Source organism: Ekhidna sp. (assembly GCF_040223195.1).
GTDB lineage: Bacteria > Bacteroidota > Bacteroidia > Cytophagales > Cyclobacteriaceae > Ekhidna.
The window spans coordinates 1-115,343 of sequence record NZ_JAVKDX010000012.1; the positions used below are offsets into that span (position 1 = coordinate 1).

The 115,343-nt window shown below is 45.1% G+C and carries 92 protein-coding genes (1 of these 92 running past the window's edge); 41 read left to right on the forward strand and 51 right to left on the reverse strand.

Going from position 1 to position 115,343, the window contains the following annotated elements; genetic code table 11:
• From RLN88_RS04895 to RLN88_RS04905, 3 genes are all read left to right on the forward strand, one after another.
• Nucleotides 1-689: C1q-like domain-containing protein (locus tag RLN88_RS04895; RefSeq protein ID WP_350220256.1), on the forward strand; the 689-nt coding region annotated here is incomplete at its 5' end.
• Nucleotides 690-1,907: a T9SS type B sorting domain-containing protein gene (locus tag RLN88_RS04900; RefSeq protein WP_350220257.1), complete on the forward strand. Its 1,218-nt coding sequence runs from the start codon at nucleotides 690-692 to the stop codon at nucleotides 1,905-1,907.
• Nucleotides 1,904-2,938 carry a PorP/SprF family type IX secretion system membrane protein gene (locus RLN88_RS04905; RefSeq protein WP_350220258.1) on the forward strand — a complete coding sequence of 345 codons (1,035 nt, stop codon included), beginning with the start codon at nucleotides 1,904-1,906 and terminating at the stop codon, nucleotides 2,936-2,938. Before RLN88_RS04900 ends, RLN88_RS04905 begins: the two co-directional genes overlap by 4 nt.
• On the opposite strand, the gene RLN88_RS04910 is transcribed toward RLN88_RS04905, so the two are convergent.
• Nucleotides 2,935-7,005, reverse strand: coding sequence for an OmpA family protein (locus tag RLN88_RS04910; RefSeq protein WP_350220259.1), 4,071 nt, complete (start codon nucleotides 7,003-7,005; stop codon nucleotides 2,935-2,937). The two genes, RLN88_RS04905 and RLN88_RS04910, sit on opposite strands and share 4 nt — an antisense overlap.
• A gap of 19 nt (nucleotides 7,006-7,024) precedes the next feature.
• Nucleotides 7,025-9,997, reverse strand: coding sequence for a CHAT domain-containing protein (locus tag RLN88_RS04915; RefSeq protein WP_350220260.1), 2,973 nt, complete (start codon nucleotides 9,995-9,997; stop codon nucleotides 7,025-7,027).
• A gap of 158 nt (nucleotides 9,998-10,155) precedes the next feature.
• On the opposite strand from RLN88_RS04915, the gene cysS reads away from it, so the two are divergent.
• The gene (cysS, locus tag RLN88_RS04920; protein WP_350220261.1) at nucleotides 10,156-11,640 is read left to right on the forward strand and encodes a cysteine--tRNA ligase; all 1,485 of its coding nucleotides are present in this window, start codon (nucleotides 10,156-10,158) and stop codon (nucleotides 11,638-11,640) included.
• Between the two features lies 1 nt (nucleotide 11,641).
• Here cysS and RLN88_RS04925 read toward each other — a convergent pair whose 3' ends face one another.
• The 3 genes from RLN88_RS04925 to mazG form a co-directional block, all read right to left on the reverse strand.
• Nucleotides 11,642-12,157 carry a tetratricopeptide repeat protein gene (locus RLN88_RS04925; protein WP_350220262.1) on the reverse strand — a complete coding sequence of 172 codons (516 nt, stop codon included), beginning with the start codon at nucleotides 12,155-12,157 and terminating at the stop codon, nucleotides 11,642-11,644.
• Complete coding sequence (locus RLN88_RS04930) at nucleotides 12,158-12,442, reverse strand: hypothetical protein (protein ID WP_350220263.1); 285 nt, start codon at nucleotides 12,440-12,442, stop codon at nucleotides 12,158-12,160.
• A gap of 161 nt (nucleotides 12,443-12,603) precedes the next feature.
• Nucleotides 12,604-13,398 carry a nucleoside triphosphate pyrophosphohydrolase gene (mazG, locus tag RLN88_RS04935; RefSeq protein ID WP_350220264.1) on the reverse strand — a complete coding sequence of 265 codons (795 nt, stop codon included), beginning with the start codon at nucleotides 13,396-13,398 and terminating at the stop codon, nucleotides 12,604-12,606.
• Nucleotides 13,399-13,592: 194 nt separating this feature from the next.
• On the opposite strand from mazG, the gene RLN88_RS04940 reads away from it, so the two are divergent.
• From RLN88_RS04940 to RLN88_RS04955, 4 genes are all read left to right on the forward strand, one after another.
• On the forward strand, nucleotides 13,593-13,820 hold the full coding sequence (locus tag RLN88_RS04940; protein WP_350220265.1) for a hypothetical protein: 228 nt from the start codon (nucleotides 13,593-13,595) through the stop codon (nucleotides 13,818-13,820).
• A 62-nt stretch (nucleotides 13,821-13,882) separates the two neighbouring features.
• The gene (gene glmM, locus RLN88_RS04945; protein ID WP_350220266.1) at nucleotides 13,883-15,265 is read left to right on the forward strand and encodes a phosphoglucosamine mutase; all 1,383 of its coding nucleotides are present in this window, start codon (nucleotides 13,883-13,885) and stop codon (nucleotides 15,263-15,265) included.
• Between the two features lie 13 nt (nucleotides 15,266-15,278).
• Nucleotides 15,279-16,424, forward strand: coding sequence for a cysteine desulfurase family protein (locus RLN88_RS04950; RefSeq protein ID WP_350220267.1), 1,146 nt, complete (start codon nucleotides 15,279-15,281; stop codon nucleotides 16,422-16,424).
• The gene (locus RLN88_RS04955) at nucleotides 16,421-16,876 is read left to right on the forward strand and encodes a DoxX family protein (RefSeq protein WP_350220268.1); all 456 of its coding nucleotides are present in this window, start codon (nucleotides 16,421-16,423) and stop codon (nucleotides 16,874-16,876) included. Before RLN88_RS04950 ends, RLN88_RS04955 begins: the two co-directional genes overlap by 4 nt.
• A gap of 12 nt (nucleotides 16,877-16,888) precedes the next feature.
• Here the strand turns inward: RLN88_RS04955 and hemH are convergent, their stop codons facing one another.
• Genes hemH through RLN88_RS04970 form a run of 3 tightly spaced genes read right to left on the reverse strand, consistent with a single transcriptional unit; the run spans nucleotide 16,889 to nucleotide 19,160 of the window.
• On the reverse strand, nucleotides 16,889-17,905 hold the full coding sequence (gene hemH, locus RLN88_RS04960; RefSeq protein WP_350220269.1) for a ferrochelatase: 1,017 nt from the start codon (nucleotides 17,903-17,905) through the stop codon (nucleotides 16,889-16,891).
• A gap of 4 nt (nucleotides 17,906-17,909) precedes the next feature.
• Nucleotides 17,910-18,500 (reverse strand): VTT domain-containing protein, encoded by a 591-nt coding sequence (locus RLN88_RS04965; RefSeq protein ID WP_350220270.1) that lies wholly within the window; start codon nucleotides 18,498-18,500, stop codon nucleotides 17,910-17,912.
• A 27-nt stretch (nucleotides 18,501-18,527) separates the two neighbouring features.
• Entirely contained in the window at nucleotides 18,528-19,160 is a 633-nt protein-coding gene (locus RLN88_RS04970; RefSeq protein WP_350220271.1) for a hypothetical protein, read from the reverse strand.
• A 90-nt stretch (nucleotides 19,161-19,250) separates the two neighbouring features.
• On the opposite strand from RLN88_RS04970, the gene recJ reads away from it, so the two are divergent.
• From recJ to RLN88_RS04995, 5 genes are all read left to right on the forward strand, one after another.
• Nucleotides 19,251-20,948, forward strand: a complete 1,698-nt coding sequence (recJ, locus tag RLN88_RS04975) for a single-stranded-DNA-specific exonuclease RecJ (protein WP_350220272.1) — start codon at nucleotides 19,251-19,253, stop codon at nucleotides 20,946-20,948.
• Nucleotides 20,949-20,962: 14 nt separating this feature from the next.
• Complete coding sequence (lptB, locus tag RLN88_RS04980) at nucleotides 20,963-21,694, forward strand: LPS export ABC transporter ATP-binding protein (protein WP_350220273.1); 732 nt, start codon at nucleotides 20,963-20,965, stop codon at nucleotides 21,692-21,694.
• A gap of 9 nt (nucleotides 21,695-21,703) precedes the next feature.
• The gene (locus tag RLN88_RS04985) at nucleotides 21,704-23,230 is read left to right on the forward strand and encodes a GH3 auxin-responsive promoter family protein (protein WP_502880099.1); all 1,527 of its coding nucleotides are present in this window, start codon (nucleotides 21,704-21,706) and stop codon (nucleotides 23,228-23,230) included.
• A 109-nt stretch (nucleotides 23,231-23,339) separates the two neighbouring features.
• The gene (locus RLN88_RS04990; RefSeq protein ID WP_350220275.1) at nucleotides 23,340-23,630 is read left to right on the forward strand and encodes a hypothetical protein; all 291 of its coding nucleotides are present in this window, start codon (nucleotides 23,340-23,342) and stop codon (nucleotides 23,628-23,630) included.
• 50 nt (nucleotides 23,631-23,680) lie between these two features.
• Nucleotides 23,681-25,261 carry a SulP family inorganic anion transporter gene (locus tag RLN88_RS04995; protein WP_350220276.1) on the forward strand — a complete coding sequence of 527 codons (1,581 nt, stop codon included), beginning with the start codon at nucleotides 23,681-23,683 and terminating at the stop codon, nucleotides 25,259-25,261.
• Between the two features lie 45 nt (nucleotides 25,262-25,306).
• Here the strand turns inward: RLN88_RS04995 and RLN88_RS05000 are convergent, their stop codons facing one another.
• Nucleotides 25,307-26,332 (reverse strand): RluA family pseudouridine synthase, encoded by a 1,026-nt coding sequence (locus RLN88_RS05000; RefSeq protein WP_350220277.1) that lies wholly within the window; start codon nucleotides 26,330-26,332, stop codon nucleotides 25,307-25,309.
• A gap of 17 nt (nucleotides 26,333-26,349) precedes the next feature.
• Between RLN88_RS05000 and RLN88_RS05005 the strand changes: the two genes are divergently transcribed.
• Genes RLN88_RS05005 through RLN88_RS05015 form a run of 3 tightly spaced genes read left to right on the forward strand, consistent with a single transcriptional unit; the run spans nucleotide 26,350 to nucleotide 30,448 of the window.
• Nucleotides 26,350-27,252: a 1-aminocyclopropane-1-carboxylate deaminase/D-cysteine desulfhydrase gene (locus RLN88_RS05005; RefSeq protein ID WP_350220278.1), complete on the forward strand. Its 903-nt coding sequence runs from the start codon at nucleotides 26,350-26,352 to the stop codon at nucleotides 27,250-27,252.
• Nucleotides 27,253-27,280: 28 nt separating this feature from the next.
• Nucleotides 27,281-28,903, forward strand: coding sequence for a hypothetical protein (locus RLN88_RS05010; RefSeq protein ID WP_350220279.1), 1,623 nt, complete (start codon nucleotides 27,281-27,283; stop codon nucleotides 28,901-28,903).
• The gene (locus RLN88_RS05015; RefSeq protein WP_350220280.1) at nucleotides 28,904-30,448 is read left to right on the forward strand and encodes a DUF5723 family protein; all 1,545 of its coding nucleotides are present in this window, start codon (nucleotides 28,904-28,906) and stop codon (nucleotides 30,446-30,448) included.
• Here the strand turns inward: RLN88_RS05015 and RLN88_RS05020 are convergent, their stop codons facing one another.
• Genes RLN88_RS05020 through radA form a run of 3 tightly spaced genes read right to left on the reverse strand, consistent with a single transcriptional unit; the run spans nucleotide 30,449 to nucleotide 33,164 of the window.
• Nucleotides 30,449-31,210, reverse strand: a complete 762-nt coding sequence (locus RLN88_RS05020; RefSeq protein ID WP_350220281.1) for a class I SAM-dependent methyltransferase — start codon at nucleotides 31,208-31,210, stop codon at nucleotides 30,449-30,451. It lies immediately after the preceding gene.
• Nucleotides 31,155-31,808, reverse strand: a complete 654-nt coding sequence (locus RLN88_RS05025; protein ID WP_350220282.1) for a 7-cyano-7-deazaguanine synthase — start codon at nucleotides 31,806-31,808, stop codon at nucleotides 31,155-31,157. The genes RLN88_RS05020 and RLN88_RS05025 overlap by 56 nt, the downstream gene beginning before the upstream one ends.
• Nucleotides 31,809-33,164 (reverse strand): DNA repair protein RadA, encoded by a 1,356-nt coding sequence (radA, locus tag RLN88_RS05030; RefSeq protein ID WP_350220283.1) that lies wholly within the window; start codon nucleotides 33,162-33,164, stop codon nucleotides 31,809-31,811.
• Nucleotides 33,165-33,215: 51 nt separating this feature from the next.
• Between radA and glyA the strand changes: the two genes are divergently transcribed.
• From glyA to rpiB, 3 genes are read left to right on the forward strand one after another with little or no spacing between them, the layout of a single operon-like run.
• On the forward strand, nucleotides 33,216-34,490 hold the full coding sequence (gene glyA, locus RLN88_RS05035) for a serine hydroxymethyltransferase (RefSeq protein WP_350220284.1): 1,275 nt from the start codon (nucleotides 33,216-33,218) through the stop codon (nucleotides 34,488-34,490).
• Nucleotides 34,491-34,496: 6 nt separating this feature from the next.
• The gene (gene tatC, locus RLN88_RS05040; RefSeq protein WP_350220285.1) at nucleotides 34,497-35,327 is read left to right on the forward strand and encodes a twin-arginine translocase subunit TatC; all 831 of its coding nucleotides are present in this window, start codon (nucleotides 34,497-34,499) and stop codon (nucleotides 35,325-35,327) included.
• Nucleotides 35,324-35,752: a ribose 5-phosphate isomerase B gene (gene rpiB / locus RLN88_RS05045; RefSeq protein WP_350220286.1), complete on the forward strand. Its 429-nt coding sequence runs from the start codon at nucleotides 35,324-35,326 to the stop codon at nucleotides 35,750-35,752. The genes tatC and rpiB overlap by 4 nt, the downstream gene beginning before the upstream one ends.
• Here the strand turns inward: rpiB and RLN88_RS05050 are convergent.
• A complete protein-coding gene (locus RLN88_RS05050; RefSeq protein WP_350220287.1) occupies nucleotides 35,742-37,115 on the reverse strand; it encodes a hypothetical protein in 1,374 nt (457 codons plus the stop codon). The two genes, rpiB and RLN88_RS05050, sit on opposite strands and share 11 nt — an antisense overlap.
• A gap of 313 nt (nucleotides 37,116-37,428) precedes the next feature.
• Here RLN88_RS05050 and rbfA point away from each other — a divergent pair, with 313 nt between their 5' ends.
• From rbfA to RLN88_RS05070, 4 genes are all read left to right on the forward strand, one after another.
• Nucleotides 37,429-37,791, forward strand: a complete 363-nt coding sequence (gene rbfA / locus RLN88_RS05055; RefSeq protein WP_350220288.1) for a 30S ribosome-binding factor RbfA — start codon at nucleotides 37,429-37,431, stop codon at nucleotides 37,789-37,791.
• Complete coding sequence (locus tag RLN88_RS05060; protein ID WP_350220289.1) at nucleotides 37,788-39,014, forward strand: ABC transporter permease; 1,227 nt, start codon at nucleotides 37,788-37,790, stop codon at nucleotides 39,012-39,014. The genes rbfA and RLN88_RS05060 overlap by 4 nt, the downstream gene beginning before the upstream one ends.
• Before the next feature lie 81 nt (nucleotides 39,015-39,095).
• Nucleotides 39,096-42,008, forward strand: a complete 2,913-nt coding sequence (locus RLN88_RS05065) for a DEAD/DEAH box helicase (protein ID WP_350220290.1) — start codon at nucleotides 39,096-39,098, stop codon at nucleotides 42,006-42,008.
• Nucleotides 42,009-42,052: 44 nt separating this feature from the next.
• Nucleotides 42,053-43,330 (forward strand): PDZ domain-containing protein, encoded by a 1,278-nt coding sequence (locus RLN88_RS05070; protein ID WP_350220291.1) that lies wholly within the window; start codon nucleotides 42,053-42,055, stop codon nucleotides 43,328-43,330.
• Nucleotides 43,331-43,368: 38 nt separating this feature from the next.
• Here RLN88_RS05070 and RLN88_RS05075 read toward each other — a convergent pair whose 3' ends face one another.
• The 4 genes from RLN88_RS05075 to RLN88_RS05090 all read right to left on the reverse strand — a co-directional run bounded on the left by RLN88_RS05075 (nucleotide 43,369) and on the right by RLN88_RS05090 (nucleotide 63,886).
• Nucleotides 43,369-47,904: a Ser-Thr-rich GPI-anchored membrane family protein gene (locus RLN88_RS05075; protein ID WP_350220292.1), complete on the reverse strand. Its 4,536-nt coding sequence runs from the start codon at nucleotides 47,902-47,904 to the stop codon at nucleotides 43,369-43,371.
• Nucleotides 47,905-47,911: 7 nt separating this feature from the next.
• Nucleotides 47,912-48,835, reverse strand: a complete 924-nt coding sequence (locus RLN88_RS05080; RefSeq protein ID WP_350220293.1) for a hypothetical protein — start codon at nucleotides 48,833-48,835, stop codon at nucleotides 47,912-47,914.
• Between the two features lie 7 nt (nucleotides 48,836-48,842).
• Nucleotides 48,843-49,895, reverse strand: coding sequence for a right-handed parallel beta-helix repeat-containing protein (locus tag RLN88_RS05085; RefSeq protein ID WP_350220294.1), 1,053 nt, complete (start codon nucleotides 49,893-49,895; stop codon nucleotides 48,843-48,845).
• A gap of 161 nt (nucleotides 49,896-50,056) precedes the next feature.
• Nucleotides 50,057-63,886, reverse strand: coding sequence for a LamG-like jellyroll fold domain-containing protein (locus tag RLN88_RS05090; RefSeq protein ID WP_350220295.1), 13,830 nt, complete (start codon nucleotides 63,884-63,886; stop codon nucleotides 50,057-50,059).
• Nucleotides 63,887-64,167: 281 nt separating this feature from the next.
• Between RLN88_RS05090 and RLN88_RS05095 the strand changes: the two genes are divergently transcribed.
• A complete protein-coding gene (locus RLN88_RS05095) occupies nucleotides 64,168-67,260 on the forward strand; it encodes a CHAT domain-containing protein (protein ID WP_350220296.1) in 3,093 nt (1,030 codons plus the stop codon).
• A gap of 52 nt (nucleotides 67,261-67,312) precedes the next feature.
• On the opposite strand, the gene RLN88_RS05100 is transcribed toward RLN88_RS05095, so the two are convergent.
• Together RLN88_RS05100 and RLN88_RS05105 are read right to left on the reverse strand one after the other, a co-directional pair.
• Nucleotides 67,313-68,101 (reverse strand): DUF6503 family protein, encoded by a 789-nt coding sequence (locus RLN88_RS05100; RefSeq protein WP_350220297.1) that lies wholly within the window; start codon nucleotides 68,099-68,101, stop codon nucleotides 67,313-67,315.
• A 117-nt stretch (nucleotides 68,102-68,218) separates the two neighbouring features.
• Nucleotides 68,219-68,383, reverse strand: coding sequence for a Lacal_2735 family protein (locus RLN88_RS05105; protein WP_350220298.1), 165 nt, complete (start codon nucleotides 68,381-68,383; stop codon nucleotides 68,219-68,221).
• Between the two features lie 174 nt (nucleotides 68,384-68,557).
• Here RLN88_RS05105 and RLN88_RS05110 point away from each other — a divergent pair, with 174 nt between their 5' ends.
• Nucleotides 68,558-69,055: an arsinothricin resistance N-acetyltransferase ArsN1 family B gene (locus RLN88_RS05110; protein ID WP_350220299.1), complete on the forward strand. Its 498-nt coding sequence runs from the start codon at nucleotides 68,558-68,560 to the stop codon at nucleotides 69,053-69,055.
• Here RLN88_RS05110 and RLN88_RS05115 read toward each other — a convergent pair.
• Both RLN88_RS05115 and RLN88_RS05120 read right to left on the reverse strand, forming a co-directional pair.
• Complete coding sequence (locus tag RLN88_RS05115) at nucleotides 69,042-69,650, reverse strand: response regulator transcription factor (protein ID WP_350220300.1); 609 nt, start codon at nucleotides 69,648-69,650, stop codon at nucleotides 69,042-69,044. The two genes, RLN88_RS05110 and RLN88_RS05115, sit on opposite strands and share 14 nt — an antisense overlap.
• Nucleotides 69,647-71,467, reverse strand: coding sequence for a sensor histidine kinase (locus tag RLN88_RS05120; protein ID WP_350220301.1), 1,821 nt, complete (start codon nucleotides 71,465-71,467; stop codon nucleotides 69,647-69,649). The genes RLN88_RS05115 and RLN88_RS05120 overlap by 4 nt, the downstream gene beginning before the upstream one ends.
• Nucleotides 71,468-71,667: 200 nt before the next feature.
• On the opposite strand from RLN88_RS05120, the gene RLN88_RS05125 reads away from it, so the two are divergent.
• Nucleotides 71,668-73,329: a glutamine--tRNA ligase/YqeY domain fusion protein gene (locus RLN88_RS05125; RefSeq protein ID WP_350220302.1), complete on the forward strand. Its 1,662-nt coding sequence runs from the start codon at nucleotides 71,668-71,670 to the stop codon at nucleotides 73,327-73,329.
• Nucleotides 73,330-73,419: 90 nt separating this feature from the next.
• On the forward strand, nucleotides 73,420-74,088 hold the full coding sequence (locus tag RLN88_RS05130; protein ID WP_350220303.1) for a hypothetical protein: 669 nt from the start codon (nucleotides 73,420-73,422) through the stop codon (nucleotides 74,086-74,088).
• 41 nt (nucleotides 74,089-74,129) lie between these two features.
• Here RLN88_RS05130 and RLN88_RS05135 read toward each other — a convergent pair whose 3' ends face one another.
• The gene (locus RLN88_RS05135; RefSeq protein ID WP_350220304.1) at nucleotides 74,130-76,316 is read right to left on the reverse strand and encodes an acylase; all 2,187 of its coding nucleotides are present in this window, start codon (nucleotides 76,314-76,316) and stop codon (nucleotides 74,130-74,132) included.
• 99 nt (nucleotides 76,317-76,415) lie between these two features.
• Between RLN88_RS05135 and RLN88_RS05140 the strand changes: the two genes are divergently transcribed.
• The 4 genes from RLN88_RS05140 to RLN88_RS05155 all read left to right on the forward strand — a co-directional run bounded on the left by RLN88_RS05140 (nucleotide 76,416) and on the right by RLN88_RS05155 (nucleotide 84,012).
• Complete coding sequence (locus tag RLN88_RS05140) at nucleotides 76,416-76,769, forward strand: DoxX family protein (RefSeq protein WP_350220305.1); 354 nt, start codon at nucleotides 76,416-76,418, stop codon at nucleotides 76,767-76,769.
• 180 nt (nucleotides 76,770-76,949) lie between these two features.
• On the forward strand, nucleotides 76,950-79,328 hold the full coding sequence (locus tag RLN88_RS05145) for an ABC transporter permease (RefSeq protein WP_350220306.1): 2,379 nt from the start codon (nucleotides 76,950-76,952) through the stop codon (nucleotides 79,326-79,328).
• Nucleotides 79,329-79,441: 113 nt separating this feature from the next.
• On the forward strand, nucleotides 79,442-82,498 hold the full coding sequence (locus tag RLN88_RS05150) for a SusC/RagA family TonB-linked outer membrane protein (protein WP_350220307.1): 3,057 nt from the start codon (nucleotides 79,442-79,444) through the stop codon (nucleotides 82,496-82,498).
• A gap of 11 nt (nucleotides 82,499-82,509) precedes the next feature.
• The gene (locus tag RLN88_RS05155; protein ID WP_350220308.1) at nucleotides 82,510-84,012 is read left to right on the forward strand and encodes a RagB/SusD family nutrient uptake outer membrane protein; all 1,503 of its coding nucleotides are present in this window, start codon (nucleotides 82,510-82,512) and stop codon (nucleotides 84,010-84,012) included.
• 46 nt (nucleotides 84,013-84,058) lie between these two features.
• On the opposite strand, the gene RLN88_RS05160 is transcribed toward RLN88_RS05155, so the two are convergent.
• From RLN88_RS05160 to RLN88_RS05170, 3 genes are read right to left on the reverse strand one after another with little or no spacing between them, the layout of a single operon-like run.
• A complete protein-coding gene (locus RLN88_RS05160) occupies nucleotides 84,059-84,943 on the reverse strand; it encodes an MBL fold metallo-hydrolase (protein WP_350220309.1) in 885 nt (294 codons plus the stop codon).
• Nucleotides 84,944-84,947: 4 nt separating this feature from the next.
• The gene (locus tag RLN88_RS05165; protein WP_350220310.1) at nucleotides 84,948-85,298 is read right to left on the reverse strand and encodes a helix-turn-helix domain-containing protein; all 351 of its coding nucleotides are present in this window, start codon (nucleotides 85,296-85,298) and stop codon (nucleotides 84,948-84,950) included.
• A 2-nt stretch (nucleotides 85,299-85,300) separates the two neighbouring features.
• Nucleotides 85,301-85,594, reverse strand: a complete 294-nt coding sequence (locus tag RLN88_RS05170; protein ID WP_350220311.1) for a type II toxin-antitoxin system HigB family toxin — start codon at nucleotides 85,592-85,594, stop codon at nucleotides 85,301-85,303.
• Between the two features lie 75 nt (nucleotides 85,595-85,669).
• Between RLN88_RS05170 and RLN88_RS05175 the strand changes: the two genes are divergently transcribed.
• The gene (locus RLN88_RS05175; protein WP_350220312.1) at nucleotides 85,670-86,152 is read left to right on the forward strand and encodes a PaaI family thioesterase; all 483 of its coding nucleotides are present in this window, start codon (nucleotides 85,670-85,672) and stop codon (nucleotides 86,150-86,152) included.
• 9 nt (nucleotides 86,153-86,161) lie between these two features.
• Nucleotides 86,162-86,941, forward strand: a complete 780-nt coding sequence (gene lgt, locus RLN88_RS05180) for a prolipoprotein diacylglyceryl transferase (RefSeq protein ID WP_350220313.1) — start codon at nucleotides 86,162-86,164, stop codon at nucleotides 86,939-86,941.
• On the opposite strand, the gene RLN88_RS05185 is transcribed toward lgt, so the two are convergent.
• From RLN88_RS05185 to RLN88_RS05265, 17 genes are all read right to left on the reverse strand, one after another.
• On the reverse strand, nucleotides 86,931-87,809 hold the full coding sequence (locus RLN88_RS05185; RefSeq protein ID WP_350220314.1) for a diacylglycerol/lipid kinase family protein: 879 nt from the start codon (nucleotides 87,807-87,809) through the stop codon (nucleotides 86,931-86,933). The genes lgt and RLN88_RS05185 overlap by 11 nt on opposite strands.
• A complete protein-coding gene (locus tag RLN88_RS05190) occupies nucleotides 87,809-88,759 on the reverse strand; it encodes a threonine ammonia-lyase (RefSeq protein ID WP_350220315.1) in 951 nt (316 codons plus the stop codon). Before RLN88_RS05190 ends, RLN88_RS05185 begins: the two co-directional genes overlap by 1 nt.
• 9 nt (nucleotides 88,760-88,768) lie before the next feature.
• Nucleotides 88,769-91,531 (reverse strand): DNA polymerase I, encoded by a 2,763-nt coding sequence (gene polA, locus RLN88_RS05195; protein ID WP_350220316.1) that lies wholly within the window; start codon nucleotides 91,529-91,531, stop codon nucleotides 88,769-88,771.
• A 175-nt stretch (nucleotides 91,532-91,706) separates the two neighbouring features.
• Nucleotides 91,707-91,904 carry a cold-shock protein gene (locus RLN88_RS05200; protein WP_350220317.1) on the reverse strand — a complete coding sequence of 66 codons (198 nt, stop codon included), beginning with the start codon at nucleotides 91,902-91,904 and terminating at the stop codon, nucleotides 91,707-91,709.
• 277 nt (nucleotides 91,905-92,181) lie between these two features.
• Nucleotides 92,182-92,847, reverse strand: a complete 666-nt coding sequence (mnmC2, locus tag RLN88_RS05205; RefSeq protein WP_350220318.1) for a tRNA (5-methylaminomethyl-2-thiouridine)(34)-methyltransferase MnmC2 — start codon at nucleotides 92,845-92,847, stop codon at nucleotides 92,182-92,184.
• 82 nt (nucleotides 92,848-92,929) lie between these two features.
• On the reverse strand, nucleotides 92,930-93,418 hold the full coding sequence (ispF, locus tag RLN88_RS05210) for a 2-C-methyl-D-erythritol 2,4-cyclodiphosphate synthase (RefSeq protein WP_350220319.1): 489 nt from the start codon (nucleotides 93,416-93,418) through the stop codon (nucleotides 92,930-92,932).
• A 79-nt stretch (nucleotides 93,419-93,497) separates the two neighbouring features.
• Complete coding sequence (locus RLN88_RS05215) at nucleotides 93,498-94,334, reverse strand: DUF4349 domain-containing protein (RefSeq protein WP_350220320.1); 837 nt, start codon at nucleotides 94,332-94,334, stop codon at nucleotides 93,498-93,500.
• A gap of 34 nt (nucleotides 94,335-94,368) precedes the next feature.
• Nucleotides 94,369-95,154, reverse strand: coding sequence for an inositol monophosphatase family protein (locus RLN88_RS05220; RefSeq protein ID WP_350220321.1), 786 nt, complete (start codon nucleotides 95,152-95,154; stop codon nucleotides 94,369-94,371).
• Nucleotides 95,151-95,831: a 16S rRNA (cytidine(1402)-2'-O)-methyltransferase gene (gene rsmI, locus RLN88_RS05225; protein ID WP_350220322.1), complete on the reverse strand. Its 681-nt coding sequence runs from the start codon at nucleotides 95,829-95,831 to the stop codon at nucleotides 95,151-95,153. The genes RLN88_RS05220 and rsmI overlap by 4 nt, the downstream gene beginning before the upstream one ends.
• A gap of 96 nt (nucleotides 95,832-95,927) precedes the next feature.
• Nucleotides 95,928-96,179 (reverse strand): 4a-hydroxytetrahydrobiopterin dehydratase, encoded by a 252-nt coding sequence (locus tag RLN88_RS05230; RefSeq protein WP_350220323.1) that lies wholly within the window; start codon nucleotides 96,177-96,179, stop codon nucleotides 95,928-95,930.
• Nucleotides 96,180-96,189: 10 nt separating this feature from the next.
• Nucleotides 96,190-96,450 carry a DUF493 family protein gene (locus tag RLN88_RS05235; protein WP_350220324.1) on the reverse strand — a complete coding sequence of 87 codons (261 nt, stop codon included), beginning with the start codon at nucleotides 96,448-96,450 and terminating at the stop codon, nucleotides 96,190-96,192.
• Between the two features lie 84 nt (nucleotides 96,451-96,534).
• Nucleotides 96,535-98,367, reverse strand: coding sequence for a SurA N-terminal domain-containing protein (locus tag RLN88_RS05240; protein WP_350220325.1), 1,833 nt, complete (start codon nucleotides 98,365-98,367; stop codon nucleotides 96,535-96,537).
• A 156-nt stretch (nucleotides 98,368-98,523) separates the two neighbouring features.
• On the reverse strand, nucleotides 98,524-99,462 hold the full coding sequence (locus tag RLN88_RS05245) for a bile acid:sodium symporter family protein (protein ID WP_350220522.1): 939 nt from the start codon (nucleotides 99,460-99,462) through the stop codon (nucleotides 98,524-98,526).
• 83 nt (nucleotides 99,463-99,545) lie between these two features.
• Nucleotides 99,546-100,376: a DUF4097 family beta strand repeat-containing protein gene (locus RLN88_RS05250; RefSeq protein WP_350220326.1), complete on the reverse strand. Its 831-nt coding sequence runs from the start codon at nucleotides 100,374-100,376 to the stop codon at nucleotides 99,546-99,548.
• A 30-nt stretch (nucleotides 100,377-100,406) separates the two neighbouring features.
• A complete protein-coding gene (locus RLN88_RS05255) occupies nucleotides 100,407-101,234 on the reverse strand; it encodes a DUF4097 family beta strand repeat-containing protein (RefSeq protein ID WP_350220327.1) in 828 nt (275 codons plus the stop codon).
• Nucleotides 101,235-101,252: 18 nt separating this feature from the next.
• Entirely contained in the window at nucleotides 101,253-102,047 is a 795-nt protein-coding gene (locus RLN88_RS05260; RefSeq protein WP_350220328.1) for a HEAT repeat domain-containing protein, read from the reverse strand.
• 2 nt (nucleotides 102,048-102,049) lie between these two features.
• Nucleotides 102,050-102,601 carry an RNA polymerase sigma factor gene (locus tag RLN88_RS05265; RefSeq protein ID WP_350220329.1) on the reverse strand — a complete coding sequence of 184 codons (552 nt, stop codon included), beginning with the start codon at nucleotides 102,599-102,601 and terminating at the stop codon, nucleotides 102,050-102,052.
• Nucleotides 102,602-102,713: 112 nt separating this feature from the next.
• Here RLN88_RS05265 and RLN88_RS05270 point away from each other — a divergent pair, with 112 nt between their 5' ends.
• Both RLN88_RS05270 and RLN88_RS05275 read left to right on the forward strand, forming a co-directional pair.
• Nucleotides 102,714-102,935 carry a ribbon-helix-helix protein, CopG family gene (locus tag RLN88_RS05270; protein ID WP_350220330.1) on the forward strand — a complete coding sequence of 74 codons (222 nt, stop codon included), beginning with the start codon at nucleotides 102,714-102,716 and terminating at the stop codon, nucleotides 102,933-102,935.
• On the forward strand, nucleotides 102,932-103,333 hold the full coding sequence (locus RLN88_RS05275; RefSeq protein ID WP_350220331.1) for a putative toxin-antitoxin system toxin component, PIN family: 402 nt from the start codon (nucleotides 102,932-102,934) through the stop codon (nucleotides 103,331-103,333). The genes RLN88_RS05270 and RLN88_RS05275 overlap by 4 nt, the downstream gene beginning before the upstream one ends.
• Before the next feature lie 264 nt (nucleotides 103,334-103,597).
• On the opposite strand, the gene RLN88_RS05280 is transcribed toward RLN88_RS05275, so the two are convergent.
• Nucleotides 103,598-104,215, reverse strand: coding sequence for a hypothetical protein (locus RLN88_RS05280; protein ID WP_350220332.1), 618 nt, complete (start codon nucleotides 104,213-104,215; stop codon nucleotides 103,598-103,600).
• Nucleotides 104,216-104,277: 62 nt separating this feature from the next.
• Between RLN88_RS05280 and RLN88_RS05285 the strand changes: the two genes are divergently transcribed.
• Nucleotides 104,278-107,160: an FAD-binding and (Fe-S)-binding domain-containing protein gene (locus RLN88_RS05285; protein WP_350220333.1), complete on the forward strand. Its 2,883-nt coding sequence runs from the start codon at nucleotides 104,278-104,280 to the stop codon at nucleotides 107,158-107,160.
• 115 nt (nucleotides 107,161-107,275) lie between these two features.
• On the opposite strand, the gene RLN88_RS05290 is transcribed toward RLN88_RS05285, so the two are convergent.
• A complete protein-coding gene (locus RLN88_RS05290) occupies nucleotides 107,276-108,064 on the reverse strand; it encodes a PhzF family phenazine biosynthesis protein (protein ID WP_350220334.1) in 789 nt (262 codons plus the stop codon).
• Between the two features lie 20 nt (nucleotides 108,065-108,084).
• Nucleotides 108,085-108,510: a BLUF domain-containing protein gene (locus tag RLN88_RS05295; RefSeq protein WP_350220335.1), complete on the reverse strand. Its 426-nt coding sequence runs from the start codon at nucleotides 108,508-108,510 to the stop codon at nucleotides 108,085-108,087.
• 146 nt (nucleotides 108,511-108,656) lie between these two features.
• On the opposite strand from RLN88_RS05295, the gene RLN88_RS05300 reads away from it, so the two are divergent.
• On the forward strand, nucleotides 108,657-108,842 hold the full coding sequence (locus tag RLN88_RS05300; protein ID WP_350220336.1) for a hypothetical protein: 186 nt from the start codon (nucleotides 108,657-108,659) through the stop codon (nucleotides 108,840-108,842).
• A gap of 10 nt (nucleotides 108,843-108,852) precedes the next feature.
• Here RLN88_RS05300 and RLN88_RS05305 read toward each other — a convergent pair whose 3' ends face one another.
• Nucleotides 108,853-109,293: a hypothetical protein gene (locus RLN88_RS05305; protein WP_350220337.1), complete on the reverse strand. Its 441-nt coding sequence runs from the start codon at nucleotides 109,291-109,293 to the stop codon at nucleotides 108,853-108,855.
• A gap of 395 nt (nucleotides 109,294-109,688) precedes the next feature.
• Here RLN88_RS05305 and RLN88_RS05310 point away from each other — a divergent pair, with 395 nt between their 5' ends.
• A complete protein-coding gene (locus RLN88_RS05310) occupies nucleotides 109,689-110,195 on the forward strand; it encodes a YHS domain-containing (seleno)protein (protein WP_350220338.1) in 507 nt (168 codons plus the stop codon).
• Between the two features lie 222 nt (nucleotides 110,196-110,417).
• On the opposite strand, the gene RLN88_RS05315 is transcribed toward RLN88_RS05310, so the two are convergent.
• Together RLN88_RS05315 and RLN88_RS05320 are read right to left on the reverse strand one after the other, a co-directional pair.
• On the reverse strand, nucleotides 110,418-110,720 hold the full coding sequence (locus tag RLN88_RS05315) for a GIY-YIG nuclease family protein (RefSeq protein ID WP_350220339.1): 303 nt from the start codon (nucleotides 110,718-110,720) through the stop codon (nucleotides 110,418-110,420).
• A 123-nt stretch (nucleotides 110,721-110,843) separates the two neighbouring features.
• On the reverse strand, nucleotides 110,844-111,833 hold the full coding sequence (locus tag RLN88_RS05320) for a hypothetical protein (protein ID WP_350220340.1): 990 nt from the start codon (nucleotides 111,831-111,833) through the stop codon (nucleotides 110,844-110,846).
• A gap of 192 nt (nucleotides 111,834-112,025) precedes the next feature.
• Between RLN88_RS05320 and RLN88_RS05325 the strand changes: the two genes are divergently transcribed.
• Nucleotides 112,026-112,583: an RNA polymerase sigma factor gene (locus tag RLN88_RS05325; protein ID WP_350220341.1), complete on the forward strand. Its 558-nt coding sequence runs from the start codon at nucleotides 112,026-112,028 to the stop codon at nucleotides 112,581-112,583.
• A complete protein-coding gene (locus RLN88_RS05330; protein WP_350220342.1) occupies nucleotides 112,580-112,969 on the forward strand; it encodes a DUF6768 family protein in 390 nt (129 codons plus the stop codon). The genes RLN88_RS05325 and RLN88_RS05330 overlap by 4 nt, the downstream gene beginning before the upstream one ends.
• Here the strand turns inward: RLN88_RS05330 and RLN88_RS05335 are convergent.
• Nucleotides 112,966-113,478, reverse strand: coding sequence for a DUF350 domain-containing protein (locus RLN88_RS05335; RefSeq protein ID WP_350220343.1), 513 nt, complete (start codon nucleotides 113,476-113,478; stop codon nucleotides 112,966-112,968). The genes RLN88_RS05330 and RLN88_RS05335 overlap by 4 nt on opposite strands.
• 12 nt (nucleotides 113,479-113,490) lie before the next feature.
• The gene (locus RLN88_RS05340) at nucleotides 113,491-114,264 is read right to left on the reverse strand and encodes a hypothetical protein (RefSeq protein ID WP_350220344.1); all 774 of its coding nucleotides are present in this window, start codon (nucleotides 114,262-114,264) and stop codon (nucleotides 113,491-113,493) included.
• 109 nt (nucleotides 114,265-114,373) lie between these two features.
• On the opposite strand from RLN88_RS05340, the gene RLN88_RS05345 reads away from it, so the two are divergent.
• Nucleotides 114,374-114,820: a DUF6265 family protein gene (locus RLN88_RS05345; protein ID WP_350220345.1), complete on the forward strand. Its 447-nt coding sequence runs from the start codon at nucleotides 114,374-114,376 to the stop codon at nucleotides 114,818-114,820.
• Here the strand turns inward: RLN88_RS05345 and RLN88_RS05350 are convergent, their stop codons facing one another.
• On the reverse strand, nucleotides 114,821-115,343 hold the 3' portion of the coding sequence (locus tag RLN88_RS05350; RefSeq protein WP_350220346.1) for a glycosyltransferase family 2 protein. Its footprint extends 488 nt past the window's final position; 523 of the gene's 1,011 nt are visible here — the last part of the coding sequence; its start codon lies beyond the right edge, outside the window; the stop codon is at nucleotides 114,821-114,823.

The window sequence follows — 115,343 nt, forward strand, 5'->3', positions numbered from 1 at the left end:
CATTGCGAACCGATATCGATCAAAATACCTTCGACATTGCTACACTCGATGCGGAAGTGGATGCCGATTCCATCGCACTCTATAACAAGCTACTCAACGACTCAACCGACATCTGGAATAAGGTCTATGCAGATTCTACCTACCTCGACGATCGCATCCAGACCAACATCGATGACATTGCGGCGCTGGGAACCATATCATCACAGGATGCAACCATCACAACTCCCGCCGAGGGGGATGTTTTAGTGTACGACGCATCAGGCACTCAATTTATTAACGAAAGTGCCATAGGGTTTGAAGCTTATGACAATGTGGGAGGGCTGATTAATGTAGGAACAAAAATCAACTATAACACAGAAGTATTCGATGATGGTTCTGGCTTCAGTCCAGCTAGCAATGATTTCACCGCACCTCGCGATGGCCTGTATCATTTTGAGGCTCAAATAGAAATCGAGTACACAGGAACTCAATCCAATTACATATCAATATTTGTGAATTCAACTGAGGTGGCCAGGTTTACTCAGGCTGGATCTGCAACTGATGTAATAACCTTACAGGTTTCCAAAACATTGAAGCTCAGTCAAAGTGATGTCGTATCCGTTCAGTACGGAGGAAATAGCATCATAACAGGAAATGGAATTTCTGCCGGTAGAATATTCTCTTACTTCTCAGGACACTTGGTTAGATAAATGAAGAAGCTGATCTACATATTCTGTTTTCTACCGTTTGCACTGAGTGCTCAGTTGTACATCCCTGCAAATGCAATTGTGCATATTTCGGAGGACGCCAACCTGGAAGTGGGTGGTGACCTTCAAAACTATGGGGTAATCCAGAATACCGGAACATTATCACTCTATGGAGACTGGATCATAAACAACAACTTCAATGGACTAACTGGTCGGCTTCAATTCATCGGGGATGAAGACCAGATGATCAGCCCACCTCAACTCACCGTTGGGGAATTAATCATCAACCAGGGTGGCCAGGTAAATTTTACCGGAGGGGAGTATACAGTGATTAATCGCCTGGATTTTCAATTTGGAGTGATCAAACCCGGAGAAAATACCCGGTTTATTATGGGTCCTGATGCCAAAGTTATGGGCGGCTCCAATTTGTCCTATTTTGATGGAAGCATTATTGCCAGAGGTGGGGGAACTAAAACATTCCCGGTTGGCTCTGATGGCTTGTACTCCCCCATCACCCTGCTAGACGTAGATGGGGCTAACACCGAAATTGCAGCTAGATTTTATAGGGGAAATGATGTGGATCCCATCCCGGGGGACAGCCTGCTTGGAGTTTCTCACAGAAGCTTGTGGGAAGTGGAGCTGATCAGCGGAACTACAGGTGAGACCCAAGTGGAAGTAGAGTTCAGTGAAGAGGACCTCAGTGATTTCCGGGTGAGAAACAACATCCGGTATCGAGTGAGTGTACCGGTCATTGCGTATGCAAATAATCCGGCAGGTGAATTCATGGGGCTTGGAGCGGGGACTATTACCAATTCTGACTCGCTGACGTATGGAACCCTGACAAGCAAGTTTGGATTTCAGCCGACATTGGGACTAAAGGCCTATTTCTCCTTGGCAAGGGCTCCACAAATTCCAAATCAAGGACTGTATTTTATTCCTGAAGCATTTTCGCCGCAAGCCCGTGATTCTAGAAATCAGACGTTCAGGATATTCGGAGAAAACATCTCCAGCGAGGATTTTGACTTGCAGATATACAACCGATACGGTAGCGTGGTTTACTCTACCAATTCGTTTGAAGAAGCGAACAAAACCGGATGGAATGGAGAAAACCAGCGAACAGGTGCGGAAGAACCTGCTGGCGTTTATTACTACACCATTCGATTCCGGTTTGATTCAGGACTTCCGATCGAGAAAAAAGGGGCATTCTATCTGGTAAAATGAAAAAAATCATCACCATATTGCTCCTCATCATTTTTGCAAAAGCTACTGCACAGGACGCCCAGTTTTCGCAATACTATGCCGCATCCCTTTATCTCAATCCGGCATTCAATGGAATTTATGGTGATCCGTCCATCCACATGAATCATAAGAGACAGATGCAAAGTGTGGATGTGATCAACGAGCTGACTCAAGTCTCACTAATATTCCCATTGAAGCAGGGGCCTATTGGCCCTCCTATTGGTGGAATTGGTATTATGGCCTTCAACGAAAAAAGTGGTTATAGAGGAGTTTATGATCGAAATTCGATATTTCTGAACTACGCCCAGAATTTGAAATTTGGTGTGTTGGATTCTTACCTTATCTCCGTAGGGATTCAGGCCGGCTATGAAATGCGAAAGCTGAATTTCAGTAAGCTGACCTGGGGGTCTCAGTACAATTCCTTCTATGGGTTTGACAGTACGCTTCCCATCCCTGTGACTGAGTTTGATGAACAGCAACAAAATATGGTGATTAATGCGGGTGTCATGTATTTCTACAATCCTGAGAGGAACTACCTGAAACACCAGTATAGTGCGTTCTTTGGCATTGCGGCCACCAACCTAAATCGTCCTAACACTTCATTTACGATCAGCACCAAAAGCCGCGCACCCATGCTATTTAAATATCATGGAGGCATTGAGTTTAAGTTTGACAAACTATTTTTTACCCCCAGCCTGCTCTATCTATATATCCAACAAAACCAGCAATTCAATGCAGGGCTAAACCTGGCTTACGTGCCGAACGCAGACAGATATCGGGCCAAGGGAACGCAACTCCTATGCGGTGCATGGTACAGGCTTAGGGATTCATTTATCTTCATGGGTGGGATCAAGCACAATGCGCTTACTGTCAGGGTCAGCTATGACATGAACAGCAACTTATTTGTTCCTGAAAAGGGAGTAGACCTAGCTCAGAATTCCATGGAAATCTCCATCCAGTACTCCCTTTCCAAGAACCTTTCCTCAAAGAAAGTTACCAATCCGCTATTCTAATTCTTCGGGTAGATGATCAGTCGTGTGCCTGGTTCCAGGTCTGTGGAAGTCAGTCCATTTTGCTCCATGATCAGCTCCTCCGGTACGTTAAATTTCTTCGACACTATCTGGAGATTATCCCCCGGTTTCACCGTATATATGAAATCGCTTCCACTTTTGATATCTGCAGGAACCACCAGGTTATAATCCGGCTCTATCTCTTCATCTTTCTTCAAACGAATCGGTTGATATACCGAAAGATCGCTGCTGCCTAGCCCGTTCAGGTTTCTGATCTCCTCTGCAGAAACGCCCATGCTGCCGGAAAGCTTATCGACGGTAGCTCCAGGTCTGATCAGGTAGAAATTGCCAAAGGACACCTTACGCTTACCAATCATCCTCACATCAATACGCCTATTCAACTGACGGCCATATGGGTTACTATTATCAGCAATCGGCTTTTCAGACCCGTGCCAGATGACTGAAATTTTGGATTGATCTATTCCTTTAGAAATTAGGTAATCCCGTGCGGAATAGCCCCTGTCCTTACTTAGCACAAGGTTGTATTCAGCAGCACCTGTGTCATCCGTATGCGATTCGATCTCGATTTTGTCCCCGCTTCTTCTAAAGGCCGCTATGACTTCATCTAGCAGAATGGTCACTTCCGGACGAAGCTGAGACGAGTTCACGTCGAAGAATGCCCGTGTAGCGTTTGTGAAAATACCTGCTTCTTTTTCTCTTCTTCCTTCCACGTTGAAGTCCTCCAAAACGACAGATTCAGCATCGTTGGCTTTCTTGAAAGTCAAATCATACTTAGTTGGCGAAACCTTGAACTCAAACTGACCATTGATATTAGTGTACCCTTCGATCACTGTCTTGGTATTGTCAAATTCAATAAGTGTGATGGCATAGGAAGATAGTGGCCTTCCTGAGTTGGCCCCCACCAGTTTTCCAGATATTGTGATCTCATCATACCCTTCGATTTTATCAATTGGCAGGGTGATTTTGATCTCATCCAGCTCCTCTGATGCCAGGATGTCTTCTGCACCAATTAGCTTTTTGCTCCCCTGATCATCAACACCGACATTGGCCACCAATGCCATCAAATCAACAGGAGCCTCATCTACATCCTTGGCGTCCATCGCCAGGTTTTCCGTAAGGATACGATCATTGTTGAATCTGAACTTTTTGATTTTCTCCAGCAAACTCTGCTCACTAGCCGTGAGCGTATTTCTGTTTCTGGCATCACTTTCCGGCAACACATATTTGGAATTTCTTTTCGGAAGGCCTTTGTCCAAAACTGCTCGGTTGATAAATGCCTTTCGATCCTGAGCAAGGTTATTGTAGAATGTAAAGGCGTCTTTTATATACGATTGCTCATTTGGCTTTATCTCCTGTCCGGAAACTTTCTTGGCCAGTGCGGCGATATAAAGTTTTTCCCGATTACTCACCTCTGTGAGCTTCTGCTCGTCACTTAGCCTCACCAGCCTATCTGTATATTCGGTGGTGATATAATCCAATGCGATTACATTATCAATCACACGCTTTTTCGCATCACTCAGCGATTCGTACTGATTTACATCACTTGCCGATAGGCGGGCCGAAGGATCTGCTCCATCTACAGACTGACCGGATACAGATGCGACTGTCGGGGTTGTATCAAAGAAAACTGGCTTGACTTCTGTGAGGTATGAATCATAGGCCGTCCGCACAAATCTTTCAACTGCACTTTTCTGAAGGTCGGTGAGTTCCGGACGTAGCTTCAGAAGCTTGTCCACCGTCTCTTCGGATGTGCCACTGATTGCAGATTGAAGCTCATCCTGAGAGAAGGTAGTCTCGGTGAGATAAATGCTCGAATTTGCCAGGTTGGAAATCTGCTTCAAGAGAAGTTTGTCCAATCTGCTTTGCTCCTGCGCGTTTTTATTGTTGAATACGCTGAGGTCGTCGTTGCTCACATTCTGGTCAAATGTGGTCAAATCGGAAACCATAAATGTGGTTGCAATAGACTTCAAACGATCCTTATCTTCCTGATCGAGGCTTTCATAAAAGTCCCGGTCTTCTTTCAATAGTCGGTATTTCTCTTCATTGCTCAGACCAATGAGCCGCTCCCTAATCGCCGCATTTACATCTTCGGTATTTTCTTTGTTGTTATTAAGGAAGGCTTTTTCATTTACATCCAGCGCCATCCCCTGAAGGTTTCTTTTTTGCTTCAGATACTTGATTGCAATCCCATCCAGTTTCTTCTGCTCATCTGGCTTAAAGGAGTTGTAGGTGGGTGTAGCCGGCTTGAAATTCTGTGCATTTTTCAAACGATCGGAAATCAAAACATCAATCTTCTCCCTTTCATCTGAGCTAACACCGCTATAAAAACTGAACACTTCGTTGGTCAGGTTTACACTGTTCCCCATACCCTGCTGCTCCAGATAGGTAGACACGATATTGTCCACTTTCTGTCGTTTGTCGCTACTGAGCTGCTGATAATAATAATCATCCTCCGTTCTGATAGACCGGATCATGTTACTTGTCATTTTTCTTACCCTGGCATTCACGATCTTTTCGATCCGCTCCTTGTCATCGGCACTTAGCGAATTATACACCGCAAGCTGTCTTTCGGTCAGAATCAAATCGACCTCTGACACGGAAGAGGAGAGCATGCGGGAAATAATCTGATTGATAATTTCTGTTTCGTTACTGTCAAAGTTGTAGTCATCAGTAAAAAGGGAGTTTCTACCAGCTATAGTTTCTTCTGATGATACTTCAGAAATGATGCTTCGTTTGGACTGAACATTGAATCCATAAATATCAAATTTGCCAACTCCGCCTTCCTCGCGGTTTGAGGACAGGAAGCCCCTGTTTTTTCCCATAAAGAAGAAAATATCATCGCGGTAAGAGTTGAAAGGAATGCCGGCATTGTAGATTTCGGCACTTTCAAATTTTGCTCCTCTGGCAATATAGATATCAAAACCTCCAAAGCCTCTGTGACCATTCGAAGCGAAAAATAGCACTCGTTCGCTCTGATCATAAAAAGGAGAAACTTCATTGAATGGGGTGTTTATCTGATCACCAAGATGGATAGGCGGTCCCCAGTTTTCATCCCCAGCGCTGATGCTCATATAGATATCAAGCTGTCCCAGCCCACCTTCCCGATCAGAAACGTAGAAAAGGGTGTCACCGCCCGGAGTAAGGTTTGGGTGCTTGGAGCTAAATCCAAACTCATTGATATTGGTATTCAAAGCGCGGGGTTCGCTCCATCTTCCCCCCTCTAAGCTGGATACATAGATGTGACAAAATGCTCCAATATCCTCATCACAGTTTGTGTAGTAAAACTTGGTTCTCTCCCGATTGAAAGATCCTGATCCATCACCGTATTTGGTGTTGATCATCTTTTCGAAGCGATCGCTCTGATCTACTTCTTTCCACTCACCACCTACCCGGGTAAATCTAAAAAGGTCGGCGAATGCTTCGCCGAACTGTGTGTCGTATTCGTCGTTCTTCCCGTTTCCCCTGGCGGAAGTGAGGCAAACAATATCATCTGTGCCTACACTAAAGGCTGCATAATCGTTGTACTCTGAGTTGAGCGGTCGCTCCAGTGCAGAAAACTGGTGATCCGGGTGTACCAGAGTGATCTGATTGAGCGCAAGGGCACATCCATCAATTTCAATTTTCGCCTGCTTGTAGTAGTAGCGATAGTCGTCCGTCTCGTGGAGTTCATTTTCTGACAGATAATTTCGGAATTCCTTGAAATTCTGAAGGGCCTGATCGTAGCGTCCTTTCAGCTTTTGCATCATGGCGTGGTAGTATCCTGCCAAAGGGAACCTGATATCCGGCTCAGCAGAGATGGTCTCATAGTGGTACTCTGCACTCTCATAGTCCCTGATCAGACGGTAGCACTCCGCCAGCTGGTATTGTGCCTTTAAGTTGGAAGGGCTCTCGGCCAATGCTTCCTTGTAGTACCTGATTGCTTCTATGTACTGATCATTTTTGAAATAGTCATCCCCAAGCCGAATAATTCGAGAGACCATGGTGCTATTCTCTTGCGCTATGGCAAGTGATGTCATTAGAATGGTAAAAAGAAAGATTGCTTTCCTCATCGTTTTTAATTTTTGGATTTTATCCTTTTCCGGTTAAAATAAAAGCTCCCCATACTTTAGGATCATTATATTTTTCGCGCAGTTTTAGTTGCGCATATTTTAGCGACTCCTTCACTTTATTAGTTTCATTAAACTTTTTGTAAAACGTCCCCATTAGTTCTTTTATCGCCTCATCTTCAATTTTTGTTAAGCTTGTGATGATATTTCTCGCACCTGCCACGGTAAGTGCCCTGTGCAATCCATATACCCCAGCGCCATTTTCTGAATCTTCCCAACCCAGCTCGCACGCCGAAAGCACAACCAGCTGAGTGCGGTGAAGGTTTAGGTTCATGGCTTCATACGTAGTTAAAATTCCGTCATTTTCTGGAATAGTTTGTATCCCTTTTTCAAATCGTGTGATCGTTTCAGAAGCTCCGGTTAAAAATATACCTGAACTAAAAAATTCACTATGAATAGGACTGTGGGATGAGATGAATTTATAGATGTCATTGAAAAAGCCATGCGCTGCAATATGAAGCACTGTGGGGTTGAAAGCTGATCGAACCCTTAATTCATTGGCGTCATTGCCCAGGTATGTCTTCACATCCCAGCCCTCACTCAGTGCTCCCTGAATTTCATTTATCTCATCTGCAGAGGCCGCCAGTGCGCTTAGCTCTAACGTGTGTCCCTGGCCGCCTGAGTAACTTGGATTACCTACCAAATAGGACTTCTTATTAAATATCTGAGCCTCCTCTACAAATAAATCCCGGGCACTCGTCAGGTAGCTCACATAATATTTGTCAATGACATACTTTCCATCCGGCATTTTCAGTGCGTTGGGATTCACTTCATTGTAAATGCCATCTGGAATAATTTTTACGGATGTCACTTTGCCCACTACCTTGTCTATTGGCTCCCACAGCTTACTAAACGCATTGCCATCGCCCTGAAGAAGGGAAGCCTTGTAAATGTTAAAATGCTGGTCATCGGTCATAAAATTATTGCTGAGGTTCACATGCCTGGGCATGTCACTATCATGGGTAAAGACCACCGCCAGATATTGTGTTTGCCCGGTGAACCCAAAAAGTGTCCCTTCAGATCCCGTAAGGGCGGCTAATTGCGGAACCCGAATGATCTCGACAATGGCTTCACCGGGGGCCACAAAATCATGAATGGATTTCCAGCTGCCTTCTACCCTTTGGAGCGCCCCCGCAAAATCCTCCATCATGGCCACAATCTCGGACTCCAGGCGTTCCAGCTTAGACTCCTCATAGGACAAATTGATATTAAGTTGATCCAGCTCAGCCACACCCATTTGATGGTAGCTGGCTATCAGCCTTTTGTCTGACTGCCACTTCTGATATTTCTGCTTGAGCTCAAAATCTTCACTCTCAGCCACTTCTTCATGTACTTTATAGGAAGTATTAAAAAGTACCGATTTTGTATGAAGTTGGAAGTCAAAAATCGTTTTGATCAACTCTGGGTTTTGATCCAGCAGGCCTATGGCGATGTAATTGTACCGATCAATATTTGACCGGATGTTTTCATGGAAAATCTGACGTTCATGATCGGTCATGATTGGGAATAGTAGCTCAATTTGATCTACCTGAATTTGGATAGATTTTCGAAAACACTGCTCTGCTTCCACCCGCTTGCCCATCATTAGGCTGTGCATTCCCATATACTCCAGTGCATTTCCATACGCCGGGTGATTTACGCCAAGCACTTCTTCCCTGATATCAACAGCCTCTCTGTAATATTTCTCAGCCTCAACTTCCTTACCTATTGAGCTATAAAGCACTCCTACGTTGATCAATGTGGTGGCATAGTCGGGGTGGCGCTTGCCGTAGACCTTCTCATCGATTTGAAGCACTTCCATATAGTACTTCTCTGCCATTTCATTGTTCCCCAGCTTTCGCTCTACCCTTGCCAGGTTGTTGAGGGTGTTGGCATAGTAAGGGTGCATCGTCCCAAAGTTCACCTTATAGTTTGCCAAAGCATCAGTAAACATATCTAGCGCTTCGGATACATTGCCTGAGGCAAGGGCCAGTGTGCCCAGGTTATTTTTTGCGGTAGCATAATAAGGATGATCCGTACCAACATTTGCTTCGCATTCCTTCACCACTTCGGTAAACATTTCGCCCGCCTTGTCAAATTGACCCATATCATGGTACATGATGCCGAGATCATTCAGCGTTTCGATGATCAGAATTTTAGCTTCATCAGGAATGGAACGTTTAATTTTCAAAGCCGTCAGAAGTGTTTTTTCTGCATCTGCGAAGCGTCCCATTTTTTCATAAAAGACGGCCAGCTTTTCCAACGACTCTGCCCTGCGTACGTCATAGTCCTTCCCAAGTGATTCATATATAGTGGTGCTCAGGTTGATGAATTCCTCCCCCTCTCTGGAATTTCCCGTAAGAATCAGGATTCTTCCCTTGTGGCTACATATCTCCGCAAAATCAGGTGACAAGTCATTGCCACTGGCCACCAATTGATCATAAGATTCGTCATAAATGCTCAACGCCAGGGTAATAGAGCCTGCCTGTTCATACAGATACGCCAACTTAGACCGGGCAATCCAGTAATCTGCATCACTATTTGGGAGCTCCTCCAATATTTCCAATGACTTTTGGATGTACCGTCGGGACAAGTCAAATTCCACCTGCTCCAGGTACAAAATCCCCATGTTCAAAAGTGCATCTGCATAGTCCTTTTGATTGGGAATGCCTGCCTCCTCATGATATAGGAGCGCAAGGTTTAGCTTTCGTTCAGCCTCAATCGGATCTAGCAATTGAAGGCTCAAAAAACCAAGATGATTATAAATATTGGCCCGTTGCAGGTAAGTGAGATCGTCTACATATTTATCCAGAATGGATTGGAACTTCTCCTCAGCCTGAAGCCAGTGATTTTTTACCAGACTTTCTTCGGCCTGGGCAATCAGGCTATTGATGTTTTGCGCGGGACAAACATGAATAACCATTGAAAAAATGATACAGGCGAGTACGTTTTTCATGGTGGATATGAAATTCTCCACTAAGCTATGGATTTAATTAGCAAATGATAAATCACGGATTGAATGAAAGGAGGAATTTTTTGCAGTTAAAAAGGATTGAACAACCTAGATGTTAATTTTTCGGTAAATGCCTTTCTTTGCCAGTCTAAATCAGGATCATGATCGGGAAGCTTAAAGTTTTTAATTCACTCACCAGACAAAAAGAAGAATTCGAACCCTTGCACGCGCCGCACGTCGGGATGTATGTGTGTGGCCCTACGGTTTACAGCAATGTACACCTGGGAAATGTGCGGACTTTTCTGAGCTTCGATGTGGTTTATCGCTACCTGAAATTTATCGGATATAAAGTGCGCTATGTGCGCAACATCACGGATGTGGGCCATCTCTCTGATACTGGTGAAGATAAGATCTCCAAGAAGGCAAAACTCGATCAGCTGGAGCCGATGGAAATTGTGCAGATGTATGCCAATGACTTCCACGATGTGATGCTAAGATTCAATACGATCCCTCCAGATATTGAGCCCTCCGCCATTGGTCACCTGATGGAGCAGGTGGAGATGACTAAAAAGCTGATTGAAAACGGGTATGCTTATGAGTCCAATGGTTCAGTATATTTCGATGTGGAGAAGTATCATAAAGAAAATGATAACTCGTATGGTATTTTGAGTGGACGGAAGATCGAAGACCTTCTAAGTGAAACCCGTGATCTGGATGGGGGTGGAGATAAAAGAAGTCCGTTGGATTTTGCATTGTGGAAAAAGGCTTCTCCTGAGCACATTATGCGATGGAAAACGGAGTGGAGCGATGGATTCCCGGGCTGGCATCTGGAGTGCTCTGTGATGAGTACGAAATACCTGGGTGAAGAATTTGACATTCATGGCGGTGGGATGGACCTGAAGTTTCCGCACCACGAATGCGAGATCGCACAAAATGCCGGATCGCATGGAAAAGGTGGTGCCAAGTACTGGCTGCATACCAACATGCTGACTGTGAACGGACAGAAAATGAGTAAGTCGCTAGGCAACTCGTTCCTTCCTCGTGAACTGATGACAGGAGATCATGAGCTACTGGATCGCGGCTATAGCCCGATGACGATTCGCTTCTTCATGATGCAATCGCACTATGCGAGCACGCTCGATTTCTCCAATGAAGCACTGGAAGCCGCCAGAAAGGGATATGTGCGCCTTGCCAATGGCATGCGACTGATGCAGGAGATGGAGTGGACCAAGGATGATGGTGAGCTAAATGATGCACAGGTGGAGCAGATCTCCAAGATGTGTGACAACTGCTACTATGCGATGAACGATGACTTCAATACTGCACTCACGATCGGGCATTTGTTTAACCTCGTAAAGAAGATCAACTCGCTACATACCGGGCAGTTGAAGTTTGGTGAGATTGGTGAGGAGACCTTCAAGCGAATGAAGGAGACGTTTCTTGGCTTTGCTGAAGATGTGCTTGGGCTGAAAGTAGAAGCAGATGTGAACTACAAAGCGCTGATCGATACCATTCTGGGGGAGTACAAAGATGCCAAGTTTAACCGTGACTTTGAGCGGGTGGATAAGCTACGTGCCGAGCTAAAAGCAGAGGGTATTGTGGTGAAGGACATGAAAGAGAAGATCGAGTGGGCCTTTGAGGAGTAGTTCAATGGCACAACTGCGACTCGCAATGTAATTCAATTCTTTCCTGGCTTTTTTTCAACATTGAATTTTGACTTACAGCAATTTTAATTTCGTACAGCGCTGAATCACATTCATTTAAGCTTACGTGTGCAAAAGCTTTCCATTCCCTCGCTTTAGGACTATGCCCTTTCGATAAAGAGAGTGCCGACCTGAACGAGATGATTGATTCCTCAACTTGATCAAGTTCAAATTGAATCTGTCCTTTTCTGACCAGATAACCAGATGTAAAATCATTTTTCCCCGGAGCGGTTACACTATCAATCAACCTGATTGCTTGAACCGCCAAACCCTTTGACACTAAAGAGTCAATACGATCAGAAATGAGGTGGTGATTAGCTAGTTCGCTCAAGTGCTTGCTATCTGAATTTCGCATCTGATTTAAATCACCAACAATATCCGGTTCTTTTCTTCTATCGTTCAGAACGAAAATTACAAGTGATAATATCACAACTAAAAATATTGCAATCGATTTCCTCATTTAACTAAGAATTAAATAGATCATCAGACTAAATACACCTATTATGATGGTCAATAACATCGCCAGCCTCCTTTGAATCCTTTTTTGCCTGGCATGGAATTTTTCTAAGAAAATCCTTCTCTTCTCAGGATCGTACTCTCTGGTCTTTTCTTCAACCCTTTTCTTGAGGTAATGCAAATTGTTGTCTTCATAAATCTTTTTTAAAGACTTCTTACCTCCCTTCAGGAGTCCTCTATTATTCCTGTAGGACTTAACCATAAAGTCCATTACACCAAATCCACCCATGATATAAAAGTTACTTAATCAACATCAAATCAATTTAGCTTTCTGCTAATATGCACCCATCTCCTCCAGCGTCATCACATATCATTGCCGGATTTATTCCGGCATCTTCCATTCAGAACTCAGATATGAAGATCCCGCAACAAGTGCGGGATAGTTCTCAACTAAACCTCCTTCGCTCGCTCCCAATACGCATCCATCTCCTCAAGTGTCATCTCACCAAAGCTCTTTCCATCCTTTTTAGATTCAGATTCCAGATACTGAAAGCGTTTGATAAATTTCTTGTTGGTGCGCTCCAGCGCTTCTTCCGGATTGATGTCCACAAAGCGGGCATAATTGATCAGTGAGAATAAGAGATCACCAAACTCTCCGGCCTGCTTTTCCTTGTCCGTTTCCTGCTGAAATTCTCCCATTTCCTCCTGCACTTTTTCCCACACCTGATCCTGATTGTCCCAGTCAAATCCCACCCCTCTTGCTTTCTCCTGGATACGCATCGCTTTCACCAAAGCCGGCAATGATTTCGGCACACCTCCAAGCACCGACTGATTGCCTTTCTCCTTCAGTTTGATCTTTTCCCAGTTGGCTTTTACGGTTTCCTCATCTTCCGCATTCACATCTCCATAAATGTGCGGGTGGCGGTGCACCAGCTTATCACAGACCTGATTCAGCACATCCGCCACATCAAATGCTTTTTTCTCACTCCCAATCCGGGCATAAAACACCAGGTGCAGCATCAGGTCGCCCAGCTCCTTTTTCACCTCCTCCAGGTCATTTTCAATGATCGCATCGGAGAGCTCATAGGTCTCTTCTATGGTGAGATGACGCAGCGTTTCCAGCGTTTGTTTTTTGTCCCATGGGCAGTTTTCCCTCAGCTCATCCATGATGGTGAGCAGCCGATCAAATGCTTCGAGCTTGGCTTTTCGGTTTGGGTCTGGAGTGGAAAGTGGTTTGTTGGTCATTATTTAAAATCAGTCTTTAACATCCCCCTGCCATTACATTTCCCTCCGCACCCTCGAAACGTCGAACCGCCTTCAAAAGGGAATAATGTCCCCTTGAGGGGACCATAGGGGTGTCTTTTGGAATTATTACAAAGATGAGCTTGTTCATCAACTACAGCCGCAAATTGGCTAATTTTGAACCAAAATCTGAACGAATGCAGGTAGTATTATTAGGAATCGGAGTTTTCGCGTTGTTTTTTGTGGGTCTTTCTATCCGCATTTTGCTGAAAAAAGACGGAGAATTTAAGGGGACATGCGCTTCTCAGAACCCTTACCTCAATAAAGAAGGTGCTTCGTGTGGATTTTGTGGTAAAACAGTAAAGCCCGGTCAGGATTGTGCCAACCCTGATTCGGAAGTGAACAAGGTGCTGGCCAAGTTCTGAAAAGAAGGCTTTTTACTTCTGACTACATTTCTATCTTTGCGCACCGCTAAAAAGTAATCGCTTTGACCTTAATCAAATCAATATCCGGCCTGCGTGGAACGATAGGTGGAAAAGCCGGAGAAAATTTATCACCTCTGGATGTTGTCAAGTTTGCCGCTGGCTATGGAGCCTGGCTAAAAGAGACGACCAAAAAACCAAAAGTCATTGTTGGACGAGATGCCCGACCCTCGGGTGCATCCTTCACTCAGCTTGTTGCCAATACGCTCATCAATCAGGGCATTGATGTGGTGGATCTCGGCCTTAGCACGACCCCAACGGTGGAAATGGCCGTGATAGCAGAAAAAGCACACGGAGGGATCATCCTTACCGCAAGCCACAATCCTGCAGGATGGAATGCACTGAAACTTCTGAATGATCGGGGGGAATTTATCTCTGCCGAAGAGGGACAAAAAGTGCTGGAGTATTCCGAATCCAAAGACATTGAGTTTGTCCAGTCAGGCAAGTTTGGCAAACTGACTACCAACGATTTTTATATCGATTACCACATCGAGCAAATCCTGAAGCATCCACTGGTTGATGTGGAAGCGATCAAAGCTGCCGGATTCAAGGTGGTAGTAGATGCTGTGAATAGCACCGGAGGCGTTTCCATTGTCCCATTGCTTAGGCAAATGGGTGTGGATGTGAAAGAGCTTTTCTGTGAGCCTACCGGTAACTTCCCTCACAACCCAGAGCCACTTCCTGAAAACCTTCAGCAAATCAGCAGTGAGCTGGAAAATGGCAATTATGATCTAGGAGTCGTAGTAGATCCAGACGTAGATCGACTGGCGCTGATGTGCGAAAACGGTGAACCTTTCGGAGAAGAATATACGCTGGTTGCGGTAGCTGATTACGTGCTTTCGCAGAAAAAAGGAAATACGGTTTCTAATCTTTCGTCAACCAGAGCGCTAAGAGACATCACGGAAAAGCATGGCTGTGAATACAATGCTTCAGCAGTGGGCGAGGTGCATGTAGTAGCCAAAATGAAGGAAACCAACGCAGTGATTGGTGGTGAAGGAAACGGCGGTGTGATCGTTCCTGACCTGCACTACGGACGGGATGCGCTTGCAGGTGTTGCCTTGTTTTTGACTCACCTTGCCAAGTTTGGAAAGAGTGCTTCTATGCTAAGGGCAAGCTATCCTAACTATCACATCTCCAAGAACAAAATCGAGCTTACACCGGACATCAATGTGGACGGAGTGCTCAATGCCATCAAAGAGAAATACAAAGGTCAGCCCATCAATACCGTGGATGGGGTAAAGATCGAATTTGATAAAGAGTGGGTGCAATTACGAAAGTCGAATACTGAGTCGATTATTCGTATTTTTGCAGAGTCCGAAAGTCAGAATACAGCTGAGCATTTGGCCAAAAAACTGATCATGGACATCAAGGAAGTGATTTCCGGATAAAACCTACTGGCATATGAAAGTATACTTTGATAATGCTGCCACTACAGCAATCGATCCCGATGTATTTGAGGCCATGAAGCCTTACATGCTGGAGCATTTTGGCAATCCATCTTCCATTCATTCGCACGGAAGACAGGTTCGTACCGGCATTGAGCGCTCTCGAAAAATGGTAGCAGACTTGCTGAATGCTGCTCCCGCAGAAATTTTCTTTACATCCGGAGGAACTGAGGCGGATAATACGGCCATTCGCTGCACGGTAAGTGACAAAGGAATCAAACATGTGATCTCAAGCAAGATTGAGCATCATGCGGTTTTGCATACGGTAGAATCCCTGGTAAAAAAAGGTGTTAAAGTAAGTTATGTAGAGCTGGATGATAAAGGGTTGGTGAATTACGACCACCTGGAAAGCCTGCTAAAAAATAATCCAAACTCGCTCGTCACACTCATGCATGCCAACAACGAAATTGGCAACTTGCTGGACATTGAGCGAGTGGGTGAAATGTGCGATGAATATAATGCCATCTTCCATTCGGATACGGTGCAAAGCATGGCTCATTATGTCCATGATACACGAAAATTGAATCTGGATTTTGCCGTTGGTTCAGCACACAAGTTTCATGGTCCTAAAGGAGTCGGCTTTCTCTACATCAACCATGAAAACAAAATTCATCCGTTCATCCACGGTGGTGCGCAGGAGCGCAACATGCGCGGGGGTACGGAGAATGTCTATGGAATCGTGGGTCTGGCTAAAGCCATGGAGATCGCCTATTCTTACATGGATAGCCACCGCAAACACATCGAAGGACTGAAGACCCATATGATTGAAAAGCTTAAGGCGTCTATTGATGGTGTAGCTTTCAACGGAGTGTCCAACGAGCTAGACAAGAGCTTATATACAGTGCTAAACGTTTGCCTCCCTCCAAATGATGATAATGACATGCTGCTGTTCAACCTCGACATTGAAGGGGTATCTGTTTCAGGTGGAAGTGCGTGCAGCAGTGGCTCAAGTATTGGGTCACATGTCTTGGCGGAGCTAAATAGGGATCAAAATAGAGGAGCCATTCGATTTTCTTTCAGCAAATACAATACATTAGAGGAAGTGGATTATGCGGTTGAAAAGCTGGCACAGCTGTATCAGCCCGAGACTACCTCTGCATGAAGCTAAAGCCTATATTTCATTCGTTCCAGACCGGTGATTTGGTGCATATCATCCCCCGGCTGATCGTATCCATCATTTTTCTGCAAACACTTCCATTCAAGTTTAGCGGAGCGCCAGAGAGTGTCTGGATTTTCCAGCAGATTGGCTGGGAGGCTTGGGGGAGATATTTGATTGCCTGCATAGAAACCACCTCTACCTTTTTTCTGCTGACCAACTATTACATCATCGGGGCGATCATCTCGCTCAGCATTATCAGCGCAGCAAACTTTCTTCACTTCACAAAGCTAGGATTCATCGTGAATGACGATGGAGGCGCACTGTTTATCATGAGCATCATTGTGATTTTCTGCTCACTCTGGATCATTCTTTACTGGAACATGCAGCGCGTGGAAAGCAAGACTTCAAACTTCAATTTTAATTGGGAGGATGAGGAGTTGATTGAGGATTACTGACAATTTTAATTGCTAATTGCTAATTGCTAATTGCTTCAAACACTCCACCCACTTATCTTCAGCATTGAGGCTTGGAACTAAATCCCACTTTTCTCCTCCGGCATGGATGAAATCTTCCTGATAGGTTTCTCCCACTTCGATGGTGGTTTCTAGGCAGTCGGAAACAAATGCAGGAGAGAAAGCAAGTACTTTTTTGATGCCTCTTTCAGCCAATTCTTTCAAGACCTCCTCGGTATATGGTTTCACCCACGGATCCTTACCCAAGCGGGATTGGAAGCACACCGTGTAGTTTTCTTCTTTTATTCCGAGCTTTTTAGTCACCAACCGGGTAGTCTCAAAGCATTGTGCCCGGTAGCAATACCGGTTGTGTTCGTTCAGGGTATCGCAGCAGCTTCCCAGTTTGCAATAATCACCATATGAGGCTTTGCGAATCTGTCTTTCAGGAAGTCCATGATAGCTGAATACAAAGTGATCATAAGACTCCTTGTCCATCAGCTTTTTCCCCTGATCCACTATCGTCTCGATGAATAATTCTTCCTCCAAAAACTGAGAGGTGAATTTGATGTCAGGGATAACCTGCCAATTCTTTGTAATCTCCATCACCTTGTCAATGACCGAACCGGTAGTAGCTGATGCATATTGCGGGAAAAGCGGAATCACATGCAGGGTCGCCACCTCCTCTTTTTGAAACTCCTTAAGCGCAGATTCCAGCGATGGGTTCTGGTATCGCATGGCGAATTTCACTGAGTATTCATCCGACAGTTTTTTGCTCAGAAGCTCAGTAATATCTTCCGTATAATACTTCAGTGGGGAGCCACGCTCGTCCCACAGTTTTCTGTACTCCGCAGCAGATTTTGGTGACCGAAACGGTGCAATGATGCCATTGACCAATAGAAATCTAGGAAAGGTCGGAATGTCAATCACCCGCTTGTCCATCAAAAACTCACGGAGATATTTCCTCACATCAGAAACCTTTGTTGAATCCGGGGTGCCCAGATTGACGAGTAAAACTCCCTTCTTTTTTGTCATCTAGCTAGAATATGTTGGCCTCCCAAATGATGATTCCATAGGCTAGAAAGCGCAGGAAGCGGAATAGGGAAAACCACAAATATTTTTTAAACGAGTAGTGAACCGACCCTACCAGCATGGCAATGCCGGAGAAAGGTAATGGCGTTAGAGCGGCCACCACCACAAGGAAACCACCGTAGTTGTTCAAATGTTTTTCAAACTTCCCAAAGACCCGAACCTTCATGATCCGATAGAAGCGGGTGTTTTTCAAATAAGCACCTATTCCAAAACCAATGATCCCGGCTGCATAGGAAATGGCTGATAGCGCAATGATGTTATAGATGTAATTGGAAAGTATCTCACTCCTGAGTGACCAGATCATGAAAAATTCCGGAGGAATGATTCCGAAAATCACCTCTGAAGCCAGAAAGATGAGATAGACTACTGTGGGCTGGTCATAGACTGGGCCCAATACGGTTTCCAGAGTGAAGTCGTAATTTTTTCTGGCATAGATAAATGCCGCCACAATAACCGCCAGCCACAAAAAACCCCTTAGCAGATTTCTTAGCAAAAACCTTCTTCGATCAGGTAACTCTCTTTCGGATTTTCTGGACATGTCTGATGCTAAACTTCAAATGCTAAGTTATTGTTCCTCAGGCTCAGGTTTTGGGGTCTTCTTGGCTTTTGTTTTGGAAAAGGACACCTTCCAATACGGATCTTCCAGTTCGGTGTATCGACCATAAAACTGAGTCAGCATAATCTTGACCGCATAGTTGAGGCGATTCTGAGCATCCTGAAAATAGTCATTCCTGTTTTTGGGATGGTAAATGAAAAATTTGATGATCGGAAACACGCATGTTCGAAAATCACCAAGCACTTTTTTCACGTCGGCCTTTTCTTTCTCCAAAGCCTTCATCGCTTTGCCACTACAGCTGCCAACTCCTCTTATCAGCGGGATGTAAATGCCATTGACGTTTCCACCCTTCTCCTCAAGCTCCGCACAAGCCTCATCACAAAAAGCCTGTAAAATTCTAAGTGATGGAATGCTCATGCTTGCCTCAGTAAATACATCAGGTTGCCAGAGTATTTCCCTGAAAGTAAATATCGAGGGCAGCAATTCCGTATCGTAGGATTCATCTTCCCTGAGTGCCAGCATGGTTTCCGTGGTGATAGCCTCTACTTTCACCTCCCCCGCACACAACGAATAAGACCAACCCTCCTCTTTGGTATTGACCATCTTGAGAAAATTCCATATTTCGTTTAATGCTATTTTCATCCCATTGGCTTAGCGATCACAAAATAAACATTCTACGATCATATACGACAATCCCGAACATTTTGCCTGCCATTTTTATATCTTCATCCCGTGGAAAAAAGATGGGTATACAAAGACGAACCGGATCGGGAATTGGTAAAGAAGCTCAGCCGGGAGATCAATATCAGCGAGTACTTGTCCAGGATACTGGTTCAGCGGGGGATCGAAACATTTGATCAGGCCAAGGCATTTTTCCGCCCATCACTTTCCCGGCTTCACGATCCCTTCCTGATGCTAAACATGGATAAAGCCGTGAACCGACTGACCGATGCGGTTTTCAATCGGGAAAAAATCCTCATCTACGGTGATTACGATGTGGATGGCACCACTTCGGTTAGTTTGATGTACCTCTTTCTGAAACAGTTTACCGATCAGCTGGAGTTTTATATACCGGATCGTTATTCAGAAGGATATGGAATTTCAGAAAAAGGAATCAACTATGCCATCGAAGAAAAATTCACCCTCATCATTGCGCTGGATTGCGGAGTAAGAGCAATCGATCGTGCCAGACAAGCGAAGGAAGCAGGCATAGATTTGATCATTTGTGATCACCACCTTCCCGGAAAGGATCTTCCAGATGCCTATGCCCTTCTCGACCCAAAACAAAATGATTGTAACTATCCTTTCAAAGAGCTCTCAGGGTGTGGGGTGGGATTCAAGCTTTTGGAGGGGTTCTGTCAGCAAAACACCATCGAAAAGGAGAAGCTGTTTGAGTTTCTGGATTTGGTAGCGGTGAGCATCGCAAGTGATATTGTTCCAATTGTGGGAGAAAACAGGATACTTGCATTTTACGGATTGAAAAAATTGAATCAGGCACCATCAGCCGGGCTCAAATCTCTGATTGAAATCAGTGGTAAAAAGGAGGCTTTCAATATTTCGGATGTGGTTTTTTCCATCGGCCCCAGGATCAATGCGGCTGGCAGGTTGACCCACGCACGGGAGTCCGTCCATTTGCTGATAGGCGACAGCCACGAGACGGAAGCCTTCGCAGATAATCTGAATGACAGAAACAAAGAGCGGCGAGAGTTTGACCAGACGATCACGGCAGAAGCGCTGGAAATGATCGGCGAGCTGGAGGAAGACAAAAAATCAACCGTATTATTCAAAAAAGACTGGCACAAAGGAGTAATCGGAATTGTAGCTTCACGATGCATCGAGTACTATCACCGTCCTACCATTATCCTCACCGAGTCCAAAGGGAAAGCCACCGGATCTGCCCGTTCTGTTGATGGATTTGATGTGCATGAAGCCATATCCGAATGCGCTGATTTACTGGAGCAGTTTGGCGGGCATACCCATGCTGCAGGGCTCACCCTTTCTATCGATAACATTGAGAAGTTCATTCATCGATTCGAGCAGGTGGTGAGTGAGCGCATCTTGCCAGAGCAGCTGATCCCAAAAGTGGAGATTGATGTGGAGATTCCGCTCTCGGCCATCTCCTTCAAAACCTATAATATCATGAACCAGATGGGGCCCTTCGGACCGCAAAACATGGCACCAGTCTTTGGCACAAAAAATGTAATCGTGGACTCCATGCCAAAGCTCCTTAAGGATAAACATATCAAAGGATTTTTGCATGCAGAAAACAGCACCAAACTTTTCGAGTTTATTGGTTTTGGGCTGGCAGATAAATTGGAACAAATAGAGGTAGGTAAGCCTTTTCACATTGCTTATCATTTGGAGGAAAATAATTACCTCGGCAACAAGTCGCTCATCCTCAATCTAAAGGATGTAAGATTTGATGCATAAATTGCAGCTCTCTTATGGAATTACGCGCGGAACATCTGATAAAAAAATATAAAAAGCGAAAGGTCGTCAATGACATTTCGGTGAAAGTGGAGACAGGGGAAATTGTGGGACTGCTCGGTCCCAATGGTGCAGGAAAAACAACCTCCTTCTACATGATCGTTGGGTTGATCAAACCCAATGAGGGTCACATTTTTCTGGACAAAGAAGACATCACCGACCTGCCCATGTACCAGCGCGCCAAGCGAGGTATCGGCTATCTCGCTCAGGAGGCCTCCGTATTTAGAAAACTGAGTGTGGAAGATAACATTCTTGCGGTGCTAGAGATGACCAAGCTGAGCAAGCAGGAACAGAAAGAAAAGTGCGAGAGCTTACTGGAGGAATTCAGCCTGACGCACGTAAGAAAAAATTTAGGCCAGGTACTATCAGGAGGGGAGCGACGGAGAACGGAAATAGCGCGTGCATTGGCGGTAGACCCCAGCTTCGTGCTGCTGGATGAACCTTTTGCAGGGGTGGACCCCATCGCCGTGGAAGAAATCCAAACCATCGTAGCACAGCTCAAAAACAAAAACATCGGCATACTCATTACCGATCACAATGTGAACGAGACCTTATCCATTACAGACCGGGCTTATTTGATGTTTGAAGGGCGATTGCTCAAAGCGGGGACTGCTGAGGAGCTGGCCAATGATGAACAGGTACGAAAAGTTTACCTTGGCAAACACTTTGAGCTAAAACGGAAGATCTAACACCTAACAATGGAACTCTTCAACTCCATATTGTCCTGGGTCATGAAAAAGAGGATTCATCAGATCGAGCTTTTCATGAAATATCCGCATGAGGTTCAGAATGAACTACTGGAAGACCTGGTGAAAAAATCCTCCAAAACAGCATATGGCAAAGAGTATGGATTTGGCACCATAGAAAATTACGAACATTTCAAAAGCAAGGTCCCAATCGTCGATTATGAGGACCTATTCCCTTACATCGACCGATTGATGAAAGGCGAGCAAAACATACTCTGGCCTTCAGAGATTCGATGGTTTGCAAAATCTTCTGGCACCACGAATGCACGCAGCAAATTTATCCCTGTCTCCCAGGAGGCACTGGACGACTGCCACTATAAGGGAGGAAAAGATTTACTGAGCATTTACTTTAACAATTACCCGGAAGCCAAAATGTTTGCCGGCAAAGGGCTGGTCATTGGTGGCAGCCATCAAATCAACCAGTTTGATGAAAATGCCAATTCTTATTACGGTGATGTATCCGCAGTACTTTTAAAAAACCTGCCCTGGTGGGCACAGATGGTACGCACCCCAAGTCTGGACATTGCCCTGATGGATGAGTGGGAAGAGAAAATTGACAAAATGGTGGAGATCACCTCCAACGAAAATGTGACAAACATTTCCGGAGTGCCCACCTGGATGATCGTATTAATTGAGAAAATGCTGGAGCGAAACAATGCCAGCAACATTCTGGAAGTCTGGCCAAATCTTGAAGTGTTTTTTCATGGGGCTGTGTCTTTTACCCCATATGAGGAGCTCTTCAAAAAGCTCATACCATCGCCAAAGATGAGGTATATGGAGACCTACAATGCTTCGGAAGGATTTTTCGGTATTCAGGATCAGACAGACAGCAAAGAAATGCTACTCATGCTCGATTATGGAATTTTTTATGAATTCATCCCTTTCAGCGAACTGGATAGCGACAATCCTAAAACCCTGACGCTGGATGAAGTAGAAGTTGGAAAAAACTATGCGATCGTGATCACTACCAATGCCGGCCTCTGGAGGTACCGAATTGGTGACACGGTGACCTTTACCAGTGTGGATCCCTACCGCATCAAGATTTCGGGACGAACCAAACATTTCATCAATGCTTTCGGCGAGGAATTGATCATCGACAATGCAGAAGTAGCCATCGCTGAAGCTTGCAAAAAAACGGACGCAAACATCGACAATTTTACTGCCGGGCCTGTGTACCTGGGTGAAGGCAACAAGGGCGGGCACGAATGGATCATTGAATTTTCCAAGCCACCAAATGACCTGGAGCGCTTTGCAAAGCTCCTCGATGAAAAACTCAGGGAAGTCAATTCAGACTATGATGCCAAAAGGTACAAAGACATTGCCCTGCAGGAGCCAATCATTCATGTGGTACCGGAAAAGACATTTTATGCATGGATGAAGTCGAGAGGGAAACTGGGAGGGCAGCATAAAGTACCAAGGCTCTCCAACAACCGGGAGTATCTGGATCAGCTTTTAGCGTTTAGAGCCCACTCATCATAAAAGCCCATTTTGAATGCTACTTTCACTTTTATGTCGAACGCAGGTTAACTAGCTTTACAGACTCACTTGACCTGAGGCCATCCATCTAAAATGTGGTTCAGGGTTTAAAATGAAAAATATATTTTTTATACGGTTTTTGACTCTCATCCTTTGCACGGCAATGGTCGCCGAAATTGGCATCCCTGTGCAAAATGGAGAATTCATTTCGATTGAAATTGATTCTGAAATGGAGCATGAAGAAAGCAGTGAAGACGAAAAAGAAAAAACAACCGGAAACCTGTCTTTCATTTTTCCTGAAGATGGCTCGCTGGAAGCCTCCAAAAAACGCATAGCATATACTGATTCTTGCTGGAAATCACCTTCGCTTGATTTCCGTACCCCCCCTCCCGACTTGTCCTGAGAAAAGACACGCTTCAATTTTTAATTTTATCATCGACAATTCAAAAACTAATGGACTCTAACAAGACCAGTATATTCAATAATTTTAAAACTGACCTATCCGCCAGCGTGGTGGTATTTTTAGTGGCCGTGCCCCTTTGCCTGGGTATTGCCCTGGCATCCGGTGCTCCGCTATTCGCCGGGGTGATCGCCGGAATCATCGGTGGCATTATCGTGGGGATCATTAGTGGATCCTCTGTTGGTGTGAGCGGGCCTGCTGCCGGGCTGGCAGTAATTGTGCTCGCAGCTATACAGGATTTGGAATCCTACCCCGTATTCCTGGCGGCTGTGGTCATCAGTGGTATCATTCAAATTCTCCTGGGTATTGCCCGCGCCGGTATCATCGGATATTATTTCCCTTCTTCAGTCATCAAAGGCATGCTATCTGCAATAGGAATTATCATTTTTCTAAAACAAATACCCCATGCGGTAGGATACGATGCGGACCCGGAGGGTGATTTGGAGTTTTTCCAGCCAGATGGTGAAAACACCTTTTCTGAGCTATTCACTATGATGGATTACGTTCAGGAAGGAGCCCTGATTATTTTCATTATTTCAATGGTCATACTGGTGCTGTGGGAAACCCAATTCATCAAGAATATAAAAATATTTCAAGTAATCCAGGGGCCACTTGTAGTGGTGACTACCAGCATAGTATTGAATCAACTTTTTGTTGGTTCCACCCTCTTCATTGACGAAACACATATGGTAAGCCTACCGGTTGCGGCCACTTTTACGGAGTTTATCAATCAATTCACTTTCTTCGATCCGGCTGCCATGCTACGAAAGGATGTGCTGATACTTGGAGGAACGATCGCTGTGGTGGGTTCACTAGAAACACTGCTGTGCGTAGAAGCAACGGACAAGTTGGATCCTGCAAAGCGAATCACCCCAACCAATCAAGAGCTAGTGGCCCAGGGTGTTGGAAATATTTTTTCAGGAATGATCGGGGGGCTTCCAATTACACAGGTAATCGTAAGAAGCTCGGCCAACATTCAGTCGGGAGGAAAAACCAAGCTGTCGGCCATCATGCATGGTGCATTGCTTTTGGTCTGTGTGATCTTTATTCCAAACATCCTGAATATGATTCCGCTTTCCAGCTTGGCTGCCATTCTGATTGTGGTGGGATACAAGCTGGCCAAGCCTTCGCTTTTCAAGAAAATGTATGCCGCTGGAAGGGACGAATTCATCCCATTCATGGTCACACTACTTGGCATCATCTTTACCGATCTCCTGATTGGGATCATCATGGGGCTTTGTGTGGGTATCTTCCAGATCCTATACAACAACTTCAAAAAGCCGTATGCGATTGAATCCATAGAGGAAGAGGGCGGCAAGAAGCTGAGATTAGAGCTATCAGAAAATCTTACTTTTCTAAATAAGGCCAGCATCATCGAAACGATCTCGCACCTTCCGGATAATTCGGATATCACGATAGACGCCTCCAGGTCTCATTATATCCATCCCGATATTCTGGAGTTACTCAGTGATTTTAGGAAAAATGCCGAGTACCGAAATATAAATTTGAAGATCGTGGGTATGGATGAAGTCCATGAAAATCCCGTGAAGAAGCTGAAAAACATGGCAAAGTAGTCAAGCCAATTCCACTTCGAGCCCCGTGAAATTCACGGGGCTTTTTTATTCTACATGGTCTACATAATGTTGCCATTTTTCCAACACAGCTGAGAAATCTTCCGGAAGCTCTGAGTCTACAAATACTTTTTTCTTGGTGACCGGATGAACAAATCCTAATGTTTTTGCATGCAAGGCCTGGCGTGGCATCATCTTGAAGCAATTTTGAACAAACTGCTTGTATTTGGTGAAAACCGTCCCTTTCACGATTTCATCTCCCCCATATGTCGCGTCATTAAACAAAGGATGGCCTATCCATCTCATGTGTGCCCTAATCTGATGAGTTCTCCCGGTTTCAAGATTACACTTTAGCAAAGAGACATATCTGAGATCTTTTAGCACTTCATAGTGCGTGATAGCAGTCTTCCCAAAATCCCCGTCCGGAAAGGCAGAGGTCACTCTTCGATCTTTTAAACTCCTACCCACATTTACGTTGATTGTGCCTTTTTCTTCCTCCGGCACGCCCCATACGAGCGCATAGTATGTCCGCTCGATTGAATGATCAAAAAATTGTTTGGCCAGGCCATTCATCGCCTGCTCTGTTTTGGCAATCACCAATAGCCCTGATGTATCCTTATCAATTCTATGCACCAGACCCGGCCGGCCATCATTGCCCTTCATTTCAGGGAGGTTGCTGAAATGAAATGCGAGGGCGTTTACCAGCGTACCAGACCAGTTTTGATATGCAGGGTGCACCACCATTCCCGCAGGTTTATTTACCACCAGCAAGTGGTCATCTTCCAGCACAATATCTAAAGGAATGTCCTCAGCAACCAACTCCTCATCCCGAGGTGGTTCTGGGAGCATTACCGAAATCTGATCGCCCGGATGAACCTTGTAGTTGGGCTTCACCTCTGCACCATTCACTTTTACAAATCCATCCCTGATCCCTGTCTGAACCTTATTTCTGGTCACATTGGGCAGCCGATCCATTAGAAATTTATCAATTCGCAAAAGCTCCTGGCCTGCGTCTACCACAATGTGATGATGCTCATACAAGTCGTCATCTAATTCATTTGGATCCTCTGTCATGGCTGTAAATTTAAGGGATGGTTCACCTTCCCACACCAACTCATGAAATCTCACACCCACTTTTGCATGAAAAGCAAATCAGGCTCTTTGTAAAACGGGACGATCTCATTCACCAGGAGATCATGGGAAATAAATGGCGGAAGCTGAAATACAATTTGGAAGAAATGAAATCCCGGGGACTAAAATCACTGGTTACCTTGGGAGGCGCCTATAGCAATCACATTGCTGCTGTGGCAGCCGCAGCTCATGATTATTGTTTGGAATCGATTGGTATCATACGGGGAGATGAACTCCATGAAGCCAGCAACCCCACCCTGGCTTTTGTCCATGCCAAAGGCATGAAGCTGGAATTTGTAGATCGACCAACCTACCGGGCATGGAGGGACAATCCTGCGGGAATCCTTGAAAAATTCCCCAACTCCTACTTTCTACCGGAGGGGGGCACAAACCGGCTGGCAATCAAAGGTTGTGAAGAAATTATTCAGGAAATAAACGAAAGCTTTGACATCTTGGTCACGCCTGTCGGGACGGGTGGCACCATGGCCGGGCTGGTTGGTTCCGCCAGAGTAGATCACAAAATCATCGGAATAAGTAGTCTGAAAGGGGATTTTGTTCACAAAAGTTTTAAAAAGCTCCTGACAGGGAATCATATCAAAGGGAATAATTATGAAATAATTGATCACTATCATTTTGGCGGATACGGGAAGACCAGGCCAGAACTGATCGATTTTATCAATTGGTTTAAAGAAAACTTCTCCATCCAATTAGACCCGATTTATACAGGAAAGTCCTTTTTTGGCGTTTGGGATATGATCAAAACCGATAAATTTGAAAAAAATCTTAAAATAGTACTATTGCACACTGGTGGCCTTCAGGGTATTGAAGGCTTTAATCGAAAAAATGAAAATATTATTCAATAAGACTTAATTTTAGATCAATTTGTCAGCGGTGAAAAAATTTGTGTTATTAGTTATCTCCGCATCATTGTTAGTTTCCTGCAACATCGACGAACTTGAGTTCGATAATGTTGAGGTGCAGCCAATCAATGGTGTATTTAGCTTCCCTTTGGGACAGTCTACCTATGTCTTGCGTGATCTCATCCTCAAACAGACTGGCGACTCTATTAGCTTTCAAGAAGACAGCACATCGCTACTAACCTTGCTTTATTATGATACCATCACCTATGCAGCCCAAGATGACTTTGTGCAGATTGATGACATTGTAGAAAGCAACACTGTGACAGTAATCCCTCCTTTTGTAGGGCCTACTCCTCCAGGCAATCCTGTGATGTTCAGTGAGTCATTTTCAGCGCCGTATGATCCAGTTGATGGTGAGCAACTAGATTCCATCTTTTATGAAAATGGTGATTTAACAATTGTCACCACATCAGGTTTAGCGGCCGGTATTGTGATGGATTATACGTTTACAATTGCCAATACCATAAATATTGGAACCGGGAATCCTGTTTCGCTTTCTGGCAGCATTACCGGATCAAACAACGAAACACTCTCACAATCCCTGGTGAACCATAAAACACTCCTGACAGACGCTAGTGGAGATAATAGGTTTGACATTCTACTTTCCATGGAAGTGACGTTAGATCCGGGTGAAAATTTGACCGGTGCAGAAAGTATTTCATTTGAACTCACCTATGGCAATCAGACATTCAACCTTATTTATGGCAAGTTCGGTAGAGACACTGTGCAAGTGGGTGATCAATCCATTGAGCTTGATTTCTTCAGCCAGGCTGCACGTGAGGGGATCACTTTTGGCAATCCTTCCCTCACATTCGATTTTAGAAATTCATTTGGCATTCCGGTGGCCGTAGATTTTTCAGGCCTAAATGGTGATGATGGGAATGGTGGAAATCAGATATTTCTTACCGGGCAGGTGGTTAATTCCCCTCCGATCGTTGCTGGCTCGGGTATCAATACTCCCGCCCCCGGAACTCCCGGCGAGACCGTTCAAACCATTGTAGAAATCGATCGATCAAATTCCAATTTGGGGAATATTTTGGCATCCGCCCCTGATAGGTTGGTATTTAATGTGGCTGGAATATCAAACCCCAACGACCTGACAGCAGAAAACTATGTGCAGCCTACCAGTCAGATTACTGCCTATGTAGCCATGGAAGTTCCAATGGAAATTCAATTGGAAAATTATCAGGAATCAGGAAGATTCAGCCTTGGTGATGGCATTGACCTGGATAATGTAGACTCGGCTTTCGTAAGGGTTGTGACATTAAATGAACTACCCTTTTCGGGTATAGCCACACTTGATATCCAGGCAGCAGACAGCTCCTCTTTGTATTTAATCACTGACAATCTGGTGATTAATGCGCCCTTCATAAATATCAACGGAGAAGTTACCGATCCCAATGGGGCAACAGTGGACATCCCTCTCCCACCAGAGGCTGTGGAAGCACTTGCCAATGCGTCTCACATCGCCATTACATTAACCCTGAATACTCCCGCAAGTCAAACTTCTCGGGAAATATATGTTAAAGTTCTGGCTGATTATGAGCTGCTTCTAAAAGTCGGAATAGGGGGAAAATTCAATCTGGAGTGGTAAATGCGGAAATTTGCTACCACCATATTAATCCTAACCTCACTCTTTTGTGCAAAAGCACAGACGAGTATTTCTTTTCAGCATTTGGGCAATGCCACCTTTCAAAATAATCTAATCAACCCATCGCTGATACCTGAAGGAAAGCTATTCATTGGGTTGCCGGTCATTTCGGGCGTCCATGCCAATGTGAATAGCAAAGTGAGCTACAATGATGTTTTCACGAAGGAGAGTGATCGGACGCTGGTTGATATTTCCAAGATGGTAGGTGAGCTTCAGAAGCAAAATATGCTTTCAACCAAAGCGAGTGTTAATCTTCTGCATGTGGGCTACAGACTGAAAGCCGGGCCACTTCTAAGTTTTACAGCCAATGAGCGAATAGAAGGTGATTTCTTATACCCTAAGCAGATGGTGGAATATGTTTTTACCCGGGGTAACCATGAATTTTTGAATGAAGATGTAAAGGTCTCAAAATTGGGCTTGCGAGCCTCCCATTTTCGGGAGTTTGGCTTAGGCCTTGCCGCACCTGTAAACGACCAGCTTACGGTAGGAATTCGAGCCAAATATTTAATTGGATTTGCCAATGTGAGCGTGCCGGGCAATGTAAAAGCGACACTTCGATCAAATGGTGAAGCCTTTCAATTGGAATCCAGTTGGGAAAATGTCATGTATAGAACCTCCGGTTTGGATATCTATGATGAAACGGAAGGCGATTTAGGATCACATCTCCTCATGAATAGCAACAAGGGTTTTGCGATTGATATCGGAGGAACCTACAAGCTCAACAGATACTATACCATCACCGGGTCTATTGTTGACATTGGATTCATCAATTGGAAAGAAAATATTAGAAATGAGGTTTTGGGTGATACCTCTTTCGTATACAATGGGGTGGACTTGGCCGAGATAGGAAATATTCAGCAGACATTGGAAGACTCCCTGTTTGATAAATTCAATACCTCAGAAAACTTTGATCCCTATCGAAGCTGGCTGCCGGTAACAGTTCAGGGTAGCTGGATTTACCACTACAGCCCTCAAACAGATTTTTATGTCACTGCTGCATCACGCCTGATTCAAAGACAGATAAAAATGGCCTACGGTGCAGGGGTAACTCAGAAATTCGGAAGAGCCTTCACGGGATCGCTCAGTGTAACCAAGCTACCTCAGCAGTTTTTTAACGTGGGGGCGGCCTTTACTGCCAAGGGAGGGCCAGTACAGCTCTACATGGCCGTAGACCAGATTATCAACTTCAATGTGCCCGAGTCGCAGGCATTTGATTTCAGGTTTGGGATGAACTTTGTCATTGGACAAAGGCAAGAAAAGAGTGAAGCGAGTGGCCTATCCAGAGGACCTATTCAAGGGGCGAAAGGCATAGATACCAATGTATTCCTAGGCAAATCGGTAAAAACCAAGAAGCGGGACGGTATTTACTCCATCATTAAGAAGCAGAAACGTCGTGAGCTTAAAAGCAAGCGCACCAAAAAGGATAACGACGTGCAAAAGAAAAGCTTAAACGGGCGAACTGGTCAGAAAAACACGGATAACGAGTAGTTATTTTGTGCAGACCACAAATCCGAGACTCCAGCTTACTGAAAACCCATGATCCATTTTGATTCCGAGTAAATCAAACTCTTTGACTACCTCATGATCTGGTGGGTTGAGGTCAAGGCAAAAGAGCAATCTAAAGAAATCAATTGCCTCCTTTTGTGTATTAAAATTCCAGTAGTACTCATCCACTTTCATCTCCACTTGAAAACCGGCCTGCTTCATCTCCATCAGATCTTCACTTTTAATGAAGTTTCCGTGATGCCCCATACTATTCCATCGATCCAGAAATCCATTCAAAAACGAATCCAGCTTACTATCCTTCACCGCATCCCCGATGATCAGCTGACCGCCTGGCTTGAGCACCCGATGCATTTCTGAATAAAACTCCCTTCTGGCCACAATATGGTGTAGGGCCGCCAGGCTCACAATCTCATCCACTGATTCATCTTGAAGGTCTACCTTAGATTCTTTGCATTTTTTTATACCTGCGTGATTATCATTAAACTCACCGGAAAAATCATACGCCAGATAGTTTACGCCTGTCCTCAGATGCTGTTTTAAATAACCTCCGCCAGCCGGGAGGTCAAGGATCACAGATCCGCTCCGTTGCTGTAGCCTTTTAATAGCCGCATAAAACTCCTCATCCCGTGCATGTGGATATTTTTCCATTGCCAGGTGGTAAGATTTGCCCCGCTGATTGAATATTTCTTCATATCCCTGCATCGGCAAACTCCTTTGTGTCCTTACACGTTTGACAATTGCCACAAGCCTTGGGCTTTTTGCCTTCTTCATAAATAGGCCTTCTGCACCACCAGGTGCTATTTCTCACCTCCTCAGGTAAAAATTCCCAAATCTCCTTTTTTGTAAATTCGACCACCGGAAAAATATACTCAGGCATGGTAGTCTTTTCCAGCATCATCACACTTTTGAAAATGGCCTGGGCTCGTTTCATCCGCATCATAAAATTGTCTCCGCCAGCATCTACATCCGTCTTTGTACGTCCCATGGCCACAAAGTCTATCTCCTTTCTTGCTGCACAGATATTAGCCGAGAAAAATGCACATACGTCCATATCAAACGGAAATCTGTTGGATTTCAAAGGGGCAAAACCTGTGGTGTTAAAGGTGCTTTCCGTCACCAGAAATTTTCTGGAAGTATTGTTTTTATAGTAGCCCAAAATGGTTTTGACAGCCTCAGCTTCAGCCATTGCACGATTCTCCCGATTCCAGATGTGAATATGATGGACTATAAGCGGATGATCCACGTATTTTGGGTTGGTAATTAGCTGATGCAATACTCCGGTGGAATCAATGCCTCCGGAAAACATACAAAGAATTGTAGGTTTACTATTGTTGGTTGCCATTTAAAATAACTGTCTAAAAGTATCGCTGAGCTTCGAAAAAGAATGAACCTTGATCTTAAACTGTCCCAGATCTTTTGCTTTCAGGTTGTGCTTAGAAATATAAATTTCTTTGAACCCCAGTTTCTCCGCTTCGTTGATCCGGTTTTCAATTCGATTGACCGGCCTGATTTCACCCCCAAGACCCACCTCGGCAGTAAAGCAAACATGCTCACCAATTGGGGCATCCTCGAAGGAAGAAAAAATTGCTGAGCATATCGCCAAATCCAGCGCAGTATCCTGGACTTTCAAGCCCCCTGCAATATTTAGGAAGACATCCTGTGTGCTCAGCCTCACTCCAAGCCTTTTTTCCATCACCGCCAAAAGCATTGTCAATCGTTTGTAATCATATCCCGTGGTACTCCGCTGGGGGTTTCCATAGCTTGTGGGACTCACCAATGACTGGGTCTCCAGAATCAGTGGGCGATTTCCTTCCAATGTGGCTCCCAGGGCAATCCCACTCAGCCCCGGCTCTCTGGGCGAAATCAAAACCTCTGATGGGTTGGTGACTTCCCTCAGGCCATTGGCATTCATCTCAAACATGCCCAGCTCTGAGGTAGAGCCAAACCTGTTTTTGATCGTTCTCAAAATCCGGTAAGATAGATGCCGGTCTCCTTCAAACTGCAATACAGTGTCTACCATATGCTCCAAAACCTTTGGGCCGGCAATAGCTCCATCTTTGTTTACATGGCCAATAAGAAATATAGGAATTCCTTTTTGCTTGGCAAACTTCATCAACTGCCCGGTACATTCCTTTACCTGGGAGATGGACCCAATGGCTGCCTCCACACGGTCTGAATGTAGCGTCTGAATGGAATCAATGATCATAATATCCGGGGCGAGACTTTCTGCCTGCCTGATTACTTCGGATAAGGAGGTCTCCGCAAATAAAAAGCATTGCTCAGCTGTAGTGCCAATCCGATCCGCCCGCATCCGTATTTGTTCGGTACTCTCCTCCCCTGAGACATAAAGGGTTTTCTTTGGTATCCTAATGGCCATCTGCAACATAATGGTGGACTTGCCAATACCTGGCTCTCCACCCACAAGCACCAGCGACCCATCCACTATTCCTCCTCCCAATACCCGATCCAACTCCTGAATCCCGGTTTTCATGCGCTCCTTCAAAACCTCCTCTCCTGCCTCTTTGATATTGACCGGCCTGCTTTTTTCGGTGGAAAAGTCAACGGTATTCGAGGAGCTTTTCGAAACAACCTCTTCGACATAGGTATTCCATTCACCGCAGGCAGGGCATTTACCTACCCACTTAGCAGATTCCGCACCGCACGACTGACAATAAAATACCGATTTAGCTTTGGCCATAATAGTTAGGATAACGGCTAAGATATAAACTGTCTCAGTTAATTTTACGCCATGCAAAAAGATCAGAAAGTTTTCGACCTCATCAAGGCTGAAGAAAGGCGACAGAAAGAAGGGATAGAGCTGATAGCCTCCGAAAATATTGTGTCACCTCAGGTGATGGAAGCTGCCGGTAGCGTCCTTACAAACAAATATGCAGAAGGCCTTCCGGGCAAACGATATTATGGGGGATGCGAGGTAGTAGATGAAATAGAAAACCTGGCTATAGATCGGGCAAAGGAACTTTTCGGCGCTACCTGGGCCAATGTGCAACCACACTCAGGAGCTCAGGCCAATGCCGCTGTGATGTTAGCTTGCTTAACTGCCGGTGATGAAATTTTGGGATTTGATCTTTCCCATGGTGGCCACCTCACGCATGGTTCTGCCGTCAATTTTTCCGGAAAACTTTATAAGCCGAATTTCTATGGTGTAGATCGGGAAACCGGATTGATCGACTATGATCAGCTGGAAAAAGTGGCCAAAGAAAAAAAACCAAAAATGATTATCTGCGGAGCATCCGCTTATAGTCGCGACTGGGATTATGAGCGATTCAGAACAGTTGCAGATGAAGTTGGCGCTCTCCTTCTGGCGGACGTCTCCCACCCATCCGGGCTCATTGCCAGAGGATTGTTAAATGACCCGCTTGAGTACTGTCACATTGTGACCACCACTACCCACAAAACCCTGCGAGGGCCGAGAGGTGGTATGATCCTCGTGAGAGATGACATTGATAATCCCTGGGGGCTTACCACGCCAAAAGGAGTGATCAGAAAGTTGAGTTCTATTCTGGATTCCGGAGTATTCCCCGGGACACAAGGAGGGCCGCTGGAGCACATCATTGCTGCCAAGGCTGTAGCTTTTGGAGAAGCACTGACTGATGACTACATGAGTTACCTGCTTCAGGTAAAGAAAAATGCGGCTGTGATGGCAGATGCCTTTGTGAAAAAGGGATATCATGTGATCTCTGAAGGGACGGACAATCACCTGATGCTCATCGACCTTCGATCCAAAGAAATTACCGGTAAGGATGCCGAAAATGCGTTGATCAAGGCTGACATTACCGTTAATAAAAACATGGTCCCATTTGATGACAAGAGCCCGTTTGTCACCTCTGGTATGCGGGTAGGCACGCCTGCCATCACCACGAGAGGTTTAGTAGAGGATGATATGATCAGAATAGTTGATATGATCGATACAGTAATTACTCACAATGAGGATGAATCGAAGATTGCTGAAGTGAAGTCTGAGGTGAACACCTGGATGTCCGGATTCCCACTTTTTAAGGGTTAAGAATAAATGCCATTGGATCAGATATCTGACGAGAAGGAGATGTCCTTTCTGGACCATCTGGAAGAGCTGCGATGGCACATCATCCGTGCACTGATTGCGATAATAATCTTTGCTATCGCTGCTTTTGCAGCCAAGGATCTTGTTATCGGCACGATCATCCTAGGCCCTTCCAGAACGGATTTTTGGACCTATCAAAAGCTATGTGAGTTGGCAGAATTGATAAAAACCCCGGCACTCTGCATTGATACTCTTCCTTTTGAACTGGTGAGCCGAAAGCTCAGCAGCCAGTTTATGACTCATGTTTCCATTTCGTTTTTTGTGGGGTTGGTTCTTGGGTTTCCTTATGTGTTTTGGGAGATATGGCGATTCATTAAGCCGGGTCTGAGACCACAGGAGCGAAAGGCTTCCAGGGGTGCCACTTTCTCGGTCAGTGTTCTTTTTATGCTTGGTGTCCTCTTCGGGTACTATCTCATTGCGCCCATTTCAGTGCGGTTTTTCTCTGCCTATCAGGTAGACCCCTCGCTTCAAAACTTGTTCGATCTGTCCTCCTACATCAGCACAGTTACCATGATCGTATTTGGGTGTGGGCTTTTATTCCAGCTTCCGGTGGTGGTTTATTTCCTTACCAAAGCAGGCATAGTGAGTTCGGCACTTATGAAAGCCTACCGAAAACATGCAATTATTGTAATTTTAATACTGGGGGCTATTGTGACTCCCCCTGACCCATTCAGTCAGATATTGATTGCCATGCCACTGATGCTGCTCTACCAAATGAGTATTGTCATTGCTCGGCGCATAGAAAAAAGGGAAGCACGACAAAACAAGGAAGACAAATGAAAATAGCAATAGGTGGCGATCATGCCGGATTTCAATACAAAGAAAGGCTCATCAAGCACCTTCAAGGTCAGGGACATGAAGTGAAAGATTTTGGGCCAAATTCGGAAGACTCAGTCGATTATCCTGACCATGTGCATCCACTAGCTTCCTCTATTGCCTCGGAGGATTTTGACCTGGGCATACTGATTTGCGGCAGTGGGAATGGTGTGGCTATGACGGCCAACAAGCACGAAAATGTGCGGGCTGCCCTATGCTGGAATACGGAAATTGCCGCATTGGCCCGTCAGCATAACAATGCCAATATCCTCTGTCTGCCGGCCAGATTTGTCGCTTACGAATATGCGGAAAGCCTGGCTGATATCTTCGTGAAAACACCATTTGAAGGTGGCAGGCATGAAACACGAGTAAACAAAATCAATTGCTGATCTTCTGGTATCTGCCTTTACCTAAGCTTTGATAAGTTTCCCCCATTTTTGGAAATCGGCTAAATACCTTAGGCATCACTTCCATTTCATCAATAATGAAATCTGGATTGGCACGATGGAAAAGATCATACAGCTCTCCAGCAGATGAATAATAATCCAACCCTCTAAAAGCCCTGGAAGTCAGTTCCGCATTGAAACAAGGAGTAAGGACCTGCTCATTCTTATAATAACTCAGATCGCTTCCAAGCACCATGGTTTTTTCACCGATACTTTCAACCTGTATCACTTCCAAAGGCTGCAACCATGATTGATAGGAATAGCTGGTATAGGCTAACATCCCAAAGATCATAAGCCCGGGCATCACAAACTTGAATACCCTTCTTCTGAGCAGGATGAAATAATGAGTCCAGAAATAAGCCACCGCCGGAACGATAAAAACCAGCTCATGGAGAGCCTTCTCGTTGGACAAAAAGAATGTGCCAATCCCACCGAAAAATACCAGCCAGATCACCTGCTGGATTTTCTGCTGGAAGTTGGTAAGTCGTGATGATCCCCAGGTTTTAAAAACGGAAAGGATGAAAATGAAAATGAACCCTACATTGGTTAAAAGCATGGTTTGGAAAGTGAGCGCAGAGCTGGCATTGAACAGCAGGTTGCGGGCAAGGTAGCTGTCCAGAAAAACCCAAAGATCTCCCCGCCAATAGAAATACAATGCGCACATCCCGAATACCAGCAAAAAACTAAACAGGTAAAGCATCAGCCTGCGGGTAACTGCGGTGGAAAATAAAATCAGGGAAAAAAGAAAGACAAGGAAAAACACCATGGAGGGCAGGTATATCATGGTGGCAATACCAATGAAAATACCCGTATTGAGAAACAGCTCATCCGTCACCTGATTGTCTATCCTTCGCAATACATTTCTCAAGCCCAACAAAACAAAAGTGAGGCTAAGCAACTGAGGAGAAAGCGTCATGAAGTCCGGCACTGAGACCATGAGGATCATGTACAGGAATGCAGGCATGTAGCTATTCTCATCATAGGCTTTATTTTTTAGCAGCAGCTGATTAAAAATCCCCGCCTGGAAAATGATGATGAGAGAGCTGATCCCGTAGTGTATAAATTCACTCCGTCCGAAAATGAGGTGCAGAAACTTATATACGAAAACCGCGATGGGCCCAGTGTAGTCAAAGGTTTCAGTATACATCGTGTATCCCTGGCTCAGCCACTCTCCCAGCAACAGCCACTTCAAACCATAATAGGAGATATCCCCCATGAAATAATTCTGAACCAGACGGAAGATGATCATCAGCACAAAAATGAATGCGAGTCTGTAGGGGTCGTTGATTCTAAAAAACCGTAACAATGATTCTCAGTTTAGTTTCTGTACCGAATAAATTCGAAATTAGATTATTTGGTCAAACCCCTTAAGAATTATCTTAAACAGGGTTCGATATAAAGACTCCAAATTTTATTCAAAAAATGACTCCTAATAATCTCCTCTAGGGAGGAGGAAGAGGTGGGTAATATTAAAACCTGTCATCTTTTGAATAAAGTTTGATCAAAAGAAAACAATTCCTTTTTAATAACCCACCCCAACCCCTCCGGGGAGGGGATATAAGGGGTTTTCTTTTTCTTCCTATGTCGAACTCAGGTTATCTTAGGATATTTGCAGAGATATGGAAAGTAAGCGGCAAGTAAAATACGGTAAGCAACTTCAAAAAGACCTGGCAGAAATTTTTCAACAAGATCCAAGACACTATTTCAGATCTTCGCTGGGAACAATTACCGGGGTGACCGTTTCCCCCGACCTGGGTCTGGCGCGTATTTACCTGAGCATTTTTCCCAATGAAAAAGCCGGAGAGGTGTTTGATCACCTCAACCAGATCAAAAGTGAAGTCCGGCTAAAGCTGGGAAAGAAGATTGGCAAAAAAGTTCGGATCATCCCTGAACTTGCCTTCTTTCACGATGATACCGAAGAGGAAGCCTCAAAAATTGATAGCCTCATCAATAAGCTAAACATCCCGCCCGAAGACCAATGAATTTTCCTTTTTTCATAGCAAGGAAGTACTTCCTGTCGGGCAAAAAAAAGAATTTCATCAACGTCATTTCCATCATCTCCATGATCGTGGTGGCCATAGGTACCATGTGTCTGATTTTAGCCCTCTCTGTCTTCAATGGGCTGGAAGGACTACTGCGGTCGATGTATGGAAACTTTGACCCGGATATTGTGATCACTCCGGCTACCGGCAAGTCCTTTGAGTTCGATTCCGCTTATATCACTAAAATCAAGTCGATTGATGGAGTGCTGGGTGTATCCGAAGTGGTGGAAGACAATGTGCTGGTGGAGTATAAGGATGCACAGCGACTCGTGCGGATGAAGGGCGTCAGCCGGGACTTTGATGAGTACAGCGGCATCAAAAACGTAATGGTTTCCGGAGAGTTTCCCCTTGTCCGGGACAGCATCGGCTATGCGCTGATTGGCAGAGGCGTGCAGTACGATTTGTCACTTAGCCTCAAAAATGATTTCTACACACTGCAGATGTATTATCCAAAAGACATTGGTCCGGGAGTGGTGAACCCATCCAACATGTATAACCTGCTGAACATCATCCCTGGGGGGATTTTTGCTATTGAGAAATACTATGATGATAACTATGTGTTTGTCCCCGTAGAATTTGCCAAAACCCTCCTGAATTATGAGAATCGTCTATCCTCATTTGACGTGTATCTGAGTGACGGGGCTAGCGCTTCAAATATAAAAACAAGCATTCAGGAAAAGCTAGGCGAAAATTTTGTAGTGAAATTGGGCGAGGAACTCCACAGCGATCTATACAAAGTCTTAAAAATTGAAAAACTCTTTGTCTTCCTCATTTTAGTGTCAATCATTGGCATAGCCTCCATTAATATCTTTTTCTCCCTCACCATGCTGGTCATCGAAAAGAAGAAAGACATTTCTGTCCTTTTCGCTCAGGGCGCATCCTCCAAACTCATTCGAAACATTTTCCTTTATGAAGGCTGCATCGTAGCTTTTACCGGAGCATTCGTTGGTCTGGTTCTCGGGATTTCCCTCAGTCTTTTGCAGCAGCATTATGGGCTCATCGGGATGGGCATGAACTCTGCGGTGATGAACAGCTATCCGGTCAAAATTGAGATCATGGATGTTTTTCTCTCCATCTTGGCCATTGTCATCATTACTTTTCTCGCCTCTATCCAGCCCGCAGTAAAAGCAGGCAAATCTTTCTCCACACATACTTTACAGTAACTCCTCAAACTCTTCACAATTTATTGATGTCGGGCTTTGGGATTTTTACTATTTTCGAAGTTTCCCTGATTCTAAAAATTTGTGAAAGTATCACCCGACCAACCATTTGAGCTAATCTATTCCCTGTACGATCATGAGTACCTGGGGTATTTGATTGAGTCTTTTGTGGTACAACTGAATGATAAAGGCGAGCTTACTTTTTCGCACCAAAATATATCGGCCAAAAATGCGCAGGAATTCAGTGCCGGCCTTGATGATAATGACTTCAAAATCATCAAGCTCATGGACCAAATCCAACAGGATCAGGTTGCCAATCACTTCCAGAAAAAGAAACAAAAGCCGGAAGAATTCTTTCTGAAGGTATACGATGAAAAGACCGGGGATGTAGTCCTGCAAAAGGAAATCGCCGGATACGTGGAGCGGAGAATTTCACAAATTCTCTCACTCATTCATGGCAAGCGGCTTTTCGAAATGGGGAAAGATGGCGAGCCTGCCTGGAAGGAGATTGAGGTAGTGGATGAGAAAGCAACCGTTCTCTTCCATTTCAGAAAAAATGAAGACAATACCCACTACTTCCCCACGATCAAGCTGAAGGGAGAAAAGGTGGAGTTTTTGAACAACGGAAGCTACCTGCTCTGCAACGAACCCGCCTGGCTGGTGGCCAATGATCAACTGTTCACTTTTCAGAAGCCGGTGAGCGGAGGGAAGCTAAAGCCCTTTCTCAAAAAGAAGTTTATTCTCATCCCCAAAGACATTGAGGAAACGTACTACAAAAAATTTGTAGGCCCGCTGATCTCTGAGTTTGATGTCTATGCCAAAGGATTTGATATCGTCACACATAAACCCAAGCCCACTCCGAAAATCACGGTGAGTGAGCTACAGACTACCCGCAACGCCTCACTTTTCGATGACAATGGAAATGCCCCTGAGGTAGAAAATGACAAACTCTTGCTGGAGCTCTCTTTCGACTATGGGCGGCACAATTTCAATGCGGACAAGCTCAGCCGGGTGAGCGTATCTATGGAAAAGCAGGAGGATACATACACGTTTCACCGGATCAGCCGAGATCATGAAGGAGAGAAAGGTATTATCGAGCAATTAACAACGAACGGATTACCTCTTCGCAATTCGCGAGTCACCTTATCAAAAAGCACAGCTTTTGATTGGATTGGCAGGAATAGTGAGCTGCTCCAGGACTTTATCATCAAGCAAAATCAACAGGGAAAGAAATTTTTCGTGGGCGAATCCACCATTGACCTGGAGGTAAGCGAAGGGGTTGATTGGTTTGACCTGAAGGCAAAAATCCGGTTTGGGGATTTTGAGGTTCCTTTCGAAGAAATTCGAAAGTGCATCCTGAAAGGAAAAACCGAGGTGGCACTTCCTAACGGGGAAATAGGCGTGATACCGGAATCCTGGATTACCCGGTACAAAGATTTGTTTGCCTTTTCAACAGAGACCAGTACCGGGATTACGCTAAATAAGATTCACGTCTCGCTGGTGCAAGAGCTGAAAGAAGGAGAACATGCCAAAGTGACCATGGATCGAAAGCTGGAGAAGCTTTTGTCGTTTGACAAGATGGAAGACTACAAGGTGCCAGATTCATTCAAAGGGGACCTTCGTCCATACCAGTTGGCCGGGTACAATTGGTTGCGATTTCTGGAAGATTACAACTTTGGGGGCTGTCTTGCAGATGACATGGGACTGGGGAAAACCATCCAGGCCCTCACGCTACTTCAACACCAAAAAAATGAAAATCCCCAGAGTACCAGTCTTCTGATCATGCCCACATCCCTATTGTACAACTGGGAGATGGAAGCCCAAAAATTTACGCCCGGATTGAAGATTCTCAACTATACTGGGATAAACAGGGTCAAGGATTCCGCTCAATTTGGTAAATATGATATTGTACTAACCAGCTACGGCACTACCCGGGTGGATACCGAGATACTGGCTGAATTTTACTTCAATTACATCATTCTTGACGAATCGCAAGCGATCAAGAATCCAGATTCTCTTATTTCGAGAAAGGTGCGAGAACTAAAATCGAGGCGCAAACTCATACTTACAGGTACTCCCATAGAAAACAGCACCCTTGACCTTTGGTCTCAGATGAGCTTTTTAAATCCTGGATTGCTGGGGAACGAATCCTATTTCCGAAAGGAATACCTCAAACCAATTGAGAAGGGGAAAGACGAGAACAAAACCAAAAAGCTCAATTCGCTCATCAAGCCTTTCCTGCTCAGGAGGGAAAAGAGCCAGGTGGCCGATGACCTTCCTGAAAAGGTGATCAACATTCGGTATTGCACCATGTCGGAGGCACAGCGGGAGTATTACGAAAAGGAAAAGAATGCGTTCCGAAGTAAAATCATGGACGTGATCGAAACTGATGGTGTGGCAAAGTCTCACATGGTATTGCTACAGGGCCTTACCCAGCTTCGTCAAATTGCCAATCACCCGGCCATGGTAGATCCTGAATACAAAGATGGCTCAGGAAAGCTGGAAGAAGTGACCTACATGATTGAGAATTCCGTCTCTAAAGGACACAAAGTGTTGATCTTTAGCCAGTTTGTAAAACACCTCAAGATCGTTTCAGCATATCTGGATGGCCAGAATCTATCCTACGCATACCTGGATGGGTCTACCAAGGATCGCCAGCGGCAGGTTGAGCTATTTCAAAATGACCCGGATGTTTCGGTTTTTCTTATATCGCTAAAAGCGGGGGGTACGGGGCTGAACCTCACAAAGGCTGACTATGTCTTCTTACTCGACCCCTGGTGGAACCCTGCCGTGGAGACCCAGGCTATTGATCGGGCGCATCGAATAGGGCAAACCAAGAAAGTCTTTGCTTATAAGTTTGTGTGCAAAGACACAATAGAAGAAAAAATCATAAAACTGCAGGATCACAAGCAAAAACTCGCGTCAGATTTAATTACTGTAGAAGAGAGTTTCGTAAAAAGTCTATCACAAAGCGACATTCAGGATCTGTTTGACTAATTTTTATAGTTCAAATAAGGGTTGGATTTTATCCGTGTTGTTAGATGAGTGTAATTCAATACATAGGAGACTTTCATATGCGAAATCCGATTATCAGTCTGATTACATTCATTCTCGTCATTAATACCTGCCTGTGCTCCTCAGCCTCCGGGCAAAAGGAATTTGGGTTTAAAATGCCCGAAAAAACTAAAAAAATCGAGATTCCATTCGAGCAGCACAACAATCTGATCATTATCCCTGTTACGATCAATCGATTTTTAACACTGAAATTTATCCTTGATACGGGCGTTGAAAATGCCATTCTTACCGAGAAGCTTTACGCTGATATCCTGGATGTTAATTATATCCGGGAAATAATCATAGATGGTCCTGGACTGGTGGACTCGGTTGAGGCCTATGTTGCCAATCAGGTAACTTTTGGATTGCCCGGGGGAGTAGTTGGCCAAAACATGAATATGCTTGTCCTAAAGGAGGATTATCTAAAACTTTCTGAAAACATTGGTGATGATGTTCACGGAATAATCGGGTACGATATTTTTTCCCGCTTCGTGGTAGATGTAAACTATGACGACAAAATCGTGACACTATATGACCCCAAAAGCTATAAGAGCGACAAAAAAATGGTGGAGGTGCCTATAGAGATACGGGGCACTAAACCATTCATGCCGGCCACTATCCGTCAGGATGGCAAGAAAACCAGCCTTGACATAATGGTTGACACAGGGGCAAGTCATGCGGCCTTAATCGACTATAGCTATATTGATGGCATTTATCTGCCGGAAAAAACCATTGTGACCCGGCTGGGGATGGGTATTGCCGGAGAGATTCCCGGGCATGTAGGCCGGATGGATTCAGTAACCATCGAATGTTTCGACTTCAGCCAAATGCTGGTCTCTGCCCCATTCGAAGGTGCTTACAACAAAGTCATCAAGAGAGGTGCGCGCATTGGGACTTTTGGAGGCGAATTGCTGAATAGATTTCACGTCATATTCGACTACTCTAAAAAGAAAATGTACCTGGAGAAAAGTAAGAGGTACAAAAATTCATTTGAGTATAATATGAGTGGCATGTCTTTGAATGCCGTGGGGGAAAACCTGGATACGCTTAAGGTGGTACATGTGGACAAGGGCCGCCCGGCAGACAAAGCTGGGATAAAAACCGGTGACGTTATTCGCTCGATTAACGGTAAGAGCTTAAGTAGCCACTCATTGTCTGAAATAAATAACCTGCTTCAGTCAAGGGATGGAAGAAAAATCAAAGTGAAACTTTGCAGGGATGGTGAGAAAGTAAAAGTGCAATTTCACTTAAAAAGGATGATTTAAATGACGGAGTAGAAATTCCTGCTCCGCACCATCTATCTTCAATCCCTTACGATCACCCGGAAGCTTACTACATTACCTTTCGGATTTTCCCGATCATAGAATCTTAAAATGTAAATGCCCTCTTCATAATCCGACACATCAATTCTCAACTCCCCGTCAAATCCATTTCTCAAATCTACAGACCATTTTGTGGTTCCGGACAGGTCGATCAGCTGAGCTGTCACATCACTAGATTTCAGGTGTCTGTATCGGACATTCAGATACTCGCTGGATGGGTTTGGATAGATTTGCAAATCCTTGAAGTATTCTAAGATAATGCCAAGCACAGCCTCAATGGTGACCTCAATACCATCCGGGGTAACAAATGCCTCTAGCTTAAAGTCCGTATCACTGACACCCTCCTCACCCACTTCAAACTCCACCGAAGACGCATCATTAAGCGGAATACCAGGATATTCCACAAAGAATCTATAAGTGCCCTGAGGCAGGAAGCCGAACTTAAACTCCCCATTATCATCGGTTTCACCGTAAGCAATCAGCTCAAACTCATCATCCTGACCGGTACGTCCGCCTGATCGTTTACGACGCAATCCACACTTTCTTTTTGCTGCTCTTCTGCGGGCATCTATTCTACCTGAGCCATCTCCAAAATCTTCCTCAATCAATACATCCAGATCACCTGGTCCATCTGTCAATGGAGGTGGAACAGGCGTAATCTTAATCGTAATCGCTGAATCCTTCCTAAGCTGAAGTATTTCAGCCTCTTCCCATAGGAACGTATCGCCATAGTAGCCTCCAATGTATTTTTCCTGATCATTCGGATCGATAGCCAATAGATAATCGCCCAGTACAATTTCCTGGAAGCTAAACTGACTGGATACATCTTCCAGCCGACCATCGGCCAGGGTATCATACCCACCAGACTGTGTCACCCTCAACAGATAGGCCGACAGATTGCTGCTGAGTAGGTCATCATTAAAGTCGGTCACGTCCACATCAATATTGGCAATAGCCAGCAACACTTGCGGCCCCACATCTATCGTCAATCCGGTGACCAGTTCATTGGTGATCTCGGCTCTAAACGCACCCATATTGTTGTAATCAATATCCAGGATTTCCAGAGAAGCACCTGAAATGCTAAACTCTGAGCCTGAAAAAATTTCAAGGTCATTTCTGAACCATCGGTAGTTGTTGGCAGTGCCTCCGGAGACGATATCCAGCCCCGGATCTTCCAGGTGAAAAATCTTGACAGGCTCACCGGTAAACCCATCAAACTGAAGGCTCGCCTGATTGGCATATTGAAGGTTGGCAATGCCAATCAATGGTTCCAAATCATCAAACTCCAGGTTGTTTCCAGAAACATTCAGGGTGCTGATACTCACGTCAGTGAAATCCATCAATCCCAAAATCTCATTGTTGGAAAGATCCATCTGAGTCACGGCACTCAAACCACCAACAGCTCCCCCCGTGAAAGGATTTGGCATCTCTCCTGTAGCTCCAATGTTGGCTAAATCAACTATTTGAACTCTGTTTCCGGCCACATTGAAGGTTACTCGTTCCCAATCCCTAAATCTGTCACTAGTCCAATTCACGGCAGGATCCCATGTATTTCCACTCAACGATGAGTAAATCTGCCTCAACGCTACAGAATCTGCGAATGTCTGAGGCTCAATCAGTGTTTTCACGGCAATAGTGTTGGAATTTGTGGAAAGCTGAGCTCCAAAATCAGCTCGCACTCTGTAATAGTAAGACTGTCTGAACAAAAGTCCAGTGACGGCCTGGCTGGTTGCCGTCCCAACCGGACGATTATCATAACCCTCCAGCATATTCTCAAAGTCAGGGTCAGTAGCTACATCAAGGAAGTAAGCCTCTGCCGATCTGTCTGTCCAGGACGCTGTAAACGAAGTTGAAGTAAGATCAGTAGCAGCCAGTGCTACCGGTGGGTCAAAGTTCGGCACAATCTCGAAGGTGGCATCACTCACATCATTGATGCCCAGCGAAGTATTTGCAACCTGGATCAGGTTATTACTCCCCTGCAGATCAGGAATCGTCCAGTTGTAAGAACCTCCGTACATCGCAAAAGTGCCATCATTGAGGATGGAATAATTATCTCCACCATCCGTACTTAGCCTGATTTCAATCAGATCTGAGCCTGAAATATTCGCGGTACTCCATGATATCTCATAGCTATCCCCAACCTTCAGCGCCTCGCCTCCATTTGGGGTGAGAACCGTAACAGATGGGGATGGAGCGGCTTGGATGGTAAATACACCATCACTGGCATCTGCAACTGCCTGACTGGTATTGGCAATTTGTATCCGGTTATTGGTGCCAATATTGTCAGGAACTGTCCAATTATAGCTTCCCTCAAACATGGAGAATATCCCGTCAGCGATAATGGAGTAATTATCTCCGCCATCCGTGCTCAGCCTGATCTCAATCAGATCTGTGCCTGGAATATTCTGCTCAGTCCAGGAGATTTCATAGACATTTCCCACACTTAGTGTCTCGCCCCCGTTTGGCGCAAGTAGTGTGATGGATGGAACAGGTGCCGCTTCTATCGTAAATGCAGCATCACTTTCATCTGCAATAGCCTGGGTTGTGTTTGCAATTTGAATTAGATTGTTCGAGCCGGGATTGTTAGGTATGGTCCAATCATAGCTTCCATTGAACATAGAGAATATCCCATCTGCGATGATGGAGTAATTGTCACCGCCATCCATACTCAGCCTGATCTCAATGAGATCTGTTCCAGGAGTGTTTTCCTCTGTCCAGTTGATCTCATAAGAATCCCCTACAGTGAGGGTCTCTCCACCATTTGGTGTGAGCACGGTGATAGACGGAGCTGCGGCATCAATGGTAAATGCAGCATCACTTTCATCTGTGACGGCTTGGGTGGTATTAGCGATCTGAATGAGGTTATTCGCGCCAGGGTTGTTGGGGACTGTCCAATTGTAGCTTCCGTCAAACATGGAGAATATTCCATCAGCGATGATGGAGTAATTGTCCCCACCATCAGAGCTCCACCTGATCTCAATGAGGTCTGTACCAGGTATGCCTGCATCCGTCCAGGTGATTTCATAGGTATCTCCTACGGTTAGTGTTTCACCACCATTCGGGTCTACCACAAGTATCGAAGCAGCAAGAGGGTCTACTTCAAAGGTGGTGGTGAGGTATTGTCCCCATGCGCCGGATTCATCTTTTGCTCTCAAGCTCACGGTGTGAGTCCCCGGCTCCAGCGTGGAGGTTCCCAAGGTTATCAACTCGTTGATGGCGTTGGTGGGCAAAGTGATGGATACAGGCATTGCATTGCCCACGCCCGGATCTGTATCAAAGAAGTATTCTACGGCGATGATTTGGTCTGAGGTATTTTCTGCCTCTTCCACATAAATTATCTGAGAAGTATATGGCCCCCAGGCACCATTCTGAAGCCTTCCTCTCAGATATACAGTATGAAATCCGGTGGATAGACCACTGGTAGCCAATGCTCCACTTGTGATAATTTCTGAAGCGGCAGAAGCACTAATCGGGGTTCCCAGCCCTGCTCCCGAGTCAGTATCCACAAAAAACTCAAGGGCATCTACAATGACCACATCTCCCAGGCCGACCGGTGATTCGACAAAAATGGTAGTTGCCGAGGATGGTCCCCACGATCCTCCCTGCAGCTTTCCTCTTAAATACACCGTATGAAATCCTGCAGGCAGACCGGACAGATCAAGGCTTTCGGTAATCGCCACATCCGATGAAGATGAAATAGAGATCGGAGTGCCTGCGCCGGGCCCAGGGTCTGCATCCACAAAATATTCCAGCTGATCCACGACTACCACATCTCCCTGACCCACTGCGTCCTCTACATAAATCGTCTTAGCATCATAAGGCCCCCAAGCGCCATTTTGGAGCTTGCCTCGGAGAAACACCGTATGAAAGCCAGATTCCAACCCGGAAGTGACCAATGTCTCCATGATCGAAATATTCGAAGAAAGTGCCACTGAAATAGCAGTTGCTAACCCGGCTCCCGGATCAGAATCAACAAAATACTCGAGCTCCTCAATTTGCACCACATCGCCTACACCCGCACTTTGCTCAATGTAAATGGTATATGAGGAATAGGGTCCCCACTTTCCGGTCTCATCCTGGCCTCTTAAATAGATGATGTGGAAACCACCCGAAAGTCCAGACAAGTTTAAAGACTCGGTAATTGAAACCCCAGCGGCTGCCGAGATCGCAATTGGTGTCCCCAACCCTTCTCCAGGATCAATATCGACAAAGAATTCGAGGGAAGTGAGGTTTGCATCTGTGATAATTTCTTCCTGCAAAAAGGAGCCAGATGAATGGATACTTTTTAGATCACTTTCATCCGAAACAAAAATGGCAAAGCTGTATACCCCAGGATCAAGTGCAGAAGTGTTCACTGAAATGGTCTCATCAATCATAGCGGCGGCCGTGAACGAGGTAAACTCCTGTGTGTCCACCACACCACCATCCTGATAGATGACTACAGAAATTTTGCTGATGTTTTGGGCTAACCCGGCAAAACAGAGAAGAATGAAAAAAGCTGCTAGTATCTTTTTCATTTATAGGCTAGTTAGTGGTGGCTTGAATTCGAATGGAGAGATTGGATGAGCTGTTGCTAGAACTCTCAAATTCTAACGCGGTGATTTTAGGAATCGCTGGCAATCCGGAAAGGAGATAGGCATTTTCCGGCTGACCTGTTGGATAACCAAAAGCCCCCGATTCCGCTCCCGTCTGTGAAGAGGTCTTTCCGGGAGATCCGGACTGAAGCTGAAAGTAGCCATCATTGCCCAGGGAGGTTTCAAACAAAAGATTGGCCTCCGTATCTACCTTATTGCCACTCACTCCATCGGTCACCACGACAGGTGTTTGTCCCACCCTGCTGCTGTTTACTACAGAGTTGCTCACTATGCTTGCATCAAAAGAAATATTGCCATCGAAGAAGGTGCAGTAATCAAACGCAGGACTGGAGCCGCCGGAAACCGTGACTCCATTTCCAGAACTGGCGTAATTGAAAATTGAATTGGAAAAGCTCACAGACGAACTTTGTACATATATGGGGGAGGTAAACAGACATCTACTATATGAGATGTTTGATATGCTGCTGCCGATAGTAAATGACCCGCCGATGATGCAAGCATCAAAGGTGATGTTGCTTTCATTAAAGGTGATCGTGCCGATCTCCAAATTTGAGAAGACCGAATTGGCTGCTCCAGGATTTAAGGTGATGTTTCCAAGAGAGGATGATGAGGAATAGCCGATACTCTGACCGTAGTATCCATTTCCAATAAACGTTCGTTCGGTGCTCAAAGTAAAATTCCCATAAGATGCGGCTGAGCCTACTACATAGATCGTGTCCCCTGTACCGGAATTGGCAATGGCATCACTCATCGTGGCATAGTCTCCATGCCCAGCGGCATCAAGCACAACCACATTGGCGCAGATCTCACCCAGCCCTATAAGTATCCCTATAGTGAAAAGTAGCTTTCTCATGACCAGATTAGTTTCCTGTTACCTCGATGGTTGCATCGGCATCCGTACCTTCAGTGATATTGGATGGCAGGTCAAACCTCCTTACCACCGGCAGTACTGATCCGGACAATTTGAAAGGTGAAGTGCCTCCGTCTACTCCCAGGTTGGTGCCATCGGTGGCAGCATTTTCTCCGGCCGATCCAGCGTCCAGTGTCGGATCAAGAGAGTAATCATACGAAAAGGTCGTCAACGGTAGGTTTACAAACGTTGGGTCTGTGGTATCAATATTCGAATCAAACCTTATGTTGGTACCTGTGATTGACCCAAATGTATAGTCATTGGAGAGATTGTTTTTGTAGAGCACGTTGGCAGAGCCACCAGCCTGAAATCCCGGGTAAATGGTCACGAAAATATTGTTTGTCACCAGGCAGTTTATGAGCTGATAAAAGGCCGATTGTGAGGCTGTGCCCAGAAAAGTATTGTGATCGAAAGTTACTCCACCTGTAGTCACATAAGCGCCCCTGTACTGGTTGGTAGTTCCGGTGTTGGCAAACACATTATTCGAAACCCTGATGTTGGACTGGTTGGTGGTGGTTAAGTTAATCGAAAAGGTAAAGGTTGGTGTTGGTTGAATCACGTTTTGACGGATCAGCACATTCGTCAAACTATTCGCACCTGAATTGCTGATATAGTTAATTCTATTGTTTTCGATCACCAAATCCGATAACGCACCGCTGGTATTCCCCAGGTATAAATAACCTGTGATTTCCAAACCAATAATCTTGCTTCCGCTAGCTGCTGTATAAATGGTGAGATTGCTAACCTGGCTGGTAAAAGGAATCTCCATGTCTGGATTGAAGCCAACCCCGATGATGGTAAGTGGCTTAGTCACGTTCACATTCCCATAAGTAGAAGAACTTGGGATGATGAGCAGTGTATCCCCGGCGGTGGCATTGCCAATGGCCGTAGCAATGGATGTCTCAACCCCGGCTGGTGCATTTCCATTGTTGTCTACAGTAATGACTGTGGCATACGTCATGGCACTGATTACAAATAAGGCAGAAAAAATGATGGCTTTCATAGTCATAGCTTTTAGGCAAAATGTGATTTTCAATTAAGGTTTAAAGCTATAAGAGGCCGGAGGCGAAGTGAATACCATCCAGACGGTATATTGACCTACCGGATATGAGCAACAAAAAAGGGATGACTCTCGCCATCCCTGCTAAAACGAAGTTAATCTAACTAATCTCTTACAATCACCCGGAAACTTACCACATTGCCTTTCGGATCTTCCCGATCATAGAATCTCAAGATGTAAATGCCATCTTCAAATTCTGATACATCCATTTTCAGTTCGCCATCAAACCCGTTTCTCAGATCCATGGACCACATGGTATTTCCTGAAAGATCCACAAGCTGTGCAGTCACATCTTTGGATTTCAAGTGCCTATACCTGATGTTTAGGTTTTCACTGGACGGGTTCGGGTAGATCTGCAGATCCTTGAAGTAGTCCAGAATGATTCCGAGCACTGCTTCGATCGTAATCTCAATACCATCAGGAGTAGTGAAGGCCTCCAGTTTGAAATCTGTGTCACTGATTCCTGCCTCACCCACTTCAAACTCAACAGAAGATGCATCGTCCAGAGGAATACCAGGATACTCCACGAAGAATCGGTAGGTGCCCTGCGGCAGGAAGCCAAACTTGAATTCTCCATTGTCGTCAGTTTCCCCGTAGGCGATCAGCTCAAACTCATCGTCATCCTGACCAGTACGTCCTCCTGATCGCTTTCTTCTCAAACCACATTTTCTTTTGGCAGCCCTTCTCCTGGCTTCTACCCTGCCGCCTTCATCTCCAAAGTCTTCTTCCATCAATACATCCAAAGACCCTTCTCCGTCATTTGGACCTAATTTCCTAGGTACTTCCGTCATCACAATGTCAAAAGAATCATCCTCCCGAAGTTCTATAGTTTCTGCCTCGTCCCACTGGAAAGCATTACCGAAATAGGTCGGGATCAGATCTTCTTCATTATCAGGATCAATCCCGCAGAGGTAATCTCCCAATACAACCTTACTGAAAACAAAGCTCGCACCCACATCCGGGGCTCGTTTCAGGGTATCATACCCCTTCTCTCTTCGGATGGCCTCCAGCAGCGCGCCCTGGAATGTCTCTCCGGTGAGTTCCACACCATCAAAATCAGTGAGGCGCATGGTGACTTCTGCGGTAGCTAAAACATATTGAGGATCAACATTAATGGTAAGATCCTCTAATCCTACGATTGTGCTGTTCACTTCTGCCCTGAACTGACCCATGTTATCATAATCGATGGTCACAATCTCAAGCGCAGAGCCTGCCACAGAAAATTCACTCCCGGTAGTGATCACATCATCTCCCAGATACCAGGTGTATTGATTCGCAGAGCCTCCAGTGCTAAAAGCCAATATGTAGTTTTGCGTGTTTGGAACCAGGATTGAATCGCCTGTTACACTCAGAAGATCAGGATTTGTTTCAGCATCAAATTGGATACTCGCCTGATTAGTGTAATTCAAAGTAGCTATACCAATCAATGGCTCTAAATCGTCAAACTCAAGGGCATTTCCAGAGACGTTCAAGTTGTTTATAGAAGTTCCTGATAAATCAACAAGACCAGTAATTGTATTATTTGAAACGTTCATCCGTGTCATCGCACTCAATCCGCCAACCGCTCCTCCAGTAAATGAGGCTGGCATATTTCCAGAAGCTCCCCGATTTGAAATATTTAATCGATCCACACGAGTCCTTTCGGAATCCATAGTTATCCCATCCCAATCTCGCATGTACTCAGTAGTCCAGTTCACTGCAGGCGTCCATGCGCTACCTCCAATTGCATCATATATCTGCCTGAGGGCCACACTATCTGCAGCAGTGGCCGCATCTCTTGCGGTTCTTACGCTCACCGTGCCAGAGTTTGCAGATATTTCACCAGCCGTATTCACCAGCCGTATTCTGAAATAATAATCATCGGAGTAATCAAGACCTGTCAGCGATTCACTTTCAACTCCCATCGGTATACTTTTTGGATAACCAGAAAGGATGGTTGAAAAATCGGCCACAGTTGACACATCAAGCTCATAAAAATCCACATCAATTCCTGCATCCCAAATCATGGTAATGGATGTATCATCAAAGCTATCCACCATTAGACCTGTGACCCCAAGCTGCACCACCAATTCATCTACTGTAGCGTCAGAACCAACATTTCCTGCCAGATCTGTGGCCTCCACCTGCACATTGTAAGTGCCGTTTACGAGTGCCGGACTGATCGTACCCTGAGGAAGTGTCCAGGTACCATCACCATTGTTGTTCGCAGCAAATGTGTTGCTCAGGATGGTAACTTCAACAGATGCTGTAGGATCATCTACCGTGCCTGTCAATTCTGGACTCGTAATCGAAGTGCCCTTTACATCTATTGCAACTGTGGGCACTGTGTTGTCAATTGTATAAACTTCTCCCGAAAGGAAGTCTGATTCCGATGGGTTTCCATTGTCATCCACAACTCCATCCAGATTGGTATTGGAATAATCGAGTCGGATTGTTCCATCGCCAGATATGGTATTGACCGTCACTGTGATTGTGGATCCTGAGGCAGAAGATGCCCCTGAGATGCTTCCCACAGCCGTGCCGGTGGTATTTAGCACAAAATCTCCAACCTCAACGTCATTTACATTTTCACTAAATGTTACTGTAAAGTCAACAGAAGTGGCATTCGTAGGATCTGCACTAGCTCTGGTAATCGAAAGCACCGTTGGATTTTCCGTATCAATACTGAAGACATCTGTCTCATCATGGTTCGTCATTGTATTCCCTGCCGCATCCTGTGCCGCAGAAATACGGACATCCACATCAACTATCGATTCGTTTGCATCCGTTACACTGAAGAATGCTTCGTATTCAAATGCATCATTCCAAACTCCTCCGATATCCGTCAATGTTGCGGATGGATCCTCCACGGGGAAGGTAATCACCGGATTCTGAGAGCCATCATCGGTCATCGCTTCATCAAAGATCACAACGATGCTCAGTGCGCCATCTCCATCTTTAACGACTGTTAGGTCTGGTGTAACACTTACTACGTTGGGGGCTGTCACATCACCTAAGCTAATCGTAAACAAATTGCCTGCACTAGGTGTGCCGGATTCGATTATTTCCTCTTCTATTCCAATTTCCGATTCAGGATCTAGCGCCAGCGGGATGAATGAATTGCCTGGTGTTGCACCTGCAGCAATATCCACCGTTACGAAGAAGTATGTAGGTGAACCAGCGGACAGTAGTTCAGCAAACAAGAAAATTACCTGATTGGCATTTACCGGGCCTCCATCCGGAATGTTCCCACCAAAATCATAAGAGCCTAGTTCGATGGCTCCAGTTATGTCGCTATCACTATCCATCCACAACGTGAAAGGATCGGCAGGAAAGTCCGTGGGATCATAGTTGGCATCTTCCAGAGTGAGGATAAACCCAATGGTAGTCACTTCCTCCTCTGGTGTTATGCTCAGTGTATAAATCAGGTTGTCAGTGGAGCCTGGAGCCAGATTGCCACCGGGCACGCCTACAGACCCAAAAGCCACATTGACCGGAGGATCTCCTGATACAAAATTGTAGCTCAACACATTGGAATAAACACCTCCATTATCAGCAACCCAATGAACGTAATAGTTGGTGGCCGGATTCAGTCCTCCTACATTGAATTCATTGGTTCCAATCACATTGGAGAAGTTGTTTGAAGACACTGCTGGGTCACCTAGCTCATCCAATCCTGCTATTATCTGGTTGGCATCAGGGGCTGTGGCAGAAAATGTAACTACGTAATACAGGTCTGACTGCACATCCACGCTAATTTCAAACTCAGCATCTGTAGAGCGGATTTCGATAGGATTGAGGCCTGATAAAGTAGGAGCAATCCCGACAAATCCATCTGATGTAAAATCATCAATCACACCACTTTCGCTTCCACCACCAGTATAAATGATCTGAATGGGCCCATTATAGGTAGATCCAAAGGAATAAGTAAATTCAATAAAATCGGTTCCGTCAGTAGATCCGGAACTCAGCAAATTATCAAAAGTAGTCCCTCCATCGCTTGATCCGTACACTTCAAAATCGAACGTCCCTGCTGAAACCGGGTCTGCTTTGTACCAGAATGATATTTCATTGACATTTGTCAGATAAGGCGAAATCAAAAAATTGCCTGTACCAAAAAACATGTACGCAGCATCTCCTACACTACCTCTGGGAAGATTAGGGTCAATATCGGCAGTGGATTTAACTCCCTGTGCCAGCCACTCACCTGATGATAGTGTGAAAGAAGGATCAGTCGTAGCTGTAAGTCCATTATCAAAATCTTCTGAGAAATTAACCACCGCTCCTTCAGTAGGTTTGGTCAATACATGGAGATAATTCATTGATCCCGAGAATACCAACAGGTTTTCAATAAATGTCCCATCATAATTTGCTGCAACAATCGTGGAGCTGAGTCCCGGATTGTCCACATAGATTAGTCTGTTTGATTCATAGTCAATTTCAATATCCTCCAGATCGGTACTTAGTCCATCAATCACAATTTCATCATTGGCTCCATCCAGATCTGCCCTTCTGATTTCGCCATTGTCATTGGTCCAGTAGATTTTTCTTTCGACCGGCTCTATGGCAATTCCTTGCACAAAATTTCCCGGTGAAGCTGCACCTGACATCACTATTTCAACAGATCCGGCAATGTCTCCAGTGTTTGCCCGATAGATGGTTCCTCCACCACCAGACTCACTCCAATAAACATGATCTTCAAAGACCTCTATGTCATAAGGAGTGAGGGTGAAAACATCATCGACTCCCAACGGCGAACCATCAGCGATAGCAAAGCTTGCCAGGCCAGCCGGAGAAGCGATGTATAAAATGTTGTTTAATGAGTCTATTCCCAAACCTCTGTAGGCTGTACCGGAAGTGGCCAGGTCTGCAAATTCGATTAAATCAGTACCATCAGGATTCACAGCCATAATTTTGTCCCCACCACTTGACCCATCAATAAAATACAGCTTTTCAGTCCCCGGATGATAATCGATCCCATAGTCACCAAAACCACTATTGGATGACGCTATCGAGCTTTCAATACCGCCCGCTAAATCTAATTTGTAAATGTCTGTAGCACTTGCTTCTGTAAAGTAAATGCCGCTAGGGTCAAAAGGAGCCAAGGTTGAGAATCCCGCCGGATTATTTGTAGCGGAGTTTATGTTATAGAATTCCTGCCAAGCCGGTCCGTTTGTTTCAAGCACCGCTATAGTATAGTCAGTACCAGGATTTAGGCCTGTAACTGATACCGAGTTGCCAAAGCCATTGTAAACAGCATGCCAGCTACCATCTACTAAATCACCTGCTCCAAAATTACTGTCGGGGTTAAAGAATGTATTATCTGATGGAATAGGCATTTCCGTTTCAATTCCCTCGAACACTGCCACAATCCTCCTCTGTCCATCTCCATTGGTCCAGGAAATGTCTACACTATTATCTGTCACATTGGTCGCATTTATGTTTGTGGCTTGAGTAGAAGGGGTGACTACTCCGCTGTGATCAAAAGCAGAAGATGACACAAAGTTGGAAGCTGCTCCTGTAAGCGTAAATCCGTTCAGGGTTCCATTCAAGCCACCAGTTTGATCGTTAAGGGTGGTTATTCCGCTGTTGTCGCTACCGGCACTTCCCTGATCCATGGTGTAATGAAGCAGCAGAGCTGGCTCATTGGGGTGACCTGTAAGGTCGGTAGAATAGAGGTATCCTCTGATGTCATCTGCAGCAATCACACCATCCCATACCCGAACATTATCCATATCTCCGTCAAAGAGATCTCCCGTCCCTATGCCATCAGAATAGCTTCCTCCCACACGATTGACGGATACAACAGGATCATAGCTCGAAGAACTATGAATCTGATCCAAAACTCCATCTACATAAATCCGTATTTCATTGGTCGTGCTGCTATGAGTAACGGCAATATGGTGCCAGGCTCCATCATTGATGAGGGCTCCACCATCGAAGATTTCCCAACTGCCGGTAAAGTGAGTATACCGAACTCTTCCATCATTGATACCAAAAGCACCACGAATGTTGTTGTTGTTATCCCCGATTACTGACAGGGCTGGATTGCCCGCATAACCGGAAATCAGATCTGTGGAAGATGTATTGATCCAGGCTTCATAAGTAAGTCCATTAGGTAAGGCGGTTCTCGTAAACGATACAAAATCATCGGTCGCATCAAAGTTGAGTGCGTTTTGCTCCGGCGCATCGGCGAGTGCTCCTGACCCAACCCAACTTGGTGACGTATTAGCCCCACCGCCCGAACCATTCCAGGTTCCATCATTATTTGCAAACACATCTTGCAACTCAGCCCCTGTCCCTTCATCAAACTTGTAGTAGGCCACCATGTCGCCATAGTTCGGATGTGTAGAGATGTCTGTGGTGTTTGCATAAGTGGCAATGTCCCCTGCAGATAGTGCGGTATTCCAAATTCGAACTTCGTCTATCTGGCCGGTTAATGGTTGGGTCAAAGATTCAGAATCTACCCCTATTCTAAATTGTGAGAAATCAATAGCTAGTATGGTATTAATTGACCCAATGAAGACACCATCCACATACAGGCTTAAAAGATCTCCCTGATATGTACCAGCAATATGATGCCAACTTCCATCATTATTTGCTAATCCTGATGACGGTCCATTTACACCATTTGGCGTAATTGATAATTGATTTGTAGACCTAAACTTTAGAGATATCTGCTGTCCATTTGCACCCGTATTTCCGATTGAAACAATATTTTGAGCGCCCGCAGTAGAGCTGTTTACCCATGCTTCCAGAGTAAAGTCTCCGGTTATTTTTTCGGTAAGATCTGGGCCTTGAACATAATCATCCGTCCCATCAAAATCCAGCGCCGAGCCTGGATCAGTGGCCCCCAGCAACGGGTATGAACTTGGCACAGCCAGGTCTGTAATTGTGATCTCACCGGATGGCACATTGAAGGCATAAAGTGAATCAATGGCCGGATCGTTGTTCAGCAACCCCGATAGTCGCTCCCATCCACCAGACGCTGCATTGTCTGCCCCGTTTTCACGGTACAGGATTCGTTTGTCAGGATCTTGCGAGCCGCCATTGTTGTAGTCCATGCGGATGTCTACCGTCTGACCGGGGGCAAATACTCCGTAATATTTTGTCTCTGTGATCGTATTGAAGCCAGCCGCCTGGTCCTGATTTGGTGTGCCACCTACATAATAGATGTGGAATCCATTAGAGGCATCATCAATCTCAACAACCACATCGTCCTCTGGTGCGGTATCAAATTTTACAGGCCCGGAATCGTAGCTAAACATGCTGCCATCTCCTTGTGGTGCCCCAGAAATTTCGGGCATTGCTCCGGTGATGGTACCATCATTTCCGCCAGCCAGGTCAATGGCCACATTTGGATCATTCTCATCAAACTTGTAAACGGCTACCAGATTGGCGAATGATGGGTGACCTGCTTCAAGCTTTTGGATCATGTATTGACGAATGTCTTCTTCTGCAAGGGCGGTGTTCCAGATGCGTACTTCATCTAATTGGCCTCCAAATTCCCTATCAAATGCAATAGATCCTGCAACACCGTCGCTGTTGCTACCAATGAACATATTGGAGGTTGCTGTGTAATCGGGAACCCCTGTCACACCCAAAGCGTTAATCACTTCAACTCCGTTAACATAGAGGTACAAATTTGTGGTTGCTCCTGAATTCTCAATGACCCCTGCTACGTGACTCCAAGTGCCTTCTGGAATCGGACCTGCAATAATTTCTCTATCTGCTGTTGTATTATCTCTGTATAGAATTCTAACATTTGTGCTGCTGATAGACAATTGATATCCTCCACCACCGGAAGAAGGTGCCACATTTGAAATAATTGCCGCATGATCGGATATATTGGTATAATCAGGATTAACCCAGGCTTCAAGAGTAAGATTTTGATGACCCAAAAACTGTGAACCACTCCCCAGATCAATGTAGTCATCGACTCCATCGAAACTCAACGCATATCCAGCTCCCTGCTCGGTTGGGTATGGAGATGGGTCTATAGCTGTGGCAAGCTGAAGGCTTCCGGAGATACCGGCAGAAACTAACTCCCCATTCCCTACCAGTGTACCAAAAAATCCACTCTGATCTGACCATCCAAGGGATGCATCACTTCTGGATACCAGCCTTCTATCTGCTGTCAATCCGGAATAGTAATATACCACGTTGTAGTTGATACCGGGGGCAAACACTCCATAATATGCCCCATCTGTCACATCGTTTAGCCCAGAACCTGTTGGTATTCCCGGTACTTGATTGATGCGATAAACGTGCATCGGTCCTGCAGAACCCAGATCACGTGTTTCCAGCTCGTAAAAAGTAAAGCCTAATCCAGTGTAGTCAAAGCTGCTTTCATCGCCAAGGTGTGCGCCGGAGGGAACATGGGTTGCTCCGTTGATTGTACCATCGTGCACTCCTTTCACATCCGAAAGTGCCCCATCCCCGCTATCGTCCATTCGGTAGTAGGCCAGCAGGTTGGCATAGGAAGAGTGGATGTTTGTTACCTTTTGAGCCAAGTCAGCTCGAATATCAACCTCCGATCTCACAAAATCCCAGATTCTTATTTCATCTATCTCACCATTCATATAATTACAATCACAACCGTATCCCTGCTTTCCAATGAAAGCGGGGTTGGTATCTCCAAAATCAGAAGGTGTTAAAGTATAGGTAAACTGTCCGTCCTGAACACCATTGATATAGAACGTAACCTGATTTAGACCACTACTGTATGTGGCTGCTACGTGAACCCATTCATCAAGAGGTACATCATTAATAGATTCCTGCCATTCACTGGTTGAGCCATTTGAAAATTCGAGTCCTAATTTACCTGTGCTTAGTTTTTGGAAAATAAACACGTCAGGGCTGGATCCTCCGTTTCCTTCACCTTTGGATAGAATGGTTTCACCATCTGTACTGGATGTGTTGATCCAGGCTTCTATGGTAAAGTCCCTTGTGGAAAGGTTCAGGTCTATATTGTGAGGAATGGTTACTTCATCATCTATCCCATCAAAACTTAGCGCTTCACCAGCTCCTTCGGCAGCTGGATAGACTGGTAAAAGAAAGTATGGAGCTGAAAACTCTGAAATCCCTGTGGCCGGGTCCAAAACGGTGGCCGTGTAGTGTGCTCCCGGGGCAAAAGCGGTAATAAAATCCGCCTGTCCTCCTGATACTGGTGCTGATGTAAAGAATGCAGCGGCCTGGTTATCATTACATCCATCATCCGAAACCCAGATGGAAACAGTGCTGCTATCTGCTGCCCCCGGGGTGAGCACGGTTGCCCCGCCGGTGGTCATGCTTTGGATGGTAGGGGTGGTGGTGGCCGGGGCAATTATGAAGCCAATCCCTCCTATAGCATTACAAATAATTATATTATTTCCAAGGGTAGTATTCAGCACATTACTATCATTGAAGAATACACCATAATTTAGATTATGTGAAATGACATTCTGATAGTTATCCCCAATATTCAAATTGGTAGGTGCTGATTCTATTGAGATACCATTTACACCATTACCCAAAGCAGAGGATCCGTCGGACTGTATCCCGAAGTAGTTTCCGTTTATATTAATATCATCGCCCGCTTGTACCCTGATCCCGTTACTGGTATTTCCGGAAATTATGTTCAGGTCACTTGGTGAAGAACCCCCAATATTTACATTTGACGCTAATCCCTGGATATTGATCCCACCCCAGTTTGCTATTGGCGCATTAGCTGCTTCGTTGGTGCCAATCTTGTTTCCGCGGATAAATACATTGGTTAATCCCGTTCCTCCAATTGATCCATTCAAATTGATTCCATATCTGCCTGACCCTGCCCCTGAGATGAGGTTACCCTCCCCGGTGAAGAAATCCCCACCTATTGTTATGCCGGTTACTTCACCCGTGGTGGCAATTCCATGATCGCTCAGTCCGATCCCGGACAGATTGATACCATCTACTGTGCCAAATCGGTTTCCTTGAATAATTGCCCCATCACCACTAACAACATAAATACAATTTCCATCAGTGTTGTGGAAAATATTGCCTTTACCTACAGCACCAATAATGGCATTATCGGCGTTATCAGTAGCCAAATAAATGCTACCATTGGTTGCTCCTCCATTAAACTCAGTAAAGATTAAGCCATATACTTCTGCATCAGCTGCGTTGATATTGATTCCATTCACGGTTCCGAGGGATGAGCCATTAATCGTAACCATCCCATTCGCATCCCCAAAATTCCATCCTGGCTGTGTGGTGCCATCAATGATGGTGTTGGCGGCTGTAATTTGTGGGAGAGCAGTAGCCAGATCAATGACCCACGGAGATGGCTCATCGATCAAGAAGGAGATTGTGGTACCCGGATTTGAATTTGCATAGGTGATGGCATCTCTTAATGACCCAGCTCCTGTGTCATTGGTATTGATGACAATGTGTGGCGGAATATCCAGCGCTGTAGATGCTATCCACTGTGGTGCGGTGTAAGCACCACCACCTGAACCATTCCATGTTCCATTGAAAGCATTTTTAACATCAGGGACATTAGTACCTGTCAACTCATTGAATTGATAATAGGCAACCAGATCAGCATGCAATCCCGGGTCAAGTTCCATGAATCGATTTTGTGCTATCTCCGTTTGGTTTCTGATCGAATTCCAAACCCTTATCTCATCTAGCTGACCATCAAAAAATCCAGTGAAGCCATCCCAGGCATTTCTACTGATGGTAAAGTCTGTGTTTCCGGTGAAGTTTCCCGTATGAGTCCCCGAACCAATAAATTGGCCATTTATGTAAAGACTTGATTCACGAGTTGTTGCATTATGGGTGACGGCAATATGATTCCAGCCAGTCGCAACCGTATAAGGGATGGTTACATCATCGAAAAAGAATCCAATCAATACCTGGGTTTCCTCCAGGTTAATATGCAAAGACTGATTATTTGTCCCTCCACTTCCTAACGAAAAGATACTTTGTGCGGCAGTGACATCATTGGTATTGAACCATGCCTCTACTGTAAAATCGCTGCTGGAGAGGTCTATTCCTGTTCCAGAAATGTAATCATCAGTGCCATCAAAATCCAGAGCATTTTGAACTGGCAAAGCATTGGTGGTCACATCAAAGAAGTCAACATTATTCTGAACATTGGGCACCCCTTCCAAATCCTCTGCCACCATGTAAACATCATAGTTTGTGGAAGGACTTAACCCTGATACGAGTTCTGAAAATTCAGAAAGAGGGGAAGAAACACTTATTGTTCCCGAGGCTTCTGCCGGAGCTCCTAAAAAGCCAGTCCCTCCTCGTATATCATCCTTACCCGGAACAGATGCTCCGTCTGTCAAAACCACATAGGAAAGTATTCCCATCTCTGATAGCTGTGTAGTGATCTCAAATCCATTTTCGGTGATATTGTCTACAAATGGATATCCTGGAACATTAAAAGGCGCGACCACATCTGTATCATAAACTGTCGAGTTTGACCAGATTGGTCCATTAGATACCCCGTCAGCTGGTATGCCATCATCAAAATTGTTGTAAAGAGTACCATCATTAGAATTGGTAGAGCGATCTGTCAATATCGTACCAGAAGTGATATTGAAATCATAATAGGCCACCAGATTAGGTTCCGAGCCAGTTAATTCCGTTGACAGTTGATTTTGAATAGTGGCTTGATCCAAATTAGTAGACCAGATTCTGGTTTCATCTAACTCCATAGCACCACCGGTTGACACACCATTGTTGTCAAATGTATTGCCGAAAGCAGCCAATGCAACAGAAGAAGTACCTGGATGCACAGAAGAAACCATATCTGCGGTGTTTTCTCCCACAAGCTCGCCATTCACATATACTTGCATGCTGCTTCCCGGATTGAAAACACCAGCGATGTGATACCATTTCCCCACAGCAAAAGAAAAGGGGACAATGGCTGCCGAAATATCTGTTCCTGCTACGGCTGAAGAACCGGTAGCTGAAACCCCAAAAAGTATCTCAGACGAACTGGATAACTGAAGCACGTAAGACCGCTGGTTTCCTACATCGTTCCATTTACTCACCAAAGGAATATCTTCAGCCGGAACAGATTCGTCAAATTTCACCCACGTCTCCAGAGTCAAAGCTCCGGTAATATCTAGTGAAGCTGCATCCGGAATGTCTACAAAATCATCTACACCATCGAACGAAAGCGAATTTTGAAGTGTGCCCAATGTCGTTACATCAAGCAAAGTTGGTGTTGGCTGAACGTTGAGCGCTGCGTCCTCCGCCACTACGTACACATCATAAGCCGTGCCCCCGAATAAGGTGCCACTCACATCATTTGCTGTGGCATTTGTTCCAAAATTGAAAAAAGCCTGGACTGGTGAACCACCTTGCCCGGTTCCGGCTTTTACTTCCGCGCTTGTAGGGGCTGGTGCTCCATCAAGTAAGACAACACCATACACATTTCCACTCTCATTAGCACTGGATGTGATGTCAAAGGAGTTTTCAGTGATGTCACTTACGGAAGGAAACCCAACATCGAAAAGAGGCGCAAATACATCAACATCCCAAGCCGTAGAAGTCACCCAGTTTGACGTGGAGCCAATCAGTGCAAAGGGGCCATTCAATGTGCCATCAAAACCATTGCCCGATAAATCATACAGCGTGGTGACGCCTGTGTTGTCACTAGCTGCAACACCGTGATTAAAATTATAAGATGCATGCAGGTTAACATCTGAGTTAATCGTAGCGTATGCATTATTCACAATATCTTCCTGGGTTCTTACTTCGCTCCATATTCTTACTTCATCCATTAAACCTTCCCATTGCCTGGTAGGGTCTGAGTTAAATGACGTACCCAGTACAAAATCAGGGAGGTTAGAAGGCCATAATGCAGCATAGACATCATTGAATACTACATTACCATCCACATATCCAATCAAAGAATTATCACCTGTGTTCCAGCTAAAAGCAATATGGACCCAGGTATTGGAAGGCATTGGTGTGACCGCATCGTCAAAGAAATAATGAAAGACTGATTCTTCATCAATGTATAGGTACAAGTCTCCTGCGCCATTTGTCTCTATTCTAAAGCCTGAACTGGTGTTAGCTAAATTGGAATCAAAAATTCCATGATTGCTATCAATAAACGAAGCATTTACCCAAGCTTCAAAGGTACCCTGAGGCGGTAATACTCCCAGGTTTCCTATGGACACCTCATCATCCGAGCCATCAAAATTCAACGCATGCTGAATGGACGCTTGTGCTCCGGAGGCCACCCAGTTGGAGCTGTTTCCTGATAGCAAAAATCCACTGGCTCCTGAATCTCCCGAGCCGTCTTGCAACGCCCCATCATTTCCACCACCGGAAATATCTGCCAAAGTGGTTACCCCACTGTTATTGCCACCTGAAACACCGCTATTGAAATCATAAGAAGCCACTAAACCTGTACCGGATGTGATTGTCCTTGAATAGTTCTGAACAATTTCTGTTGGTGTCTTCACCACACTCCATACCCTCACTTCATCAATTTCACCATCCCAGAACTGGTTAGATACATTAGAGCCTATATTTAAGCTCTCAATAGATGCTATCTGGTCTGTAAAAGTCAATGCTGTCCCCGCCGGTTCACCATCTACATAAAACTGAGTCCCACTTGCTACACCGTGTTGGAAAGTCATTGCCACATGATGCCAATCACCATCGGCAATGAAAACCCCTGAACTTTTCAAAGCTCCATCATAGGTCACCAGCTCTCCATTGTAGACCCAAATTCCATATGTCGGATTACAAGAGAGAATGGTTCGATAGGCTGCCTCAACCGTAGATGTTCTTACCCACGCTTCAATTGTACCACTATTCAGGTCATTAAATGAAGCGTCGTTTGGAACCAGTATGTGGTCATTGACTCCATCAAATTCAAGCGCATTGTCCTGAGCAAGTGATGAAAATGAAAGAATTAGGGAAAGGGTAACCAGAGACAGTTTTCTGACAGCTGAACGTAGCATGATGTTGACTTTAGGTGGCTATTTATTGTTAATGAGCAAATTAGCGTCTATTCAAACGCCATGAAATACCCAAAATACGGTAATTCGATTAAAAATAATGACTAAAATAACCTGTTGAAAACCAATCTCTTTTTACGAAATTGTTATTTCGATTAATCAGGTTCAACCCCCCATGAAACACTAAGCCGGTAGTACTGGTATCCATTATCTTTCGGTTCTGTTTTATCACACAATTTTTCAAAGTCCTAAACGCTTGCTTTCTTAGTATTAAAATCACTACAATGAAACTTCTATATACCGCTATTTTTTGCATTGTCAGCACCGCCACTTTTGGGCAATATGCCTTTGAAAGTAAGAAGGCTGAAAAGCTCTATTTTAAACTTGATGATGCGTACCTGGATTATGATTACAGCACCATTTTGGAAAATGAGGCAGAGGCCAAAGAGACCTTTCTGGGCAAGGAAGACACAGTAGCCGCCAACGTTTACAGCTTCCTGGCCGAAGCTTACGATTACGAAATGGGGGACTTTCAAAAAGCACTCAACTTTTACAGCCTGGAGCTTGAATTGAGAAATAAAATTGATCCAAACGGAGACCGGAAAGACCTCCTTTACAACATGGCTACCCTGCAGCAAGAGCTTGGATACTATAAAAAAGCGGAGGAATTTCTAACCACCATACGGGAATCTGATGCCAAAACGTATGGCAAAAACAGCGCAGAGTATTTTGATTCCTCACGGGCACTGATTGAACTATACCTCCAAACAGAGCAAGTAAGCGAGGGGATGGATGTAGCCGAGGAGATTCAAAAAGAGGTTCAAAAAAACAGCATTGAAGAAGGCGTGTCCCACAAGTGGATCGGGGATGCCTATGCCATTCAGGGCTCATTCAAAAAGGCTGAAAAAAGCTTGCTGAGAGGCTTGAAGACATTTGAAGAAAATGGGCTGGAGGCCACTTTCGAATACGCCTCCACACTAAATAGCCTGGGCATCCTATACATGGATAAAGGAAAGCTGCCAGAGGCGGAAGAAATCTTCCAGCAGGCTATGAGCATTGTCAATCGCATCCAGGGTGAATATGAAGATGTGATTGCAGGCTTGCAAAATAACCTGGCCATTGTCTACTTCAACCTGGGCAATTATGAGCGGGCCACCGAGCTGCAGAGAGCGATTCTAAAAGCCGACAAAGAATACTTTGGGGAAGACTCCTACACCTACGGACTTGACTTGCTCAACCTGGGCCTGACGCTCCTATATGACGGCCAGTATGCTGAATCCGAAAAGCTGCACCTGGAAGCCCTCGAGGTATTTGAAGCAAGCGCAGGAAAAGAGAGCATCGACTATGGCCGGGTGCAGAACAATCTGTCCCTCCTTTACACAAAAAGAGGCTATATAGATCAGGCGATTGATTACGGCCAGAAGGCCATAAAGACCTATGAAGCATCACTGGGGGCGGAGCACCCTGAAACAGCTTTCCCTTATTTCAACCTGGCCAATGCCCATCTTGGTTACGAGGAAATAGAAGAGGCTGCTCCATTGGCAACAAGGGCATACGAAATTCGGAAAAAGTCCCTTGGAACCAACCATCCATATTTTGCCCGAAGCTCAAACCAGCTTGCCATCCTGAACTGGAAGCAAGGAAAAACCAAAGAGGCCCTGGCATTTTACAAGGAAACATTTGACAACTATTTCAACCAAATCAATACGTTTTTCCCGGTACTCACAGAGGAAGAAAAAGCTACTTTCTACTACACCAATCTAAAGCCGGCTTTTGAGCAATATGTCTCTTTCATTGAGGAGACATCATCCGAAGACAAAGAGCTGATTGGCGAAATTTATGATTATCAACTTGCCCTGAAAGGACTGATCATGTATGCCACATCCAAGGTTAGGGAAAGCATCCTGAGCAGCGGGGATGAGGTGCTGATTGCGAAATATGAAAATTGGATCAGCCAGAAAGAACAGCTGGCCAAGCTCTTCAGTGCCACGGACATCAATCTGGAGCAGCGCAACGCCAGGATTGATTCACTCACTGACCTTTCTAATAAACTGGAGGAGGAGTTGAGCAAGTCATCAGAGGTGTTTGGAAAAAATTTCGCGAATAGAAACCTTTCCTGGAGAGACGTTCAAAAGATCCTGAAGCCGGGTGAAGCTGCTATTGAAATCGTCCGCTATCGGGATTTCTCCACTGACTCTGCGGGAGTATTTACCGATGAGGTTCACTATGCTGCGCTAATCGTAAAGGCTGAAACCGAAGATTATCCTGAAATGGTAATCATGAGAAATGGCGACCAGATGGAAACAAAGTATCTGGCCAACTATCGGAATGCGATCAGGTATAAGCTCTCCGAAAACTATAGCTATCGGCTGTTTTGGAGACCGATCGCCAATCGTCTGGAGGGCATCAGCAAAATCTACTTTGCCCCGGATGGCGTGTACAATCAGATCAGTATTTATACCCTTCAGAACCCTTCCACCAAAGACTACCTCATCAAGGAGCTTGATTTAACTATTGTGACCAACACAAAGGATATTGTATCCGGAACTTCCGCCAATGCAGGCTCGGGAAGTGTATTCTTCGGATACCCGAATTACAATATGGGAACGGATGAAGAAGCCTCGGATGCTTCCACCGATGGCGGAAGAGGAATGAGAAGTGGAGGTGGTTCACTGGAAAGAAGCGCCACGATTCCACGTGGAATCAGGGGAAATTTGGTGAGATATATGCGCTCGTTCAATGGACTTGGCATGCTGCCCGGCACAAAGAAGGAAGTCCAGCTGATCGACAGCCTGTACACTTCCAGATCGGAAGAGGCGGCAGTGTACTTGCTGGACGAGGCGGTAGAAAACAAAATCAAGGAGATAAAAAACCCATCAACCCTTCACATTGCCACTCACGGATTTTTCCTGGAGCTGGATCCTGCAGAAGCATCATCTGATAAATATGTTGAAAATCCGCTACTAAGATCGGGGTTGATTTTGGCTGGTGCCAATAGTTTTATCCGTACGGGCCAACTAGACGAACGACAAGGTGATGACGATGGCATCCTAACCGCTTTTGAGGCCATGAATCTTAGTCTGGATGAAACAGACATTGTGGTGCTTTCTGCTTGCGAAACCGGACTGGGAGAAATCAAAAATGGCGAGGGGGTTTACGGTCTGCAGCGGGCCTTCCAGATTGCCGGGGCAGATGCAATTATTATGTCCATGTGGACGGTGGATGATAATGCCACCCAGGAACTTATGACAAAATTCTATGAAGAGTGGCTCACCCATGGGGATAAAAGAAAGGCTTTCAATGCCGCACAAAAGCAATTAAAAGAAAAGTATAAGAACCCATATTATTGGGGTGCCTTTGTTATGGTGGGAGGTTAATTATCACATTGAGGAGGGGAAGTAACCCTTCCCCCTCCTCAATGAATAAATCTTACTCACCGGCATTCAGGGGTGCGATCTGTGCATTTTCTGGCATCACGAATAAGCTGTCTGATGGAGCCTCTTCAGATATTTCAATATTCTCAAATAAAGTGGCCTCTCCTCTCGGATCACCAACCGAATCCCCATCGTACTGAAACCATTGTAGTGAAGCAGGGAGCAGTAACCCGTTGAACTCAGTCCAGTCTTCGTACTTGATCAAATGATAGCTATCACTTGGTTCTCCACTCCCATAGGTCACTGTGTACATCAGCCACTCCATTTTATTGGTTTCCGGATCAAACCACAGAATGTAATTGTCATCCGGGGCATCCCCAATATTTTCCCCATAGGAAATCTTGATGCCATTGTACGCTTTTCCACTTAGCTCCCTGGGCTCCACATCTTCGTAATAAGCACCGGGATCGCCCACCACAAACGGCATGGTGTAGAAATAGAAAAACAAATTGTGATAAAACCTGGCCCTGCTTGCATCTACAGTGTCGGGCGTTACCCAAACATCATCACCATCAAAACCAATGGTTTGCTGTGGTGACTCCAGTCGTATCTTCCGGTTCTGCAGGTTCACAATCGTAGATTCACCTCCCTTTTCATAGGAGAGTAATTTCATTTTGGACCATTGCTCGTATCCACCGTGAGCATCAAACACGTTTGTGAGTGAAGCTGAGTGATGCTCTGGAGCCTTGTAAGCAGGTACTTCTGGCTGCTTTTCTTCAGTTTGTTTACTGGGCTGGCATGCGACTAGGGCAAAGACCAATGCCAGTGAGGTGAGATTTTTCATATAAATGTTTTATAACAAAGCTATGAGAACTATTTCCCTTCGGCGAATTCTTCGTTCGCTTCGAACTCAAAAGGTAAGCCAGTTTACAAATCCCTCACTAAAAAGAGACCAGTATGCTTATAGTGGCGTAGCGATGATTTGCCTTTGAATCTCCTGCGCCTCTTTTTGCTTCTGTAGGCTCTCATCAGGATTTGATCTGGAAAGATCGTAGGCCTCTTTCATTAGGCGATCATACTTCTTTTGTAGTGAGTTTACCTTCGAGGTTTTGAATAGCTTTAGCATAAGTGATGTCGATTAGCGTGAGTTGATCGGCGAAGATATAAATCCTGAGAACCCATAATAACCGAACTCTTTGAGCCTTTGAAAATATTCGACGAAATTTGAAGAGTGCTTTAAAAAATTTAATTTTTGATTCGTTTAGACTTACCTGATGAAACTTTCTCTTAGAATTATCCAATGATACGGCCCGCCACAACTGAAGATGCTAAGGCTATCGCCACCATTTACAATCATTACATTCTCCACTCACATGCCACCTTTGAAACTGAACCGATCGATGTGCCGGAGATGCTGAGCAGAATTCGAAAGGTGCAGAATGAGTTTGCTTTGCCCTGGCTGGTGAAAGAGGAAAGTGGAGTTGTGGTGGGCTATGCCTATGCCACCCAGTGGAAGCCTAGAAAAGCCTATGAAAATACGGTGGAGATCAGTGTCTATCTGGACAAAGACTGTGCTGGCAAGGGTTATGGAAAGCACTTGTATCAGGAGCTGATCAGGCAGCTTCAAGGTGAGGGGTATCATGCTGTGATCGGCGGCATTTCCTTACCCAATGAATCTAGCGTGAAGCTTCATGAATCCCTGGGCTTTCAGAAAGTGGCCCATTTCAAAGAGACAGGCTTCAAGTTTGACCGCTGGATAGATGTGGGGTACTGGGAGCTGATCCTCACAAATGATTAGCATAAGCATATGCTATGAGCTCATTAGCTGACGACAGATTCAGCTTTTTTAGGATATTTTTTCGGTGGGTTTCCACGGTAAACTCACTCAGAAAAAGCTCCTCTGCTATAACCCTGGTGCTTTTACCGGATTTTACCAAATGAATAATCTCCATTTCCCGCTCTGTCAGTAAGTTGATCTTATTCGAATCCTCCGGCGAAGAAGACTTGTCTACAAATACCTTTTCCCCACCACAAATACGGGAGACCATTTCTTTCAAAATGGATGCATCCGTGGTTTTCGGGATGAAGCCATCAGCCTTGTTTTTCATGCCCAAACGAATCAGGTGAGGTGCCTCTATCATGGAAATCAAAATCACTTTAGATCCTGGGAAGACCTCCTTGATTTTTGTACATAAATCCAGTCCGCTCAGCTCACCCAGCTGGATATCGATCATGAAAAGGTCAGTAGCCACCTTCCCCAGTTCCTCCAGAAATTCACTACCGGAATTATAAACTTTCAGCATTTCGAACAATCCGGTCTCCTGAAGGATGCGAGCCAGCCCATCTGCAAACAGGCGGTGATCGTCAACAATAGTAAATGTAATCTTGCTCATAGGTGGTTAATTGGAATGTTTATGATGGTGGTAGTTCCGGATCTTTTATCAGAGACGATGTGGACGGTTCCATCAAATCGCTCCACCCGAATTTTTATGTTAGTCAGTCCCATTCCCCTGTGCTTTCCGTCCACATCAAAGCCCAGCCCATTGTCCTCTGCAATGATTTGAAATTGCTCGTCATCTACCAGCAATTGAATGGTGGCTGTTGTTCCCTTCGAGTGCTTAAGGATATTGGTAGTCAACTCTGAGACAATCCGATAAGTAGCCAGAGACAGCTCCTTTGAAATGAGTTGTTCATCTCCCTGAGTCAAAATGTTGAACCGTATCACCTGGAGGTCATTGACCTCTGTTATGCGCTGCTTCACCGCATTGAAAAGACCATCCTCCAAAATATTCGTGACGGACAGATTTCCCAGAAAATACCGAAGGTCGTTGCTTGCCTTGTTCACAATTCTCACCAGATGCTCGTCATGAGTATAGCTATTTGTAATGATCAGCTTGATTGCGCTCACAGTAGCCCCCAGATCATCATGGATGTCCCGGGCTATCTGCATTCGTTCTTTTTCCTGTGTCTCAATTTCCCTTTGGAAAAGCTCCTTCTGATGCTGGGAGCGCTCCTGCTCAAACGCATGGCCTTTGTTCAGCGCTTTTCGGTACCTCCACGCCAGCAGAAAGCCGTAAGCCGTAAACTCTGCACAGACTGCCCAGAAAAAGTAATTTGGATAGGTGATTTCATAGTAGGTCAGTATGCCCTCGTAATTAAGGACATAGCCTGCGGCGTTGAAGTAGACCAGAAACAACGCAAGTGGAACGAGCAAAAGCGCCTCAATCGGTTTTTGGATCTTAAAAATAACTAGTGCAAAAAGCGTGATCATGAGGGCAATGATCATCACCACGGATGCATGCCAGCAGAAAACATAAATGGCATCTTCGACCGTGAGGCCGGGAAATAGAAAAAGAAAAACCGTGACAATGATACCAAACGCCAGGCCAACTTTATTTACCAAACTAAACGCCCGAATGATTCGACCTTTTGGATTCTCAAGAGCATAGCTAATCACCAGGTAGTGCAGACCGCAACCAATCAGGGTGAGGCTGATGACGGGTAGTCTGGTGAGAAAAGAAAAGGAGGCTGGTCCTGGGAAAAACACAACCAGCAGCTCCTCCTTGAGAACCACGATGGCCACAGTGGCCAGATAAATGGAAAGCAAATAGAAAATCCTTTGGGAGGTAATCACACCCAAAACCAGATTGAAAATGCAGAGAAGCAGAATTGCGCCAACGATAAACCCTATAGACCAATAAAATTTCTTCTCCCAAAGCAAATTATGAGCAGGGGTGGTGAAGTCAGTAAAGGCATGCTGGGGGCTTTTCAGGTTTCGAACCTTTAGGAGTAGATCGGCAGTTTCATTGGGAGCCAGCCTAATCTCTGTGGCCAAAAACCGGGTGGGCACTGGTCGTTCCCTCAAAGGAAGTTTGTATACTGCCGTATCTGTCGGCACCCAGGAAGTATTCATTTTTCGATACAAAATCACCGTATCGGCATGCGAATAGAGGCTCCACCAGTAATCTTCCGTTTTATCCGAGGCGTTTTTCACCACCAGGTGAATCCAAAGAGGATAGGGATTGAGTCCCAGGTTTAGATTTTCATCGGCTTCCCATTTTCGAAAAAGGTTTGACTCCAGCGCCTCCACCACGTTGGAAAAGCGCTTTGTTTCACTCTTATCAATCCAATAAGTGGCGTGCCTTGCAACGGACTCCAGGTTTGGTCCGCTTACAAATAGTGTGTCCGATGGTATTGCCTTGCAATCCATTTTCACACCAAGCAGAATAAATAATATGGCCAACTGCTTTACCACCGATCAAAAGTGCTCACTTACTGCATCATTCGAAATACCTGAGAGTAGGTATTATCCAAAAAACTGCTTCGTAAGATTTAGAAATCTAAGTTGACTTCCCAATTGAATATGGTTCTGTGATTTTTCAAATTAGTTTTGCAGCCTAATCTGAATTTATGGACGAGGCTAAAAAACCGTTGAATTTTATTGAGCAAATGATCGAGAAAGATCTGAAAGTGGGTAAGCACGATTCAATCGTGACACGCTTTCCTCCAGAACCGAATGGCTATTTGCATATCGGTCACGCCAAGTCCATCTGCCTCAATTTCGGACTGGCAGAAAAGTATGGTGGAAAATGTAACCTCCGCTTTGATGATACCAACCCTGAAAAGGAAGAAACCGAATATGTAGATTCCATCAAATCAAACATTAAATGGTTGGGGTTTGATTGGGAAGATCGGGAGTTTTATGCCTCGGATTACTTTGACCAGCTCTATGAAATGGCGAATAAGCTCATCAAAAAAGGTTCAGCTTATGTAGACGACCTCTCTCAGGAAGAATTCAACAAACTCAAAGGCACTCCTACCCAGCCAGGTAAGCCAAGTCCGTTTAGAGACCGATCCATCGATGAAAACCTCGATTTGTTCAAACGAATGAAAGAGGGGGAATTTAAAAATGGTGAGCGAGTTCTCCGGGCAAAAATTGACCTGAGTTCGCCAAACATGCATATGCGTGATCCAATCCTATACCGGATCAAGCACATGCCTCACCACCGCACCGGAGACAAATGGTGCATCTACCCGACCTATGATTTCGCCCATGGTCAGTCGGATTCGATAGAGGGAATTACTCACTCACTTTGTACGCTGGAATTCGAAGTGCATCGCCCTTTGTATGAGTGGCTGATCAAAGAACTGGAAATCTATCCATCGAAACAGACCGAATTTGCCCGACTTAATCTTGGATACACCATCGTGAGCAAGCGATCACTTAGAGAGCTGGTGGAGTTGGGTCATGTGAATGGCTGGGACGACCCTCGTATGCCTACCATCTCAGGAATCCGAAGAAGAGGATTTACAGCCGCTTCCATTCGGAAGTTTGCCGACACCATCGGCGTGGCAAGAAGAAATGGCATCACTGACATTGCCCTGCTGGAGCATGCAGTAAGGGAAGACCTCAACGCCACCACCAATCGGGTATTTGGAATCATGAACCCCCTAAAGGTGATCATCACCAACTGGCCGGAAGACAAAACGGAAATGCTGACAGCAGTGAACAATCCTGAAGATGCATCTGCCGGAACCCGGGAGATGCCCTTCACCAGGGAAATCTATGTAGATCAATCTGACTTCATGGAGGATCCGCCAAGTCCCAAAAAATGGTACCGATTAGGCCCGGATCGGGAGGTTCGGTTGAAATTTGCCTACATCATCAAATGCACGGGGTACAAAAAAGCTGAGGACGGAAGCATCAAAGAGCTTTATGCCGAGTATGATCCTGAGACAAAAAGTGGCCAGGACACCAGCGGCAAAAAGGTGAAGGGAACTCTCGGCTGGGTGTCCGTACCTCATGCGGTAAAGGCTGAAATTCGTCTCTATGATCGTCTGTTCAAAACAGAAAATCTGAACACAATCGAAGATGACTTCAAGAACCATCTGAATCCTGATTCCCTCGATATCAATACGGAAGCGGTACTTGAGCCATCGTTGAAAGATGCTAAAATAGGTGACCAGATGCAGTTCGAACGGATCGGCTATTTCCGGGTGGATGAGGACTCCAAGCCCGATCATCTGGTTTTCAACCGAACGATTACGTTGAGGGATAACTGGGCTAAGTAAGATTCTTTCTTGCCTAAAACCCCAATTATACCTACCAATAGGTATTTCATCTTATTGCCCCTAGGACTTCTTTTGTTTAAAAAGAAAAACATGAAAAATACAATCTTAAAATTTTCATTCATCTTCCTGGCAGCATTCACTTTAGTATCATGCGGTGGTGATGATGAGCCTTCCGTTTCCACTGAGTATGACGGACTGTATTTCGGAACTGTTTATTCAGGCAGTTCTCAATTAGGAAATTATTCGCTCACCATTACGAATGGACAGGTAGTGGGGAGCTACAGCGATGGGTTTGAGTCTATCAGCTTCAATACCACCGTGGCAGAAGGAGGCTTTGTGAGTTTCAGCATTGATGATGGGTTTGGATATGTGGTGACCATCGACTTAACAATTTCCCCAACTGGGATTGTGAGTGGATCATGGACAGACACTGATGGATTTTCAGGATCAATAGCAGGAACCGGAACTCACAATTCATTTGATGGATCGTACTCAGGCTCTGCTTCCATCGGCAGCACGGTGATTGGATCATTCACTATTTCTATTGCTCAAGGAAAAATTACCGGCGTTTATACTGAAGATGGTGAGCAAACCAGCATCAACGGATTTGTGACCCCTACGGGAACAATTTCTTTCAACATGTTCTTTGACGATGGCACTATCGCTTCTATCTCAGGTACTGTTTCCGGCACTACAATCAGTGGGACTTTCATTAACAACTTAGGAGATTCGGGGACTTTTTCCGGAACAAAAAACTAACCAGCTAAAGTCTCTTTAAAGGCTCCCTAAGGGAGCCTTTTTTATTTTCTTTTCCCTGGCTTATACCTTTCCTCTGCCCTGGCCTCTATATCTTCACGATAGAAGGCCGCCTCTTTGAACTCTCCTCGGGCATACATCTCCGCCTGATCATCAAAGTGTGGTGAGTTCGGGTCGCTGCTTTGTCCACCGGCCAAAATGGTTTTGGCTTTCACTTTATCACCAAACTCTACAGCCGCCACAAAGCTGTTGCCCCGGGTACCATAGATCTTATTCACCTCATGCTGACCTCTCATGCCATAGGCTGCCAGATGTCCCCACCATGCAGTGGTATACCCAACAGGGATACTTGGTGCACTGTCATCAAACGATGCATCAATAGCTCCCGACAGTCGCTGGAAGCGATTGATTTCTCCCCAAGGGATGATCCACGTTCCATATCGCTGATCCATTTCATCCATGGCAATTTTAAAAATGCGCAAACGCTCTGCTTCAGGTAGGTTCGTACCAAAATAATGGAACCGATCTATCCCCTGTAATCCCTCAGATGCCTCAGCATGCCTATGCAGGTTCATTCCATAGAAATGCGCCAGACTCATCGCCTTGGAATCTACACCAGTGGTAAAGTCCCAGACCTTTAGAATTTCCATCGCATCCCAAATGGTCTTGTCTTGATTGGAATTTTCGTATGCTGCTATCAATCCCGGGATTACCTTCTCAAACGCAGGAAGGTATGGATTATAGGCCAACGAAATCAGGCCATCCAGTGAGAGGTTATTCGCCTCGGATAGCAAACTAATCGCATTTACCCCTCTGAAATTCTCTGGAAAAGAGGCCATGTAATAAGGGTAATCTTCTGGTCTTGGACTATTCTCAGCAGCAGCTGTGAATGGTGTAGAGTTACAGTTCTGTATCCAGCCATTCGAAGGGTTTGTAACAATGATGGTCTCGTCCAATTCATGTAGTCCCTGCCAGTCAGTCGCCGGGTTACTCCCATCCACCGGCTGTGAATAATCGAACTGTACATCCCGCCTCGGGATAAAATTGCCGTGGTAATAGGCGATGTTACCTTCGGAATCAGCGAAGACTGTATTGTTGGATGAGTTGGTGCGAATGTTCATCATCTGGTGAAATTCTTCCAGATTTTTCTTTTTGGTGCGAGTATATGATTGTGTGAGTGCATCTACAGGCTTCCACATCAATGCAGTGGCGGTCCACTTGCCACCTTCTTCATGGGTGATCGGGCCGTGATGGGTACGATAAATAGGGAAGGTTTTCTCTTTCAATACATCCCCATCCCTGTATTTCAACTTCACCTCCCTGACCTCAAGCTTTCGCTCCTCCTCTCCATATTGATAATACAATCCATCATCTTTTTCGATGATCGTTTCCTGAAATTCGTCGATGATGTCCGTTCCGGTAGACGTGTGCATCCAGCCCGTATTTTCATTGAAGCCCTGGTACACAAAAAACTGACCCCAGGTCACAGCTCCGTAGGCATTCAATCCCTCTTCACTTACCATGTGTACTTCTCCACGGAAATAAAATGACGTATGCGGATTGATCAACAGCATGGCATTGCCGGATTCTGTCAGGTCACCTGAGATGGCAAAACCATTGGAGCCTTGAGGTTCCTGAACATAGTCTTGAGAATTAAGCAAAACTTGTGAGAATCCTCCCCCTTCACCCCCTCCAGAGGGGGACATACTTTCATAAAATGCTTGAATTTTTCTGGTAGAAATGCGCTCAATATCTCCTCCGATGGAACCTTCGGTAAAATACATGGTCATCCACGGCTCATACTTTTTGATGGCTTTCGGCTCTACTTCGGGATGGGTATGCAGGTAATAGTTGATGCCATCGGCCCAGGCTTTACACAGCTCCTTCAACCAATCCGGAGTTGAGGCATACGTTGATTTTGCTTCCTCCTCCGTCATGAACAGCCGCGCCCGCAGATCGCTGTAGAGTGCCTCTTCTCCTTCTGTCTCTGCCAGCCGACCAATGGCCCAGGTGAAGTTTCGCTCCACCCGACGGAAGTCATCCTCGCACTGCGCATAGAGCAGCCCAAAAACTGCATCCGCGTCGGTTTTGCCATAGATGTGAGGAACGCCAAAATCATCCCGTATGATGGTGACATTTTCGGCCCTGCTTTCCCATTTTTCTACCTGATCAGAGGTTTTCGGAGTGCAGGCAAAGGTGGTGAGAAGTAAAAGAATAAGAATTCGATTCATGGGTTAAATGGTTGAATTTTGATGGTTATCAAATATATCCAATCAGGATTAGTAAACCGATTACTTCGAGTAATCGGTTTACTTCCTATCTTTCCATTTATGTCTATCCAAACCATCAGCCTCTGGATCATGGCGATCCTTTACATCCTCGCCGGAATTAATCATTTTGTCATCCCTAGATTTTACGAAAAGATCATTCCGCCTTTTCTTGGAAACAAGAGGCTGATAAACTGGATCAGTGGCATAGCAGAAATCATTCTCGGAATCCTCCTTTTGATCCCGGCCTACACAGCAATAGCCGCATGGGGCGTAATCGCTTTACTGATTGCGGTGTTTCCGGCCAATATCTATCACTTCATGAAGGGTTGGCGAAAAAAGAAGATGGTTTGGGTGCTCGCACTCCGTCTTCCACTTCAGTTTGTACTTATCTGGTGGGCATATTCTTTCACCTAAAAAGCAACCTTTCGCGTAAATCCGAATCATTTCATCAGGTCGCAGGGTAAAACTGACCAATTAAATGTTCGTTTTCGAACTATCACCTTTTTAAAATAGGTTCTTAAACACCAAAAAATCAGTTAGTTATGCGCTGTGGCACGCTCTTGGTCTGATCAGAAACACTAACTCAAAAGACTTATGCTACGCAACTTCTTCAAAATCACCGTACGAAATTTTCTCAAGAACAAATCGTACGTATTCATCAATCTAACAGGAATGGGGCTATCGCTCGCCTGCTGCATCGTTGGCTACCTCAACTGGAAGTATGCCGCAGATTTTGACAAAAACCACGAAAATCATGAGCGGATCTACAAAGTCCATCTCAACAAAGACGTGCAGGGCAGGAATGTGCCTTACGGTATCACGCCTTTGCCTCTGGGTCACAATATCGAAGACAAGATCTCGGGTGTCACGCACTATTCACGCTATGTCTCCTCTGGACTGGTACTCAAAAAAGAACTGAAGGTTTTTAATCAGAATATCGGATTTGCTGAAGACGACTTCTTCGAGATGTTTACCTTCCCATTCAAATACGGTAACAAAAGTGCCTTTCTGGATCGGAGCAAAATCATCCTTAGCGAGAATGCGGCCAACAGTTACTTTGGAGAGAATGTAGACCCGACCGGGGAAATTATTACGATCATCACGGAAGAAGGAGATCAATATCCAATGACGGTGGGAGGGGTGCTTCAGGCCATCCCGCAAAACTCCTCGATTCACTTTAGCGCCATCTCGCATTTTGACAATTACCATAAGATTCGGGAAACAAACGATGCTGACTGGGGCTCATTTGTTTCTGCCACTTTCGTGATGACAGAATCAACAGGTTATCCTCAAAATCTGCTGGACGATGTGAACAGCAACTACATCGCCATCCAAAATGAAGCACGGGATGATTTTCAAATTTCATCCTATTACCTGGTGCAGCTGACAAACCTGGGTAAGGTTGCAGAGTCCATCCGATCCAACTGGCTGAGCGAGCCCCCTCCACCGCCAGCGATCATGGTGCCAATGATTATGGCTTCATTGATGTTGCTAATTGCATGTTTCAATTTCACGAATACAAGCATTGCTATCTCCAGCAAGCGACTGAAGGAAATAGGCATCCGGAAGGTGATGGGTAGTGATCGACGACAGCTGATCTTCCAGTTTATGGGAGAGAATTTGATTCTTTCATTCTTCTCCCTTCTGGTTGCATTGGGGGTTGCGTCATTTCTGGTACCGGCTTATAGCGCCATGTGGGATTTCATCAATCTGGAGCTAAACCTTTCATCCGACAGTGAAATCTACTTTTTTCTTATCGGATTGCTGGTCATTACCTCAATCATTGCAGGTGCTTATCCATCGCTTTATATCAGTGCATACCAGCCGGTAAATATCCTGAGAGGAAGCCTGACCCTCGGAGGCACCAACTGGTTTTCGAAAACGCTCCTTGGCTTTCAGTACATGCTGACCATCATTGCATTGATTTCCGCATTGGCATTCGCCAGTAATGCAGACTACCAGGCCAACTACGACCTGGGGTTTGATAAAGAAAACATTCTGGCCGTTCGGGTAGAAAACCAGTCGGAGTATGAGCGATACAGCAACCTGGTGAAGCAGATGCCAGAGGTGGAAGAAGTGGCAGGAACGACCCATCATGTGGGCTATTGGACCTATGGAAGGACGCTCCGTTCAGGTGAGACAGAGGTAGAGGCAGACATGATGAACTTTACCATTGAATATAAAGACCTCATGAACCTTCAGATAGCCGAAGGACGGTACTTCGACGCTGATACTTATGACTTTGAGCGGGAGAACTCGATCATTGTGAATGAAACACTGGCGAAGGAATTTGGCTGGGAAGACCCTGTGGGGCAAAGGATACAAATTGACGATAGTACACGCCTTACGGTAGTTGGTGTATTGGAAGACTTCTACATGTATGGCTTTTTTGACCCAGTGGAGCCTGCTGGTTTTCGGCTTGCTGGCAAGGATGAAATGAATTTCGTAGTGGCCAAAAGCAGCATGAGTCCGTTGGCTTTCCGGGAGGAAATGGAAGCCAAGTGGTATGAAATCGCTCCCAATACACCGTTTAATAGCCAATTTGTGGAGGAAGGCCTGGCAGGGATGGATATTGTGAACAAGAATATCAAGATCATGTTCCAGTTCCTGGGAGCGCTCGCACTTATCCTATCATCCATTGGGCTATACACCCTTGTTTCTTTGAACATCATTAAGCGCGTGAAAGAGATCGGTGTGAGAAAAGTACTGGGTGCCACCATCAACCAGATTTTGGTCATGATGAATGGGCAATTTTTCTGGCTGCTGCTGGTGTTTGCGCTAATTGGGTCATTACTTTCCTACTTTGCCATAGATGCTTTGATGGCATCCATTTTTGCAGTTTATCAGGCCATTAGTGTCTTCACGGTGCTGGTGCCATTTGTTCTACTCATGGTCATCGCTGTGTCCATTGCCTCAGCACGGATCCTGCGCACAGCCACCCGCAACCCGGCTACATCTCTAAGATACGAGTAAATTTTCGGCAATTAAGATCGAACCAAAGGGCAGAATCATCGATTCCTGCCCTTTTTTGGTTTTGCTAAGAATGAATCTGCCTATTTTTAGGATCGTATTATCAACTACCACTTATGAAACACTACCTAACCTGCCTGGTGGCCATGTATATGGCCTTTTCCCTTTCGGCCCAGGTCACACTGCGCGGCACTGTCACCGATGCGGGTAATAAAGGAATTGCTGGTGCAACCGTACAGATAGAAGGCACCTCTATTTCCGCCCTGACCGATGCAACCGGAGCATTCTCCATCCAACTGACCGACGGCTATGAAACACTGGTCATCTCAGCGGAGGGATTCAGCCCGCAGAAAATCTACCTAACCGGACACACGAGCCTCAACATCTCCATGAAATCCTCCTCGAAAGGAAATGTGGTGAATACGGGGATTGGGTCTCAGAGCAAAGATGAGCTCACAAGCAGTGTCTCCAGCATTTCCGCAGAGGATGTGAGCCCTGCCCCACTCATCAACCTGGAGCAAGCCAACCAAGGTGTAACAGCCGGACTTTTCGTCCAAAACTCCAGTGGTACACTTGGGCAACCAACTCAGGTGAGAATTAGGGGAGGTTCTTCACTATCCGCTTCGAACCAACCACTTTACGTAGTGGACGGAGTGCCTTTGACTTCCCAAAACCAATCGAACATCAACCCCAGCAATATTGCTTCGATTGAAATATTAAAGGATGCCTCTGCAACAGCAATCTATGGAACACGAGCTGCAAATGGTGTAATCATCATCACAACTAAAGATGGCGGATCCGGGAAAATGCAGGTGAATGTAGACTACCAGTTTGGCGTAAGCGAAACGCCCAAGAAACTGGACATCCAGAATGGGGACGAAAACCTGCTTCAAACGTTTGAGTACATCCTTCGAGGGTACGAAGACTTTGTGATAGAGGGGAGAGGTTATGAGGAAATTGACCTTATTGCCGATGGTCAGACGTATGATAACATAGATCGGGCTACATTGGAGGCCCTCTATAATTCAGGTGTGGACGAAGTAACTTTTGTATCTACTTTCTTCACTTCCGCTCCTCCAATTACTTTCAATATCCCTGGATTTTATAATCAACTCAGAGCAAGTGGAAGTACCAACTGGCAAAATGAAGTGTTCCGACAGGGAACTTCTCACAGGGCAAACGTGGATTTCCAGGGAGGAAGCGAGCAGCTAGGGTACTTTGCTTCAGCAGGCTACTCTACTCAGGAAGGAATACTAATTGGAAATAAATTCGACAGATTCAATGGGTCGCTTTCACTGGATAGCAAAATCACAGATAAGCTTTCGGCCAACCTCAACTTAAACTACATCTACACCAAGGATAATCGTCTTCCTGAAAATCAGGATTTGGGATTTCCTCTTCAAGCTATTGTGCTGCCAGCCTCAGACACCTATGATCCAAACAACAATTATCAAATTGATGTAAGGAGCCTGGAGTACAACCCACTGACGGAGGTGAATTATTCTTCCAATGTGGCAAGCAACAATAGTGTTCTGGGAGGCTTAGGCTTCACCTATCAGGTAAATGATAAGCTTTCCTTTGATGTGAATGGTGGAATTGATCTTGCCAAATACGAAACCGACCTTTTCCAGGGACCACAAACCCAGGAAGGTGCAGGCACAGGAAATGGGAGAACCAGGGTGAGTGATGAAAATGTAACCAACAAAATCTTTAATGGATGGGCTACCTACACGACGGATGTTTCCGGTAGCGACAAGCTCTCTGTCATTTTGGGAGGGTCTTATCAGGATTCCAAAGCCACCTTTACTTTTTCGGATAGCTTCTTCCCTCGCGATGCAGCCATTCCCGGAAGTGCTTTTGCATTCGTTTCCGCCTACACCCGAGTGAGCTATTCATTAGGCGATCAATTTGACTTTCAGGTGAGTGGACGAATGGATGGAAGCTCAAAATTCAGTGAAGCAAATCGATATGGCTTCTTCCCCGCTGTTTCAGCCGGTTGGAAATTGAACAATGCCCCATTCTTCAACGTAAGCACTGTTGATCTTTTAAAATTGAGGGCCAGCTACGGACTGGTGGGGAATACACCAACGGACGATTTCCTGTATCGTCAAAACTATTACCGTTCAACACGATATGGTGTAGAAGCTACGCTGGAGCCAGCCAACCTCGCCAATGAAAATTTGAAGTGGGAAACTACTTCTCAATTCAACGTAGGGCTGGACTTTGGGATCATGAACAGCCGAATCACGGGTTCATTTGACTATTACATTAAAACGACTTCTGACCTGTTGTTCCCGGTTCCGGTTTCCCTTACTTCAGGTTTCTCCACCATTTTCGACAACATAGGTGAGATGGAAAATAAGGGATTTGAAATCAACCTGAGCAGTACGAACGTTCAGACTTCCGATTTCTCATGGACTACCGACCTGAACCTGTCGTCCAACAAGAACACCATTACAGAGCTCAATAATCAACAAGCAATCGTAGGTGTAAATGCCTTCTTGGAAGGACAGTCAGCTGGGGTTTTCTACATGAAAAAATTTGTTGGAGTAGACCCTGATACAGGAAATGCTCTATATGCTCTGGATGAAGAAGGCGAGCTAACTACCGATAACTGGAGTGAAGCTCCTCGCATGGTGGTGGGTGATCCAAACCCGGACTTGTTCGGAGGTCTGACCAACTCGGTGGCTTACAAAAATTTCGAGTTTTCATTCATGTTCCAGTTTGTGATGGGAGTTGATCTCTACTTCCAAACCGGAGAGTTCTTATCAAACAGTGGAATTTTAAATCTGGGACAATCGCAGGATCAGGTGAATCGCTGGTATGCTCCCGGAGATGTCACAAATATTCCGAAGTTGGATCCAGCCAATAACTTCCCATTGTCGAGTAGTCGATGGCTGTCTAGCGGCGATTATGTGAGACTAAAGAATATCACTCTGACATATAATTTCCCGGAGAGTGTGCTAGGCAGCTTGGGAGGTCTTCGGAATATGAGCATTTATGTTTCGGCAACCAACCTACTCACTTTCACTGACTACATAGGCTATGATCCGGACGTCAGTTACTTTGATCCTTTGGACGGAATCATTGGCCAGAACATCAGCCGTGGTGTAGACAATTTCAATACCCCACAGCCAAGAATTATCATGACCGGAATCAAAATAGGACTATAAAATCAGAGAAGATGAAACTTACAACGATATATAAATCAATCATACTTTCGATCCCGGTGCTATTTATCCTGGGATGCAATGATCTGCTCGATGTGGAAGCTGAGAATTCACTGAGCGGAAATGTGTTTGTGACAGATCAAAACTTTGAAGATGCACTCAATGGAGCATATGTAAATCTCGGAGGAATCTATGATGGGGTAGACGGAGGAGAACTCTATGGGGGAGGGTTTCAACTAATGGGCACACTCCTGTCCAGGCAAAAGAATTCCCTTTTCTTCTGGCGCTCCAGCGAAGCTCCCAACTATCAGGACTTCATGGATAAAGATGTTTTGGATATCAATTTAACTGTGGAGTCCAACTGGAGACGGGCATATGAAACCATCAACATTGTCAATGGAATACTTACAAACATTTCCAACATCGACAATGCTGATTTACGGGAGCGGATAGAGGGTGAAGCACTCGCCATTCGCGGCATGATATACTTTGAATTAGTTCGCTTTTGGGCTCCTCAATATGAGGCCTCAACACTTAATAGCCCTGCAGTGCCAATCTTATTGGAGCCGGTCAATGATGTGAATGATCTGCCTGACCTGACACAAGCCACCGTCATCGATGTTTATACAAGAGCTATTACAGACCTGGAAGGTGCTGAAGCCTTGCTTGGTGGTGTCACTCTCGACAGAACCAGGATTAATGTTGATGTATGCCGGGCATTTCTTGCACGAATCGCCATGCAGCAAAATGACTTCAACACAGCACTTGGCTACCTCAATCAGGTTGTCCCTCAATATACGCTATCTGCAACTGCCATGGGAGCCTTCAATAACACGTCCATTTCAACAGAAGATGTTTTTGTTGTTCAGCAAAATAGCGAATCAACTTCTGGAAATATTGCCACCAGAACCGGCCTGACAGCACATCTTGGGTCTTTGCCAGACATTGGGTTCGCAGCGCTGAATATAAACTATGAGGTCTTGGGAAATAATGTAGAAAATAGCCCACTCTTCTATTCGGCTGATGATAGGTATACACTCCAAGACGACCTTGAGGTAACCTCCACCTCATCGGATATAGAGCCGACTGCCGCATATTACAATGATGTCATCAACACACTAGCAACCAGCACAGCGAAATTTAAACGGTCAGAAGCGAATATCCCAGTGATCAGGCTTGCTGAATTACTACTATCCCGGGCAGAAGCTGCCCTGGAAGATGGTGGTTTTGCATCACCCGTAACAGGCACACCTCTGGCTGATTTAAATGCGATAAGAACAAGGGCTGGATTGCCTGCGCTGCTTGACACACTCACTGCGGATGAATTCTATGACAGTTTGATCGTTGAAAGAAACCGGGAGTTAATATTCGAAGGGATATACTTCCACGATCTTAAAAGACTGGAAGCGAATGGAAGAAGAGTTTTCGGCATTTCTTTTCTGAGTCCACTAGATCCATCGCTCATCCTCCCCATCCCGCAAGCCGAATGCGACGCAAGTCCAGGTTTGTGTGATTAAGATTTAAGAGCTGATAATAAAGATCCCGGGCTCCTCCGGGATCTTTTTATGTCTGCTTTTTCTTCCAGTACCTCACCAGACCGGATACACTCATCCAGGATGGGTTGGCAGCTTCATATTTTTTGATCCCCTCCTCGGAAACCCCACGATCCCGAAGCTGACTGGCCGTATAGTCCATGAAAAGGGGGGTGATTTCCTCATTGCTGAGACCCTCCTCCCACCTGGCTTTTATCCACTGGGCCCAGTCAATCAAAATCCCCTTCAGCTCCTTCATGTGGATGTTGGGGTTGTGCTCCTCCCCATAATGAGTCAGCACCAACCGATTGGGGTTTTTCGAAAGCACCAGGTCAATGGAGTACATCCAATCTTCCAAGTTAATGTCTGGTGGTGGGCAGGGCGGCACCACCGGACCACCTTCTATTTTTACTCCTGCCACATCCCCCGTGAAAATGGCGTCTTTCCAGTGCCAGGCAAGATGATGTTTCGCATGCCCTGGAGTGTGCAATGCCCGAAAGCTCTGTCCGCCGATTTCCACCACCTCATCATGCTCCATGATCTTCAGGTTCTTTTTGGGGATGCCCTCCATCCTTCCCCAAAGGGAGTCCATCTGATCCCCGTAGATCATAGTAGCAGATGCCACCAGCTTGCTGGGGTCATGCATGTGATCGTAACCAAAAGGGTGCAAATAAACAGTGGCTCCAAGCTCAGCGAATGCCCAGGCCGCCCCTGCATGATCGAAGTGAATATGAGAAAGGAGTAGGTGCTTTATATCCTTCGGCTGGTAGCCAAGCTTATCCAGGCCCTTCTCCAGGCTTGGGAAGGTGCTGTATGGCCCAGACTCTATTAATACAGGGCCATCATTCGTTTCAATAAGGAATGCAGCAATGGCATGATCATAATTTTGAAAATGCAGGTCGATGGTCTGGTACATAGTTTTAATATTCAGTCATTAATGATTCATAGGGAATATTCATCTTCTCATGCAGGTTTCGGATCATGTTCAATGTGAGCTTCCGCTTTCTGGTGAGAACCTCTGAAACACGGCTCCTATAGCCAATGACCTGAGCAAGGTCTTTGTTCTTCATTCCAGATTGTTCCATCCTAAATTTTATCGCTTCTATGGGGTCAGGTGGATCAATTGGATGGTGCCTGTCTTCATAATCCTCGATCAGGATCACTAGTAGCTCTGCTTTCTCTCCTTCCTCTGAATTTTCCGGAGCATCAAATAAGCTCCCCAGTTGATCGAGTGCTTCCAAATATTCATTTTCTGTCTTAAGTACTTTCATAGTTATATATTTCCTACATCTACATTATCGTATTCTGAATGTGTCCCGATAAAGCGTACAAATACCCAGGAACGATCATAATTGATTTTAACAATTAGCCTGTAGCTATTTCCACATATGTTAAACACTACCCTGTTGTTTTTAAGAATACTTGCCTTGATGTATTGGTTCTTTACCTCATTTGGATTTTTCCAATCTGCTTTTGACGCTTCCCTGTACCAGGTTTTTAAAGCTTGCTCTGCGTCCTCGTGTCTGGCCCAAAAATCCCTCAGAATCTTTTTGGCAATTACCCTCATTCATCAAAGGTATCAAAAATTACCAAATTGGTAACAAATTATTTGATATGTCAAAAAAACTCATCTTTGCTCACTATGAACGAGTCGAAATACTTTCAGGATCATATGCCCGAAAACGTATGCTTTGGTTGCGGACACAATCACGAGGGTCTGCAAATTAAGAGCTATTTGGAGGGCGAGGAATCTGTGTGCCGGTGGTCATCGGAGGAGAAGTATCATGGGTGGAGCAACCTGATGAATGGTGGGATTATGGCTACCCTGATTGATTGTCACTGTATGGGTACAGCTATGGCGGATGCCTACCAGCGGGAAAATCGCTCCCTAGATACCGACCCGGAATATCGGTACGCCACAGGTACACTTACCGTAAGATACCTGAAACCTACACCCAACACGGAGGTGGAGCTTCGAGCCAGGGTGATTGAAGTGAAAGGAAGAAAAACCGTCTTAAAATGTGACTTCTACTCAGCAGAAGGGGAGAAAACAGCAGAGGCTGATGTTGTTGCCATCCGTGTTTTTGATAGCAGCGAAGGCAAGGAAACCGTTTTTAAAAGCTAATTTTATTTCATGCATCCAGAGCTGTTTTCTATCGGTGATTTCACCATTCATACCTATGGCTTCATGATCATGATTGGAGCTACACTTGGTTTTTTTTATTTGACATATTCGGCTAAAAAAGACCTGAATATTGAAAGGGAAAAAATTCAAACCCTGGCAATTTTGATCATCATTGCAGCCTTTGTCGGTGGCAAGCTGTTTTTCTATTTTGAGGATCCGTCTTATTACTTGAGTTCATGGGCGAGTATGAAAAAAAATTTCCGAACGGGGTTCGTTTTCTACGGTTCGCTACTTTTTGCAGTTCCCCTGACCATCTGGTATTTCCGAAAAGAAAAGTGGCCTTTGTGGCCAATGATGGATCGATTGGCGATTACCATATGCATTATTCATGGGATAGGTAGGCTTGGATGCTTCTTTGCAGGGTGCTGTTATGGTGTGCCTACTGACATGCCCTGGGGAGTTACTTTTACCAACCCCATTTCGCAGGCTGAGCCACTAAATACAGCCCTTCACCCTACTCAGCTATATTCCGCCGGGATGATCCTGTCCATCCTGATCATATTGATGATGCTGAAGCGGCACCATCGTTTTGAAGGGCAATTGTTTTTCGTTTACATCATCCTATATGCTTTTGGGCGGGGCATCATCGAGTTTTTCCGGGGCGATGAAGAAAGAGGATACATCATTGACGGAGTACTTTCCCATTCACAGTTTATCAGTCTTATAGTTATCGCCGTGACGGTATGGATGTATCTGAGATTTAAGAAGAAGGCTGAGTTTAAGAGCTAACTCGAAGTTTCAACGCTCCTAGCAAAACCCTAATCTCAAACGGGGGCTGACCCATGCGCTCTCCATCGATGTGAGCAAACAACCGATTATTGGATTCAATTCGGATAGACTTTGCTTTGTGAAATCCCACTTCTTTCAGTGTATCATGTGTGCCTCCGGAAAGCTTGTGAATATTCATAAACCTTCGAATGCCTGAGATTTTTCCAATCTCACAAACTTCCAATAAACCATCGTCGATTTTCGCTTCCGGCATCAGCTTAAACCCTCCTCCAAATGTGGTTCCGTTTCCCACGGTGAGCAGGATCAGGTCTTTCTCCCGCTTTTCCCCATCAATAGAATACTGAAACGGACGCTCCTTGTATCCTCCCAGAATTCTGAGCACATGATAATAATAGGCCGCATGTCCTTTGAGCAAGGGCACTCGTTTGGAAGCCATATCCTCCACAATCTGCCCATCAAAGCCAATACCTACACCATTTACAAACTTGCGATCGTTGCACTGTCCCAGATCAATGGGATGAATTCTTCCATTGATAGCGGTCTCTATTCTGTCATTGAGGGATTTTCCAATATTCACATTCTTGATGAAATCGTCTCCTGTACCCGCTGGCAAAATTGAAATCGGGATGTTATACTTCAACCCGTTTATTGCCTCATTGATGGTGCCGTCTCCTCCTATGATAATGAGGTCGGTAAACGAGGCATCCAAAAATTCGGAGAGGGTTGTAGTAGCGCTTTTGCTTTCGCTGGTATCAAACACCTGGTAGGCTATCCCATCACTGTTGAGTCGCTCAGAAAGGGCTCTGCAAATCTTCATTGCTTTGCCACCAGCAAACGGATTCCAGATAACGAAAATCTTTCTGGCCATCAGAAAGGCAATTTGGAGAGGTCTACATTTCCACCTGTCAGGATCACTCCCACCCGCTTGCCATTAAATACCTTAGGATTTTTCAAAATCGCCGCAAAAGGAACGGCACAGGAAGGCTCGATCACAATCTTCATTCGCTCCCAGATCAGCTTCATTGCATCAATGATTTCTTGTTCGGTCACAGTGAATACCTCCTTCACATGTTCTTTGAGGATTTCAAAAGTCTTTTCTCCAACCGTGGTTTTCAGCCCGTCGGCAATTGTATCAAATGATTGGTTGGGTATGATCTTGCCAGCTTTCAGCGACTGATAGGCGTCATCCACGGCCACCGGCTCTCCCAGGTACACCTCCATATTGGGATCGAGGTGATGTGCAATCAGGCAGGTGCCAGCAGCCAAGCCTCCACCACCCACCGGAGCAATGATACAATCCAGATCTTCTACAGATTCGATGAGTTCTTTCGCTGCTGTGGCCTGGCCGGCAATAATGTTGTAGTCGTTGAACGGATGAATCAAAGTGGCTCCAGTCCTACTGATTACATCTTCGCAGGCCTGGGTTCGGGATTGATCATTGGGTTCACAAAAAATCACCTCTGCATCATAGCCCTTCACCGCATCTATTTTTACTTTCGAAGCATTCTTTGGCATCACCACGTATGCTTTTGCGCCCGCCAATTTGGCTGCAAGCGCCACCGCCTGACCATGGTTCCCAGAGGAATGACAAGCAAATCCATTAACCCTTTCCTCAGGGGTAAAGCTGAAGATGGCATTGGCTGCCCCACGCATTTTGAAAGCACCAACTTTCTGAAAGTTTTCACACTTAAAAAACAATTCACACCCGGCAATCTCGTCGATGTTCTTGGATGTCATTACAGGAGTTTGAATGATGTATTCAGAGATGCGCTGATGTGCGCGCTTGATGTCCGAAAAGGATGGTGGTGATGTAAGCATGTGTCAAATTTAATGCGCCTCCAGCCAGTTTTCACCGATCCCAATTCCAATTTCCATGGGCACTTCCAGCGGATAGGCGTTTTTCATAAAATCTTCGACTTTAGAAACCAATATCTCATGCTCGTCTTTGTGCATATCGAATACCAATTCGTCATGCACCTGCATGATCATTTTGGAGTTCATTCTTTCTTCTTTCATCCATTTATGAATATTGATCATCGCAATCTTGATGATATCTGCGGCGCTCCCCTGAATTGGGGCGTTGATGGCGTTTCGCTCATCAAACCCCCGCATGGTAAAGTTTCGGGAGTTGATGTTTCTCAGGTATCTCCTTCGTCCCAATATGGTCTCCACGTACTCATCCTTCTTCGCTTTTTCTATCGTAGCATCCATGTATTTTTTGACATTCGGAAATTCCTTGAAATAGGAGTCGATGATCTCCTGCGCCTCTCCACGAGAAATATTCAGATTTTGAGAAAGTCCATACGCTGAGATCCCGTAGATGATTCCAAAATTGACCTCTTTGGCCTTCCGACGCATATTGGGTTCCACATTGTCTACATCCACCCCAAATACTTTGGCTGCTGTGGTAGCATGAATATCCCTTCCTTCTTTAAAGGCATTCATCATGCTCGCATCTTTCGAAAAGGCAGCCATGATGCGAAGTTCGATCTGCGAATAATCAGCTGCCATGATCAGGTAATGATCATCTTTTGGCACAAAGGCTTTACGAATCTCTCGACCTTTCTGCGTGCGAATGGGGATGTTTTGGAGGTTGGGATTGTTTGAGCTTAACCTTCCGGTAGAAGCCACGGTCTGCCGGTAGTCCGTGTGGATACGATTGTCAGCCGGACTGATCAGCTTCGGCAAAGCATCCACGTAAGTGGATTTCAGCTTTTGATACTCCCGGAATTCCAAAATCTTGGCCGCAATGACATGCTCATCTGCAAGCTTGGAAAGAATATCTTCTCCCGTGGCATACTGACCAGTCTTGGTTTTCTTAGGTTTGTCTACAATTTTGAGCTGATCAAAAAGGATTTCTCCAAGTTGCTTCGGTGAGCCAATGTTGAATTCCATGCCCGCTATGTCAAAGATCTCCTGCTGTACCCGACGGGTTTCGTCATCCAGCTCCTTCGACATCTTTTCGAGAGCAGTGGTGTCTACCTTAACCCCTTCATACTCCATATCGGCTAGTACAAAAGAGAGTGGTTCCTCTACCTCGTGTAGCAATTTTTGAAGCTTCCGCTCATCTACATTCTTTTCAAGCAGTTCCTTTAATTGTAGTGTGATGTCCGCATCTTCGCAAGCGTAATCTTTCACTTTCTCTGCATCCACCTGATCGATGGTTTTCTGGCTTTTCCCTTTTGGCCCAACCAGTTCTTCAAAGGATATGGTCTTATAGTTAAGCAGTTTATCTGCCAGCCAGTCCATGCTGTTGTTGGATTCGGAATCGAGCAGGAAGTGAGCCAGCATCGTGTCAAAGATTGGGCCTCTTACATGTACGTCGTAGTTGCGCATCACCTGAATGTCATACTTCAGGTTCTGTCCGATCTTTTGAATCTTTTCATCCTCCAAAATGGCTTTGAAAGCATTGGACACTTTTTGAGCTTGATCCTTGCAAGGCACATACCATGCTTCTCCTTTTTTGATGGCAAAAGCAATCCCCAAAAGATCGGCCTCTCGTGTTTCGAGACTGGTAGTTTCTGTGTCAAAGCAGAACGATTTTTGAGCTTCCAGCTTCTTCACCAGGCTTTGGATGTCTGCCTCAGTTTCCACCAGGTGATAGGTATGATTGGTCGTTTCAATGGATTCCTTACCGTCATTGGACGTGACCGATTCAGTACCCCCAGAATCAAACAATCCTAACTGCTGGGTCTCTCCTCTTTTAATTTCGTTCTCCTCCACAAAGACCCTTCGGGCTATGGTTTTAAATTCCAGCTTATCAAAAATCGGTTTCAGTATTTCAGGGTTTGGGTCTCCGTATCTCAAACCTTCCTCATCAAAATCGATGGGGGAATCGATCTTGATGGTAGCCAATTCTTTTGACATGATGCCCTGTTTCCCATGCTCCTGCACCCGTTGCTGTAGTGCTCCTTTCAACTCGTCTGCATGAGCCACAATGCCTTCCACATCGCCATATTCTTTCAGTAGTTTAGAAGCGGTCTTGTCACCAATTCCCGGAATCCCTGGAATATTATCCACTGAATCTCCTTTCAAGCCTAGCACATCCCTCACCTGATCCACTTTGTCAATGTCGAACTTGGCAAGCACTTCAGGTATGCCCATGATATCCACACCATTACCCATTCTTCTGGGTTTGAAGAGAAAAATGTTTTCATCCACCAGCTGAGCAAAGTCCTTGTCTGGCGTCATCATGTACACCTTAAAACCCTCTTTGCTGGCCTTTTTGGCTATGGTGCCGATCAGGTCATCAGCCTCATATCCATCCATTTCGAGGATAGGAATGTTGAAGCCTCGAACAATATCCTTACAATAAGGAATAGCTACTTTGATTTCCTCCGGCTGCTCCTGCCGAGTCGCTTTATACTCAGCATAATCTTCGTGACGAAAAGTGGGGGCATGGGTATCGAATGCTACCCCGATGTGAGAGGGTTTCTCTTTGGTTATAATCTCCAGAAGTGAGTTGGTAAATCCCAGAATCGCACCGGTATTGATGCCATTGGTGGTGAGTCTGGGGTTCTGGCTCATGGCAAAGTGCGCACGATAAATCAGGGCAAATGCATCGAGTAGGAAGAGTTTCTTTTCGGCCATGAGGTAAATTTAGCAGACTGGTCAATTAGTTCATCCTTTTCAGCTACAACATCCATGGATTCGGTTACGAATAGTCATATGGCTCATCCGACCAAGCAGTCGTTCAATAAAAAAGGTGGCCCTGCATTGCAAAACCACCTTTTAAATCTGTTCTTAAAGACAGTGAATAAATGAATTAATCTTCGATTAGTTCAACATTCACTGCGTTCATACCTTTCTTACCTCTTTCTGTCTCGAAAGACACTTTGTCATTTTCTCTGATCTCATCAATCAGACCGCTTGAGTGTACGAAAATGTCTTCTCTTGAATTATCAGGAGTGATAAATCCAAATCCTTTTTCAGTGTTGAAAAACTTTACAGTTCCTTCTTGCATTGTAATAATATTATTGTTGTTATTAAAAAATTCCCAAAAAACATGTGAGACTTACAACCATCAAATGAGGGCTCTAAGAACCTCCAATATCTCACCAACATACCAATCGAATTGGGAATGTTTAATCAACGTTTTAAAGGGTATTCTTGGAAGAAAAGCGATTTGAAACGAAAATTGACCCTGTGGAATTCTTTAGAGTCTGTGGTATACTAAAGTGCTCATTGCTTTTGAGAGCACTGCAAATATACGGCATTTTGCTTGATGGTGTGATTTATTTTTAAGGCTTCAATGCCCTTACCATCTCCTTCTTGCCCATTGCTCCTTGAAGGGTCTCTACCACAAACCCGGCTTCAGAAAGGTTTCGCTTGAACTTACCCTGGGCACAATAGGTGGTAAGTACACCTCCGGAGGCTAGCATTGAGTAACATTTTTTGATATTGGCCAAAGCCCAGACTTCCGCTTGTTTGCTAGGGGCAAATGCGTCAAAGTAGATCAGGTTGAAAAGTGTTGTAGTTGAAAAGTGCTCGAGTTTGGTTGCTGTTTTTAGCAGCTTGAAGTTCTGAAAAATTTCAACTTCATTTTCCCAATCAGCTTCATGGATTTTCATTAAAAGAGCCTTCTCGCTCTCCGACTCATAATAATTAAGTTTCTCATAAATTTCCTTTTTTATTGGAAACGGCTCCAATGATGTAAAGTGAACCATCTGATTATTTGCTCCTGCAAACTGTGCGGTAAGAAAGGCATTCAAGCCGGTACCCAATCCGACCTCCAAAATTCGAGCCTCTTGTTCCTGATTATGGTCCCGCCAAAATTCCAGTCCCTCTTTGATAAAGACATGTACCGACTCTCCCTTCGCACCCCTTGTCGAATGGTAGGTCTCGTTTAGCTCCTCATCAAACAGGCTGTGAGAGCCATCTTCTGTTGTTATGATTTTTATTGGCATACCTTTCTTGTCATTCTGAACGAAGTGGAGAATCTATCACAGAAGAAGATCCTTCGCTTTGCTCGGGATGACACTCTAAAACTTATTCTCTATATATCAACACCGTAGCATGCGCGGCAACTCCTTCTTCTTTCCCCACAAACCCAAGCTTTTCCGTTGTTGTGGCTTTAATGGAGATGTCTTCTTCATCGATTCCAATGACTTCAGCGAGTACCTTTTTCATCTCAGGAATGTGTGGGTTGAGCTTGGGCATCTCCAGACATACTGTTGAGTCTACATTGCCAACTTTATACCCCTTCTCCCCAATCAGACGCACTACCTCCTTCAGCAAAATCTTACTGTCAATGCCCTTGTATTTTGGGTCCTTATCTGAGAAATGAAAACCAATGTCACGCATGTTTGCGGCTCCAAGCAATGCATCGCAAATGACATGGATCAGCACGTCCGCATCGGAGTGGCCATAGGCTCCATGCGTATGCGGCACTTTGATGCCACCGATCCAAAAGTCCATCCCTTCAGCCAGGGCATGTACATCATATCCGTATCCTACTCGTATGTTGGGTTTTGCCATTGGGTAAAGATAAACATCCCCCTGCTTACACACAGGCCCGCACACACCCCTTCAAAGGGGGAATCACTCCTGATTAGGTCTAATCTGACTTCTTGCGGACTCTTACTTTTTTAACCAACCATACAACACCAAGCGCAACCAAACCAAATGGCCAGAGTGCCAATAGATAAACCAAGAAAGTCTGGAATCCCTGCCAGCCTGCAGACATAGCATTTAGGACACGCGTGCCAAAACCCGGTCGTTGCTCCTGATCCAATTCATAAGGAACAAGCTCATAAAAGGAAATGTCAAGTGTGCTGTAATTGATTTGATGACTCAAAAGCTTAAACTGTCCCTGAAGAGACTCAATCTCTGAGCGTACCTGATTCAGGTTTCGTTCTACCTCCAGGATATCGCCTATCTTATTAGCTTGCTTCAGGATTTCCTGATACCGCTCTTCCAGTTTCTTCTTGTTTTCTATACGTGATTGAAGATCATAATACCGACTTGTCACATCATCGGTGTTCACCCATCGGTTGTCCAATTTCTTACCGTCAGTCACCTCTTTTATTAACACATCGAAGTTTTGAGGCGGCACTTTGATGCTCACATTGTAATTGATCCGGTCATATCCTTTGTTTTCGTTTTCAGAGGAGATATAGGCATCATGCTGATCGAGCAGCTTGTTGATACGCTGGTACTCCTCTTTAGTGCTTTCCACGCGGTAGGAGAGTCCGCCTGTTTTGATGACTTTCTTTTCTAATTCAGCTTGATCTTGTTCTGTGTTGGAAACTTTTCTGTATGCTGCAGCATCCGCTTCTTCAGCAGCTGGTTGCATTGTCATGGGAACTTCCATGTCCGCGATCGTAGAACCGGGTCCTCCATTGCCACCGCAGGCGGCCATCAGGAATATGAAAAGTAAGCTTAACGTCTTCATGTGATTAAATTTAGCCGATCTAATCACAAGAATCCTACCAATGTCTTTTGATGACATCTAAAAGAAGTGGATGAATAGCTCCACCTGCAACTATTTCTCTTCCAAAAACGAAATCATCGCCTCCTCTAAAATCGGTGACCGTGCCCCCAGCCTCCTTTACTAGGATAACTCCTCCGGCAATATCATACGAGTTGAGATTATACTCGAAGTAACCGCCATAACGCCCACATGCTACATAGGCCATGTCCGCTGCGGCACTACCCATTCTTCTTAAGCCCTGAGTAGATTCCATCAATTGATGCAGGATTTTCAGGTATTCATCCAGCCGATGAAATTCGTAGTATGGGAAGCCAGTGGCTAAAATGCAATCAGAAAAAGAGGCAGCCCTTGAAGCATGGATTCGCTTTTTATTCAGGTACGCTCCCCCTTCCTTCCAGGCGTAAAAACACTCATCATTGGCCACTTCATACACCACCCCAGCCACAATTTCATGCTCATGCATCAGACCAATGCTCACACAATAGTTTGGAATGCCGTGCACAAAGTTGGTGGTGCCATCCAGCGGATCAATGATCCAGGTAAATTCCTTTTGCTCCTGCTCTGTGGTTTCTTCTTCGGTGATGAAGCCTGCCTCAGGAAGAATTTTTTTAAGTCCTGTGATGATCTGCTTTTCGGATTCCTTATCGACATAAGAAACCAGGTCGCTATCTCCTTTAAATTCCACCTCATCGTAAGAAAAACGCTTCCTTTCCTGCCTGATAAACGCTCCGGTCTTCAGGGCTACTGCTGCTACTTTTTCGGTGAGGTTTTCAAAATTCATTTAGCTCCTTCTAATACAATGACAAATTCCCCCTTAATGGATTTGGTGCTGAAATAAGTAAGCACCTCCTCTATTGAACCAGTCACTGTCTCTTCAAACTTCTTTGTTAACTCTCTGGAAACAGAGACGTTTCGATCCCCTAAAATTTCTTTGAATTGCTGCAGGGTTTTGAGCAGTCTATGTGGTGACTCATAGTAGATAGCCGTTCTACTCTCCTCTTTCATTGCTTCAATACGGGTTTGTCTGCCCTTTTTATGCGGGAGAAATCCCTCAAAAACAAATCGCTCACAGGAAAACCCAGATTTGATCAGTGCGGGGACAAACGCCGTAGCGCCCGGAAGGGAATCGACAGGGATGTCATGAGCTAAAGCCTCACGCACCAGTAAGAATCCCGGATCTGAAATACCCGGAGTGCCAGCATCCGAAATCTGAGCAATGGAAACCCCAGACTTCAATTTTTCGATGGCCTCTTCAACTTTCTTGTGCTCATTGTGCGCATGAAAGCTTTGGGCCGGCGTTTTGATCTCATAGTGCTTTAGTAAAAAACCTGAGGTTCTCGTGTCCTCTGCAAGAATCAGGTCAACTTCCTTCAGCACCTGAACCGCCCGGTAGGTCATGTCGGCGAGGTTGCCGATAGGAGTGGGAACAAGGTATAGCTTTCCTGGCTCGATGGTCATAATGTGACTAAGATATGCAAAGATTGTCCCCTTGAGGGGGCTATAGGGGTGTTAAATGCCATAACACCCACCTAACTTCCGACTCGTCGGACCGCCTCAAGGGAGGAATTGGTTCTTGATCAACCCATCTATCACTTCCGCCAGTTTATGGTCTTTCTCAGTCACCACATCTCCGGCATCATGCGTATTCAGCTCAAAACTGACCGTATTGTAGACGTTGCTCCAGTTCGGGTGATGATTCATCTTTTCTGCGATGATCGCCACCTGACTCATGAAGCCAAACGCTTCCACAAAATCTTTAAATTCAAACGTCTTTTTTAGCTTGTTGTCTTCTTCTTTCCAGCTCATATCCTGTCTCTTAAAGTGAAATAATTCCTTCGATTTTCTTGGCCTCCTTATACACATCCACCACGGCACTGCTCGTCTCCATGTGTGCATGGATCGTTACGCTGATGTACTTATTCCCAGAGCTTGGTTTCAGCCTGATTTCGGCTTCTTCTACCAATGCTTCTACCTTCTCCTGATGCTCCGGCTTTACGATAAACTTAAAAATGTACTTGCCTGGAAATTCATGATTGTTTTCCAGCTTCTCAATAAAGGCCTGTTCGTCCCAGCTCATATATTCAATTTACATGCTAATAGGTATATAAAAAAAGCCATCCCGAGATAGTTCGGAATGGCTTCATTTGATTTTCTATTTGGATTAAAAGAACTTGTATCTCATGTCTTCGATATCAGCAAATTCTTTGATCGCCTGATCGATCTTTCTTGGTACGAACAGTCTGAAATAGGATAGCGGGAAATCGGCGATCACTGTGCTTTGACCCAGCCTGGATCGGGACACCTGAAGGGCAAATGTCGAATAATCATCCATATCAGCAGGAATATCCTTTGCGATCAGTTTTACCACAATCACTCCATCCTGCAAGCCGAAAGGTCTGGTCATCTCCTCCTCGTCCAAAGCGAATGAAAGTCCAATCGCCTCCGGGGCATATCCTACTCCAGTGATGCTGTTGGAGAATAGCTGGAAGTCAGCCGTTCCGGTTTTTGCACCATCGCCATATGCCACCGCTATTGACTCCACATCAGCGGCATCCAGCCCGCTCAGCTTTTTGATAATGGATTCAGACTTCTTCTCGTTTCTTACTCGGCGCTCCACCTGGTTTCGTACTTCCGAAAGATTCGCCACGCCTTCTTCCTGCTCAGCAGTCATCGCAGCAACCACGTATCGATTATTTACTTCTTTTACCTCAGATACTGCACCAGTTGATGCTTCATTGTATAGCCAAAGTACCAGGCCTCTTGCCTCGATCATCTGGCCTACGCGCTGATCATTCTTTCCGATTCTGTTCGCAGACCTCACTGTCAGGCCTTGCTCTTCTGCCAGCTTTCTAAACTCTTCCAGATTTCCGGCTGAAGCCGAGAAAAGATCTGCCTGCCGGTACACTTCATTGATGGTCTCATCCGAAACGAAGAACTCCTTCTTCATTTTAGCTACTCTATAAAGCACAGAGTCAGCAGCGATTTCATCTCTTCGGGAAAGCTTGTAAAACTCATACGCTCCATTTACAATGACCGGAGACGACACGTAACCTACTTCTTTGCCCTGGAGGGAATCAGGAAGGTTTGCGTCCGTGTAGGTGATGTACGGATACGGATCATCTGAATTCACCATGACATAGCTGGAGTCATTGGTAGCGGCGGCAAGTGATTGCTTGAACCCTGCCACTTCATCCGCCACGATCGCTGAATCTGCACTGGACGGATAGATGTCGAAAATCACGTACTCCATGTTGCGAGTTTCATCTCTCTGAAACTCCGATTCGTGATCATCCAGATAAGCCTGTAGCTCACTGTCAGTGACGGTGATGGAAGAATCCGAAACGCTCAGGAATGGAACATACATGTAGCTGATGGTTGCACTTGCATTTTGATTCACGTACTCATCCTTCGCCTCATACTTGGTCACGTAGTTGGTCTTGGTGAACAGGTTGGAGTACTTTTCAATTTTTCTGCTTGGTACCAAAGACTGCTCAAACGAAATCCACGAATTTCGTTGCTGAGGATCCGCCTGCTGCAGGCTTCCTAAAAATGCTGTAACATTCTCCTTGTTAAACTCTCCTGTCTGAGGGTTTGAGAAAAACTGCATGATCTGTGGGCTAATGTTGCTCCCCTGAACCATGTCTACCAGTTCATCATTGGTAACTACTATACCTAGCTCTTCAAATTGCTTTTCATAAGCCTTTTCGAGAATCAGCGCATTCCATGCTTCATTTCTTATTTGGTCTGTCTCCTTCTGCATCGGGTTTCTGCCCGTGTTCAATGCAAAATTGTAAGACAGCTCGTCTACTTTGTTTTGAAACTGAGTATTCGATATTGATTCGCCGGCGATCTCTCCAATATCAGGATTGTCCCCTCCACCCAAAAGCGTTGAGTTTCCTATCAAGTCTGTGCCTATGAAAGCGACCATGGTGACCATGATTGCTCCTACCACGATCTTACCCATCTTGTTTCTCAGTGTGCCAATTAGTGCCATACTATTCTAAATGCTCTTTTAATAAGGTCGGCAAAAATAAGGAAATAATTTGCTATTGACCCACACAGTGGGTTTTTATAAAACAAGACCTAACTACCACAAGATTATACAGTTAGCCAATGCTCCCCAGCCTCAATCAAACAGACATGGAGATGGCTAAATATTCGATACTTTCGAAGGAATCACCTCGGAGTTTCTGTTCCAGAAATAGGCCAGACTCAACCCAGAAATAATGTGCCATATGCCCCACCAGGCTGCTACGATGGCCATTCCGCCCAGGCCATTGAAAAAGCTGAAGATAAGAATGAGGCCCAGGCCGGAGTTTTGAATCCCGGTTTCCACTGAAATGGACCTGCGATCCTGCTGATCCAATCCAAAGATTTTTCCCACCTGATAGCCGGCCATGAGTGCCACTGCATTGTGCACCAGCACCAGCAATATCACCAGGTGGATGTATTCCAGAAAGAGGTTGAAGTTGGCATTGAAGGCCATGATCACAATCCCGGCAAAAATGGCAATGGAGCTGTAGTGCATGATTGGGTGCAGGCGATCTGCCAGTTGTGGTCTGAATTTCCTAAGCAACATTCCAAGAACAATTGGAACCAAAAGGAGCACAGTAATGGTCTTGAGTAGCTGCCAGAAATCGAGGCTCACCTCTGTTAGAATGCTGGCGGTGGGAGGATACATACCTGCCCAGAAGGTCAGGTTGATAGGCGTCATAATAATAGCCAAACTGCTGGATACTGCCGTGAGGCTCACCGAAAGGGCGGTGTTGCCACGAGCCATGGCTGTCATGAAGTTGGAGATATTTCCTCCCGGACAAGCTGCTACGAGCATCATGCCAAGTGCAAAGCTGGGGCGGGGCTGAATGATCAAAATCAGGAGATAAGTAAGGGCAGGGAGCACAATGAATTGTGAGAGTATCCCAGCCAGGGCCGATTTAGGACTCTTAATTACTCTGATAAAGTCTTCGATCCGGAGGTTGATTGCTACTCCGAACATGATGAAGCCCAGGCTGAGGTTGAGGTAAAAAAGATTGGCCTCTGAGAAGTTGAGCGTCACCTGATCGATGGGGTCCATCCCGGCAAGATAAATAAAAAAGAGATGCTTCGATAAACAGAAACATCCCCCTCACCCCCTTCAAAGGGGGATTCCCTTCGAAGAAAATGACGGATGATTTACTTCTTCCTGATGATAATATCCCCATGCATATTCTTGAAAGTATACTCGGGACCACCGCCATTGATTGCTCCAAATACCCACGAGTTGATGGACACCTTGTACTTGCCATCATCTGACTTTACTTCCGGCTTGGATCGGTCTACGGTCATATCATAGTCGGTGAAAATCTCTCCACGGTCTGATCGCATCTTTGCTGTGGCTTTGATGTCACCGGGGAAGGTCACATCCACATTGCCATGCAATGTCACGAAGGACATAGGCTCATTGGGTGTCACCTTGATGAAGTTGACAATGATGTCTCCATGCACCGTGTTGGAAACAATCGACCCGCTCATGTTTTTCATGGTGAGTGGGCCATGAACAGCCGAGATCTCATGTGTGCCGCTCACTCCGGTTACATCTACTTTGCCGTGAACAGTGGAAACTTCCAGATCAAAATTTGCCGGCACTTTGATGGTCAGATTGATTGGCTTCTTCCAGGAATTGGTTTCTATCTCCACACGGTTGTTGTTTTCAGATGCGCTTAACTCTATCGGACTGCTGGAGATCTTTTTCATACCTGCAGGAGCCTGGTTATCATTTTTGTTGTCGTTATCATTGCCACAGCTCGCACAGTCTCCATCTTTGTCATCTGATTGTGCTTTTGCTTCAATGATTACTTCTTTCCCATCGTAGGCTTCCACCATAATGTCCCCTCGAATAAGGCCTACCTCCAGCTTCCCTTTCGATCCGGGTGAGCTTAGGGGTATTACAATTCGTTCGTTGAAATCCTGCGCCCAGATGCTTACTGAGGCTACAAGAAATGCTATCATCAATAACTTTTTCATGATTCTATGTTTTAAAGTTTCTTAGTTCGCTTATTCTGTTTTCTTGAGGTATACATTTCCGTTGATGCTGCGGAAGGATAGTTCCGGCCCTCCTGAGCCAATTTCTACGCCGGTTTTTGTTCCTATTTTGAAGGTGCCGTTCTTTTCGCTTTTCTCCACTTTGGGGTTCAATTTTCGGTAATCAAAAGAGGTGTACAGGTCTCCGTTCATGCTATCGAAAAAAACCTGGGCATTGAAATCATCCGGTAGTTCAAAGTTGAAATCTCCGTTTACCGTGTTGAAATCAATCGATGATTTTGGGCTTTCCAAAAAGTTGATGGTCACATCTCCATTGACAGTTGAAGCTTGCAAAACCTGGCGTGCATTCTTAATATCTACTTTGCCATTCACATTGCAAGCTTTCACCGGGCCATCGATATTGCTTACACTCACATCTCCATTGTTAATGGTCTTTGCTTCCAACTTCACATCCTTAGGCACTTTCAGCTTATACTGGTATTTGAAAGCATATTTCGGTTGATCCTTCATATCAAAACCCCAGCCGTATTTCCAATCACATCTTTTCACAAAGGGGGCTTTGGTATAAAACATCATGGAGTCGCTGGAAAGGAGTTCGCCCAGCTGGAGTTCTCTTTTGGCCTTCTCCACCAATTCATCACTATTAGCAGAAATCTGAATTTCCAGTGTCAGGTAAAGCTTATTATCCGAAGAAGCTTCTACCTCCACATCCCCGTTGATATTGTCAATAATGACCATCATTTTCTCCGGTTCGTCTATGGTGTATGTCTTGTTGATCACTACCTTGTCCTCCTTGAGGTCCGGGTTGATCAGTATCATTAGTAAGAATAAAATTTTCATTAGTCCTTTGTTTTGAGTTTAAGTATTTTTTAGCGTTTGTATACTTTCATGAAGTTTTTCCTTCACTATTTCATCTTCTGTTGATTGCTCCAGTTGTTCCATTGCCTCCACCGAGGATTTTTCCTGAATGGCCACTAAAACATCCGCAATAGCCACCAACACCAATGGTGACTCTTGCATCTTCAGTGCATCCACCAACGCATGTCTTACCTCGGGCTTGTCTGCATATCGCAGCAATGATTCAAGTGAAGCAAGCCTCACATTCAGGTTTTCATCGTGGTTAAGTGTGGAGATCAAAGCATTGATCACTTTTTCATCTGCCTTTGGTAGTTCAGCAGCCATGTTTACAGCCCTGATTCGTTCCTGGGCTTTGGGCCGTTCGATCAGTGTGAGCATCATCATCTCCTTCATGCTTTGGATTTCGCTACTCAGCTGAGCAATATCTTCCTTTTGATTTTGTGATGGCAGCATCCACCAGCCAATGAACAATCCCATCACAAGGGAAGCCAATCCCACCTGCCAGCTTTTGGTCATCTGCGTCACAATCCAGTCCAGCACATTCGGACGAACCTCCTTTTGCTTCTCAGCATATGCCGCAATCATTCCTTCAAATCGGGCATCCATGGCCTCCGAAGGTTCCGGGCGTTTGATCTCCTCAAAAAGATCCCAGGTTTGTTCCAACTCTTTCAGCTCAGCAGCAATCTCTGGATTGGCTTCCAGAAACTGATTCAAGGCTTCAGCTTCATTGTCGCTGATGTTCCCGGCCACCTTGTCTTGCCACATTTCCTGTGCTCTCTTCTTTGTTATTTTCATAGTTAGACGTCCAGTTTTATGTAGGACTCCCGTAATTCTTTCAATATTCTATGCACACGCACCTTGATGGCACTCTCGGTTACCCCAAGCATATCCGCCACCTTTGCATATTTTACCTTCTGGAATCTCACCAACTCTATCAATTCACGCTTTTCGGCAGAAAGATTGGCCAGTGCTTTCTTCAGGTAGTTTAGTTCATCCGATCGTTCCATATCTGCCTCCTTGTTATGAGTTTCGCTCAACCGCTCCTCATATGGATTCATGTCTTCCTGAAAAGCGTATCGCTTGTTTTTTCGGTAATGATCGTGATGCACATTGCGCGCCATCTGGAAAGCCCACACTTCAAAATCCCCGTTTTCCTTATACGTGTGTTTGTACTTTAAAATCCGCATAAACACGTTTTGTACAAGATCCTCGCTGGTCGCTCCATCGTTGGTCATTCCATAAAAGAATCCAAAGAATCGGCGACTGTATCGCTTATACAGAAGGTTGAGCTTATCAACCTCTCCGTCTTTCACTTGCAGCATCAGGCTGTGGTCTTCCAGTAGGTTCATTTGGTGCATTGCTGACGGGGAAACTGGAGTAATTTCGGAAGGTTACATGGGGATTGAAAATTTCTTTCCCAACATGGATCAATGTATATTCGTATTACATTGTATTACAATTATGAAAACGATATCAATACGAGTCAATGACGATCTTGAAAAAGATCTTGATGAGTGGACCAAAGAATCTGGTAGAAGTCAGAGTGACCTCATTAGAGAAGCGCTTGAACGACACCTGAGAATTAAGAAGTTTAGGGAACTACGAGAAATGCTGGTCCCTTATGCCCAAAAAGCAGGCTACTATACAGATGATGACATCTACAACGACCCTGATCTTGCATGAGGGTATTCACAGATACTAATTTTTTGTTAAGTGCTCTCATTACGGACGGATTCAGCCAAAGGGTATTTGAAGAGATTTTAGAACAGCATGAGCCGGTATATTCCATGCGTGTTAGAGATGAATTAATTAGAAAGTTAAAGACTAAGTTTCAGGTTCCTAACGACCGAATCCACATATTGCTATACAGAATCAAAACATATGGGTTAGTTGCGGATGCAGAAAAAGTGAAGTATAAACTGAGGGATGCAAATGATGAAATCATCCTTGCAACAGCGATTTCTGAAAAAGCTGAGGTCATTGTAACTGGTGATAAAGATTTGCTTTCTATGAATGATAGTATATCAGAGATTGAAATTTTGACTCCAAGACAATTTTGGGAAAAATATCATGAGCCTTAAAGCGCTCTCACTTAAACCTTAGAGATAAACACTTTAACATGTGCTTATCTCCATGGTGTCGGGAAACTGAAGTAATTTCAGAAGGCTACTCGGGGATTGAAAAATTCTTTCGATTACTCACAAAAGATCCTTCACTGCGTTCAGAATAACACTTCGATCTTAAAAGCCGACTTTGCTGTATGCTGTCATGCTGACGAAGGAAGCATCTGATAGGATAATTAGTCAATTGCCATTTTTCTAAGATTTTGACTTAATAATTCTCAACTAAAATAGGTTGAAAATATTGTAAGCAATACCAAGGTTTAAACTAAGTCTATCAAAGTCAACCCCCGAGTTGTATGAATATTGGTTTCCCAAAAGAGAACCTGTTAAAACTTTAGGTTCCTCTGGTGATTGTTCTTTTACAAAGCCTAGACTAGCAGTAAATGCAAAATCCGAAAAGCAATAGTTATAGTTAATTGAAAACTTTGGAACCCAATCATCAGAACGAATTTCTGATTTCGTGCCCCTTATTTGAGCATTATTAGTAATAATAGATTTGCCATAAGTAATAGTAAAAACCAAATGATGCTCCCGATTAATCTTTACTCTTGTTGCAATAAGTGGTCCATAGAAATGGAGATTATAGTTTTCATCAATTGACTCTCCAAATAACATTCTGTTATGCGCAGAAAAATTTGAAAAGTCATAATTAAATCCAAAACCAATATTGTTAAAGAATAGAATCAATTGACCCCCTCCTCCATATCCAAATCTCAATTCATCAAAATATTTAGACTCAATATAAGTCGGTTTCTTAGGTAAGAAAGTTGCTCCTCCATATACTCCTATGCTTACTTCTGAATCAGTTTGAGCATTGGCTTGTATGGAAACTGTTGACATGAAAAGAAAACTATTAATGCTCTAATGGCTCTCATAAGTATGGGTAGCTAAGGTTAAATTGCATGAGGAGTAAAGTTATCCGTTTTGAACAAATGAAGAAGGTGATTTTAGAAGGTGATTTTTATACCGGTGAAGCCATCCGTCGCATCTACGCTACAGATGCCTCGGCATATCGTGAGGTCCCGCAAGCCGTGGCTATTCCTAAAGATGACGCTGACCTGAAGAAACTCATCCATTTTGCCAGGGAAAATCAAACTTCACTTATCCCCAGAACGGCAGGGACCTCACTCGCAGGCCAAGTTGTGGGTGAGGGAATCGTGGTGGATGTTTCCAAGCACTTTACCCAAATTCTGGAAATCAACACGGAGGAAGAATATGTATGGATCCAGCCGGGAATCGTGAGAGATGAGCTGAACAGAGCGCTGGCTGAGCATGGCTACTTTTTCGCCCCCGAAACCTCCACTGCCAACCGTGCCATGATTGGAGGTATGATCGGAAATAACAGCTGCGGATCCAACTCGGTTGTGTATGGCAGTACTCGCGAGCATTTGCTGGAAGTAAAGGCCCTGCTTTCCGATGGATCAGAAGTGCACTTCAAAGAATCCGATGATCTGAGAGGGTCTACGGAATTTGAAAAACAGCTTTACCAAAACATCTCGGATATCCTGCTAGACGAAACAAATGTTGAGCGAATCAAAAAGGAATTCCCAAAACCCAACATCCCACGAAGAAATACGGGCTATGCTCTTGACCTGCTAGCCAATATGCAGCCGTTCAATCCGGATGGACAGCCTTTCAACTTCTGCTCACTAATCGCTGGTTCGGAAGGAACGCTTGCGTTCGTCACGGCTGCCAAACTGAAGATCACCAGAATTCCGCAAGGACATAAACGGCTGGTTTGCATTCATACGAAAACAATTGATGATGCTTTGAAAGCGAATCTAATTGCTCTCAATTTTCAACCGTACGCATGCGAGCTGATGGATCACTACATCCTTGAGGCAACCGCACGAAACAAAGAACAGGCCGCCAACCGATTCTTTGTGGAAGGTGAGCCGAAAGCGATCCTGGTTGTAGAGTTGATCGGCGAGACCGAGAAAGAAGTGGATATCCGCATCCTCAACTTCCTGACAGAGCTTGGCAAGCAGAGACTTGGATATGCCTTCCCAATTATCCGAGGAGGTGACATTACGAAAGTATGGAACCTGAGAAAAGCCGGGCTGGGTCTACTTTCCAATATTCCGGGAGACACCAAGCCCGTTCCGGTAATAGAGGACACTGCGGTAGATGTGCAAGAGCTCCCCAACTACATCGGTGACTTCAACAAAATCCTACACAAGCATGGATTGTATAGCGTGCATTATGCGCATGCCGGATCGGGTGAATTGCACTTGCGTCCGTATCTGAATCTCAAGACTGAAGAAGGCGTGAAGCTTTTCCGAACCATCGCAGAGGAGATTGCCGATCTGGTGAAAAAATATAATGGCTCGCTTTCCGGTGAGCACGGAGATGGACGTTTGCGTGGTGAATTCATTCCAAAAATGATCGGGGAAGAAAACTACCAGCTTCTCAAAAAGGTGAAGCAGGCCTGGGACCCACAAAACATCTTCAATCCGGGTAAAATTGTGGATACGGCTCCCATGGATACCTCTCTTCGGTTTGACAAAAACCATATCACACCGGAGTATGAAACCATGCTGGATTTTTCCAAAGATCAGGGGATTGTCCGATCCACAGAGCTGTGCAATGGTTCCGGTGACTGTCGTAAGTCGGAGCTGACCGGAGGCACGATGTGTCCAAGCTATCAGGCCACAAGAGATGAAAAAGACACCACCCGAGCACGGGCAAATATCCTACGTGAGATGCTGACCCGATCAAAAGAAGCCAATCCATTTGCTCAACCGGAAATCAAGGAGGTCATGGACCTGTGCCTATCCTGCAAAGGCTGCAAGAGCGAGTGCCCGTCCAATGTCGATATGGGCAAGCTTAAGGCCGAATGGCAATACCAGTCGATGAAGGAAACTGGCGCTTCGTTTCGCACGAAGATGACCGCCAACTATGCCAAAAGCATGGAGCGGTTTGAGAAAGCTCCATGGGCTTTCAACCTAACACGAAATCTGTCCAAGCCACTGATGGGATTCGCCGGTAAGCGATCGATCCCGAAGATGGCCAACCAAACCTTGCGCTCATGGTTTGACAAGAAATTTCATTCATTGCAGCGAAAGCCAAAGAAGGCAGTCTATTTCTTCTTCGATGAGTTTACCAACTACCTGGATGTGGAGATTGGCAAAAAGGCCATCATGCTGCTGGACCGGATGGGCTATGAAGTGAGAGCTGCCAATCACGCCATTAGTGGGCGGGCATTTCTCTCGAAAGGACTGCTGGATGAAGCCCAGAAACTGGCTCGGCAAAACGTGTCACTCTTTCATTCCTTATTAAAAAAAGACATTTGCCTGGTAGGCATTGAGCCTTCGGCTATTCTTACGTTTCGAGACGAATACCCGGATTTGCTCAGGGATAAGGAGAAAGAAATGGCAGAGAAGGTGGCAGAGAAGACCTTCACCATTGAGGAGTTTCTGGCTAAAGAGTTGGAAGAAGGAAGATTGAAGTCAGAGGACTTTCAAAGGGACAAAAAGAAAATTCTTGTGCATGGGCATTGCCACCAGAAGGCTCTTTCATCCATGACACCAACGATGAAGATATTAAAAGCGGCTGAGGGCTTTGACGTGCAAATGATCCCCAGTGGTTGCTGTGGTATGGCCGGTTCATTTGGCTATGAAAAGGAGCACTTTGAAGTATCCATGAAAATTGGTGAATTGGTGCTTTTCCCAAAAGTTCGGGAAGCGGAAAAGGATACCATTATCCTTGCTTCAGGCACTTCCTGTCGTCATCAGATTTTGGATGGAACAGGGAGAGTAGCGAGGCATATTGTGGAGATTTTATAAATTTTAAACAAGTTGAATTTAGTAGTCATGCTGAATTTATTTCAGCATCTACTCCCATTAAAGAAAGATCCTGAAACGAGTTCAGGATGACTTTCTGGCAAGAGGCAACTTAATTTTACACCTCAATTTCACCTGTCATATACGTCACCGCATTGCCGGCAATAAGCACACGATCGCCCAGGTCCGTGCAGTTGAGGTAGCCTTTGCGCTCGGACAGTTGGTAGGCGATCATTTCTTTCTTGCCCAGCTTTTCCGACCAGTAGGGAATCAGTGAACAATGTGAAGAGCCCGTAACCGGGTCCTCAAAAACGGATCCTCCGGGAAAGAAGAAACGTGATACAAAATCCACCCCATCGCCTGGTGCCGTACAGATGATACCGCCTTTGTTGAATAGTTTCGGGTTGAGCAGGCTGGGGTCTACCTTCAGAGCTCTCACCTCTGCTTCTGTGTCGTATACCAGCACATAATCCCTTGACTTCAAGACTTCCTTTGGCGCATTGGTAAACGCCTTATACAGAGCCTCATTCATCTCAGCCGGTTCCGGTTTACGGGAGGGGAAGTCCAACTGTAGCAAGTGATCCTTCCGCTTCACGGTGAGTGGGCCGCTCATGGTCTCGAAGTTGATCTGATCCTTGTCATAGCCCAGGTGATTGAAAATGACGTGCGCAGATGCCAGGGTCGCATGGCCACACAGGTCAATTTCAAACTCAGGTGTAAACCAGCGCAGCTCAAACTCATCTCCCTGATCCTGAAAGAAGGCTGTCTCAGAAAGGTTATTTTCTATCGCAATCTTTTGCAGCACATCATCGATGGGCCACTCATGCCCGATGGGAACTACTGCTGCAGGATTGCCCGCAAACAAATGATCGGTAAACGCATCAACTTGATAGATAGGTAACTTCATACCTAAAGATACAAACCATATCAGGCCATTTTGAAAAATAACTGCAAAATTCTCAGTGCGTTATCGTCAAAATCCAGTTCACCTTTAATAATGCCATTAAAGGTTTTTTGGTCGGCAACAGAGGCGTCTGTGTTGAACTGAACCATGTCTAAATCTTTGTACCCCATCTCCCAGCTGGGAAAGATGCGATCGTCTATGGCTTCAAAGTTTCGTTGGTTCACACTGGTATGTCGGCTGTCTTTTTTTATTAATTCATAAAGCTCCACCACTTCATCTTTATTTCCTTCGATGTACTGGATGAATCGCTTGTCTGAATGCAGAAGGATACCTGTGATATCTCGCTTGGGATTGTTCTTCTTGCACGATGCAAGAATGTTTTGAATCTCATGCTCATTACATTCAGGTTTTCGAAAGCTGGTATAGATCAGCCTGTAAAGTGAACTCATATTTTTGGTTGGTTATTGGTTAAACTCCACCTCTTAACTTATCAAATGATAAAGTGTTCAGTTTATTTGAAAATATCCGAATTCGAACATCAATTGTACGCATACGGGCAGATAACCAGGCGATTTATCGCACCGTTTATACTTGAATGAAAATACTTCTCTGGTTTATCCTCCTGGTGATCTGCTGGCCGCTGGCACTGGCTATCCTGTTTATTTACCCCCTCATTTGGCTGGTGTTGCTTCCGTTCAGAATTCTTGGGTTTGCAGTAGAGGGCGTATTCCAATTTATCCGAGCACTGTTTATGCTGCCAGCGAGGATTTTGGCGAGGTGAAATTTTTTAATTATACAAAAACTGAAATTAAAACAGAAGCAACCGAAACAACCAAGGATATAATTGCAATTACAGTAGCCATTTGATACTTTCTGTGTTCATATTGCATCCCTGCTAATATTGAAGTCATGTATGGAAAGTTTATTTCATGTCCCTTTTCGTCTTTCCCATAATCACTTCTTTTTATAAGTAATTTGACATGAGACTTATCTGCGTTTTGATAATTGAATTTATGATTTAAGTGGTAGTAAAGTCTTCCAAATACTATGTCTTTATCCACTTTTAATTCCTTAGCAACTTTTTGAAGATCAATACTTACGTAAATTTTATTATTACGAATAGTGTTATCAGCTTCATATCCTTCAAAGTCCTTCTTATAGTTTTTGTAAATTCTTTCAAGAATTTTTATGTCTGTTGGAAGTTTCATTTCTAAATATACCCAACCTGTCACGTTTTTCGGAATAGATTCTTCGTTGCACTCAGAATGACACTTCGATTTAAAATCGGAAGCATTGATCAGTCTGCACTGCACATTCAATTCCGTGCTGTCATGCTGACGAAGGAAGCATCTCTTCAAAAAGATTCTTCGGGCGTAGCTGGATGACACTTCGATCCGCATTCAGTGGGATTCAATCATTCAACGCCTCACAACTCTTTCCGTGCTGTCATGCTGACGAAAGGAAGCATCTCTCCAGAAAGATCCTTCGGCGTAGCTGGATGACACTTCGATCCGCATTCAGTGGGATCCGATCATTCAGCGCCTCGCAGCTCTTTCCGTGCTGTCATGCTGAGGTACGAAGCATCTCTAAAAGGAGACTCCACTGCAACCCAGGATGACACCTCTAGATGATGACACCCAGCCGACAAACCCTCATCATCACCTCACCCTTCATCCCCGCCTTTCCGTATGTTGAAAGCATGAAAACATTCGCTTCTTTATTTCTATTGGTTTTTTGCTTCATTGCCAGTGCGCAGGATAAGTCGGTCTTCACAGATAAAGACGGGGCAATCCGTGGGTATGATCCCGTGGCGTACTTTGAGCAAGGCGAACCGGTAAAAGGTCAGGAATCAGTGACGTATAAATGGAATGGTGCCAACTGGTATTTCAGCTCACAGGAAAACCTGGAAGCCTTCAAAGCTGACCCAGAAAAATTTGCACCACAGTTTGGCGGATATTGTGCCTACGCAGTTGGCAATGGCTATACCTATGAGTCTGACCCGAATGCGTGGAAGATCGTGGATGGTAAGCTCTACCTCAACTACAGCAAAGGCGTACAGAAAAAATGGGAAGCAAATCAGGCAGAGTTCATCAAGAAGGCGGAGGAAAACTGGCCGAAGGTGATCAAGGAGTAATAAGAGATTCTTCGCTGCGCTCAGCATGACACTTCGATTTAAATTCCGTGTGTCATGCTGAGCCTGCCTGCGGCAAAGGCAGGGTACGAAGCATCTCAAATAGGTCAGAGTTTTAGATCCTTCACTTCGTTCAGGATGACACTTCGATCAGCACTCAGAGGGATTCGGTCATTCAGCGCCTCACAACTCTTTCCGTGCTGTCATGCTGACGAAGGAAGCATCTCAATCAAGCTCATCATTCAAAAACCTCCATTCTGGATTAATTGAATTAATCAAATCTTCCTTTTTATATCTCTTCCAGCCCTTGATTTCTTTCTCTCGCTCTATGGCATGCTCAATAAGCTGATGCCGTTCCCAATAGACCAAGTGGTAACAATTATACTTCCCGGCGAAAGTTTTCTTTTCATTGAGAGCATCCTGCCAATGTTGTTCCATGCGGGTTCTTAGGTCATTGGTTACACCTGTATAAAGAACCTTCCTTGCTTTGTACGTAGCAATGTAAACGAAGTAGTTGTGATTTTTCACTCGCTAAATATAGGGAGATCCTTCGCTGTGCTCAGAATGACACTTCGATTTAAGTTCCGTGTGTCTGCTGAGGTACGAAGCATCTCTTTAAACTTAATAGTGAGGTCATTTACTTCAATGTTTCTACCTCTTCTTCGCGAAAGAGGTCACAATCCCAAACTTGATTCCGGTCACATTGGTATTGTCCACATGGTAAAACGGAACTGATACTGCGGTGAAGATGCGTAGGTTCACCGTTGAATTTCTATTGATCAGATAGCCTCCTCCAAAGTAGGCACCAATCCCCGAGGCGGATGCCCGGTCACCCCACTCGTCCTGCGCTTGTTTGATGGTGGTATACCCATACTCCATTCCACCGTTCAGATAAAAGGTGGAGCGCTTCCTGCTGAGCGGATAGGTGACTCCCAAAGACACACCCCCACTGTTCATTTTCTGACCGGGATTGCTGTGATTGATGGAAATGGTGGATGATGGAAAAAGTTCAAAATCGAAGTTGAACAGAACCGTAGACGCATCATAGGTGTAGGCCAGCCCAAACCCGGAAAGTGTGCTTTCATTCGGAATGGCTTTTCCACCAAGCATAACCCCCACAAAGTGGTTGACTTTGATCTGCGCCAGCTCTATCCCTTTCTGATCATATTCCGTCACCTCATCAATCTCGATATCCGTCTTGGCCGTTTTGCTGCTGAAAAATGCCCTGCCAATTCGCGAAAGCAGTGGATCCAGGTCCTGCTCTGCGGCCCCCTTGGCCATGTCGTGCCACACTTGCTCCATGCTAGCCGTTTCATAGACCCCCACGGAAATGATGAAAACTCCTTGTAGGAAGTGGATTTCTCCCCGCATGAAAAAGCGGGCATTCATTTTCGCTGCTTGTGCCACAGATTCCTGAAGCGATTGTCTCCCCAGGTATCCTTCATTACCGATTCGATCATCCAAAAGGATGGTGTAGCTGTGATTATCTTCAATGTACGACTTCACCAGTTTGGAGGTGGAGTACTGCAGGCCCTGGGTTGGTTCCATATTGATGAGCTCAAAGCCGGGAAAGTAAACGACATTTTGGGCAGTGGTGAGGTGCCCTAAAAGTGAGGCGAGTAGAAATAAATAGGTTTTCATTGGTCACTGATTTGAGCTAAGGAATGACCGAAAATCACCTCCCCTAAGAGCTCAGACTAAAAGTGAAAATAAAGTTGGGACGCTTGGGGGAATAAGGTTTTTAAAATGACTAAAGCCATTTTTTCAATTCCCCAAAGATTAATTCGCAGTTCTAATGAACCTTTTTGAGAATACATCGACCTTAGGTCAAGAATGAGAAGTCCTGATCACATACTGAGCGAGCTCCTGGTAGTCAACTGCCAGCAAGGAGATAGAAAGGCACTGGAGCTGCTAATCAAAAAGTGGAATCCGAATATTGTCAGGAGAATCTACTTGACCACCAAGAATCAGCAGGCCTCAAAAGACCTGGCTCAAGATTGCTGGATTACAATTATTGAGAAAATTCATTCATTAAAAGATCCGTGTGCATTTGAGTGGTGGTCGCTAAAAATTGCTACCTCAAAGGCGATAAACTGGATCAGGGCTAATCAGCTGGAAAGGAAAAGAGGCGAAATCAGGGCGGTAGCTCAGGAGGATTTTTCAGAGACAACCAATACAAATAGCGATGAAATAATCTCTGCGCTGAGAGTTGCAATTCTAGAATTACCTGAAGAACAACGACAGACGATCGAGATGTTTTACCTCGAAAATCTAAAGATTGACAGCATTGGAAAAATACTCAATCTACCAACCGGCACAGTGAAATCGCGCCTGTTTAAAGCCCGGGAGCGACTAAAGAAAATTTTAAAAACTAAAACACAAGAATCATGAAGGACGAAAAAGAAGAAATCGATCACCTGATCGAACAAGCATTAACTCAGGAGGAAGCTGAGTTTTATCACAAACTGGATGAGCAAAATCTGATTGAAAAGTTTGGCGGTCTGTTTCAAGGCAAGATGAAGTGGATCAATGTGATGAGTATGGTATTTCAGTTTATCATATTCGGAATTGCAGTATACTGTGGATATAGAGCACTTTATGCCATTGATACTACACAGATGCTTCAGTTTGGAATTGGTGCTTTTCTTGCAATGATGGCTGTCTCTTTCCTCAAAATGTATCACTTCATGGAAATGAATAAAAATGCAGTGATCCGTGAAATCAAGAGACTTGAACTGCAGGTTTCAGTACTTTCCAAGTCTTTGAAGAAAGACTAAATCGGTGGTAATTCAGGATATGGAATAATTGCCTCGATGAGAAGCATCACTCCATCTTTGGTAAGCAATGTGAGCGTGATCAGGATACTGCTGATGATCAATGATACGCCCACATTGTTTTTCCTTATTTCTTCAAACTCGTCGATCGGGGTGAGTTTGCTGTAAAGGAAGGTACTGATCAGACCGATCAGGACAGTAGCTGTGTATGCGATGGCGATATAAACCGCTCCTGTGATGAAGTACTCAAATGCAAGCGCAAAGCTGTCTGAACCGCGACTGAGAAGCCGATAAGATGAGATCAAGGGCTGAACAATCCCGCTAATCATGATGCCAACAGAGAGTATGATCGCCGAGGTGAAAATGCTGTAGGACAGATTGTAATCTCTGATCTTATAATATTTCCTTCCCACCCATTGCACCAGCTTATAGGTGAGGGCCAGGATGAATATGCCAATGGTGATGGCTGAAATTATCTCGACGATGGCTAATGCGGCTATGTTAGGGTTCATGTCTGTGAATGTTTAGAGGCTCATATCCTGAACCAGTGCAATTTTCCAGTAATTGATGTTATTTGAATTTGGCGGAAGCATCCCCAAAGGCCAGCCTTTGCCGGTAGTCTCCCAAAAGTAATAGTTCTTTCCCCTGTATTTCAGATGATCGCCTACTGCCGGGATGTGGAGCGCCAGCATGGCATGGGCATATTCATTGCTTATTACAATCATCGGGTCAAAATCCAGCCGCTCCAACATCGCGTAGATGAGCACGGCTCTTGTATCACAATCTCCATAGAGTGAATGGATGAACTCATAAGGCGAAAGCAATCCAAGTGCTATGTTTCCCACACATGGCTTTCCATGGTTTTCTGTTTTCGAACAGTCCTCCTGCCTTACGTAGCTGTAAGGAATATCCTGCACGAAGGTCACGATCATTTCTGCCAGATCCCGCCTGGAAAGCTCTTCCTTCAATGCGATATCTGCTAATGAATCCACCAGAAAATCCATGTGATCGCGGCTCTCCTTTACTAATTCATGATATACTGTGCCCCAGAAGTTTTCATAGGACTCCATATTGATGAGGATATTGTTCCGATTTTCTCCTGCCTTTAAGCTCTCCCGCTCAATTGATTCATAGGAAGCACAAAAGGTTTTGGAATAATCGAGTAACTCCCAATCACGCTGATGCAACCGGTCATTTGATGCGTTTATGACCGTGAAGGAGTCTGAACAACCACCGGGAACAAAGTCCTCCGTTTGAAAAACGCCGATAATTCCTGTCAGGATTATGTATACTGCCATTATGTAAAACAGGAATCGGATTACAGATTTCATCGACATAAATATCAGAAAACTTGGCTAGATTGTCCAAAGCTGGTTGCTCTCTTCGTCTATCAAAAAAGATATAATCATGAGAAAAGTATTTCTTTCAATCGCATCTAGCATGCTTCTTACTCTTTGTTATTCACAAGAAACCTATCCATATGCCTGGCTTGCAGGCCACTGGACTGGAGATGGGTTTGGAGGGGTCTCAGAAGAGCTTTGGTCTCCACCTTCAGAAAATGGTACCATGATGGGGGTTTATCGACATCACAAAGGAGACGGAAGCCTCAATTTCTATGAATTTCTAACGCTGGACAGCACGGGAATGAAGCTGAAGCATTTCAATCCTGATCTGACCGGGTGGGAAACCAAGGAAGATTTCGTTCACTTCGAATTGGTGGAATTCACCGAAAACAAGATCGTTCTCAAAGGGCTGGTATTCGAGCGTAAATCAGATACCGAAATGGAAATCCGCCTGGATCTGAAAAGTGGAGAAAAGAAATGGACGGAGGTTTTTACGATGAAGCGAAAGTAGCTAGGCAAAAAACCAAAAATCTTTGACTGGCTTCTTACCCCAGCCTTCCAGTTGCTTTCTTATTTCCACCTTTTCATCCGGCGAGGTGACCACAATTATGATTTGAGAGTTTGCTATCTCTGGAATGGCACTGAAATGCTCTACCTTAATTCCGTAGACATCTTTGCCCACCTTCCGATGATTGTCACACATCCAGTGGAAGGTGTTTTCCTCTTCCAGTAAAAGCTTTGCCATATCTTTCCCATTTCGGCCTGCGCCCCATAACACCAGCGGGCGATTCCGATCCCTGTCAAGCTGATAGAAGTACCTCAGCTTAAGATCAAAATATCGGTTATCCTTATATTCCTCCCATGTCCGGGATATGCGATCAGATCGATCTCGCCAGTAGTGTAGGACCTTATCGATCCCATGAACTTTCAGGCCCTTTTTGTAGAAGCGAAAACACAGATCATAATCCTCCGGATACACCTCCGGATTGAACGCATCCGCTGAGTCAAAGTCTTCTTTATGGATAATCCAGCTG

What these genes read in the sequence shown, in the direction of transcription:
- RLN88_RS05175 (WP_350220312.1), top strand. Translation starts at nt 85,670, where the DNA reads ATGAACGAGTCGAAATACTTTCAGGATCATATGCCCGAAAACGTATGC.
- RLN88_RS05310 (WP_350220338.1), top strand. Translation starts at nt 109,689, where the DNA reads ATGATGACACCCAGCCGACAAACCCTCATCATCACCTCACCCTTCATC.
- lgt (WP_350220313.1), top strand. Translation starts at nt 86,162, where the DNA reads ATGCATCCAGAGCTGTTTTCTATCGGTGATTTCACCATTCATACCTAT.
- RLN88_RS04900 (WP_350220257.1), top strand. Translation starts at nt 690, where the DNA reads ATGAAGAAGCTGATCTACATATTCTGTTTTCTACCGTTTGCACTGAGT.
- RLN88_RS04970 (WP_350220271.1), bottom strand. Translation starts at nt 19,160, where the DNA reads ATGAAAATAGCATTAAACGAAATATGGAATTTTCTCAAGATGGTCAAT.
- RLN88_RS05120 (WP_350220301.1), bottom strand. Translation starts at nt 71,467, where the DNA reads ATGGATTGCAAGGCAATACCATCGGACACACTATTTGTAAGCGGACCA.
- RLN88_RS04915 (WP_350220260.1), bottom strand. Translation starts at nt 9,997, where the DNA reads ATGAAAAACGTACTCGCCTGTATCATTTTTTCAATGGTTATTCATGTT.
- RLN88_RS05335 (WP_350220343.1), bottom strand. Translation starts at nt 113,478, where the DNA reads ATGAACCCTAACATAGCCGCATTAGCCATCGTCGAGATAATTTCAGCC.
- tatC (WP_350220285.1), top strand. Translation starts at nt 34,497, where the DNA reads ATGCCATTGGATCAGATATCTGACGAGAAGGAGATGTCCTTTCTGGAC.
- mnmC2 (WP_350220318.1), bottom strand. Translation starts at nt 92,847, where the DNA reads ATGCCAATAAAAATCATAACAACAGAAGATGGCTCTCACAGCCTGTTT.
- RLN88_RS05240 (WP_350220325.1), bottom strand. Translation starts at nt 98,367, where the DNA reads ATGGCACTAATTGGCACACTGAGAAACAAGATGGGTAAGATCGTGGTA.
- mazG (WP_350220264.1), bottom strand. Translation starts at nt 13,398, where the DNA reads ATGACCAACAAACCACTTTCCACTCCAGACCCAAACCGAAAAGCCAAG.
- RLN88_RS05125 (WP_350220302.1), top strand. Translation starts at nt 71,668, where the DNA reads ATGGACGAGGCTAAAAAACCGTTGAATTTTATTGAGCAAATGATCGAG.
- RLN88_RS04930 (WP_350220263.1), bottom strand. Translation starts at nt 12,442, where the DNA reads ATGGGTGGATTTGGTGTAATGGACTTTATGGTTAAGTCCTACAGGAAT.
- RLN88_RS05345 (WP_350220345.1), top strand. Translation starts at nt 114,374, where the DNA reads ATGAGAAAAGTATTTCTTTCAATCGCATCTAGCATGCTTCTTACTCTT.
- RLN88_RS05170 (WP_350220311.1), bottom strand. Translation starts at nt 85,594, where the DNA reads ATGAGGGTAATTGCCAAAAAGATTCTGAGGGATTTTTGGGCCAGACAC.
- RLN88_RS04940 (WP_350220265.1), top strand. Translation starts at nt 13,593, where the DNA reads ATGCAGGTAGTATTATTAGGAATCGGAGTTTTCGCGTTGTTTTTTGTG.
- RLN88_RS04990 (WP_350220275.1), top strand. Translation starts at nt 23,340, where the DNA reads ATGAAAAATATATTTTTTATACGGTTTTTGACTCTCATCCTTTGCACG.
- RLN88_RS05090 (WP_350220295.1), bottom strand. Translation starts at nt 63,886, where the DNA reads ATGCTACGTTCAGCTGTCAGAAAACTGTCTCTGGTTACCCTTTCCCTA.
- RLN88_RS05325 (WP_350220341.1), top strand. Translation starts at nt 112,026, where the DNA reads ATGAGAAGTCCTGATCACATACTGAGCGAGCTCCTGGTAGTCAACTGC.
- RLN88_RS05075 (WP_350220292.1), bottom strand. Translation starts at nt 47,904, where the DNA reads ATGAAAAAGATACTAGCAGCTTTTTTCATTCTTCTCTGTTTTGCCGGG.
- RLN88_RS05270 (WP_350220330.1), top strand. Translation starts at nt 102,714, where the DNA reads ATGAAAACGATATCAATACGAGTCAATGACGATCTTGAAAAAGATCTT.
- RLN88_RS05145 (WP_350220306.1), top strand. Translation starts at nt 76,950, where the DNA reads ATGCTACGCAACTTCTTCAAAATCACCGTACGAAATTTTCTCAAGAAC.
- RLN88_RS05085 (WP_350220294.1), bottom strand. Translation starts at nt 49,895, where the DNA reads ATGAAAGCCATCATTTTTTCTGCCTTATTTGTAATCAGTGCCATGACG.
- rbfA (WP_350220288.1), top strand. Translation starts at nt 37,429, where the DNA reads ATGGAAAGTAAGCGGCAAGTAAAATACGGTAAGCAACTTCAAAAAGAC.
- RLN88_RS05285 (WP_350220333.1), top strand. Translation starts at nt 104,278, where the DNA reads ATGAGGAGTAAAGTTATCCGTTTTGAACAAATGAAGAAGGTGATTTTA.
- glyA (WP_350220284.1), top strand. Translation starts at nt 33,216, where the DNA reads ATGCAAAAAGATCAGAAAGTTTTCGACCTCATCAAGGCTGAAGAAAGG.
- RLN88_RS04925 (WP_350220262.1), bottom strand. Translation starts at nt 12,157, where the DNA reads ATGAGGAAATCGATTGCAATATTTTTAGTTGTGATATTATCACTTGTA.
- RLN88_RS05220 (WP_350220321.1), bottom strand. Translation starts at nt 95,154, where the DNA reads ATGAATTTTGAAAACCTCACCGAAAAAGTAGCAGCAGTAGCCCTGAAG.
- RLN88_RS05100 (WP_350220297.1), bottom strand. Translation starts at nt 68,101, where the DNA reads ATGAAAAATCTCACCTCACTGGCATTGGTCTTTGCCCTAGTCGCATGC.
- RLN88_RS05105 (WP_350220298.1), bottom strand. Translation starts at nt 68,383, where the DNA reads ATGCTAAAGCTATTCAAAACCTCGAAGGTAAACTCACTACAAAAGAAG.
- RLN88_RS05280 (WP_350220332.1), bottom strand. Translation starts at nt 104,215, where the DNA reads ATGTCAACAGTTTCCATACAAGCCAATGCTCAAACTGATTCAGAAGTA.
- RLN88_RS04950 (WP_350220267.1), top strand. Translation starts at nt 15,279, where the DNA reads ATGAAAGTATACTTTGATAATGCTGCCACTACAGCAATCGATCCCGAT.
- RLN88_RS04955 (WP_350220268.1), top strand. Translation starts at nt 16,421, where the DNA reads ATGAAGCTAAAGCCTATATTTCATTCGTTCCAGACCGGTGATTTGGTG.
- hemH (WP_350220269.1), bottom strand. Translation starts at nt 17,905, where the DNA reads ATGACAAAAAAGAAGGGAGTTTTACTCGTCAATCTGGGCACCCCGGAT.
- RLN88_RS04985 (WP_502880099.1), top strand. Translation starts at nt 21,704, where the DNA reads ATGGAACTCTTCAACTCCATATTGTCCTGGGTCATGAAAAAGAGGATT.
- RLN88_RS05265 (WP_350220329.1), bottom strand. Translation starts at nt 102,601, where the DNA reads ATGAACCTACTGGAAGACCACAGCCTGATGCTGCAAGTGAAAGACGGA.
- RLN88_RS05150 (WP_350220307.1), top strand. Translation starts at nt 79,442, where the DNA reads ATGAAACACTACCTAACCTGCCTGGTGGCCATGTATATGGCCTTTTCC.
- RLN88_RS05070 (WP_350220291.1), top strand. Translation starts at nt 42,053, where the DNA reads ATGAGTGTAATTCAATACATAGGAGACTTTCATATGCGAAATCCGATT.
- RLN88_RS04910 (WP_350220259.1), bottom strand. Translation starts at nt 7,005, where the DNA reads ATGAGGAAAGCAATCTTTCTTTTTACCATTCTAATGACATCACTTGCC.
- RLN88_RS05260 (WP_350220328.1), bottom strand. Translation starts at nt 102,047, where the DNA reads ATGAAAATAACAAAGAAGAGAGCACAGGAAATGTGGCAAGACAAGGTG.
- RLN88_RS05140 (WP_350220305.1), top strand. Translation starts at nt 76,416, where the DNA reads ATGTCTATCCAAACCATCAGCCTCTGGATCATGGCGATCCTTTACATC.
- RLN88_RS05200 (WP_350220317.1), bottom strand. Translation starts at nt 91,904, where the DNA reads ATGCAAGAAGGAACTGTAAAGTTTTTCAACACTGAAAAAGGATTTGGA.
- RLN88_RS04905 (WP_350220258.1), top strand. Translation starts at nt 1,904, where the DNA reads ATGAAAAAAATCATCACCATATTGCTCCTCATCATTTTTGCAAAAGCT.
- RLN88_RS05000 (WP_350220277.1), bottom strand. Translation starts at nt 26,332, where the DNA reads ATGACAGAGGATCCAAATGAATTAGATGACGACTTGTATGAGCATCAT.
- RLN88_RS05190 (WP_350220315.1), bottom strand. Translation starts at nt 88,759, where the DNA reads ATGCTTACATCACCACCATCCTTTTCGGACATCAAGCGCGCACATCAG.
- radA (WP_350220283.1), bottom strand. Translation starts at nt 33,164, where the DNA reads ATGGCCAAAGCTAAATCGGTATTTTATTGTCAGTCGTGCGGTGCGGAA.
- RLN88_RS05025 (WP_350220282.1), bottom strand. Translation starts at nt 31,808, where the DNA reads ATGGCAACCAACAATAGTAAACCTACAATTCTTTGTATGTTTTCCGGA.
- rsmI (WP_350220322.1), bottom strand. Translation starts at nt 95,831, where the DNA reads ATGACCATCGAGCCAGGAAAGCTATACCTTGTTCCCACTCCTATCGGC.
- RLN88_RS05250 (WP_350220326.1), bottom strand. Translation starts at nt 100,376, where the DNA reads ATGAAAAAGTTATTGATGATAGCATTTCTTGTAGCCTCAGTAAGCATC.
- RLN88_RS05295 (WP_350220335.1), bottom strand. Translation starts at nt 108,510, where the DNA reads ATGAGTTCACTTTACAGGCTGATCTATACCAGCTTTCGAAAACCTGAA.
- RLN88_RS05290 (WP_350220334.1), bottom strand. Translation starts at nt 108,064, where the DNA reads ATGAAGTTACCTATCTATCAAGTTGATGCGTTTACCGATCATTTGTTT.
- RLN88_RS05215 (WP_350220320.1), bottom strand. Translation starts at nt 94,334, where the DNA reads ATGAAGACGTTAAGCTTACTTTTCATATTCCTGATGGCCGCCTGCGGT.
- lptB (WP_350220273.1), top strand. Translation starts at nt 20,963, where the DNA reads ATGGAATTACGCGCGGAACATCTGATAAAAAAATATAAAAAGCGAAAG.
- RLN88_RS05135 (WP_350220304.1), bottom strand. Translation starts at nt 76,316, where the DNA reads ATGAATCGAATTCTTATTCTTTTACTTCTCACCACCTTTGCCTGCACT.
- RLN88_RS05005 (WP_350220278.1), top strand. Translation starts at nt 26,350, where the DNA reads ATGGTTCACCTTCCCACACCAACTCATGAAATCTCACACCCACTTTTG.
- RLN88_RS05015 (WP_350220280.1), top strand. Translation starts at nt 28,904, where the DNA reads ATGCGGAAATTTGCTACCACCATATTAATCCTAACCTCACTCTTTTGT.
- ispF (WP_350220319.1), bottom strand. Translation starts at nt 93,418, where the DNA reads ATGGCAAAACCCAACATACGAGTAGGATACGGATATGATGTACATGCC.
- RLN88_RS05115 (WP_350220300.1), bottom strand. Translation starts at nt 69,650, where the DNA reads ATGAGCAAGATTACATTTACTATTGTTGACGATCACCGCCTGTTTGCA.
- RLN88_RS05165 (WP_350220310.1), bottom strand. Translation starts at nt 85,298, where the DNA reads ATGAAAGTACTTAAGACAGAAAATGAATATTTGGAAGCACTCGATCAA.
- RLN88_RS05235 (WP_350220324.1), bottom strand. Translation starts at nt 96,450, where the DNA reads ATGAGCTGGGACGAACAGGCCTTTATTGAGAAGCTGGAAAACAATCAT.
- rpiB (WP_350220286.1), top strand. Translation starts at nt 35,324, where the DNA reads ATGAAAATAGCAATAGGTGGCGATCATGCCGGATTTCAATACAAAGAA.
- RLN88_RS05080 (WP_350220293.1), bottom strand. Translation starts at nt 48,835, where the DNA reads ATGAGAAAGCTACTTTTCACTATAGGGATACTTATAGGGCTGGGTGAG.
- RLN88_RS04995 (WP_350220276.1), top strand. Translation starts at nt 23,681, where the DNA reads ATGGACTCTAACAAGACCAGTATATTCAATAATTTTAAAACTGACCTA.
- cysS (WP_350220261.1), top strand. Translation starts at nt 10,156, where the DNA reads ATGATCGGGAAGCTTAAAGTTTTTAATTCACTCACCAGACAAAAAGAA.
- RLN88_RS05320 (WP_350220340.1), bottom strand. Translation starts at nt 111,833, where the DNA reads ATGAAAACCTATTTATTTCTACTCGCCTCACTTTTAGGGCACCTCACC.
- RLN88_RS05275 (WP_350220331.1), top strand. Translation starts at nt 102,932, where the DNA reads ATGAGGGTATTCACAGATACTAATTTTTTGTTAAGTGCTCTCATTACG.
- polA (WP_350220316.1), bottom strand. Translation starts at nt 91,531, where the DNA reads ATGGCCGAAAAGAAACTCTTCCTACTCGATGCATTTGCCCTGATTTAT.
- RLN88_RS05230 (WP_350220323.1), bottom strand. Translation starts at nt 96,179, where the DNA reads ATGAGCTGGAAAGAAGAAGACAACAAGCTAAAAAAGACGTTTGAATTT.
- RLN88_RS05130 (WP_350220303.1), top strand. Translation starts at nt 73,420, where the DNA reads ATGAAAAATACAATCTTAAAATTTTCATTCATCTTCCTGGCAGCATTC.
- RLN88_RS05160 (WP_350220309.1), bottom strand. Translation starts at nt 84,943, where the DNA reads ATGTACCAGACCATCGACCTGCATTTTCAAAATTATGATCATGCCATT.
- RLN88_RS05185 (WP_350220314.1), bottom strand. Translation starts at nt 87,809, where the DNA reads ATGGCCAGAAAGATTTTCGTTATCTGGAATCCGTTTGCTGGTGGCAAA.
- RLN88_RS05340 (WP_350220344.1), bottom strand. Translation starts at nt 114,264, where the DNA reads ATGGCAGTATACATAATCCTGACAGGAATTATCGGCGTTTTTCAAACG.
- RLN88_RS05255 (WP_350220327.1), bottom strand. Translation starts at nt 101,234, where the DNA reads ATGAAAATTTTATTCTTACTAATGATACTGATCAACCCGGACCTCAAG.
- RLN88_RS04965 (WP_350220270.1), bottom strand. Translation starts at nt 18,500, where the DNA reads ATGTCCAGAAAATCCGAAAGAGAGTTACCTGATCGAAGAAGGTTTTTG.
- RLN88_RS05155 (WP_350220308.1), top strand. Translation starts at nt 82,510, where the DNA reads ATGAAACTTACAACGATATATAAATCAATCATACTTTCGATCCCGGTG.
- RLN88_RS05330 (WP_350220342.1), top strand. Translation starts at nt 112,580, where the DNA reads ATGAAGGACGAAAAAGAAGAAATCGATCACCTGATCGAACAAGCATTA.
- RLN88_RS05300 (WP_350220336.1), top strand. Translation starts at nt 108,657, where the DNA reads ATGAAAATACTTCTCTGGTTTATCCTCCTGGTGATCTGCTGGCCGCTG.
- RLN88_RS05095 (WP_350220296.1), top strand. Translation starts at nt 64,168, where the DNA reads ATGAAACTTCTATATACCGCTATTTTTTGCATTGTCAGCACCGCCACT.
- RLN88_RS05110 (WP_350220299.1), top strand. Translation starts at nt 68,558, where the DNA reads ATGATACGGCCCGCCACAACTGAAGATGCTAAGGCTATCGCCACCATT.
- RLN88_RS05060 (WP_350220289.1), top strand. Translation starts at nt 37,788, where the DNA reads ATGAATTTTCCTTTTTTCATAGCAAGGAAGTACTTCCTGTCGGGCAAA.